The following is a 115,343-nucleotide window of genomic DNA, read 5'->3' as shown; positions in this document are numbered from 1 at the left end:
CCGCTCCGCTACAGCTGGTGCAGTAAGGCCAATTCCCCTTCCGATATTGGCAAAGGATTCCCGAGCGTTCTCTTGAAGTCGCTGTAGAATTTTCCAGTTTATTTCGTCTATTTTAATATCCAAAGTTTTCAATTAAAAATACTTTCTTTCAAAAGTAAATTTACAAAATACCTTTAGAAACGAAAGTATTATGAGAATTAACTGCTGTAACTTTAAATAAAATTGCTTGATAAGTCCGTAATGTCCAAAAGAAGATTAGAACATATTCCCATTTATAAGAAAGCAATGGAGCTTTGTATCATGAGCAGAGAAATTGCTTCGTATGTTTCGTTCAACAAAGACTTAATGAGACTCTATGAGTCCAACAGCTTAAGGGATATTATAGCAAATTCACTTTTAACCGATGCCATACTCATTCCTCAAAAAATTGCCCAAACAGAATTTTCTACTTCCAACTCGGAACGTCTAAAGAACGTTTCTTTCATAAATATCATGATTAGAAACATCAACTCCTATTGTCTTGGGTTGGAAAAGGATGGCGTAAAGGAAACGGAATACCTAAATTTATTGCGGGCGGAGCTCAAAAGCTTTAGAAAATATTATAAGAGGTGGAAGTCTTCCTTCAGGTAAAATAAAGTTTCTCATCCCTGATTTTTCATTCACATCGTTACACTTACGTTTAATTCTATTCCATAAAATCTTATTTTTGTCGGCATAAAGCTATACATTGAAAACTATTATTCTTATCAATTGCCCTGATCAGCCGGGCATAATTAGCTCCGTTACTAGCTTCATTCATTCAAAAAAAGGCAACATTGTTTACCTAGATCAACATGTGGATAAGCCTGCAGATGTTTTTTTTATGCGTTTGGAAAGTGAATTCGACCAAGAAAATTTCAATCTTACCAAATTCAAAGAAATTTTTGAGAAAGAATTGGCCAGTCCGTATAATATGAGTTGGAGCCTACATACGAGCGAGCTAAAACCTAAAATGGCGCTCTTCGTCTCAAAATATAATCACTGTTTATATGATCTACTGAGTAGGTTCAAGTCCGGAGAATTGGCCGTAGATATTCCTTTCATTCTAAGCAATCATCCAGATTTGCACTACGTAGCTCAGCAATTTAATGTACCGTTCTATCATATACCTATTACAAAAGAAAATAGGGAAGAAGCCGAGCAAAATCAGCTAGATTTATTAAAACGCTACAAAGTTGATTTCATTGTTTTAGCAAGGTACATGCAAATTGTAAGCGAGCATCTTATAGGTAAATTTCCGAACAGGATTATCAACATACACCATTCCTTTTTACCGGCTTTCGCAGGGGCTAAACCTTATCATGCGGCTTTTAAGAGAGGTGTTAAAATAATTGGAGCTACAAGTCACTATGTTACCGAAGAATTAGATGCGGGGCCTATCATTGAACAAGATGTAACAGCTGTTTCCCATACACATTCGATTGCAGATTTTATTAGTAAAGGCCGTGATCTTGAAAAAATTGTTCTGTCCAGGGCGGTAAAACTGCACATTTTAAGAAAAACAATGGTTTATAACAATAAAACGGTAATTTTCTCGTAAGCTAGGTATCAGCATCTAAAACAAAATTAATTTCTACGGATATGGCTAAAAGAATGTGTCTCATACTAACAATACTTTTTTTATCCTCTTGCAACGAACTTCAGCAAGTGGTGAACCAACTACCCCAAGGGACAGTTTTAAGCAATGAGGAAATTGCAAATGGGTTAAAGGCAGCTTTGGATAAGGGGGTAGATCAGCAAGTAAGTAAACTTGCGCAGACCGATGGTTTCTTTAAAAATGAACTTGTAAAAATTCTGCTCCCGGAGGAGCTAAGAAAGGTAGACAAAACGTTGCGGGACATAGGATTGGACAATTTGGCGGATGAAGGGTTAAGAGTACTAAACCGTGCGGCCGAAGATGCCGTTGGTGAAGCTACGCCTATTTTCATCAATGCTATAAAGGAGATAACCTTTACCGATGCCAAATCCATTCTTCTTGGAGACGATAAGGCTGCAACAACGTATCTCATTAATCGTACGGAGACCGAATTGTACAATAAGTTCAATCCAGTTATAAAATCATCGTTTGAAAAGGTAGGTGCAGATAAAATATGGAATTCACTCATTAACAGATATAACGCCATTCCGCTAACCAATGACGTAAATCCAGATTTGACGGATTACGTAACAACAAAAGCCTTAGATGGGGTTTATACGATGATTGCCCTTGAGGAAAAAGAAATAAGGACAAAAGTTTCATCCCGAACTACGGATATATTGCGTAGAGTATTTGCGATGCAGGATTAAGAACATTTTTTAACATTCTCCACAATATATCTAATTATAACCCGTTAAAAATTAAAACACTACAGTTATAAAATTTTGAGTTAGTAATTTTTGAGTTAGTTAGTTTAAAAACCGGTGGGAGCACCGGTTTTTTGTTTTACAGACACATCCACACAGACTTCAAAACTTTGAATTCAGTAGATAATCCATTAGCCGAAACACCATTAGGACGGGTAAATTATTATCGGGGATTACCTTTTTAAGGTTTCCTTAAGATTTCGTCTAAATTTTATGAGTAATTTAAGAGTACGCTAATTCATCAATCAAAACCAATGAAAAATATAAGAATCTTAATCACATTCTTACTTTTAGGCAGTTATCTTTATCCTATTCCGCCGATAGAGTTTAAGGAAATCAAGAATAAACATGTCCAGTTTTCTGCTGAAGAAAACCTGGAGAAAGCCGAGAATTTATTCATAGAAAGAAGGTTTCCCGAAGCTATAGAAACCTACAAAGAAGTTCTAGCGAAGAGTACAAATGATAACCCTGTAATCTTAAAAAAAGTTGCCCAAAGTTATTCTGCGCTTCATAATGCCCAACAAAGTGTTAGTTATCTTGAGGATTATCTAAAATCGGATTTTAATACCCGTATACTGGATGATTCCTCCTTTGATACTATAAGGGATACAGCAGAATTTGAAAAAATCACCACCAAATATAGCCCTTACTTTAGCGTATGGTCTTTCATGTACCTCTATGTAGCTTTAATCGGCTTTTATATAGCTATTGTTCTTCAGTTCAATAAAAAAGTTGATTGGATAGCAAAAATCCTCATCAGCAGTTTCATTTTCATTCATTCGTTCTTCATTTTTCATATTTGCCTTAACATTACCAATTATCAATATCACTTTCCTCACTCCTACTTGATGTCAACGGTCTTTTCCTTTTTGTACGGGCCTTTATTATATTTTTATTTTAGAAGGATTACCCAAAAATATCGGTTTAGGAAATTAGACCTACTCCATCTAATTCCAACTGCACTGTTTATCATATATATATTTCCAACCTATTCACTTTCCAGCGATGCCAAACTTGAATTAATGTTGGAACGTGCCCAAAGCGGTCTTAATCCCGGAGATTCCCCTGATGTCGTTATTTTAGTAATCCTAAAGCTGATTTCCTTAATGGTTTATGGTTTCTTCATCAGAAAATTATATTTGGAAGCCAAACATAAGAATGAGTTTCATAACAAGGCAAATCGCATCTGGCAACGCAATATTTATGTCATTCACGTAGCTTATATATTTTGCTATGCCGGATATGGAATTCTCATAAGCAACCACATAATTTCTGGGTTCCTGTACCATTCCCAAGTAATCTGTATGGCATTGATGGTGATGTACATTGGCTATTGCGCCAGCGTGCAACCTAGGGTTTTTAGTGGGTCCTTGACTTTTGATAAGATTTTTTTCAAATATGAAAAATCAGGACTTACGGAAAGTTTGTCAAAAGAGCTGATGGAAAACTTAATAAGGTTGTTTGATGAGGAAAAAATATATAAGGAAAACGATATTAACCTAGAAAAATTAGCTGATCGTTTAAATACCACAAGACACAATGCCTCACAAGTCATCAATGAACATTTTAAAATGAATTTTCATGAGTTGGTGAATAAATACCGAATCAACGAAGCAAAGCAAATATTTGAAACCGATAGTCATTGGAATTTAAATATTATAGATGTAGCCTATGAGGTAGGTTACAACAATAAGGTAACTTTTAACAAGGCCTTTAAAAAAGACACCCAAGTCACCCCTAGCGAATACCAAAGAATGGCATTGGAAGTATAGAGCCTAGGTAAAAACTAAGTAATTGTTCATCGGGTGTGTAAACGTTTATAAGTCTTTCCTAGGGTTCCAATTTGAGCTTGTTATTTTGAATACTAATTTCTAGTGTAAAGCAGCTCTGTAAGCATACTTCTATAAGAAAATATCTTCTAATTTCTTAGAGTTTCGTTTGAATTAGTCATCAAACCTTTTCAGGGCTGCAATTTACACATCGCCTTCATCTCGTAGAAAAACCAACTTCCTAACTCACAAATTTCTTCAGATTCCGAATTTTTCAACATCCACCTTTCTTATGATTGCATTTTCACAAATAGCCCCCACAAATTAAATCAGTTAAAAAATTCAACAAGCAAAGTCTCATTTGTTATAAAAGGTAAAATAAACGTAAACATTTATCGGAAAAGTAAACGTTTATAAGTGTTTCCTCCTATCACTAAAAGACCCTGTTACTTTGGCGTGAATGACTAATGTAAAACAACTCTGAAACAGTTAAGTATCATAACAACAGTTTCGAAATACTTTTTTTTAAAGTATAAACCCAAACTCAGCTTTTAGAACTGCTCGGGACAGATTTTACATACAGCATTCATAACTAACTCATTTAAATTTTATCATATGAAAAAAAAATGTATTTGGTTGTTCATGCTTTTCCTAACGGGAATGACTTGGGCTAACGCACAAAAAAAAACTGTAACCGGTAATGTGACGGACGAAGAAGGCGTGCCTCTACCGGGTGTAAACATCTTGGTAAAAGGGACAACCACAGGAATTCAAACCGATTTTGATGGAAATTATGCCATTCAGGTTTCCGAAGGTCAGGTCTTGGTCTTTTCCTATATAGGTCAGCGAACAGAGGAACGCACCGTAGGATCGGATGACGTAATTAATGTAACCATGGTAGAGGATGCCCAGGCTTTACAGGAGGTCGTAGTTACGGCACAAGGTATTGTTAGGGAGAAACGGTCATTAGGATATGCCGTTACTACAGTCGAAGCCGAGGCTGTGGAAGCAAGGCCTGAGGCAGACATAGGACGAGTTCTCAGTGGCAAGGTTGCTGGTGTAAATATCACGGCAAATAACGGACTATCAGGTTCTGGAACCAATATTATTATTCGGGGTTTCTCATCTGCAACGCAATCTAATCAACCCTTATTTATAGTTGACGGAATACCTTTTAATTCCGATACAAACACCCAATCCAATTTCTTAGATGGTAATACGGAATCTAGCCGATTTTTGGACATTGATCCAAATGCTATCGAATCCGTTAGCGTACTAAAGGGTCTAAGTGCTACCGTGCTTTACGGTAATAGAGGGCGCAATGGTGTAATTCTTATAACGACAAAAGGATCTATGACCGGAGACGCACCCAGTAAAACGGAGGTCTCCCTAACACAGTCCGTATTTCTTTCCAATGCGATATTACCTGATTATCAAGATAATTATGGCGGTGGTTTTCATCAAGGCTTTGGTTATTTCTTCAGTAATTGGGGACCTAGGTTTGACAGAACCGATGATGATGGTATTGCCAACGCAGCGCAATTTGTAGGAGGATCGCCCAACGGAACGGCTATTTTAAGACATCCGTTTAATTTCATAGCCGACCCAACCTTAATAGCTGGATTTGAAGATTTACTGGATGACCCATACCCCTACAAACCATATAATGGTGTAGAGGAGTTTTTTAGGACAGGATATGTTTATAGTACCTCTGTGAATATTAGAGGGGGTTCGGAAAAAGTAAGTTTCAACGCCAATTACGGCAGGACCGAGGATATTGGGTTTACGCCCGGCAACAATCTAATAAGGAATAATTTCAGTATCGGGGGAAATGCCAGGTTATCTAATAAGCTTACGGCTTCTGGTGTTTTTAATTTTGTCAGAACAGGTTTTAAATCCCCTCCCAATGCGGTTAGTACAGGTAGTGGTGCTGCATTTAATGGAGGAGCAATTTTTGGGGATATTCTTTACACCCCTAGAAGTGTGGATTTAACCAATCTTCCTTTCCAAGCAGCCGATGGAAGAAGTCTTTACTACAGATCCGGTAATGATATTCAGAATCCCTATTGGACCGTAGCAAACTCCAAAACATCTCAGGACACGGAGCGCTTTATTGGCAATATGTCTTTAAGCTATGAGTTTAATGATTGGATGAACCTTACCTATAGATTAGGGTTGGATAGTTACACAGAACTTAATAGCTATGGACAAAACAAAGGTGGTGTTGACGGACCCGTTTTAGGTATCTTACGAACATCGGCAGCAAGAAACAGTATTTTTAATCATGATTTGATTTTAAGTGCGGACAAAAACTTATCCGACGATTTAAACCTCAAGGCTACCTTGGGCTTGAACAGCAGAAGAGATACTTTCTCAAGAGATGGTCTTGAAAGTACTGGACAGTTGGTTTTTGGAGTTCTAGAACATTTTAATTTTACAACACCTTCTGCCATTAATTCATTTTCTGGAATTCCAATTAATAGGGATTTCGAAGAAAATTTAGTTGGTGTTTATTTGGATGCGACGCTGTCCTATAAAGATTATATTTATTTAAACGCGGTAGCTCGTAATGACTGGTCTTCAACTTTGGAAACAGAAAATAATTCTATTCTATATCCTGGAGCCAGTGTATCATTTATTCCTACGGAAGCATTTGAAGGCATTCAGGGAAATGCACTTAATTATCTCAAACTTAGATTTGGATATGGTTCCTCGGCCGGTTTCCCAACCCCTTTCAACACAAGGGATGTACTCACTTTGGGAGCAAGAAATTTCATTGACAGCAATGGAAATGTCATTTCTGGAAATACAGTTTCGAATACGCTAGGAAACAGAAACTTGAAAGCTGAACGTATTGGCGAACTAGAACTAGGGATGGACTTTAGACTTTTTAACCGGCTTAACTTTAATGTAAGTCTTTACGAAAAGACTACAAAAGACCTAATCACACAGCAAACTCTGGATAGCTCAACTGGCTTTACGAACACATTTGTGAATATCGGGGGAATAAGATCTCAAGGTGTGGAAGTTGATTACGACTTGGACATCATCAAAAACCAAGGGAATGGTTTGAGGTTTAATTTAGCCGGTAACTTTACTACCAATGAAACCATAGTTACTGATTTAGCTGAAGGCACTAATAATATTCTTCTAACGTTTGCAGTAGCGGGAGAAGCCGCGAACTATGCAGTAGAGGGCAGACCGTTTGGTGTCTTTTTAGGGTCAACCTTTCTTAGGGACGCTAATGGGAATAGAATTGTAGGTGGTAATGGACGTTATTTGGTAGACAATACCATTTCTGAAATTGGTGATCCAAATCCTGATTGGACTACTGCGGTAATACCTTCTATATCTTATAAAGGTCTAACGTTTTCTGCAAATTTATCCTATAGGCATGGTGGGGACATTTACTCTCTAACCGCTGCATCTTTAATTGGTCGTGGTACCGTAGATGCAGATAACCCTATAGATCGCGAAGCCAACTATATACTTCCAGGAGTATTTGCGGATGGTACGCCCAATAACGTAGCAATCTCCTCAACAGAGGTCGGTTTTAATACTTTTTTTGGAGGGGATATTAACGAACTTAGTGTTTTTGACGGTTCTACCATAAGGCTTCAAGAAGCCTCTTTGGGATACTCTATTCCTAAAAAATTGCTAGAAAAGACTCCATTCGGAGCACTTTCTTTTACACTTTCCGGACAAAACCTATGGTTTAAGGCTTTAAACTTTCCGAGCAACCTTAATTATGACACTAACGCCTCTAGCGCTGGTGTGGGTAACGGACAGGGAATTGATTATATCACTGGACCATCCGCACGCAGATATGGTTTTACCGTAAGGGCAAGTTTCTAATCAGTAAGTGCTAAAACAAAAATTATGAAAGAAATAATGAAAATAAAAAAATTGGGTTTCGCCCTAGTATGCATACTACTTATCGGTAGTTGTGAAACCACTGAATTACAGGTGGTGGAAAGTCCCAACGACTTAAGTCCCAACCAAGCAAGTGTGGACTTTTTCCTAAATCAAATTCAACAAATGACCGCGCAAATTCATTCTGGTGAAGAAGGTAGAAATGAAAATGGACTAAGTCAGTTCGGAATGGAACCAGTGCGAATACAACATGGTTTTGGCCCAACTTACAGAGATATGTATAATCCATCGGATTTTGACAGACTATGGGATAATGTCTATGCTCGGGCACTTATAGATATCCGCACGATGAACCCATTGGCAGAAGAAGCTGAGCAGTTTACACATTTGGCCATTGGCCAAGTTCTTGAAGCTTACATAATGATGTCCATGGTTGATTTTTTTGGTGATATTCCCTATTCCGAAGCATTAATAGGCAGTGAAGGTGTTCTCAATCCTAATGTAGATTCCGGTGAATCTATTTATGAGGCCGCAGACGCTTTATTACTAGCTGCTTTGGAAAATTTTAATAAAGATGAGTTGGCCCTACCAACAAATGATCTTTTTTATGGTGGTGACGAAAGCAAGTGGATACGATTAGCGAATACGATGCGCTTGAAATTATATCTACAGACACGTTTGGTAAATGAATCTGAGTCCATTACGGTTATTAATAACTTGATAGCACGAAATGAGCTTGTTTTAGACGCATCTGACGATTTCTTTTTCCAATGGGGAACATCAAATGCAGCTCCAGACAGTAGGCATCCTTATTTTGATGCCAATTATGACGGAGCCGGACCTGATAGTGATTTTTATACATGTAATTACTACATGGATTTAATGGCAAATCAATATGGTGAACCAGACCCAAGAATAAGATATTACTTTTATCGCCAACAAAGTGATTTTTCCGGAGCAGACGTGGTTACGAAAGAATGTGTTACTCAGATAACTACGCCCTCGTGGTGGGATGCCGACCAACCATATTGCACCGTACCAAATATCAATGGTTTAAATGGCTATTGGGGTCGGAACCATTTGGACGATGACGGTATTCCGCCGGATGATGCTTTTAGGACTTTACATGGGGTCTATCCCGTTGGTGGGCCGTTTGATGACGATTCCTTCAGAAATGTATCTGGTTCAGGCGCTGTGTCTGAAGGACTCGCAGGTGCCGGTATTTCTCCGATTATGATGTCCTCTTACACCTACTTTATGTTGGCCGAAGCAGCTTTGGAATTAGGAACGAGTGGAGATGCAAGGGTCTATTTGGAGAATGGAATAAGAGCCTCCATCAACAAAGTAATTTCCTTTGGGTCTTCTTTAGCGGCAGGAACTTCTTTTGTTCCGTCTGGTGGAGCTATCGATGCTCATGTTTCTGAGATATTGTCCTCCTATGATAGTGGAAGCAATACGGATAAATTAAGAATTATCGCGGAGCAATATTTTATTGCTTTATGGGGAAATGGTATTGAGGCTTTCAATACATATAGAAGAACAGGACAACCGGACAACTTGACACCTGGTTTTGTCCTACAGGACTCAGGAACCTTCTTACGCTCCATGTGGTATCCCCAAACGGCTACGGACAGTAATAATAACTTCACCCAAAAAGCAGCTCCAGATACACCTGTGTTCTGGGATACTAATCCAGAAGGGTTTGTTAAGTAGTAACAATCAAAATAAATAAGTAAAAAATGAAAATAACAATAAGATCAATATTAGGAATTTTTGCAATGGCTGTAATAGTTACATCATGCGAAGATGAGGACAAGAACCCTTTGAATCTTTTAGAATTAGATGATTCAAAAGCTCCTTATGTAAGAATACTAGTTGAGGAAACAATTGTTGCCGCCGGCGATATTGCATCGAGTTCCCTGGTGGCTAACGTGGATGCCTTGGAAAACAATGTAGCTTCTTGGGAGCTAGCAGTAAGTAGAGAATCGGGAGGAGTTGTAAGCGATACCGTTCCACTTACCACGATCACAAGCTTTCCAAGTCAATTATCCATTCCTTATACCGAAATTGCGGGTGCATTGGGCATAAGTACTGATGAAATTTCTGGTGGTGATTTCATACGGTTTTTAGGAACTGCCACGGGAACAGATGGGACTGTGGTCACATTTGATAATTTTAGCCCCAATATTACCGGTCAGCCGGAACAGCGACAAGCCTTTAATTTCATCGTTTTGATTAAATGCTCCCCAATTTCCGACGCCACCTTAGCCGGTACTTGGACCATTGATATGACCGATCTCTTTGGTGACGGTTGGGACGGAGCTTTTGTAACTTTTGAAATAGATGGAGTAGCAACAGATTATACTTTTAGTGCAGGAGCTGCTGCTTCTTTTGATATAGATGTCCCCTCAGGTACATCACAATTGGTAATTTCCTATACTAGTGGTGCCTTTGAAGAGGAACATATTTATACAATTACTACACCCGATGGAGACGTAAGGGGACCATTTGGACCAAATCCTTCGCCATGTATTAATTAACATCCGCTAGTGGTCACACTGCTTATACTTTAATAAAAATTCGTAAGAGTCATTCTGTTCATCAATCAAAAATAGGGTGGCTCTTATTGATTATAACAATTTAATGATCCAAAGCCCTACCTCCTAGTGTAAAATGAGAGTAAAAATTAATCGGAAATGGAAATGTTTATAGGTATTACCCGTTAAGACCAAGCATCCGTGTTAATTTGTAGTAGTAATCTAACCAATAGTAATTGTAATGCAGCTCTGGGACGACCTTCAAAAAAAGAACTTCTGTCTTATTTTTTAGAGTGGTTATTTGAATTAGCTATCAATACCCTCCTGGGGCTGCTTTTACTAACCTGTGTTAATCCAATTTTCTATATAACCCATCAAAAAGTACGGAGACCACATTTTTATCAGATGATAAAACTTCCCATACTTGCCTGACCGTTCCGTCCTTATTGTTGGTCCAAGAGATTCTATTGATATAGGTACTACCATCGGTATGCGTAAAAGGCTCCGAGGCGAGAATCATTTGCTCCCCCTCCCTATTTCCTTTAAGTTTGAGATGAGTCCCTGAATTATCAACCCAGAGTTGTTCCCATTGTCCTGATGATTGATTAAAAAAATTAAGGCTAGTTCCTGTGGAATTTCCATCCGTACTAACCCACTGTTCTTGAAGAACACAACCTTCTTCCAGCTTATTAATCGTATTATTTCCCAGCTTTTTACCCTCATTGCCTTCAACTACCCAAGACCCGACCCAAAAATCAAAATTCATATGATTTTCTGTACAGCAAGAACAATCACCCGTTTGACCATGGCCATATAAAATAGTCGTGAAAAATACTACTATAAAAAAGCGGGTTTTCATATCTAGTAAATTTGAAACTGAATCACCTCCCTTCTATTCCCACTAGGTATCCAATAACCATTCTATTAAAAAGTTGGGGCTGCTCTACGTTTACAACGTGACCACAATCCTCTATAATAAATAAGTGTGAATTATTATGCGAGGTCGCAATCTTTCGAATAGTAGGTAAAAAAAGATAGTCTTCCTCTCCCATAACATAAAGGGTAGGGATTTTGATATCGGCGGATCTAAAGAAACGCAATAATGGATTAATTTCCGAAGTAAGCTTAAACCACCTGATGAACTCCTTTTGGTATAGCTTTTTGGCTTCCCGAACAAACAGTAGACGAGATTCTCTATGATTCCTGTTTGGCATTATAACAAATGCAAAAAATTTGTAGAGCCATATATAGGGCACAACAGATTTGAAAATAACACCGACGCGCATCAAGATTTGAGACCTTAAATTTAATTTCATAATCGCACCTCCCATAATCATGCTTTCTACACGGTGGGGATATTTTTCCGCCAAATTTCTAATCAGAATAGTTCCCAAAGAAATACCGATAAAATGCGATTTTTCTATTCCTTCGTAATCTATTACCTCTAAAATGTCATTGGTGATGGAATCAAAGGTGTATTGATCGTCAAAAGCGGCTTTCAAATTGGGTTTGGAATCTCCATGCCCCCTTAAATCCAAAAGCAGTACATTAAAGTGGTTCTTGAACTCCCTAACTTGCTTAAACCATATGGAGGAACTGCCCCCGGCTCCATGGACGAAGGTTACCCAAGTTTCAGAACTATCATGTTTGTATTTGGTATAGTTTAGCAAAGTGTTCTTTTTACTCGAAATAAGAGCAAGGCACAATGTATCGATTCTTTTCTAAACCTCAGTGATTTAAGAAAAAAATAACAGCTACACTCCCGCTGTTTTAAATAATAATCAGGGTTTTTGTTAAAAAAAAAGACAAATTACCTGATTTTTAGCTGTATGACTAATAGCACCACATCTAAAACCTGATTTCGCACGTATATTTGTAAGAACAAAATTATTACTATGGAAAATCAATATTGTAGGGTTGGAACAGTTACCCCGATAGCGGCAAACGCTGATGCAATTACACTATTAGAATATCAGTATCAAAATTTTTTGGACAAGGCTACGAATATGCAATATTCAGATACCCACCTTGGCGAATTTTTTGAGCAAAAAGCTCAAAAATTGAAAAGGTTACTGGAAAGTTTAGTCTAGTTATTAACCAACCTTGGCTAATTCTTTTTCCATTTGCATTTGAAGGTCTTGTGCATTCTGTTTGGCGGCATCGGCATAGTCCGTTTCTCCGGAAGCATATATTATTCCTCTAGATGAGTTTATCAATAAACCGATATCACTGTTAAGCCCATACTTGCAAACATCCTGTAAGCTGCCCCCTTGAGCTCCAACACCTGGCACCAGTAAAAAATTGTCCGGGATAATTTGTCTTATCTCCTTTAAGTATTCCGCCTTTGTAGCACCCACTACGTACATTAGATTTTCAGCACCTTTGTAACTTAAGGATGTTTTTAAGACCTCCTTGTACAATTCCGAATTTTGTATTTTTTTAGTTTGAAAGTCCAAAGCACCCGCATTCGATGTAAGTGCCAATAAAATGGTATGCTTATTTTTAAATTCCAAAAATGGTTCTACGGAATCCCTCCCCATATAAGGAGCTACAGTAATGGAATCAAAATCCAAGTCTTCAAAAAATGCCTTGGCATATCTGGTAGAAGTATTACCTATATCTCCACGTTTTGCATCTGCAATGGTAAAGATTTCCGGATATTTTTCGTTTAAATAGGTAATGGTCTTCTCCAATGCAGACCAACCTTTAACTCCGTAGGCTTCGTAGAAGGCAGTATTCGGTTTATAGGCTACGCATAAATGATGGGTAGCGTCGATGATACCTTTGTTAAAAGAAAAAATAGGGTCTTCCTCATTTAAAAGGTGCTTGGGAATCCGGTCCAAATCAGTGTCCAGACCTACACACAGGAAAGACTTTTTCTTTTTAATTTGAGCTATTAATTCTTGTGTGGTCATGTAAGGGTATCGGTTCTTGGGTAACTAGAAAATTTCTGAGGCCTCTTTTAGCTTCTCCGTATTTTCTACAAGACTTAACTCATCGATAATTTTTTGAATGTCCCCATCAATTATGTTTGACAAATCATAAAGTGTTAATCCTATACGGTGGTCTGTGACCCTTCCTTGAGGATAATTGTAGGTCCTAATCTTAGCAGAACGGTCACCGCTACTTACTTGCGAATTACGTTTCGCCGCATCTTCTTCTTGCTTTTTGGCCAGTTCCATATCATAGAGTCTGGAACGCAAAACTTTGAACGCTTTATCCTTGTTCTTATGTTGCGATTTCTGGTCTTGGCATTGTGCCACCAAACCCGTGGGTATATGTGTTAATCTAACTGCAGAGTATGTCGTGTTTACAGACTGACCTCCTGGACCAGATGAGCAGAAAAAATCAATACGAACATCTTTAGGGTCTATCTGTACGTCAAAATCCTCAGCTTCCGGAAGTACCATAACCGTGGCAGCGCTCGTGTGTACCCTGCCCTGCGTTTCCGTTTGTGGAACACGCTGTACCCGGTGTACGCCAGCTTCAAATTTTAAGGTACCATATACATCGGTCCCAGTAACCTCAAACTGTATTTCCTTATAGCCGCCACTTGTACCTTCGCTTAAATCTATCACATTGGTTTTCCAGCCCTTACTTTCGCAATACTTGGTATACATTCGGAATAGATCACCGGCAAAAATACTGGCCTCGTCCCCTCCTGTTCCCGCTCTTATTTCTACGACTACGTCTTTAGCATCCTCCGGGTCCTTAGGGATAAGCATCAATTTAATTTCTTCCTCCAAAACAGGAAGTCTCATTTTGGCCTCTTCCAATTGCATTTTTGCCATTTCCAACATTTCCTCATCACTACCATCACTTATAATTTCTTCCGCTTCGGAAATATTGTTGGTCAGTTCTATATATTCATCCCTTTTGGCAACAAGTGCTTTAAGGTCGCTATATTCCTTGGTCAACCCTACATAACGTTTCTGGTCAGCAATTATATCGGGTTGGATGATAAGGTCTGAAACCTCATCAAAACGTTGTTTTACAATGTTTAATTTGTCTATCATTCGCTTACTTCACTTGTAGTGCGAATTTACGATAAATTTAAAGACCTCCGCTGCCTTAATCCGAAACGAAAATTGTTCCTAACGTAAAAATAAAAGCGTCTAGACCGTCGCTCCTATCATACTTATTAAAACGAAGATCTATTGTCTTTAGCCCGAACATAAAAACCTTGGCCGTGGTGAAAATATCCTTGTAACGAGCCCCTATTCCAAATTGATTGGCGTTGTAACCGGACAAATCGTAATCGGAAGTATAAAAATTTAAACTGGAGCCTGCCTCTTCCTTGGGGTAAAAATAATCGGCAGCCGTTTGCGTGTAGTATCTATAACTTGGATAGATGGTAAAGGCGTCATTAATTTTAATTGGAACCTCTAAATTAGCGGTGTGGGAGTTAATTCCCCAATCATCACTATAGAATCTATAATACGATCGGATGACAAACCTATCCCCTAGAAAATAGTTTAAACGTGCACCAAGTGGGATTTTAAAGCGTGTCTCCGGAAGTCGCTCTACATCGTCCGCCAATTGAAATTCCTCAATAAAGAAATCGGCCACATCACCAAAATATACTCTTTGAAAAGGTGTGCTCAGCAACCCTTGCTGGCTTACGAGGTCCATAAATACGGAACCTTGAAGCCTCTTGCTTAGTATTTGAGAAAATGAGAAAGAAACGGAATAAGAATTTCTTGTCTCACTCTCAAAAGTCGTAAAATTAGGACTATAAACCCCATTGCCCGTTATCCTGTTATCTGAAAAACCGTTCCTAAGTTCAATTGGATACTGCGGATTCCATTTATCCAAGAAGACATTGGCACTTATACCTATTTCCGTATTCTTTTCATTGAATAGGCGACTATAACCACCTCCAAAACCAACAGAGAAATAATCATATTCCGACGATATATAGGCGTTGGCACTTATAATTGAATTGCGATCATCGGAGCTATGCTGATAAGAAGGATTGAAATAGGCCAGCACATCCTGTCTTGACGCTCCAGAAGAAGCACTAAATGGACTGGTATTATTATTTGGATTACCGTCCAGAGGATTGACATTGCTGGAAGACGCCGAAGTGTATGCCGATATACCGGCATCTACGGTAAGCACATCATCGGGGTTCATAGGAATTTTCACCACAATACTAGAAGTAGCATCTGTTAATTCCTCAGTTCCTTCACCTCCCGTAACCGCAGCATTTCTCCCGTCCTGTCCATAGTAGCTGAAAAGTAAATTAATCTCTGTAGCCTCCAAAACTCTTTGTTGATAGGTGGAGTTATCCTGAGAAAACCCATAGAAGGTTATCAAAAAGAATAGGCTCGTATAAAATAATTTCAATAGATGGTTATTTATTCAGTAACATGAAAGTTTACTATTTCTATTTCACTTTATTCCAATGTTTACGATGCCGGATTCAGCATCAATCCTAAAAGTATTTTTTATACGTGGTCAAAATGTTTCGAGCAAATTCGGTCACGACCACAAAAGACCCCTCGACTTCGCTCGTGGTAAGTTCGGTCACGACCGGACATTTCGCTGCGCTCATATTTGGTCTACCTTAATTACAACCGCAACCGCCGCCCGTTTTACCGCCATTTGCTCCTGCCGACCCTTCTCTATAAATTTGAAAATTGGTCTCAAAACGCTCTGGTCCCTTTGCGGATAGCTGCATCTCATCGTCATTTAAATACACCTTCTCGTACTCCCTTACAGCAACACAAGAAGTGCAAAAGATTGCAAAAAACAAGTAAAGAAAGGCTCTTTTCATAACTTGAAGTTAAGGATTATTATCGAACATTATTCCGCTACTTTTATGAATCTTGTTATTGGAATCCACAATTATTACTTCGGTAACAGGTAACTGGTTAATCAGTGATAATCCCGCATTTGTTCCCATAATAAAGATTGCAGTAGCCAAGGCATCGCATAGCTCCGCACTTTTCGCAAAAACCGATACACTATTAATTCCGGAAGATGGATAGCCAGAACGGGGATCAATTATGTGGGTATATTTTTTCCCGTTAATAATCACATATTTCTCATAATTGCCAGAAGTTGCCACCGAAGACTCTAGAATGGGCAACCATGAAAATATTTTATCCTTACTTAACGGATTCGCAATTCCAATCAACCATTTTTCACCGCTTGCCTTGGTTCCCCATGCCGTAAGATCGCCCGCGGCATTAATTATACCGGCAACCACCTGTTTGGAAACCAATAATTCCTTTGCCTTATCCGCCGCATACCCTTTTCCTATGGCACCGAAAGATATTTTCATACCTGGCTCCTTAAGAAAGACCGTATTATCTTTATGGTTTAAAATTATTTTTTTGTACCCAACCTTAGAAACAGATTTTGCTATTTCCGCACGTGTGGGCATTGCTGTCATGGAACCATCAAATTTCCAGATTTTATCCATGGACGAATAAGAAATATCAAAGGCGCCGTCCGTAATTTGCGAAATCTGTTTCGCCCTCTCAATGAGCTTAAAGAGCTCTAAACTTACTTTGACCGGTTTGATACCAGCATTTTTATTGATTAAATAAGTTTCAGAAGATTCTTCCCAAGAAGAAATCATCTTTTCTATCCTTCTAATTTCCCCTACGGCTTCCTGAATATTAATATAACCCAAGTCTTCATCCACGGAAACCACGGTAATATCAAAACGACTGCCCATGAGCTTAAAGGTCTCCTTCACCGTGACATAGTTTTTATCTTGGCTTAACCCTATAGTGCTGCATAGCACAAAAAATGATAAGACCAAGGTTTTCACTTTAAAAAGGAATTTATGTGTGAAATGTAGTCTTCAACAGATTTTCTTTGATATCCAAAACTACCGAGCACTTTTTCCTCTGAGTCCAACAAAACTACTAAAGGAAAGTAGCCTTTTGGATTAAACTTTTCGGCTAGAAGTTTATTCGTCACAGTTAATTTGGGGTCAAGGCTATTAGCCTTTTTTCTCGGAAAATCGGCCTTGTACAGAATTAGGTTGTCCTCGGCAAATTGCTCAAATTCTTGGGATTGAAAGACAAGTCTGTCCAGTTTTATACATGGCGCACACCAATCAGATCCCGCAAAAACTAGAAGAATGGCCCCACCAGATTCTTCAACTTTAGATTTAGCAGCATCATAAGTTTCCTCCCATTTTTGCGAAAACGAAAAAATGGAAATGAAGAAAAATACTATAAGGAACTTTGTTTTCAAGATTTGAGACTTTGGGGTAAGCGATTTCTATCATTCAAAAACCCGGAGAATATCTCCGTTCAATTCTGTATTGTATATTTTAAGAGGTTTTGCTGTGCTGTTAGGTATCGTATTCAAAGGAGAACCATCCTGACCAAAACGCGATCCGTGAACATCACAATAAAAGATTCCACCATCTTGGGAAATAAACCGTACCTGATCATAATTTTGATGACTACACACCTGTGTAGCAGCCACAAACTCCCCTTCTAAATTTTTTACGACAACTACAAGATTCTTCAGGATAAAGCCGCCATTGTTTGCCAGCTTAGCTCCCTCTGCCGAATTTAAATCAACTGTAAAATCCACACCTACAGGTGGCTCTACAAGGTTACCATCTATCGCATCATCCTTACTACAGCTTCCCAAACACGGAAACGTAATGGCAAATGCAGCTCCTGCCCCTAAACTTCGTAAAAACTCTTTTCTTTCCATAACAACATATTTATTATTAAGAACGAAGTATTGGACCTATTCGTATACCTTAGTACACAAACGTTCCGTAGTCACTGATGATCGTAAGTTTTTTTGAATCGGCTTTTTCTACCCGTCCAACGAGCTGTGCATCAACACCAAAGCTCTGTGAGATAGCAATCAAATCTTGTGCCACTTCTGCATTTACATACAATTCCAACCGATGACCACAGTTAAACACTTGGTACATTTCTTTCCAATCCGTACCAGATTGTCCTTGAATTAATTTGAAAAGTGGGGGGATGTTAAAAAGATTGTCTTTTATAATATGTAAATCTTCTACAAAGTGTAGAATTTTTGTCTGTGCACCACCGCTGCAGTGCACCATTCCGTGGATTTGTTCACTCGTATATTTGGCTAAAATTTTCTTTATTATTGGCGCGTAGGTCCTTGTAGGTGACAACACCAATTTACCTGCGTCCAAGGGTGAATCCGCTACTGGGTCCGTTAGTTTTGTATTTCCGGAATACACCAAATCCGATGGAACTTCCGGATCAAAGCTTTCCGGAAATTTTTCAGCAAGATATTTAGAAAAAACATCGTGTCTAGCCGAAGTCAAACCGTTACTACCCATGCCCCCGTTGTACTCTTTTTCATAGGAAGCTTTCCCGAAAGAAGCTAAACCTACGATTACATCTCCGTCTTTGATGTTAGCATTATCAATAACCTGTGAACGTTTTAATCGCGCAGTGACGGTAGAATCCACTATAATTGTACGGACCAAATCGCCTACGTCCGCAGTTTCACCACCCGTAGAATGAATGGTAATTCCATGTTTTTTTAAATCGGAAATCAACTCCTCGGTACCATTGATTATAGCTGAAAGTACCTCCCCTGGAATTTTATTTTTATTTCTTCCTATCGTCGAGGATAGCATAATGTTGTCGGTTGCTCCAACACATATCAAATCATCAATATTCATGATTAGCGCATCTTGGGCGATACCTTTCCAAACCGAAATATCCCCTGTTTCCTTCCAATACATATAAGCGAGAGATGATTTTGTTCCCGCACCGTCTGCATGCATTACCAAACAATAATCCTCATCCCCCGTTAGATAATCCGGAACAATTTTACAGAAAGCCTTTGGGAATAAGCCTTTATCAATATTTTTAATGGCATTGTGCACATCTTCCTTAGATGCAGAAACACCTCTTTGATTGTAACGTTCACTTGCGGTTGAGGACATAAGATTTGTTTAACGCAAAAATAGAGGAATCCTTAAAATAGCCCACCTGTTGTGGGTTGTTCTTACGATTATTTTATGAACAATAGTTCCCTATACTTGGTTAAGGGCCACAATTGATCATCAACCAATCTTTCAAGCTTATCACAGTGTTGTCGAATCTCATTGAAATAGGGTAATACATCATTGCAATAGGACATGGCCTTTTTCTTAGTGTCGGTCATAGTATTGGCCTTTTTCCGGGCTTCGGTCATATCGTCCGTCTCTTTCTTAATACTTACAACGTGTTCGGCTATTTCTTCAATCATGGTTAATTGTCCCTCTGAGAATTTTTTATGAGCCGCACCATATATTTCCTTTAGTCCAGAAACATTGGTAATCAATTTATTTTGATATGCCAAAGCAGCTGGCATTATATAACCGTAGACCAGCTCGTTGTATACCCTACCTTCAATTTGTAAATGTAAAATATAGGCCTCTAACTCAACTTCTTGTCTCGCCGCTATCTCCACCTCACTCAACACCTTCATCTCCTTTAAAAGTGATAAGCTTTGTTTAGCTGTCAAAATATTAAGAGCATCGGGCGTGTTTCTGTTATGACTTAGTTTTCTCTTCTTGGCTTCATTCTCCCAATCCTTGCTATAACCATCGCCGTCAAAACGAATCCGCTTTGAGGTTTTGATATATTCCCGTAAAACATTGAATATCGCCTCATCCTTTTTAAGGTTTTTCTTGTCTATTAAGCTATCTACTTCCTTTTTAAAATCTTTGAGCTGCTTGGCAACAATGGTGTTTAAAATAGTCATGGGTTTGGCGCAATTGGTCTTTGCCCCTACCCCTCGCATTTCAAATTTATTACCCGTAAAGGCAAACGGAGAAGTTCTATTGCGATCTGTGTTATCCAAAAGAATTTCAGGTATTTTGCCAACTACGTTCAATTTTAGCTCCGTTTTTTCCTCTGGGGATAATTTACCTTGGGAAACACCTTCCAACTCGTCCAAAACACTACTTAACTGACTACCTATGAAAATAGAAAATATGGCTGGCGGGGCTTCGTTTGCGCCCAATCTATGGTCATTACTGGCAGAAGCTATAGAGGAACGCAAGAGTTCCTCGTAGGTATCCACGGCCTTTATCGTATTTATAAAAAAGGTAAGAAATTGCAGATTTTTCATTGGTGTAGAACCTGGACTCAAAAGATTTACACCAGTATCCGTTGCCAGGGACCAATTATTATGTTTTCCTGAACCATTTACCCCTTCGAACGGCTTTTCATGAAAAAGCACCTTAAAACCATGCTTATCGGCCATCTTGTCCATCACATCCATTAAAAGCAAGTTGTGGTCTACCGCCAAATTGGCCTCCTCGAATACAGGAGCTAGCTCAAACTGATTGGGCGCAACTTCATTATGCCTGGTCTTTACAGGAATTCCAAGTTTGGTGCACTCTTTTTCCAAATCGCTCATAAAGCTGAGCACACGACTTGGTATGACTCCAAAATAGTGATCATCCAATTGTTGTCCTTTAGCAGCGGTATTACCCACCAAAGTTCTTCCTGTTAGAATAATATCAGGACGTGAATGGGCAAGGGCTTTATCTATTAAAAAATACTCCTGTTCCCAACCTAAGGTAGCGTTGACTTTACTAACATTTTTATCAAAGTACTTGGCCACTGCCGTGGCGGACTCGTCAACAGCGCTCAAAGCCCGTAATAAAGGTGCTTTATTGTCCAAGGCTTCACCTGTGTAGGAAACAAAAATCGTTGGAATACACAAAGTCGTACCATAAATAAATGCTGGTGAGGTGGGATCCCATGCGGTATAACCTCTAGCCTCAAAAGTATTTCGGATGCCTCCACTAGGAAAACTGGAAGCGTCGGGTTCCTGTTGTACCAGTTGCCCGCCACCAAATTTCTCCAGAGCAGTTCCGTCCGGTAAGAGGTCAAAAAAGGCATCATGCTTTTCTGCCGTGGACCCTGTCAAAGGCTGAAACCAGTGCGTGTAATGCGTTGCACCCATAGATATGGCCCAACCTTTTATAGCCTCCGCTACTTGGTCCGCCATTTTCCTATCTATTTTAGATCCAGAAAAAATGGCGCCTTTTACGCTTTCCAAAGCATCTTTAGTAAGATACTGGAGCATCTTTTTTTCATTGAAAACATTTCGGCCAAACAAATCCGACCGTCTTCCTTTTTCCTCAATAGCTATGGGAGCTCTATTATGGCTTTCTTTAATCGCTGAAAATCTTAATATGGACATAGACTCTATTATTAATTCAACAAAATTACGTTCTTAAATTATAAATTTGATAAAATACCCAATAAAAATAGGGGGCTATTCGCAATAAGTTCATTTTTTAAAGATTTACCCCCTAAAAAATTCATAGAATACAACAAAAAACATATTTTTGTTCGTCGTTTATTACAGAAACATAACTACCACAAATTATGAGTAAAACAAAATTAGAATACATCTGGTTAGATGGTTATTTCCCAACGCAAAACATGCGAAGCAAGACTAAAGTTGTCAACGACTTTGGAGGTAAATTGGAGGACTGCCCAATGTGGTCTTTTGATGGAAGTTCAACAAGACAAGCCGAAGGAGGCTCCTCGGATTGCTTGCTAAAACCCGTTGCAATTTTTCCTGACCCAGCAAGAAAAGACGGTTTTTTAGTAATGAATGAAGTTTTAAACGCAGATGGAACGCCTCACGAATCTAATGGAAGGGCGACTATTGATGATGACGATAATGATTTCTGGTTTGGTTTCGAGCAAGAGTACTTTATCATGGATACGGCAACGCAACTACCATTAGGTTTTCCAATCGGTGGTTATCCTGCACCACAGGGAATGTACTACTGCTCCGTTGGAGGTAAAAATACCCATGGAAGGGATTTGGTCGAGGAGCATGCGGATCTTTGTATTGCAGCAGGTATCAACTTTGAAGGGATCAACCAAGAGGTGGCTTCCGGACAGTGGGAATTTCAATTATTCGCTAAAGGCGCTAAAAAGGCTGGAGACGAGATGTGGGTTGCCCGCTATTTACTTGATCGATTGACAGAACAATACGGTTTCTATATTGAATACCATCCAAAGCCTTTAGGAAAAGATATGGATTGGAACGGATCGGGAATGCACGCCAATTTCTCCAACACTACACTGAGAACATGTGGAGATAAAGCTACGTATGAAAAGATATGTGAGGCTTTCCGCCCTGTTGTAAAAGAACATATTGCCGTTTATGGAGAGTTCAACGATCAACGTTTGACCGGTCTTCATGAGACAGCGTCCATTAATGACTTTAGCTATGGAATTTCTGACCGTGGCGCATCTATCCGTATTCCTATCGCAACCGTCGAGAGTGGTTGGAAAGGATGGTTAGAAGATAGGAGACCTGCTTCTAACGGAGATCCATATAAAATTGCAGGAAGAATCGTTAAAACGGTAAAGAGCGCAGACGTATAATAAACCTAAATTAATTGTTGATTTTAGAAAGCCTTAGAAAAATTCTAAGGCTTTTTAGTTTTTGAATGTTGGCAAGGGGGTATTCATCCAATATTCATTTTTCATTTCCAGCGCGGATATTGGTTGCTCTGGACTGTCCAAGGGTAAGTTTTTAAGCATCAAATTGTTCATGTCTTCAACCATATTCTCCCCAATCTTAGCCTCTTGGGTAAAAAATTCCCGGTATTGGTGAATGTACTCCCATTTTCTTTCATCCAATTTATTTCCTAGGCTGTCTTTAATATCCCCATAGCCGTACTTTACATCAGAGACCTGTAAATCCTCTCTTTCTAGAAATAAACCTTTAAATAGATGTTCGGCCCTTTCATAGCCCACATGTGGACAAACGACAAAAGTGCGCTCATCTTCTCGAAACCAGAATTCTTTAATGGGTACAAAGTCGTTTTTATAGCTAATTTTAAAATCCCTCGTTTTTATGTTATCCAGGTCTGCCGGAATTTTATTCACCCGGATCTTAAAGGACTTATCCTCTAAATCGATAACAAACTTGGATTTGAATTCAGCTGGTCGCTGCAACATCACCTTATTATAGAATGAAATGTAGTTTAAAATCATTTTCTCGCTTGGGCCACGAATGTATTCGGTATTTATGCGGTACAAAATCTCATTCGCCATATCTTCAAATCCGTCCGAGTACCGCTCGGATGCATTTACCGCAATGCTATAATCTCCTGGCTTTTTTCTTTTAAAGACGGTATAGTCCAATTTATGAATGGCAAAATCGTCCGTGTTTATAAAAATTTTACCTTTTGCCAAATAATCACTATTTCGGAATGATAATTCGATTTCATAAATGGACTCTTTGTTATAATTGGATTCATTAATCAATTTAAATCTATGATTTTCAACAAAGTCAGAAGCCAGGTTATCCACAAATGAAAAAGACTCAATGCCATAATTTCGTATGGCATCATGAATAATTAGGGTAATGAATTCGTTACCACCATCATTCTCCATTTTTGCGTTTGGAACCACCTTATTAAATTTTCTATAATCATAAGGCTGTTTCGCAAAGGAATCTATTTCAAAGTCGGGATTCTTACTATAGGAATAGATTTTATATTGATTGTAAAGATTATTTTTCCTTCCAAACCCATAATCCAAAAACTGAATAATAGCTTCGTTAAGATTGGTATACTCCTTATTTTTTATTTGATAATCGCGGTAATAACCAACTAGACGGAAATTATTGTCAGGAAAATTCTGCGGAATGCTGTTCACCGCTATTTTAACGATTTGTTTCGCACTCAATTCTTTGATGTTGGCAGATACAACCGCTTCTGTCAATTCAAAGGTCCCCGGCTTTAAAATGATGATATTGCTTTCCTCTTCTTTTAAATCCTGAACGGGAATCTCTTTGCTCTCAAAACCCATACAGGAAATGGATAGGATATCACCAAGAGTTTTATAACGTAACGGAATTTTGAATGTCCCATCAAAATTACTAATTACCCCTAAAGCCTTATCCTTAACCCTAATTGTCGCAAAAGGTATTGGTTCGTTCTGGGTGGCATCTACCAGTTGGCCAAAAATATAGTCCCGTTGTTGGCCAGAAGCCAAAGTCATGATGAAAAATAGCACTATTAACAGGTGATTTTTCCACATACGATAATTTTAATTTATTTTCTCCTGTAAGGGCGTATTCATCCAATATTCCCTATAATCCTTGGGCTTAACCATGGGCTGGTCTTCAAATAGTGGTTTTTCCTTATCCATAAATTGCCCATCAAAAGGGGCTCTGGAGTTCGGTTTTATACGTTGTGTGAAGAACTCCCTAAATTGTTGATACTCATGAATATCAGGTTCGTTTACCAGATTTCCGTAGACATCTCTAACATTTTCTATCCCTAATTCAAACATATTTTCTACTTCATTAGTTCTTCTTTTATTAATCAAAGCAGTTGTTTCTCCTCTGGTATTATTAAGTGCTTTTCTGAACTCTGCATCCCCAAATAATCTGACCGAATCCCTAAACACCTCTATTTTCTCAATTTTGAACCTTTCTTGTTGGTAAAGGATATCATAATTTTTAGCATTTATGGCAGTGAGAGAATCCACGGGATTGTTAAAATGCAATAAGTAATATCCGCCGGGCATATTTACAAGGGTAGAATCTAAAGCAAATTTTGGTGGTTTCCTTACTTCAAAACTATTGTGGAAAGAGATGTAATTCAAATACATTTTGTCGTCAATCCTCTGGTATTCGGTCATAATATCAAAGATTACTTTTTGTTTATGTCCGTGTTTGTTTTTTTCTTTTCCTTGTTCGTCCTCCTGTTATTGTACATCGTGTACTCCAATCTATGGATAGCATAATCCGACTTTGCTATAAATATTTCACCGTGCGCCCTATAATTGGGGTATCGTCTCCAAAACTTGATTCCATAAAGTGCCTCATTATCAGCATCGGAATCTTTACTTCTAAGAAAGGTATGATTTTCAATAAAATCATATTTTAAAGTTCCGATATAATCGTAGGAGAATGCATTATAGTTTCGAATAGCATCGTGTATTCTTAATATTCGAAACTCATTGCCTCCGTGAGCACCTAGATAGGCCTTTCTAATTATTTTCTTATAATTATCATAATCGTAGGACATTCGCGCCATGGTGTCCTGTTTGAAATCCTTGTTCAATTCAAAATTAAACACTTGAATCTCAGAAGTGGGGTCATCCGATTGGTCAAATCCTTGGTCATAAACTTCCATTATTCCTTCATTGAGATTGATGTACTCGCCTTCATTGAACTGGTAATCCCGATAGTAACCTATTGTTGAAAATGAAGTCTTAGGGTAGTTACTGGGAATGGCGTCGATCGCCCGTTGCACTATTTGCTCGGCGCTTAGTCTTCTTCCCCTTTTATCCTTCGCCTTAACCACCGCCTCCTGCAGACTTATGGCGGACGGATTCAATGTAATTATATTAAGTCCCTCTTGCGAAAAGCCCGTAATAGGTATTTCCTTGGTTTCGTAACCCATGGACGATATCTCAATGATATCCCCGTATTCTTTGTACCTCAACGGAATCCTGAAACTACCGTCTACGTTGGTGATGATGCCCAAAGCCCTGTCCTTGATCCTAATGTTGGCAAAAACTACCGGTTCACCAGTGGAGCTATCCTCAATTTTACCTAAAAAAAATTCATCCTGCTGAGCACTGAGCCATGCAGCGCAAAAGATAAAAACTATCCAAATATTGGTTCTTAGCATCATAGTTTATTTATTAATGGATTTAAGTGGCGTATTCATCCAATACCCCTTAACATTATCAGGTTTTGTTATAGGCTGCTCCTTAAAAATAGGAACATCCTTTTTCATGAACAAGGTGTCCTTTAGAACACTACCATTTGGTTTTATTTCTTGGACAAAGAATTCGCGAAACTGCCTATAGGTGTCGTATTGCATCTCGTTTACTTTGGTGCCTTTTTTATTCTCTACATGGGTCACCTCCACGGAAAAAATATTCGAAAAATCAATTCTTTTTCGTTGTTTCGTTTCCATTTGCAACACTAAATTGGTAAACTCTTTATCACTCAAATCCGGATAAACTTCCACCTCAATATCAAAAACCTTCACTTTTTCGATTTTTAATCTATTTCCATTTAAACGGATGTTATAGTTGCCTTTACTTGCTGCTGTTTTAATATCCACAAAGTCATTGAACTCTACCACGAAGCAACGTTTAGGACCATCTAAAAGAACATCTTCAACGATAAACTCAGGAGGCTTACCTACTTCGAACGTATTGAAAAAGGAAATATAATTAGGGTACATTTTGCCATATTTCCGCGCGTACTCGGTAGTGACTTCAAAAATAGTTTCATAATTATCGCCTTGTTCGTTCAATTTTCCCTCTTCCATTTTGCGGTATCTATCAAAAACTTCATACTCCATTTTATGTATCGCATAGTCCCTTTTGGATATATAAATCTTGCCATATGCAACATATTTTTGAAGAGACTGACTAAAGTTGATAGTGTACAAAACTTCGTCGCCTAGCCAGATATCATCTTTCTTGTTAAAAAAATGATTATCTATAAAATCTTTCTCCAATACATTTATGAAATCAAAGGAGTTGATATTATGATTTCTAATAGCATCATGAATGCGTAAAATAGTGAACTCATTACCACCATAATTATATAAATAGGCTTTGTCTATAAATTTTTTATAATACTTATAGTCATACTTAAATTTACCCTCGAAATCTTGTTTGAAATCTTTATTGTTTAAATAGTCATAGATTCGGATTTTAGAGCTTAAATGGTCGTTCGCTAAAAAACCTTTGTCCACCACTTCAAAAATGGCTTCGTTTAGATTAACATAATTATCTTTTCTTATTTGATAATCCCGATAATATCCAATAGCGGCAAACTCGCGCGTGGGATAATTTTTAGGAATAGCCTTAATTGCTCTGCGCACAATCTGTACTGCAGATAATTTTCTGGGCTTCTTGCCTTTTACCACAGCTTCGGTAAGCGAAAGAACACCTGGGCTCAAACGAATAATATTAATATCCCTTGGGGATAATTTTAATAATTCATACTCCTTTTTCTCATAACCCATTGAAGATATTTCTATGGATTCCCCAGCCCCTCGGTAAGTCATTGGTAACCGGAAACTACCGTCCATATTGGTAATGACGCCTCTTGCTTTATCTTTTATCCGCACTGTGGCGAAAATCACTGGTTCCCCTGTGGTGCGGTCTAAAACCCTACCGCGTAAAAAATTATTGTCCTGGCCAATTATTGTTTTGCTGCAAAGGAGCAGAAAGCATATCCATATATTTGGCCTTAAAAGCATATTCTAATTGTTTGTTGTTTTCAGTGGCGTGTTCATCCAGTACTCCTTAAAATCATCTGGTTTGTGAACAGGTTGGTCCTCAAAGATGGGCTTTCGCTTGTCCATTACTAAATTTTCCTCCGGAGCATTAAAATTAGGCTTCGTTTCCTGCACAAAATACTCCCGGAATTGATTGTAATCCTTATATGTCCATTGGTTTAATAGATTACCGTCCACATCTCGGATACCGGAGACCTCGAATTCCAGTACTGTATTTAAATCCAATCTTTTGTTGCTTATGGTTTCCAATTCTCCAAACATATTAGTCAAAAATTTTTGATTCATGGCAGGAATTAGTACAATTGAGGAATCATTTAGAACGTACATTTTTTTGAAATCGATTTTTTTATTCCTGAATTTAAAATCGTACCAATTATTATTCTCAATGTTATTATCTAAGGCAATTTTGTTATTGAAGTTAATTACAAAAAATCCTTTGGGAGCGGATACAAATAAATCCCGAATAACGAATTTTGGGGGAATATTAATTCGAAAAGTATTATGAAAGGATATATAATTAAGGAACATTTTATAATCTACACCTCGTTTATATTCCGTAATGACCTCAAAAATTAAACTGCCTTTAATTCCTTTTTCCCTTAGTTCTAAATTTGAATTTCGCTTCCTATCATCATAAATAGCATACTCTAGTTTATGAATTGCAAAATCATTCTTGGAGATGTATAAAAAACCAAGTGCTTCATAATCTGGATAAACCTTTTTAAGTCGAATTGTATACAGTTGTTCATCTTCGAAATAAGTATCTGAAAGCTTTTTAAATGAATGATTTTTTAGAATATCCCCATCATTCATATTATTAATAAAATCATAGCTGTTCATTTTGTAATTACGAATGGCGTCATGCACACGTAGGATTTGAAACTCATTTCCCCCATAAGGCCTTAAGTATGCATTATCTATAACTTTACGCCTGTTTTTATAATTATAAGAATCATCGGCCAAGCTATCTCTTCGGAAATTTTTATTCTGTACATAGTCATAAATCCGCGTCTTCGTTGTGGCCGTATCTATCTCATAAAATCCCGAATCAAAGACTTGCAGTAAGGCTTCATTTAGGTTTACATAGCCCAAACTATCTTTTTGGTAATCTCTGTAATATCCCTTACTGGTAAAACTTTTTGTGGGGTAATTATTGGGAATGTTCTCAATGGCCTTACGTACAATTTGGCGAGCAGACAATTTCCTTGCTTTCTCTCCTCTTACAATGGCTTCGTTTAATGAAATCACTCCGGGCGTCAAACGAATGATATTAATATCCTTTGGTGATAATTGTAATAATTCATATTCTGTTTTCTCGTAACCCATAGAGGATATTTCTATGGATTCACCCGCCGCTCTGAAGTACAGCGGTAGTCTAAAACTACCGTCCGTATTGGTTACAACTCCTTTGGCTTTATCTTTTATCCGTACTGTGGCAAATACAACAGGTTCACCTGTGGTCTGGTCCAGTATTTTACCTCTTAAAAATTCTGAATCTTGAGCTGATACCGCACAACCCATCCCAAACAAAAGAAAGAAGAAGACAATCTTAATGGTAAATATGCGCATATCCAAGGTTTGGTCAGCCAATGGTAGTGTACACAAAAGCTAAGTAAATTCCCACAAGAATTATGCCATCTCGCCAACCTAAACGGAGACCCTTGGGAAAAAAAACTAGCGGAAGGATAAGAAACGATATCGCCAACATCCAGAGAATATCATTGGTCAACAAGCCTTGATCAATAACATTTATGGGTGTTATGATTGAAGTGATACCTAATACGGCAAGAAGATTGAATATATTAGAGCCTATTAAGTTACCCAAAGAAATTGCCTTTTCTTTTTTAAGAATTGCAATAACCGATGCCGCCAACTCCGGAATACTGGTTCCCACGGAAACAACGGTGACCGCAATTACACGCTCACTTACTCCAAAAGCGGTTGCCAGACCTACCGCTCCATTTATCAACAACTCGGACCCGCCCCATAAGGCAACACCACCTAGCCCAAGAAATAAAACGGTCTTATACATGGGTAGCGAGACCTCGATTACCCCATCCTCTTCCAAGACAGCAGGTTTTTGAAAACGCAACAAATACACTAAAAATAAAAACAGGCATACTACCATAATTATCCCTTCATATTGCTGCAGGACCCCATCAAAAAAAATAAAGAAGAAAAATAGCAAAGAGGCTAACATCATTACGGGCCAGTCCGTGGTGTAAAAGCTACGCTTAACGTCGATACTGGATAGAAGTACGGTTATCGCCAAAACCAGACCTAGATTAGCGATGTTGGAACCTATCACATTACCCAGTGCCAAATCTGGAAACCCATCCAGGGCCGCATTAATACTGACGATAAGTTCTGGGGCGGAAGTAGCGAACGAAACCACGGTCATCCCAATAACTATTTTGGGAACATTTAACTTCAAAGACAGGTCTACGGCCGATTTCAAAAGCCAATTCCCCCCTGCTATGAGTAAAGCAAGTCCGCCTAAAATAAAGAATGCATTTAGCATTGTGGTGTTTTAACAAATATAACAGAACAAAACTAGATACCCTCAACCTAGCTACGCACTAACACTACTATCAAACTATATAAATAGTTAAATAACTGTAAATTTAGTTGTATAACTATAAAAATAGTTATAGGTTTGGAATAAATTGTAGTAAGATGCAAAACTTGACCAACAAAGAGGAGGAAATCATGAAAATTCTTTGGAAGCTAGAGAAGGCTTTTGTAAAAGAGATCATGAACGAAATAAAGGGCGACAAGCCTCATTACAATACCCTGTCAACCATAGTTAGAAATTTAGAGGAAAAAGACTATGTGGGCCATGAAGCCTTTGGGAAAACACACCGATACTATCCATTAGTTACAAAGGAAAAATACCGAAAGAAGTTCGTCAACTCCAGTATGGTAGACTACTTTGACAACTCCTATAAAAATTTGGTTTCCTTTTTTGCAAAGGAGGAGAAAATTTCGGTCGAGGAACTAAAAGAAATCATCAACCTTATTGAAAACAAAAAATAATGGAAGCCTTTTTCGAGCATTTAATCAAATCGTCCTTCATTCTTCTTCTCTTTTTGGTTACTTACCACGTATTCCTAAAAAGGGAAACCTTTTTTACAAGTAACCGCCTTTATTTAATAGGTGGACTTTTAACCTCCTTTATTCTGCCATTTGTAACCATTACTAAGACGGTTTTTGTTACACCAACGTCAATAACTTCGGCGGTACCGTTAAATTCTGAAGTACTCATAGCTTCCAACCAATACCCTACAGTCTTTGATTGGAACAACCTTTACTTATCTATATATCTTCTCGGTGTCTGCTACTTTACCATAAGGCTCCTACTTCAATTACGAGCCGTCCAAACCATTAAAAGGAACAGCACCATTATAGCCCAAGACAATTTATACCATGTACATACTAAAAACCAGATTTCACCATTCTCGTTTTTTAGACATATTTTTTATCATCCGAAACAGTTTTCTCCGAACGAACTGAAAACCATTATCACTCATGAAAAGGTACATGCCATTGGGCTACACTCCCTGGATATTCTCTTAACTGAGATAATTTTCGTTCTGCTATGGTTCAATCCCGCAGTATGGAATTACAAAACCATAGTGAAGCAAAACTTAGAATTTTTGGCGGATGCTGAGACTTGCGCCACTTCCGAAGATAAGCGTCATTACCAATACCTTATGTTGAAGCAAGCCACCAATAATCATAAAATAACGATAGTAAACCCATTTTTTAATTCAATCATCAAAAAACGAATAGTCATGTTAAATCAGACTCAATCCAAAAGAATCAATCTCATCAAAATTTTAATCGTACTCCCCTTTTTAGGTATCTTCTTAGTTGCTTTTAATACTAAAGAGGTCGTGAAGTTTGCAGACCAGCCCAAAGAAGATTCCGCAGGGATTAATGAAACCCCAATTTTTGTAAGCCCCTTAAATCAGGATGACCTCCAAAAAGTATCGGCCCGTTTTGGTCCCGTAAAAAATCCGTTTTCGAAAGAAGTAGAAATGCATACGGGCATTGATATGGTAGCCGCAGCTGGGAAAAGGGTTTCTGCAAGTGCCGGTGGTAAAGTAGTTGCAAGTAAAGAAGACAAGCGTAACGGGAACTATATCCTTCTTGAGCATAAGGATGGCTTTAGCACTAAGTACGCCCACTTAAAAGATAGGGCGGTGAAAATAAATGACATTGTAAAGTCGGGTGACATGATTGGTCATGTAGGAAATACTGGAAAATCGACCGGAACTCATCTTCACTTTGAGATTTTAAAGTCTGGCAAAGCTTTGGACCCCATGAGTTTCATCCCGATTAAAATGGCACAAAAGCCAACAACTTCTATAACAAAAATTAAAACCAATACCATAGCTGGTGAACAAATTGAATTGGTCATTGACAAAAATACTTCAGATGCGGAGCTTCTAAAGATTAAAGCTGATTTGACAAAAGAGAACATAGATTTTTCATACAAGACCGTACGTAACGAAATGGGAGAAATACAATCCTTGTCACTTCAAATAGCCAGTGCGGAAGGATCTTCAGAAAAATTTAGTACTTCTTATGAATCTAGGCTTGATGAAAATGCTATTAAACCAACCTATATATCTATAAATACTGACAATAATAGCATATCTATTGGAAGCGGTAAAACCGTTTCACATGGCTCAAAACCCCTTACCAAGGTCTGGGTCTCCGATAATGATGATTCCGATTCAAAAGAGATTATCATTAAGAAAATTAACGGTAAGAAAATCGTGACCATAAATGGCGAAGAAGTGGATGAAGAGGACCTGGAAGATGTGGACATAAACATAGAGGAGGACACCAACATATTTATTACCGATGATAAAGAGGGTTCAAAAAGAAAAAAATAAAGGTAACTAGAAGTAACAAAGGTGAGGGTGAAAATCATATTTACATTCATTCAGATTCTGATGATGAGAATGACGTTCATGTTATTAGTAAGGAAGGTAATGGGTTTTTCTTCATTGATACAGATGGTGAAAAAAATGAGCTTTTCATGGTGGATGGTAAAGCAAGTAATGCAAAAAAAGTAAAAGAGATGGCTCCTGAAACTATCGAATCCATCAATATTCTTAAAGGTGAATCTGCTATAAAAAAATACGGGAAAAAGGCTAAAGACGGTGTGATAGAAATAACGACCAAAAAAATTGAAATAGCTTTATTTTTCTCAAAAACCTTACGACCGACTTTAAAACTAGAGTCGGTCTTTTTATTTCAAATTTAATGAGATTACAAAATTGATGCTTTTTTTGTTTAAAAATCGCTTTGAGAACTAAAAAATCAACAAATAAGCCCCTTCAGTTATAATAATATTACACCATAACTCAATATTTATCTTACGTATTATAACTCATACGTAGAAAGAAGTTTACAAATTTAAATCTTATTCATTTTTAAGGTAACAATAGTGTATTCAAATCTATCTATTTAACTGAAAACATTTGGACTTAAGAATCTTTCTCCTATATCTTATCTCGCAATTCAATAATCAAGAATTTTCACATAACCTTAAAACAACGATGTCATGATAACTTTAGTTAAAATATTAATCTTCCTAATACTGTCTATAGTTCTTTATGTTATGTAATAGAACCCTTTGAAAATACCTCTTGAAAGAACGTGATTAAAGTCACGTTTTTTATTTTGTATTTTTACTCCAACCAACTACCCAAGAAAGTATGTTCAAGATTCTAGCTAAAATTAATAAGGTTCTGTTTCCTTCCTACGCTAAAAGGCGGTTGGACTTATCAAAGGCCTCAAAACTACAAATGGCAATAATAGGTTGGAGATACTATGTAACCATACGCGCACTCGATTAATACTTTAATAAAGACTTAGTTTCATATCCTTTCAACTTATCCCTCCCATGAAGAAATTCCAGTTCTATTAGAAAATTCATTTGAACTACCTCCCCACCTAATCTTTCCACTAAGTTACAAGCAGCACTGGCCGTTCCTCCTGTTGCGATTACATCGTCGTGTATAAGGACTTTATCTCCTTTTTTAATGGCATCTAGGTGTATTTCTAAACTATCTGTACCATATTCCAAATCAAAAGACTCGCTATAGATAGAAGATGGTAGTTTCCCGGGCTTTCTAACCGGAACAAAACCAGCATTCAAGTTTTCGGCCAGTACTGGACCGAAGATGAATCCCCTGCTCTCCATACCAATTACCTTGTCTACTTTGATATCTCCAATTAATTCCAGCAATAAGGCAATACTTGCTTTAAATGCTTCAGCATCGCTTAATAAAGGGGTAATATCTTTAAAAAGTATACCTTGTTTTGGAAAATCGGGAATATCCCTAATGTAGCTCTTTATATCCATGTAATATGCTAGTCTTAATTTTGCGGTAAATGTAAAAAGAAATATATTTGCAGCCCGTTAATAGGGATATTTGAGCGTTTGTGATATATATTGTAGAAGGTTTGAAGCTCAGATAGAATTTCAAAACGGCCTCGTGGCGCAACTGAATAGCGCATCTGATTACGGCTCAGAAGGTTACAGGTTTGAATCCTGTCGAGGTCACTTAAAGCAGAAAGTCCGCTCCAGCAAGGAGTGGATTTTTTGTTTCAAGCAATGTCAAAAGCACTAAGCTTTTGTAAGTGGATTGAAATGAAAAAATTGCACCGCCAATTTCAGCGATTTGAACTTTCTATTTTCATATAGGGGTTCCAAGGAAAACTAAAGGTAATCCTGTCTAGGTCACGAATAAATAAAAAGCAAGCTACATGATAAAGCTTGCTATTTTTGATTTGTAAGAGTTTTCATTTTTCAAGAAGAAGCTTAAAGAATATCCATCTTCGCCAAATCCCAAAATTTGATAAATCGTATTACTGTTTTGCATTGGTTCTTTGCCATAAGAGCCAAATTCGAGGTGCATAAAAATTTAAGTCTTCCCGTTTTACAAATCAAACAGGCTTGGTAACCAAAGGCTTAATTGCGGAAAGTAGGTTACTAAAAAAAGTGCTACTACCATCGCTATGAATAAAGGTATCAAGGGTTTAATGACCTTCTCTATGGAAGTTTTGGCTATCCCCACCCCCACAAATAAAACTGAGCCAACGGGTGGTGTGCAAAGTCCAATGCACAAATTCAAAATCATAATGATACCAAAATGAACGGGGTCTAGCCCCAACTTGGTTACAACCGGAAGAAATATCGGTGTAAAAATAAGAACCGCCGGCGTCATATCCATGAAGGTTCCCACTAATAATAATAGCAAATTGATAAGCAAAAGAATAACTATTTTATTCTCGCTTATACCCAATAAGCCGTTACTTATATCCTGTGGGATATTTTCGTAAGACAGCACCCATGACATGCTTATGGATGCAGCAATTAAAAGCATGACGATTGCGGTCGTAGAAGAAGAATCAAGTAATATCTGTGGCAGTTTTTGAAATGATATCTCCTTATAAATAAGTCCCAAAACAAAACTATAAAAAACGGCAATGGCAGAGGCTTCCGTAGCCGTAAATACACCGGCAACAATTCCGCCAATGACAATCACCAGGAGTAACAGGCTGGGAACGGCATCCACAAATGTTTTGAAAATTTGTCGGAACGTACTTGTTTGCCCCAGTTTATATCCTTTTTTCTTGGCCCAAAATGAAGCTACGACCATGAGTAGCAATCCGGTAAGAATTCCAGGGATATAACCTGCGAGGAACAAAGCTGCTATCGACGCACCTCCACTAGCCAATGAATAGACTATTAATATATTACTGGGTGGTATGACCAATCCGGTAGTGGCGGCTGTAATATTAACGGCAGCCCCGAATTCTTTAGCGTAACCTTCCTTTTCCATCTCCGGGCCTAAAATACTACCCATGGCTGAAGCGGATGCCATAGCGGAGCCGGCGATGGCGCCCATTAGCATAGCCGAAATAATATTTATAAGCGCAAGGCCACCGGGAAAGGCCCCAACAATAGACTTTGCAAAGGCAATAAGCCGGTGCGCTATCCCACCTTTATTCATCAATTCTCCAGAGAGTATGAACAAGGGTATGGCCAATAAGGCGAAACTATCCAGTCCTGTTGCCATTCTTTGTGCAATGGTCGTATAGGCGGGCAATGCAGGAATACTAATCAAAATGGTCAAGAGAGAAGAAATAGCAATACTCCAAGCCACGGGCGTTCCTATGGCCAAAAGTGAGATAAAACTCAGTATCAAAACAATTACCGGTAGGTACTCCATTACTTCCTGCTTTTTAAAACGTCCGAAATCTGATAAAATATGATAAGCAAACCGCTTATCGGTATCACTACATAAACCACCGACAGGGGTAACTGTAAGGCAGGCGAGTATTGTTCCAGGACGTGAGTAATATATACTAATCTGGAGCCACCAATCACTAGTACTAACAGACAAAATGAGGCTACAAGAATACGCACAATAATTTTCAATTTGCCCTGAGTTCGCTTGGAAAACCTAGTTGGCAATACGTTAATAGCTACATGCAAATTTTTACCTGATACATATGCAGCACCCAAAATTCCAATCCAAATCAATAAAAATCTCGCCAATTCATCGGTAAACGAGCTTGGAGAACCCAATAGAAATCGACTGCAAACTTGCCAAAGAACGTTGACCACCATTAAGGTCATTATAATGACCAGCGTTGTTGCTAAAATTTTATCGACTCGCTCTCTCATGGTAATATTATTCGGTAGACCTAATTTGTTGTATGATCTCATAAAACTCTTTGTCATTTTTGAAATCCTCTAAAAGCTGATCGGTTTTCTCCGAAAACAGCTTTTTGTCCGGTCTTATAATGGTCACTCCAGCTTTTTGAACTTCGGTAAGTGCCCTTTCTTCCGCTTCCAACCAAAGTTTCCTTTGATAAGCCAATGACCGTTTTACCGCCTTAACCAGCCAACCCTGTTCTTCATTGCTCAATGAATTCCAAAGATGTGTGCTTGTCAGCAAAACATCCGGCAGCACAGTGTGTTCGTCCAATGAATAATACTTACAAACTTCGTAGTGCCTACTGAGGTAAAAACTAGGCGGGTTATTTTCAGCCCCATCTACGACCCCTTGTTGCAAAGCGGTGTAAAGTTCCCCCCAAGAAATCGGTGTAGGTGACCCCCCAAGTGCCTTAACCATATTTACGGCGTTCACACTTTCCATAACCCTGATTTTTAAACCGGATAAGTCATTTGGTGTGTTAATTGGAGTCTCCTTGGTATAAAAACTGCGACTACCGGCGTCATAGTACCCCAGACCTTTAAGCCAATATTTATCCATTCCGTTCAATAATCTTTCGCCGATCGGACCATCCAAAACCTTGAAAGAATGTCTTCTATCCTTAAACAGAAAAGGCAATCCCAAAACCTTAATTTTAGGAGCGAAATTCTCTAAAGTACCTGCAGAAACCTTGGTCATATCCAAACTTCCAATTTGCAACAATTCCAATGACTGCCGTTCTGTACCCAGTTGCTCGCTTGGGTAAATTTCTAATTTCAATTTTCCGTCTGAAAATCGGCTAAGGTCCTCTCCCATTAAGACCATAGCCTTGTGCACTGAATGGTTTACGTCTAAACCGTGAGCCAGCTTTATTGTTTTAATACTGTTTTGAGTACTACAACCTATATTGATAAACAGGAGCATTCCGAACATTAAGAAAAGATTCATTTTTGTAGGTGATAGCGTGAATCCCGAAATAGTTACCAGAAGAGAAACTTTACTTTGATTTTTCTCCATAGCTTTTTTAAAAGTTGAAATACGCTTTAGCGTTGTAATAACAGATGTCCTGTATAATTTTACCAATCCATTCAGTTTCTTGGGGTAACTGACCGTTTGCCATTTCTTGTCCGAATAGGTTGCATAAGATTCTTCTAAAATATTCATGTCTCGGAAAGGATAGAAAACTTCTAGAATCAGTCAGCATACCAATAAAACAGCTGATTAGACCTATGTTCGAAAGTGCGTTCAGTTGCTTTTCCATACCGTCCTTTTGATCGAGAAACCACCAGCCGGAGCCAAACTGAATTTTTCCTTTTACCGAGCCGTCATTAAAATTACCGATCATTGAGGCCATAACTTCATTATCCCTCGGATTGAGGTTATAAATTATGGTTTTGGTCAATTTATCGGTGCTATCCAACCTGTTTAAGAATCTTGACAAGCTCTGGGCCTGCAACCAATCGCCGATGGAATCCCAACCCGTATCGGGACCCAATAGTCTGAGTTTTCTACTATTATTATTCCTTAAGGCACCGAGGTGAAATTGTTGCACCCATCCCAAACTATGGTACTCTTCCGAAAGAAAAATAAGTAGTGATGTCTTGAACTTTACTGCTTGGATTTCGCTAACCTCATCCCCTCCCCTTCTTTTTTTAAAAAGCTCGGCGACCTCCTTTTCGGTATGTTCCGCAAAGGGCACATATTCCAACCCGTGATCCGAAAGCTTACAACCATTTTCATGAAAAAATCCTATTCTCGACCGTAATACATCACACAGGTCTTGATAGGTATGAATATGTTTATCGGATATTTGTTCCAAGGAATTCAAGTATTCATTAAACTCCTCTTTTTCAATTTGTAGCGCTCTATCCGGTCGAAAAGCAGTGGTAACTTTAGTTTTAAAATCTGATGAACGCAGTTTTCGATGGTATTTTAAGTTATCCGTTGGGTCTTCCGTAGTACAGAGAAGCTCAACATTCATTTTTGAGATTAAACTTTGACAAGAATACTCGGGCTTACTTAATACTTCTGAGGTTCTGTCATAAATTTTCTTTGCATTGTTTGCAGTTAAAAGTTCATCGATATTAAAATAACGGTTCAGTTCTAGGTGCGTCCAATGGTATAGAGGGTTTCTCACAGTATAAGGTACGGTCTCCGCCCATTTCATGAATTTTTCGGCATCACCGGCGTTGCCGGTTACGTACTTCTCTGAAATGCCCAAAGTCCGAATAGCTCGCCACTTATAGTGGTCACCGTCTATCCAAAGCTTCGTTATGTTGGGGAAAAATCTGTTATCGGAAATATCCTTCGGAGAAAGATGGTTATGATAGTCAATAATTGGCATTTTGGCTGCATACTGATGATACAATTCCTCTGCAAACCGATTTGTCAATAAAAAATTATCAGAAATAAAACTGGTGTTCATTTAACTTCAATTATTCTCCACTTGTCCAACCAGCAATCTTATTCTTCATTGGTCGGTTTGAAATTCATCAATCAAGATAGCTAGAATTTTTTTTAAAAGAGCAGTCCTGTTATTCGCTTTCCTGAGACAGCAGTATTCCCAGCTCTAAACCTCGCAACTCCGCAAGCCCTCTTAACCTACCGATGGCGGAATATCCCGGATTCGTTTTTTTCTGCAAATCATCAAGCATTTGATGGCCATGGTCCGGTCTCATTGGTATGGAAGTGTCAGTCCTACCGATTGATATTCGTCGCTTCTGCTCATTGATTACTCTTTTAATAATATCGTGCATATTAACGTCGCCTTCCAAGTGATTGGCTTCATAAAAATTTCCTTCAGAATCCCTTTGCGTACTTCGCAGGTGTAGGAAGTGTATTCTTTCAGAAAATTTGTCGAAAATTTCAGAAAGTTTATTATCCGGTCTTACGCCCAAAGAACCTGCACAAAAGGTAATTCCATTATTTATCGACGGAACTTTTTCGAACAAAAAGGAAAAATCTGACTGGGTACTTACTACCCTCGGTAATCCAAGGATAGGAAAAGGGGGTCGTCCGGATGAATACATAGTAAAATCCCATATTTCTCAGCAGTCGGCACAATATCCGCCATGAACATGGCTAAATTTGTTCTCATTTGATTAGGGTCTATATCGGCATAAGCGTCTAAGAATCCTTTAAAACGGCTTAGGTCATATCCGTCATCTGGCACCGGATACCCTTCCTCTGAACCAGGTAGACCGGCTATAATGTTCCGAATTAAACTAAGAATTTCTTTTTTGCTAAGGGAATCATAATATGCCTTGGCACGCTCTAATTGCATAACACTATATTTCAACTCCGTCCCTGGTCTTTGGAGGATAATTGCGTCGAACGCAACCAATGCGTCCATTTCAAAAGCAAGTGCTTTGGAACCGTCCTCCATTTCCTTATCCAAGGTGGTGCGCGTCCAATCTAGGACAGGCATAAAATTATAGCACACTACTTTAATTCCCACTCTGGATAAATTTTCTAACGTGCTACAATAGTTCTTGATGTAAGATTTATATTGACCTGTTCTGGTTTTTATATCTTCATGCACGGGAACGGACTCCACTACGGTCCATTTCAAAGCCGTACTTTCAATGGTTTCTTTTCGCTTTACTATCTCCTCGATACTCCAAACTTCTCCGTTCGGGATATGGTGAAGAGCACTTACGACACCTGTTGCACCTGCCTGTCGAATATCATTGAGTGATACGGGATCCATTGGACCGTACCATCGCCATGTCTGTGTCATTTTCATATTATCTAACTAAACCCCACTGAAAGCATTAAAACCACCGTCAATGGGAAGTACTATTCCGGTTACGAATTTTGATGCATCGCTACATAAAAAATGTACCGCGCCGTTTAATTCCTCCGCCTCACCAAAACGCCCCATAGGGGTATTTTCAATTATTCTTTTACCTCTGTCCGTATAACTCCCATCCTCGTTTAATAAAAGCTGTTTGTTTTGTTTACCTATAAAAAAGCCCGGGGCTATGGCATTTACCCGAATGCCTTCTCCAAATTTCGTGGCCATTTCTATCGCCAGCCATTTCGTAAAATTTTCCATGGCAGCCTTGGATGCGGAGTACCCAGCGACCCTAGTTATTGTTCGCTGTGCGGCCATTGAAGAATAATTTACAATGGTTCCATACTTCTGTTGTGCCATTACTTCCGCGAATACCATGCAGGGAAGAACAGTTCCGTTCAAATTGAGCTCTACAACGGTATTAAAATCATCAAGCGACATATCAAAAACATTCTGATCGGGCCTAATGGTGGCTCCTGGTAAATTACCCCCTGCGACATTCAAAAGGATATCGATTCGGCCAAAGTGTTTGAGGATGCTATCCTTTACCGTCATTAGAGAATCTTTGCTTAAAATATCGCATTCTAACGACAGTACTTTTGTATCAAACTTTGAAATACCCTCTTCTACATCCCTAAGTGATGCTTTATTTCTGGAGAGAAGCACCAGATGTACCCCGGAACGTGCCAGACTTTTAATGATAGAGCTTGCTAAAATGCCACTGGCTCCTGTTACGATAGCTACCTTATTCTTTAAATCAAACATCAAATACTATTAAGTCATCCATTGTTATAATACTTCAACAAAATACGAATTGTAAATCATTAAAAAGGAGTCTGTCTTAATGATTTAAACTGGGTTCTAAACTTCGTCAAGATAAAATAGGTTCAACTAATACTCATTTCTTCGGATAGCGCTGTAAAAGTACTTTGAACTATAGGTTAATCGTTAAATTATTCACAAATATGATATTCTGATTGCACCATAATAACATACAATCGACAAAGAATTGCGTAATTTGATTTTTATGCTAACTTTGAAAAAAAACAAGAATGGAGTTACTTGAGAGAGCTAAGGAATTTGTTGGTCGGAAAATGAGCAACATGTCCACTAGTGATAGGGTAGAAGCTTCTAGAGAAGCAAAAGGTTTGATATTAAGCATTAACAAAATCTATAAGGAAACTAACGACCCTAATTTGATGGATGTGATGAAAGAAATCACCGTTAAGAAAAAAAGATTGAAAAGCGTTTAAACGGGGTACCACTGGTATAGGTTTATACTGTTTTTGAAATATATATGTGATTACAACATATGCAAATATGTTTTAAATTTTAAACCCCTGTCCAACAGTTAATGAAACCTTCTTAGTAATAAGAGGGTTTTCTTTTACCCCTAAATGAGTACCGCTTGCCGAAATTTAAAAATCCTCAAGCTCGTTAACTACTAAAGCACCATTTCGTCCATAATTTTATTTCTTTTCAATTGGAGATTGCATCTTTAAATATCACAAATATTCTTAGATGAAAACTATTTTATCAATTACGGTAGTTTTACGGAGAAGACTAATCAAAATAGTTGGTTTGTTCTCCAAAATATTTCTACCTTTTTTTGTGCTGTTCTGCTTCTCCATGGCATTCATCATCCTGTATTTATATGTCATTTAGGATTGTATAATTTAGACCACTTCAATCAAGCTCTTTAGATTTTGTAGTTAACAAAAGTTTCAAGACCTTTCCATTCTTTTATTTTAAAAATTATATGAAATGGATATTTTATTGAAACCATGGCCATGGTACATCTCAGGCCCCTTAATTGCTTTGGTCCTCCTGTTTTTGGTCTACTTCGGCAAAACCTTTGGTATGTCCTCAAATCTTAGAACAATGTGTACAATGGCCGGTGGCGGCAGATACTCCAATTTTTTTAGGTTTGATTGGAAGTCACAACGCTGGAACTTAACGGTTGTACTGGGAGCTATTTTGGGCGGATTCATTGCTACCCAGTTCCTATCCGATGGTTCTACAATAGATTTGAGTGCAAACACCATCACGGATTTATCACAATTGGGCTTTGAAAACGCAGGGAAAGCCATTCTACCAAGTGAATTGTACAGTTGGGAAGCAATTACATCTTTGAAAGGATTGGGTATTTTGTTAATCGCTGGATTTTTGGTCGGTTTTGGGACCAGATACGCTGGGGGGTGCACCTCTGGACACGCCATTACTGGATTGAGCAATCTTCAATTACCCTCCTTGATTGCTGTGATTGGTTTCTTTATTGGGGGGCTCCTCATGACGCATTTATTATTCCCTTTGATTTTTTAATTATGAAGTTTATAAAATTCTTGCTTGTAGGTATCTTTTTTGGAATTGTTTTGGTAAAATCCGAAGCGGTCTCGTGGTACCGTATTTATGAAATGTTCAAATTTCAATCTTTTCACATGTACGGTATTATCGGTTCAGCCGTAATCCTTGGCATCATCGGACTATATCTGATGAAAAAATCAGGGCTAAAATCTACCGAGGGGAAACCCATATTTCTACCTCCCAAAGATAAAAGCATTACACGATACCTTACTGGGGGTACAATTTTCGGATTAGGTTGGGCACTCGCAGGAGCTTGCCCAGGACCTATGTATATATTATTAGGTGCGGGATTTTATTCGATTACCATAGTTATCGTGGCTGCACTACTGGGCACATTTGTGTACGGCATTCTAAGAGATAAGTTGCCGCATTGAGAACTTGATGCTCTGGGCTGGGTTGTTCACACAATTTCAGCGCTCAGACCAGCTTGAAGCAGTCTAGAACACTTTGGTTTTAAATCATCATATTCCCCGTTTTTACGGTACGCTTTCCGTTGTAATGAACAATTAAGGAACATTGTTCAGCCTGCTCTAGACTGTGTTCGCTTTGAGTGTAACGTTGGGGTTGGCCGTTGAGCCCTGTCGACAATAGTGGCACATTGCGTAAATAGGCCAAAACCTGACGTAGAGAGTAACTTATTTCTCTTCTAGGCATACACTAGATTACTGACCGAATTTTGCAACTTTGGGTCAACGCCTTATGGCAAAATGTTTTGTAGACCGTCTAAACTTTTAATTGGAATTTTGGCGTGAACTATTAATCAATTAACTTTTTGTAACAAAACCAAATCGATTGCTAGAACTCCATTGATATTGAAAAGTAAAACCAAGGTCATGATCAATTTCCTCAAAAATGATTTTGTTCCCAAATTCACTTTTATATAAATTTCTCGTGGACTCAAAAACACCGGCATATTTATCCGAAAATAGCTCCCAGATATTTTTTTGCTTCGAATTTGAAATATTTTGAAAAATAGTTTTACTGCCCGTTGCATCATGAGATTCTGTTATCTTAAGAACTGTGTAATTTGTATATAAAGCCTTATCGATATACTTTCTACCTGCGCCAATATTAGAAATGAACATCAAATGACTTGAATCGCTTACGATACTAACGAAAAAGGGTCTAATAGAATCACTATTACACATTTTACAATAACCCTTATTCTCAATTCGAGATGTAATCTATCAAACTAAAATTTTACTTGTTTTGAACTTTTATTTAAGCCTTTCTCCCTCTTACTTTTTGATTAACATTTCTTCCACTTGCTCCAGAGATTTTCCTTTGGTCTCAATAACATATTTATAAACAAAAAGGATTGCTAAGAATGAAAGAGCAGCATAAATACCAAATGTCAATGTTGGGCCAAGATTAGATAATTCCCAAGGAAAAACCTGTGTTACCGAAAAACTTATTAGGGAGTTAAAGAAACCAACAACAGATATTGCTATTCCTTTTATACGAGTGGGGAATATTTCGGAAATTAATGCCCACATTACTGGTCCAAGAGAAATTGCAAAAGAAGCCACATAAAGTAAAATAGCGATAAGAACAAGTGTTGCATTGATTTGGATGAAATTGGTTATTTCGTTACGCTTAAAATCTAAAAACTTATTCGCATCTAACTTAGCTTCAACTGCACTAAAAAGTTTGGACTGACTATCAAACGACTGTCCATTCAAATCAGAAAGCTCAGCTCTAATTTCGGTATTAGTTACTTTTTGTATTGTTTCATCATTAAAATCATAAGTAGCATTGTAAAAGGCAAATGCAGCCATTAGTAGTGCAATAGTCATAAAAGTTGAACCAATTAGTAGCAATGGTTTTCTGCCCAGACGATCTATTAACCAAATGGCTACCAAAGTAAATATCAGATTTGTTAGACCTACAACAATAGCTTGTAAAAACGAGGAATCCGTACTGCCACCTGCTTGCTCAAAAATAGTAGGGGCATAATAGAACACTGCGTTAATACCTGTTATCTGCTGAAAAAAAGCAATTCCCAAAGCAATCACCATGACACCCGAGTACTTATTTTTAAAAATATCGGATAGTTTGCCTTTCGGTCCTTTTTTATCAATTCCCTTTTGGATTTCAACTATTGTAGCCTCAGCATAACGCTCTCCTCCAATTTTAATCAAAATCTTCTGAGCTAGTTCTACCTTGTTCAAGCGTTGTATCAACCACCTTGGGCTTCTAGGAACTGTAAAAAGGGCTAAAAAGTAAATCAGCGCAGGAATAGCCTCCACTCCTAACATCCATCTCCAACTTTCGCCCTCCATATTTACTAAAAAGTAGTTTGAGAAATAAGCAACCGAAATACCGATAACAATATTGAGTTGATTAAAAGAAACCAAACTTCCCCTCAATTTGGACGGAGCAATCTCAGCAATATAAATTGGTGCGATTAGTATGGCGCCACCAATACCTATTCCTCCAATAATTCTGGCAATAATAAACTCATTGTATGTTGTTGCAAAAGCTGACCAAGTAGCGGAAATTGTAAATAATGCAGCTACCATTATCAAAACCTTCTTTCTTCCAAATTTATCTGCCAATGGTCCTGCAAGTAAATTACCAGCCATAGCCCCAAAAACAACACAACCAACGGAAAAGCCTAACATCGCATCGGTCATCTCAAAATATATGGTTATCCCCCTAATAGCTCCAGATATCACTGCACTATCAAAACCCAACAAAAAACCACCTAGAGCTACAATTAAACTAATTAAAATTGTATATGACTTATTCATTTGAACCTGTGCATTATTGGTTTTCATAACTGGCTTGTTTGATTACTGTTAAAAATATTACTTGATGGATTATTTACAAAAATTAAAAAGACCAATAATTTCAAAAAATACACCGGTCTTCTTCGATTAAATTAATAATCAATATTATTGATAGATTCATATGGAATCCACCTTCATGGTATCTTCTGCGAACGAAGGGTCAATCGCTCCTCCAAACTTTCTCATCTGCCAACATAGGCTCTCTTAATTGAGAAGAAATGGTCGTATACGTTAAATTTCAATACTGGTTTCTATTCCAATAACCAAACTTCATATACTGACAGGTAAAGATTAAAGAATCTTTTGCCACTCGCACCTAAAAATAGAGACATTTGGGGAAGCATTTGAGCTCTATCAAACACCGACAAATTCTAATAAGTTCTGATTGTTGGCAACATAGATATGGTCGTCCATACCTTGGGTAATTGCCAAGTTCTGATTTTCCTTTTAATACTCTTGAGGTGTAAAGCTTTGTAGAGGCGGGAACTCTTGCGAAATGACCCTATTGATCAATAGGTTAAAAGCTAGGAAAACAACAAAAATCTTATCAGAAAATCGGATTTCAAATAATTTATAAAGGTGATTCGAAATACCCTTATACCTATGACCCATGTTTAAACTATTTCAGCACTCAGACCAGCTTGAAGTAGTTTAGAACACTTTGGTTTTAAATCATCATATTCACCCGTTTTTACGGTACACTTTCCGTTGTAATGAACAATTAAGGAACATTGTTCAGCCTGCTCTGGACTGTGTTCGCAAACCGAAATCAGTGTTTCAATGACATGATCAAATGTATTAACCTCATCATTAAAAAGTACAATTTCATTCTGCTTTACAGTCTCTTCCGCTAAAAGAAGCTCTTCGGAAATTTTTTCTTTAGTGCTCATTTCAAAACTTTTATTACCTTCTAAAATACATATTTTGCTGCAACCCAATTATTTTTTTCAAGTTTTTTTTCAATTTCCATACCCTCTTTATGGCAAGCGCCGGTGATAATGGGCAAATCTTCGTTATAAAATCCACTAAGCAATAATATCCCGTTTTCATTTAAACAGTTCACATATGTGGGTATGTCGTTAAGTAGTATATTTCGATTAATGTTAGCTATTATAAGGTCATATTTTTCCTTACCTAAGAGCGTTGCATCCCCTTCATAAACCGCTATGAATTCGAAGCCATTTCTAGCAATATTTTCCTTTGCATTTAAATAGCTCCAATTATCAATATCTATGGCATCCACCAGAATGGCGCCGCGCATTGCGGATAATATGGCAAGAACTCCCGTTCCACAACCCATATCCAAAACCGACTTGTCTTTTAAGTCCAGTTCCAAAATGTGTTGTAACATCATATGCGTGGTTTCATGATGTCCCGTACCAAAACTCATTTTTGGTTCGATTACAATGTCATACTTCTCATCGCCCTTTTCATGAAAAGGAGCCCTAATCTTACAAGTATTATCTACTATTATAGGCTGAAAATTTTTCTCCCAAGCCGCGTTCCAATTTTCCTGTTCAATTTCCTTGAATCTGTACGCTATTTCAAAAATTGGATTATTTAATAATTGAACATCTTCAATACTATCTATCGACCAATCTTCTTTTTGGATGTAGGCCAAAATATGCTCGTCTTCTTGCACAAAACTTTCAAATCCAATCTCTCCTAGTTGCGCAATTAAAATATCCCCGCCAGGCTCCATTGGACTTACTTCAAAACGATATTCTATATATACTTTAGTACTCACATCACTTAAAATTAAAAAAGGGTATTAATAAATACCCCTTCTATACTTTCTTATTATATTAAAACTTCAACGACTAAATAGCTTTTATGATTGCAATAAAATCATCCGCTATTAAAGAAGCCCCTCCAATTAGGCCCCCGTCTACGTCAGGTTTGGAAAAGATTTCTTCCGCGTTGCCAGGCTTTACACTTCCACCGTAAAGAATGGATATGTTGGTTGCTACCGACGTATCGTATGCCTCCATAATGGTTTTTCGAATAAATGCATGCATCTCTTGAGCTTGTTCCGGAGAGGCGGTCTCTCCAGTACCTATGGCCCATACAGGTTCATATGCTAAAATTATCTTAGACCATTCCGATGCTTCTAAAGAAAAGAGTGCATTTTTCAGTTGACTTTCTACCACCTTGAAGTGGTTACCGGACTTGCGGTCTTCCAACTCTTCACCAAAACAGAACATCACCCTCATACCTTTTTTTAACGCTGCGGAAACTTTCTTTGCTAAAATTTCATCCGTTTCCCCAAAATAGGCTCGTCTTTCGGAATGACCAATGATAACGGTGTCTATACCAATATTCAATAACATATCAGCTGAAATTTCCCCGGTATAGGCTCCGCTTTCTGCAAAATGCATGTTCTGGGCAATAACTTCAATCTTAGAAGATTCCAAATGTCGAACTGCATTGTTTAGATTAACATAAGTTGGTGCCACCATTACCTCAGCATTGGTGTCCGGCAACTTGGCGGACAGTTCTGCCAACAAAGCTTCGGTTTCCTCCAAATTTTTATTCATTTTCCAGTTCCCGGCTACTATTTTACTTCTCATATACGTGTTTTATATTCCTTTTATTCAAATTTTAAATCGTCCAAATCGTTGTAATGAACCTTTTGTACTATCGTTCCCTTTTCCAAAACCATTACACCTGGATTTGACCTTACAATGGTCTTTAAAGTTGTTTCATCCGTGAAATAAAAATCGAAATTCAATTTATATTGCTCGGTTAACGCTTTGGTCTGGTCAGGTCCCGAGGCGGACATTCCAATTACCTTGTATCCATTCTGCATCGCTTTGTCGGTAACCTCCTTAATTTCACCAAAAACAGATTCATTAGTTTTTCTTAAATCATATGCTATAATGGCAACCAACTTTGGTTCCTGCAAAAGTGCCTTTGCATAATCTTCACCCTCTTGCTCTATGGTAAAGTCATGTACGGGAGGCTCATAACCTTTTTGAATTTCTTCGGTCTCTACCCCTATGAATTCCCCATCAACCGCAGGATAATCTCCATTGGTAACAATAATTTTCTCCTCGCCGTTTACATTAAACTTCCAAGCATATTCAAAAATAGCTTTAGGAGCACCTTCAGGAACATTCATGCCATCCTCAATATTCTTTCCAATTTCATAAGGTCTAAAATCTATTACGGGTAAATGATTCAAAACATAATAGACGTAACCCACCGAGAATAGAAAGGAAGCAATAAGTATAATTTTAGTAAGAAACGGTCTGAATAGCGGTGTTATATACTTCTGGCCAAAGAACAATAGTAAAATGAGCAATAGCAGCACCACGTCCTTCGTGAACGACTCCCATGGTGTCAACTTAATAGCATCTCCGAAACAACCACAATCGGTCACTTTATTGAAGTATGCCGAATAAAAGGTAAGAAATGTAAAAAATACGATCATTCCCAACAGACTCCATACCGTAAACTTTACTTTAATCCCAAGAATGAGCATAATTCCCAACAATACTTCTACAATGACAACGAATATGGATATGGCAAGTGCGTAGGGCATGAACACCGGTAAATCCAGCACCCCCTGACTAAAATACTCTTCCAGCTTAAAGGAGAAACCTACGGGATCGTTGAGCTTTATAAAGCCACTTATAACAAATAATACTCCAACAAATATTCTGACTATTCCAATTACATATCGCATTCCCTACTCGGATTTCGTTCCTAATTCCAAATGTATCAAAGCAAAAACTGCATAGTTAATCATATCCTGATAATTTGCATCGATACCTTCACTTACCAAGGTTTTACCCTTATTATTCTCTATGGCCTTTACACGGAGTAATTTTTGAAGGATTAAATCTGTTAATGAACTCACTCTCATATCTCGCCATGCCTCCCCATAGTCATGATTTTTATCAAGCATGAGTTTTTTGGTAATCTCAATATGTTTATCGTAAAGAGCAATGGCCTCTTCGGGCGATAAGTCAGGCTGGTCTACCACTCCAAGTTCCAATTGAATAAGCGCCATAACCGAATAGTTAATAATTCCGATAAATTCAGATTTTGCATCTTCATCTATCTTTCTCACAGCATTTTCCTGAAGACCCCTAATGCGCTGGGCTTTTATAAAAATCTGGTCGGTTAGGGATGGCAACCTAAGAATACGCCATGCACATCCATAATCCAACATTTTTTTCTGATAAAGATCTCGGCATGCTTTAATTACCGCATCATATTGCCCCGCCGTTTGTTGCATGTACTTCTTTCTAATTTGTGTAAATTTCGCTTAAAATTTCGTAACCGTCAAGATTGGTGGTCCAAACCTTAGGGATTGCCCAAAATTCAATTCAATATCATATATGACCATTAACTGCAAAGGAATACTAATAGATTTAACCGCTCCAAAAGTAATGGGTATTCTGAATTGTACACCAGATTCCTTTTATGACGGCGGTAGATTTAAAAACGATAAAAGCATACTTGACCAAGTAGGGCATATGTTTAAAGCGGGAGCTAGTTTTATTGATGTTGGTGCCTATAGCTCCAAACCTGGCGCCGATGAAGTTTCAGAAGAACTTGAATTGAAGCGCATCGTTCCTGTAGTGGAATTGATACTAAAAAGTTACCCTGATTCAATTTTGTCCATTGATACGTTCCGAAGTAAGGTAGCCTTGGAATGTTTGGAAGCAGGTGCAGCCGTAATCAATGATATTTCTTCTGGATTACGGGATGAAAATATGCTCGCTACCGTTTCCCGAATGAAAGCGCCTTATATTATGATGCACATGCGGGGTACTTCAAAGACCATGCAGCAACAGACCAACTATAAGGACGTGATGGAAGATATTCTCTATTTTTTCTCGCATCGTTTGGAGGCGGCTAAATCATTTGGAATAAATGATATTATCATCGATCCTGGTTTTGGTTTTGCAAAAACTCTTGAACAGAATTATAAACTACTACAAGAATTGCGGGCTATGAAAATTATTGGGCATCCGCTGCTAGTGGGATTGAGCAGAAAATCCATGATATATAAACTTTTGGAAACCCATGCTAATGAAGCCCTAAACGGGACGACCGCTTTAAATATGATCGCTTTGGACAGAGGGGCTAATATTCTTAGGGTGCATGATGTAATGGAAGCCATGGAATGTGTTCTGCTGTACCAGCAGTTAGCAAGGTGATTTTACTCAATTTTCATTCATCTATTTTAGTTAATTTTACAAAAACAGCCGCGCTTGGATTTTTTGAATTTTATTGATTTTAAGATTACCGATATTCTAGATATCGTTTTGGTAGCTATTCTGCTCTATTATATTTACAAGCTGGTAAGGGGATCTGTAGCCATTAATATTTTTATCGGTATTGTAATCGTCTGGGCATTCTGGAAATTAACCGAGCTGTTGGGAATGGAAATGATCAGTAGTATGGTCGGTGCCTTTATGCAGGTTGGTTTGATTGCATTGATTATTGTCTTTCAACAAGAGATTCGAAAATTTCTTTTAATGATCGGTTCCACCAACTTCGCCAACAAGAGAAATTTCATTAAGCATTTTAAGTTTCTAAGACAGGAAGGTATTGCTACCAGTGTTGATGTTGATGCTATTTTAGCGGCTTGTGAGAAAATGGCGAGCACCAAAACCGGGGCTATACTGGTTATTGAACGTAGTAACTCACTCGATTTTATCAAGAATTCCGGCGATCGAATGAACATTGAAATCACAAAGCCCATCATTGAAAGCATATTTTATAAAAATAGTCCATTACATGACGGCGCAGCCGTAATCGTAAACAACTATATCGTTGCAACACGTGTCATCTTACCGGTGTCCAATGAACGGAATATTCCCTTACGCTTTGGTCTACGACATAGGGCCGCTGTTGGCATAACAGAGAAAACAGACGCATTGAGTATTGTAGTGAGCGAGGAGACCGGACAAATTTCCTATATTAAAAATGGGGCGTTTATCATGTACGAATCCATTCCAGAACTGGCCACAATGATAAAACAAGACTTAGTTTAAATGGAATGTAAGAACTGTAGCAATCAACTGCGGACGGATTATAGTTTTTGTCCGGACTGTGGAGCAAAGGTGATTCGAAATAGACTTACCGTAAAAAATTTGTGGTACGACGCTACTGAGCGTTTCTTTAATGTGGATAACACATTTCTCATCACATTTAAACATCTCTTTACAAAACCAGATGAAGTAATTGCTGGATACATTAATGGTGTTAGAAAAAAATATCTGAATCCCATTAGCTATTTTACAATTGCTATCACAATGGGAGGTTTGTTCGTTTATTTAATGAGTGAATTCTTTCCAGATGCCTTAAGCTATCAATTTCAAAATGTGGATGTTAACAACTTAAACGATTCTGAAAAGTTCGCGATTGATTTTCAAAAAAATTGAACAACTACCTATTCAAGTACCAAAGCTTTTTTTACATCCTTATGTTACCGTTCTTGTCATTGATATCCAGATTGGTCTTTATAAATAGGAAGCAATTTAATATATCCGAACATTTTGTAATTAATATCTATGCGTATTCCCAAATGTCCATAGTAATTAACGTTGTCTATATACTTATTCTATGGAGTCCTAAATTGGTGTATTATTCATCAATGATATCATTACCGATACAGATACTATATTTTACTTGGGTACTTAAAAAAATCTTCAAACTGAATATGACGCAGACTATTTTGAAACTGCTATTCTTTTTAGTGATATTAGGTGCCCTATTTGCTATAATAATTATCGGCGCTGGTATTTATATAGCTGTATTTACGGACACGTTTAAAGAAGTGGCTCCATAATTATTAAGCTACCTCCTCAGCCAGAAACTGAGCCTCGTAGAGATTACTGTAATATCCACCTTTTTTGAGTAGTTGTTTATGTGTGCCCATTTCAACAATCTTACCGGCATCCATTACGATAATTTTATCTGCCTTTTTAATAGTAGCCAGACGGTGGGCAATAACAATTGAAGTGCGTCCCTCCGTAATTTTTTCCGTGGCACGTTGTATGAGCTGTTCAGAGTACGTGTCTACACTAGATGTCGCCTCGTCCAATACTAAAATACTTGGATTACTTACATAGGCCCTTAAAAAAGCGATAAGCTGGCGTTGCCCACTGGACAACATACTACCCCGTTCTTTCACATTATATTCGTAACCTCCAGGAAGACTTGTGATAAACTCATCCACCCCTATGGCCTCGGCAGCCTTTTCAATATCGGCAATTGTGATAGAAGGTTCCTTAAGGGATATATTATTGGCGATAGTATCCGCAAACAGGAAAACATCCTGAAGTACTACTGCAATGTGAGTCCTTAGTGAAGCTAATTTATAATCCTTTATATCTATGCCATCTACGCTGATAGTCCCTGAATTAATTTCGTAGAACCTATTCAATAAATTGATTATGGTAGATTTTCCCGCTCCCGTTGCCCCAACTATGGCAATAGTCTCCCCAGCCTTGACCTCGAACGAAATACCGTGCAACACTTCTTCATCCTCAAGATATCCGAACCGTACATCTTTAAACACAATGTCCCCTCTAACTTCATGGTTTTCAACCGTACCGATATCCTCAATATTACTCTTCGTATCCAATATATTGAAAACCCTATTGGCCGCTACCATCCCCATCTGTAACGTATTAAATTTATCCGCAATCTGCCGTAGGGGTCTAAATAGTAAGTCGATTAACATAATAAACGCAAAAACGGTACCTGCGATATCATTGGAAATATTGGCCACGTTTTGAAGCCCCCCGTACCAGACTATCAAACCCACGGTTATGGACGAAACGATTTCAGCGATAGGAAAGAAAATAGAATTGTACCAAACTGTTTTTAACCAAGCCTTTTTATGTTTCTCGTTTATTTTTCGGAAGTTTTCGCTTTCAATTTTTTCTCGTGTAAAAAGTTGCACGATTTTCATTCCCGTTATACGTTCCTGAACAAAGGAATTTAAATTGGACACTTCCGCTCTTACTTCGGTAAAAGCCACTTTCATGGCCTTTTGAAATAATCTGGTCGCATATAATATGATTGGTAAAACCGTAAATACGATGAGGGCCAATTTCCAGTTAATAACTAACATCACAACCGCCGCGACCAACATTTTGAGTAAATCCGAAACAATAACGAAAAATCCCTGACTAAAAATCTCCCCAATGCGTTGCATATCCGCAACAGCCCTAGTTACTAAAACCCCCAAGGAGGAATTGTCGAAATACTTCATTCGAAATCCGAGCATCTTTCTAAAGAGTTCTATCCGAATATCCCTGATAACGGACTCCCCTAACCAGTTGGCGTAGTAGTTGAAACCCAGCTGACTTACTACCTGACCTATAAGCACGACCAGCATGGCTAATGTCAGGTACAGTAATCTTTGTGCATCGCGTCCCTTTATGGCATCATCGATAATTTCCCTAAGAATAACGGGGGTTAGGACAGCAAAACCTGAAAGCAAAATTGCGGCGATAGCAACGCCGTAGAAAGTAATTCGATAAGGTCTGGTATGAGCCATTAAACGCTTAAATAGTCGCGTGTCAAAAGCTTTACCGGAATCTTTATCCATTTTTTATAATCGTATTGGGATAGACAATAGATGTCAAATATAATCCTTTTGCGGGTACAGAAACTCCGGCTTTGGACCGATCTTTACTATTTATGATGGTATTAACATAGTCCGGTTCATACTTGCCAGACCCAACATCCACGAGCGTTCCCACTACGGCCCTGACCATATTTCTTAAAAATCGATCTGCGGTAATACGAAATATCAGTTTTTCAACATCGGTGAACCAAACAGCTTCCTTTATTGTACAGAAATAAGTATTGACATCTGTATTTGATTTGGAAAAGCACTCGAAGTCTTTTTTCCCAATTAGGAGTGATGCCCCTTGATTCATACGGGACAAATCAAGCTTTTTATAAATGTAATGAGAGACATCTTTATAAAATGGGTTTTTCTCAGTACAGATCCAATACTCATAAGTGCGTTGCGTAGCATCGAATCGCGCGTGTGCCTCGGGACCCACTTCAATTATATTTTGCACCGCAATGTCGTCTGGGAGAAAGGCATTAAGCCTTAAGACTAAAGCATAAGGGTTCATAATCGTTGCTACATCAAAGTGGGCATACATGATTTTAGCATGTACACCGGTATCCGTACGACCAGCACCCGTAGTATTTACTTCCTCCCGTACCAATTTAGAGAGAGCATCTTCTAATACTTCCTGAACCGTTATGGCGTTGGGTTGTTTTTGCCACCCATGATAAGCCTTACCAAAGTATGAAAATTGAATAAAATATCTCAAAAGGATATGCTAGTTTTGTACGCTGCCAAAGATATTAAAAGGATAGTTAAAAGTGGGGTTCCTAAGTTTTGGCAAACCTAACTCCTACCAGACCAAGCAGAACTTGAGATATGACAAAAATCCTCTTACTTTCAGATACCCATTCCTATATTGACGATACCATTTTGAAATATGCAAAAGAGGCCGATGAAATTTGGCATGCAGGAGATATTGGGACTTTAAACGTAACAGATACACTGGCAAAACTGAAGCCGGTCCGGGGGGTCCATGGGAACATAGATGACCATGTTATCCAAAAAGAGTTTCCGGAAAACAATAGATTTTTTTGCGAAGGTGTGGATGTTTGGATAACTCACATTGGCGGCTATCCACCAAAATACAATTCACGAACCCGAGATGAAATAAAGAGCAACCCTCCTAAGCTGTTCATTTGTGGTCACTCGCATATTCTAAAAGTGATGTGGGACAAGAAGCTAGGCATTTTACATATGAATCCTGGCGCCTGTGGCAAACACGGTTTTCATCAAGTTAGGACCATGCTGCGGTTTGTCATCAATGGTAGCGATATTAAAGATTTGGAGATAATTGAGCTAGGTAAACGTTAGACCAACACTACTGGACCTATCGCTAGAATCAAATGCTTTGGATTATATTCAAAAAAACCCGGGAACTACCCCGGGTTTCACGCACTAATACTACTAAGATGTTAGGTTTAACGTAAACGATCTACAGATTTTACAAGATCTTCATCCTTCTTTATGGCCCTATTGGCAAGGGCTAAAAAAACGATAGAAAATACAGGAATCAACATCCCAATACCCTTCTCAGAGACCGTGGTCTCTCCGGATAAATTTAGTGATCGGTAAACGAAAAATCCTAGTAAAAAAAGATTTAATATCATGTTCAGTCTATTCACCACAAACTGATTTTTTCTGTTTTTAAATAGAAAGATAGCCCATAAGGCCAATGCGCCCGAAACATAAAAAACAATGGATACCAAAATCTCGTTGTTGGCATAAATCTCAGTTCCCTGAGCGTCCGACCAAAGATTTACAAAGAATGGAAGTACGGCAGACAAGAGTGCCACAATAACCAAATATAGACTTTGTACTCTTTGAATCATATCAACTTCTCTATTAGATGCACAAAAATACTGGTCTTTTTAAAAAATATCCATCTAATATTGAAAATAATTTGTATTATTGCTTTGTTATACTTCATAACACTTACCATAAGGGATATCGATCCCGAAAAATACCCACTAAAGAATTTACTTCTTACAGTACAAATCACATATAATTTATTCTACATTTAATGTTTGAGATTACAGATTTAAAATCAAAAAAGCTACCTGAATTACAGGAAATCGCTAAGGGACTTAAAGTTCCAAAATTCAAAACTTTGAAGAAATTGGATTTGGTATATCAAATCCTAGACCTACAAGCCGCCAACCCGAAAGCAGCGGCAGCAATAGCACCAACCACGGAAACTCCAAGTAAACCAAAACCTAGGCCGAGGCCAAGGAAAGACACAAGCGGGAAAAAAGAGGAAACACAAACGGATAAAAAAACAGAGGCCTCAACAACGGAAGATAAGAAAACTTCAAAATCGGATAACCCCGAAAATAGAAAACCAAGACCGAGGCCAAAACCCACCAACAGCGGTCAAGCAAAAAAAGATTTTCAGAAAAATAATCCGCAGCATAAGGGCAATAGCAATGGAGGCAGCAACAAAAGTTCCCGTCCGCAAAAAAACAGTAATTACGACAAAAGTAATTTTGATAAGGACTTAAAGAACCGCTATAAGGAACCGGAATATGAATTTGATAGCATTATAGCTAGCGAAGGCGTTTTGGATATTATGCAAGACGGTTACGGATTTCTTCGTTCTTCCGATTACAATTACCTTTCCTCACCGGATGATATTTATGTTTCACAATCCCAGATTAGACTTTTTGGGTTAAAAACTGGAGATACGGTTTTAGGAAACGTAAGACCACCGAAGGAAGGAGAAAAATATTTCCCACTAATCAAGGTCAACAAGATTAACGGTATCGACCCTCAAATTGTAAGGGATAGGGTGTCATTTGAACATTTAACACCACTTTTTCCTCAAGAGAAGTTTAATCTTGCAGAAAGGCAAAGTACCATATCAACAAGAATTATCGATTTGTTTTCACCTATTGGTAAAGGACAGAGGGGTATGATCGTGTCTCAGCCAAAAACAGGTAAAACCATGCTTTTAAAGGATATAGCCAACGGAATTGCGGCAAATCATCCTGAAGTATATCAAATTATCCTCTTAATAGATGAACGCCCGGAGGAGGTAACAGATATGCAACGCAACGTGCGTGGCGAAGTGGTTGCTTCAACGTTTGACAAGGAAGCTACGGAACACGTAAGGGTAGCCAACATCGTATTGGAAAAAGCAAAACGCTTGGTAGAGTGCGGTCATGATGTCGTCATTTTATTGGATTCCATTACCAGATTGGCAAGAGCTTATAACACGGTACAACCGGCTTCAGGTAAAGTCTTGAGTGGTGGTGTAGATGCGAATGCCTTGCACAAACCAAAAAGGTTCTTTGGAGCGGCCCGTAATATTGAAGGTGGTGGGTCACTATCCATTATCGCCACAGCTTTGACTGAAACAGGCTCTAAAATGGACGAGGTTATTTTTGAGGAATTCAAGGGTACCGGCAACATGGAATTACAGTTGGACAGAAAAATTGCCAACAGAAGAATATTCCCGGCTATAGACTTAACTTCTTCAAGTACCAGACGCGACGACATGTTATTGGACGAAAGTACTTTACAGCGTATGTGGATCATGCGCAAGTATCTTGCCGACATGAATCCTGTGGAAGCCATGGAATTTATAGAGCAGCGATTTAAACAAACAAAAAACAACGAAGAGTTCTTGATGACCATGAACCAGTAGGAGTTCTTCAACACATGTATATAAATCCCGATTTGGAAAAATCGGGATTTTTTGTTTCTGGCAAGAATGAAATTCATCGAAAAAGTTCCACATAGAATTCTCACTGCCAGTAATTTAATATCTTTAAGCTATCTGAAGATTATTCCCCCAATCTTAAGTAGTATTTCTTAGACATGAACACTAATCTTAAAACGACCTAAAAATGAAAAAATCGGCAATCTTCTTTGGAAAAATCTTATCTGTGGGATTTGTAATAGGGCTATCTAGCTGCGGTGATAATAAATCTGTGCCACAGGAAAATGAAATTGAAGTAGTGCCTCCTGCACAAATTATACAAATTCCAGAAGCCAAAGAATCCTACGACACATATGAAAAAAGAAGGGTAACGCTGATTCAGAAATACGAGGACTCCATAAATAGAAGCCGAGAAAATTTAAAAGCCATCAACGAAAAGAATAGTAAGGCCTTCGATGTTGGGAGGTTCGTATACTATGACTATGAAACAATTAAACAGTATCTCGCCTATATAGAGCAAGAAGCTAAGAAAGCAAATGTAGAAATTTCCACGTTGAGATTTTATTTTTCAAACTATCCTGATGAAACATTCTTTCCGGGAACAAAAGATTCTATAAAGCACCCAAGACAGAATTCTATACTAATATCCCCTACGTATAATGACGGTAAACGTGATTTTCTTTTCTACATAGCTCAAGGCGCCGAAGGTGCCGAAGCGGTTCCATTAAACGATAGTTTCGGGGCCATTAAAGGTTATGGTATAAATGAAGATAAGCCGACAAAATCCTATGCTGCCATAATTCCAAATTTGAGTTCCTCAACAGTTTTACCTTCTAGTAGCCTCCAAGGTAGTACGAGTTTAACCTTGAATAGGGGCACTGGTGTTCCACCTCCAAAAGACCAATAATTAATTAGAAATAAGATAAATGTTAGAGCTAGTTCAAAATAATTATTTCTTTTTGCTCTACATTGCAGCTTTCATACTTTCAATAGTACGTTATAGGGTTTATTATGACACCGTATTAAAATACTTTCCAATACTGATCGCGTATACCTTACTATCTGAAATTTTAGGTTTTGCAATAAGAAATTTCGATGATATACAAATTGTTTACGAAGAGGACTATTATTATTATAATACACTAATTTTCAACATATTCGACTTTATTTTCTATTTGTATTTCTTATCGGTATACCATAAAGTTCTAGCCTCTGCAAACAGTAAAATGTTCGTTAAAGTAGGTGTGGTTTTATTCATCCTGGTGAGTATTTTGAATGTATTTCTGCAAAATATTTATGTTTCCCCACAGAACTATGCCATTTTAGTAGGTGCCTTATTTACCGTGGTTTCGGCTTTTCTTTACGTAATGGAACTACATAATAATGAAAGCATTCAGATTACTCGAAAATTATTGTTTTGGATAAGTATTGGAATTATCGTCTTTCATTTCTTCTACCCTATTACCATGTATATTGTAAGTTTTGAATATGATTTCTACACCACAATGGGTATAGGAAAATTTCATCTCTTTACCATTGCTCTATTATACGGTTGTTTTATTATTGGATTTATTAGAATGAAGAGATTTAAACCACATGAGATTTAAACTTAGCAGATAACTTATATTTATTGAAATAGGATTAGGACGCAGTATACGCGATTTCAGAAATGAGATTACTCGTTTAAAGGAAGATATATAATATACAAAAAAGGCCCTTTAACTAATGTTAAAAGGCCTTCCGTGTTCTATAATAAAAGTATTAAAGCGCAGCTATATGCTTTGCCAATTTACTTTTAAGGTTAGCAGCTTTATTATCGTGTATGATGTTTCGCTTTGCAAGGCGATCAATCATACTTACAACACTTGGAAACAACGCCTCGGCATCTTTCTTCTTCTCCTCACTACGTAACTTTTTAATAGCGTTACGCGTGGTTTTATGTTGATATCTGTTACGTAAACGAACAGCTTCGTTTCTTCTGATTCTTTTTAATGCCGACTTATGATTTGCCATTATTTTAATTTATTCTTTTTAGTTTCCTTTTGTAGCCCGTAGGGGAATCGAACCCCTGTTACCAGGATGAAAACCTGGCGTCCTAACCCCTAGACGAACGGGCCATCTAGTAGCTAAGAGTATTTTTTTTAATTCTATACTCTTAAACTCAATTTGTAGTCCGTAGGGGAATCGAACCCCTGTTACCAGGATGAAAACCTGGCGTCCTAACCCCTAGACGAACGGACCATTACTTTGCGTAATTGCGGATGCAAAAATACAATTATTTTTTACTATCGCAACCCCTGTATATTATTTTTTACAATCTTTTAGTACGCCTTTGCAAATAGGACTCTATTTTTAGATGGTTTACCCGTTACCATGCACTCTCCCTGCTCAGGGGTCACATCAATTGGAATACATCTTATGGTCGCTTTTGTCTCTATTTTTATTCGATCTTCAGTCTCAGGTGTACCATCCCAGTGCGCCGAAAAGAAACCACCTTTGGTTTCCAATAGCTCCTTGAATTCATCATAGGAATCAACCAGGGTTATGTGCTCCGCCCTGTGCTTTAATGCCTTATTGTAAATGTTTTGTTGAATATCCTCCAGTAAGAATTCAATTTTGGAAACTACCTCGTCTGCGGCAACCGTTTCTTTTTCCAAGGTATCCCTTCTTGCCACCTCGTAAGTTCCATTTTCCAAATCCCGTTGACCTATGGCAATTCTCACCGGAACACCTTTTAACTCATATTCGTTGAATTTGAATCCGGGTTTATGGGTATCCCTATTGTCATATTTTACTGAAATTCCCTTAGCCCTCAACTCTTTTATCAACGGATTAATTTTCTCAGTTATAATATCCAACTGTTCCAATCCGCGATATATGGGAACAATAACCACTTGAATAGGTGCCAGCTTTGGAGGAAGGACCAATCCGTTATCATCACTATGAGTCATAACCAAAGCGCCCATTAATCGTGTGGAAACACCCCAAGAAGTAGCCCAAACATATTCCTGTTTGCCTTCTTTCGTGGCGAATTTTACATCAAAAGCTTTGGCGAAATTTTGTCCTAAAAAATGGGATGTTCCAGCTTGCAAAGCCTTACCATCTTGCATTAATGCTTCAATACAATAGGTCTCAATGGCTCCTGCAAAGCGTTCACTAGCGGTCTTCACACCTTTTATTACCGGCATGGCCATATGGTTTTCGGCAAAATCGGCATAAACGTTCATCATCTGTTCGGCTTCTTCAATAGCCTCTTGTTCAGTGGCATGGGCCGTATGGCCTTCTTGCCATAAAAATTCAGCGGTTCTAAGAAAGAGTCGCGTGCGCATTTCCCATCTAACGACGTTTGCCCATTGATTAATTAACAATGGTAAATCTCGATAGGATTGAATCCATTTCCGATACGTATCCCAAATTATGGTTTCAGAAGTAGGCCTTACAATTAGTTCTTCCTCCAATTTTGCATCTGGGTCTACAATGATCCCACTTCCATCTTCGGCATTTTTGAGCCTGTAGTGGGTTACAACGGCGCATTCTTTCGCAAATCCTTCCACATGACTGGCTTCTTTGCTCAAATAAGATTTAGGAATGAAAAGAGGAAAATAGGCGTTCTCATGGCCAGTTTCCTTGAACATTTTATCCAAACCGGCCTGCATCTTTTCCCAGATGGCGAAACCGTAGGGTTTTATGACCATACACCCCCGTACACCTGAATTTTCGGCCAAATCTGCCTTAACAACAAGTTCATTGTACCATTTAGAATAATCCTCGCTTCTCTTCGTTAAATTTTTACCCATTGTAAGTAGTTTGGCACAAAACTTGTGACTATTGCAGTAAAATAATTCGGTAAAACTAGTTATTTTTAATATGTTCAACAATTAATTTTGACACCATGATAAATACATTACCCCTCAATAAATTACGCAATGCCATAACAATGGCTATTCTACCTCTTTTTGTTATATCATGTGGTTCATACCAACAAGCGTCATATTATGACAATGATGGTATTTATTCTGATGGTAGCACACGAACTGTTGAACGTCAACCTCAGCAAATGAATCGCAATCAACAACCGCAGGATACCGATACCTATTCCGATTATTTTGGACAAAAGGCCAATCAATATGACGAAATATTGGAGAGTGAAATATTCACCGATGTTGATGGCTATTCCAGTAATGTGGTAAATGACAGCATAAACCCAAATCAGTTAACGGATTATTATGACAATTCTAACGATTATCAAGGCTTTGGTGGTTGGGGAGATAATGCTACGAACGTTAGCATTAATATTTATGATAATGGTTGGAATAATTGGGGAGCCTTTGGCTGGGCCAATCCTTACTGGGGCTGGAACGACCCTTGGTTATGGGGAGGCGGCTTTGGTTGGGGTGGATACGGCTGGGGCTGGAACAATCCTTGGAGATGGAACCGTTGGGGCTGGGGAGGCTATGGTGGCTTTGGCTGGGGCGGAGGCTTCGGTTGGGGTTGGAACAATTGGGGCTGGGGAGGCTATGGCTTAGGATGGAATAACTGGGGATACGGCTATAACCGAGGTTTTAATAACCGCTTTAACAGAAACAGATTTGCTTATACAAACGGAAGGCGTGGATATTACAATAGGAATACGGTGAACAACAGTGGAATTGCAACTTCATTGAGGGGAAGGTCTAATGTAAATACTAGGGGGACAAATCCCAGGTATAGAAGTACGACAGCTAGATCTAATTCCAGAAACTACTCGGCTACTAGAAGCTCTAGAAATTATCAAGGTGCGGCCAGAAGAACCGTTGGGGTGGACCAAAATAGAGCATACAGGACAAGCAGAAGTACTAGGGCCGTTCCAAGATACAATGGTTCATCCAGAAGCAGCACTTATCGTTCTAGTGCCGCAAACAGCGGATACCGCACAGGAGTCTCCTCCAGGGCCAGAACTGCAACCCCGAGAACTTCGGCCTACCGTAATTATGGAAACAGCTCAAGAAGTAGCGGCTATAGTTCAGGTAGAAGCAGTGGTTATAGCTCCGGTAGAAGTAGTGGCTCTAGAAGTGGTGGCTACAGCTCGGGAAGAAGCAGTAGTTCCAGAAGTTCCGGAAGTTACCGTAGCTCGGGTAGCAGCTCAAGAAGTTCTGGAAGCTATAGAAGCTCAGGTTCATCGGGAGGCTCAAGATCAAGCGGAAGGTCATCCGGCGGTAGAAGTGGTGGGAGACGGCAGTAACTTAATCACGATTTTTCAAAAACTTTAAAAAATTTACAATGAAAAGTTATATCACTTTCATAGGATTATTATTGTGTGCAATCGGTAGTAGTCAGAATATAAGCGATGCTCTTAGGTATAGTAATGAGAATCTACAAGGTACCGCTCGATTTCAAGCTATGGGCGGGGCTTTTGGAGCCTTGGGCGGAGATTTATCAGCCTTAAATATTAACCCAGCGGGATCAGCTGTTTTTAACAACAGTTTATTTACTTTGTCCGGCACGAGTTATGACAGGGATAATGACGCAACTTATTTTGGGAGGAGAAATAATACCGTATTTAACGATGTAAGCCTTAACCAAATTGGAGGCGTGTTCGTTTTCAATTCGACCAATGATAATTCTGACTGGAAGAAATTTTCTTTGGCCATTAATTATGACTTGGTAAATAATTTTGAAAATGAGTTTTTTGCTTCTGGAAATAGTAATCAGGGTATAGATAACTACTTTTTGGATTTTGCCCAAGGGGTTCCCTTTGGCTCCATTTTGATCCAACAAGATGAGTTTATAGAAGATGCTTACTTAGATATTGGAGCCAGTCAAGGATTTGGAGACCAACAAGCGTTTTTAGGCTACTATGGAGGCCTAATAGACCCTGTGGACATGGAAGATGCCAATACGGATTATGTAAGTAATGCAAGTTACAGCACCGTTAACCAGGAGTTTTTAAGGAGAACAGCGGGATACAACAGTAAGTTTACTGTTAATATGGCTTCCCAGTACAAAGAGAATCTCTATCTAGGGGCATCACTGAACTTTCACAGTGTGCTTTATGATCGATATGATGAACTTACGGAAAGTGGTTATGCCCCGGGTTCCGAAATACAAAATACAACCTTTGATAGTTTTCTGCGTTCGGAAGGAAATGGTTTCTCCTTTAGCTTAGGTGCGATTGCAAAACTAAATGAGTATGTGCGCTTGGGAGGAAGTTATCAATCCCCGACATGGTATCGTTTAACGGACGATTTTTCACAAAGAATTAATTCGGATTTAGCCGATGAGGACATCGATTTCATCAATTTTAATATCATAAACCTCTTTGATACCTATACTATAAAGACACCAAGTAAGTTAACAGGTAGTTTAGCTGTTGTCTTTGGTAAAAATGGTTTATTGAGTTTTGACTATGGATATCAAGATATGTCGCAATCAGAATTGAGACCGGCTAACGATTCGAGCTTTCAAATAGTTAATGATCAAATATCCAATGAACTTAGTGCAGTCTCCACATTTAGACTTGGAGGAGAGTATAGAATTAGACAATTTAGCTTAAGGGGAGGATATCGTTTTGAGCAAAGTCCTTATGCGAACGGTAACACCATTGGAGATCTTAATGGTATCTCTACAGGTCTAGGTTACAATTTTGGGGGTAGTAGACTAGATTTATCCCTTAACCGTACCGAACAAGATGTAAGCGAACGCTTGTTCGATACAGGGGTTACCACCCCTGCAATGGTCAACAGAATTTATACCAATGCAACATTAAGTTATACCCTTAACTTCTAAAGATTATTGCTTTAATAAATAAAAAGCCCCACTTTTCAATGGGGCTTTTTTTATCTCTTTAGTGCAAAATGCGTTTTTCGGGTTTTTGCCACAAGTACTCCAACATCGTCCTCTTCATACTCAAACCGGAACCAGTAGTCCGTAGAAGGCATTTGTCTGCCATTGAACGTTCCGTCCCATCCTCCAGCGGCACCGAGTTGTTTGAGCAATTTACCATAGCGGTCAAAAACAAAAACTATGGGATTGGTCAAGGTCTCAATACCCCTTACGTTCCAAGAATCATTAATACCATCCGCATTAGGCGTAAAAAACTTAGGGTATGCCACGACCAAAAATTCAATAGGTTCAGTGGTCCCGCATCCATTTTTATCGTTGATAATCACGGTGTTTATGCCTGGCGGAATATTTGTGAATATAGGATCATCTTGAAATGCACCTCCATTAATGGCATATTCATAATCACCATCACCCAGAACATTAAACTGTACATCATTTTGATCCGGGTCTATGGACAGATTGGTATCTAGAATCTCTACTGGATTTGCTGGGTCTAATACTGGAATTCCAAAAAAAGTTATTAAGATTCCACCATCATCAGCAACCGTTGGTGGCGTTCCGGATATTGTTGTTATCGTAGCGAAATAACGACCGGAATTGGGACTTGATACAACAAGCTCGGCTCCAAAAGGTCCTGTCCCTGCCAACGTAGCGTCTACCGTACCATCATCCTCGTAATCTACGGTCCATTCAACATTTGCAATATCAGATCCCGCCGGTGAGTTTAATGCGCTTAATGTGATATCGGGATCTCCTTCACAGGCAATGATATCCAATCCTAAAAACTCATCTCTTAAGGTACAATCCAATGCAGTATTCTGATCGTCTTGAACCGAATTTCCTGTAAATGTCAGCATATATGGCTCAGGGTCTCCATCGAAATTCGTGTTGAAATTATTGATAAGAATATAATAGATTTCTCCAGGTTGTACATCTAGCCATTCATCATAGGTATTTTGACTACCTACCAAAAAAGGAGCTCCCACTTGACCGTTCTCTGGATTAACCCCAATACCCGTAAATCTCGTATTGTTCACTTCATAATTACAACGGATAGGTTCAGAACTGCCATCCCCAATTATTGTACAAAAATTCTGCCCACTCATTTGATCATATGGACCGTAAACAGCAAAATCCCACTCCGCAGTCGGGGTTCCCATTCCACCGTTGGTTGGCAAGGCTTCAATATCAAAACCAACTTGGCCTCCGGTCCCGGCCCTAAACACGTACCATGAGGTATTGTTCTCAATGTTGGCAGAACTTACACTACCCTTTTCCAAGCAACCAGATTGGCGAACCACTTCCGGGTCAAAATCATCGATATCTCCTCCACCGTCAGCGAGACCCATAATGGGCATATCCGCACAAACAGGAATAGCTGTTCTACAATCTGGAGAATTTTGGGCCTTGCTTTCCCATGTAAAAAGGAACAAGCAACAAAAGAAACAAAGCAATACGCGCATAAGTGTGGGGCTATTTTGGTATACTTTAACGTATATAATAACTTACTTCACGTAATTTTAGTATTGTTCACCGAAGTTTTATGCAGTTAATCGATGAAATGCACCCTCCTCACCAAAGCTTACCGCTTCAGGCTAAAATGATTGTTGATATATTTGGCCGTTGAAGTTTGACCTTGAGTATCCGTGTAGGTGAGCTTAAACCAATAATCGGATGCAGGAAGCAACCTCCCATTAAAAGTGCCGTCCCATCCGTGCATGTTTTCATCCATTTGCACAATCAATTTTCCAAAACGGTCATGGATGGAAACAACAGGCTCCTCTAAAGTTGATAACCCCTCTACACGCCATAAGTCATTGATTCCATCGCCATTGGGTGAAAAGAATTTTGGAAAACCTACAACAACTATTTCCTCAGAGTCGGAACCGCAACCGTTAATATCTATTACGGTTACCGTATGGACGCCAGGAATAACATTTCTAAACATGGAAGATTCCTGGGGGGTATCCGTATCCAATTGGTATTGAAAACCCCCTTCTTCCTCAACTGTAATTGTAACCATATTTGTATCATCCAAATAGGCTATATCAACATCACTTATTATTGGTGGTCTAGAAAAAATCACGGTAACACTCCTAACGCTCATACAACTTACCGATCCCTGACCATTTGTTGCGGTTAAGGTATAAGTACCTTCTTGGTTTACGCTAATCTGTGATGAATTTTGCCCAGAATCCCAGGAATAATTGTACCCTGGTTCCGGAATAACTTGCCCAATGATAGCTATTGGCGAATCTTCACAAATATAAACCGAGGTTGGAAAATCTAATTGCGGTACTCCTATACCATTAATTTCAAAGGCTTGCGAAACATCAAAACAACTGGTATTTTCAATGGAAGTAGTCCTTACATAAAGTGTTTGAGACATCATGGTAGGTTCAAATATCATCGGCAAAGCATTGGCTCCTTCTACTGCTTCGATCATTGTACTATGGTAACTTACCCTAAATTCATTTGGACTTTGCATACCTAATGCCTCTACGGTTTTCGCTGAAAGGTCTACTAAGGTCCCATCCAAACAAACCAATTCATCACTCAACTCATTCGTCGTAGGTGATGGAGAAAACGCGACTTGAACTTCGCTGATAATATTATTGCCCGAAGGAACTACCACATGAACCCGGTACATTGCGGATACCGCTACGGATAATGTTGGTCCGTTCTCCGCAGGAATCTGCTGATAACCAGTTCCTAGGCTTAGATACCATTCATAAGAAATAGCATTAATTGTAGTTGCGTCTAACACCACGTTATCGCTATCACATGCGGCAATGGGCGGGCCCAGAAGGTTGTTGATAATGGAACAGTCCAAGGCCGTATTTGGAAACTCGACAAAAATGTTTCCTGAAAATTGAATGGAAAAGCCGGAATTTACATTGCTAAAATTATTGATGAAGAGAAAATAATCCTCACCTGCTTCTACTTGTAGCCAATCGTCATATTGAAAGTTGTCCACACCTTTTGGGTCTTCACCGACCCCTGTGAAAGTATTATCGTCTGAATTATCAAAATAGTTACATCTAACGGGCTCTCCAAGATTGTTGCAATCATTAGTTCTATATAATGCAAAGTCCCAATCCTCTGAAACATCAAAACCTATATTGAAGCCCAGTTGACCACTTTCCCCAGTTCTAAACCGATACCATGCAGAATTAGATTCTATAGTTCCTGTTGCCTGGGCAATACAACCAGATACTGAGGAGCCATTAAAATCGTCAATACCATATCCGTTCGTACCTCCGTTTACCGGTGTATTATTGCAAATGGGCACGGCACTCGCACAATCAGGTGAAACCTGACCGAACGTAGCTAACGTTCCGAGAAGGAAATTGAAAATAAGGACGATATAAAATCGTTTCATAATCCTTTCAGATTTGGAAAGTTAAAAATACTTGGGATGCCCACTTAACACTAATTTATGTTGTGTAATGCCCTTATAATGGTATAAAGTGGCATATAATGTATATCTTTGAGGCTTGTAAAAGTCTTATTTAGATGAAAATTGAGAGTAGATTGAAAGACCATTTGGATGAGTTAGAAAACGATCATATTTCTGCTTCGGAGGAGACTCCTTTGCGCAAGGATGCGTTTGTATTGGGTGATGATGAAAAAATCGATAGAATAAAGGACAGTGTCCGGGAAATAATGTTGACACTTGGTCTGGATTTAGAGGACGATAGTTTAAAGGGAACTCCCAATAGGGTCGCTAAAATGTTCGTTAACGAAATTTTTGGCGGACTTCATCCTGATAAAAAACCAAATTCTTCCACGTTCAGCAATAAGTACAAATACGGAGAAATGCTTGTGGAAAAAAATATAACGCTCTATTCCACATGCGAACATCATCTACTGCCCATTGTTGGTAAGGCCCATGTGGCTTACATATCCAGTGGCAGCGTAGTCGGCCTCTCAAAAATGAACCGTATCGTAGATTATTTCGCTAAAAGACCGCAGGTACAAGAAAGACTGAATATCCAAATCGTGAGAGAGTTACAGAAAGTATTGAAAACAGAGGATGTCGCATGTGTTATAGATGCCAAACACCTTTGCGTTAATTCAAGGGGGATACGGGATATAGATAGTAGCACGGTAACTGCAGAATACGGAGGAAAATTTAAAGAAGAGACCGTGCGTAGAGAATTCTTGGACTACCTTAATCTGGATACCAATTTTTAATTTTTTTGACCTCCATGCCATTGTACGAAGAGCACGTTATTAAGGTACACAATTCACTTACAGGAAAGAAAGAGGTATTTAAGCCTATCAATGAAGGCCATATAGGAATGTACGTCTGTGGCCCAACGGTCTACAGTAACGTACATTTAGGAAACTGCCGTACTTTTATGTCCTTCGACATGATTTTTAGATATTTCCGACACTTAGGGTACAAAGTGCGCTACGTTAGAAATATTACTGATGCCGGACACTTAGTTGATGATTCGGAGGACGGCGAGGACAAAATTGCCAAAAAAGCAAGGTTGGAACAACTGGAACCAATGGAGGTAGTACAGCGTTACACGGTCGATTTTCATAATATTCTAGAAAAGTTCAACTTTTTATCCCCAAGTATTGAACCTACTGCAACGGGGCACATCATTGAGCAGATTGAAATCATCAAGGACATCCTTTCAAAAGGATATGCGTACGAGATAAATGGCTCCGTTTATTTTGATGTGGTAAAATTCAACCAGACCCACGAGTATGGTAAGTTAAGCGGTAGAAAATTGGAGGATATGATTGCCAATACTAGGGAACTTGCCGCCCAAGATGAGAAAAAAAGTCCGCAAGATTTTGCACTTTGGAAAAAGGCGGAACCACAACACATCATGCGCTGGCCTTCCCCTTGGGGAGATGGATTCCCAGGTTGGCATTTAGAATGTACGGCCATGAGTACCAAATATTTAGGAGAGTCCTTTGATATTCATGGTGGTGGAATGGACTTGAAGTTTCCCCATCACGAATGCGAAATTGCGCAGGCAGAGGCCAGTAACGGTAAATCTCCTGTGAACTATTGGTTACATGCGAACATGCTTACGTTGAACGGTAAAAAAATGGCAAAATCCACTGGGAATAGTATTCTTCCTGGAGAAATATTTTCTGGTGAAAATGCTATTTTGAGTAAGCCTTTCTCCCCATCCATGGTCAGATTTTTTATGATGCAAGCACATTATACCAGTATCTTGGATATTAGCGATGATGCACTTTTGGCTTCAGAAAAAGGTTTCAACAAACTCATGGAAGCCATTAATAGCATTGACAGTTTAGCAACGGGAAAAAGTACCCATTTTGATGTAGAAAAATGGCGACAGTCCTGTTATGGTGCGATGAACGACGATTTCAATACGCCCATACTTATCGCACAACTTTTTGATGCCGTAAAACATATCAATCTTATAAAGGAAGGGAAAGTAACGATTACGGAATCCGATAAGGATTTACTCAAGGAAACCTTCCATAGTTTCGTATTTGAAGTTTTGGGCCTACAAAGCACGAGCAGCTCGGACGAGCATACCGAAAAGCTTAGTAAAGTTGTAGAATTATTGATTCAGATGCGAAAAGAAGCTAGAGAGAACAAAGATTTCGCAACTTCGGATAGTATACGTGACCAATTGTTAGCCTTGGGAATTCAATTAAAGGATAGTAAGGAAGGAACTACATTTTCTATAAATTAGGGCCAGTTTCCTGGAAATTTGGGGAATTTAAATTAGATTGGCATAAATGAAAAAAATCCTCATAGCCCCTTTTGTTCTTTTGGTTCGCTTTTATCAATTAGTGATTTCTCCCTATACACCAGCAACCTGCCGCTACTCCCCTACCTGCTCACAATACACGTTAGAAGCACTACAAAAACACGGTCTTATTAAAGGCGGCTGGCTCGCGATCAAACGGATTTTCAGTTGTACTCCTTGGGGTGGTAAGGGTTACGACCCTGTACCCTAGACCTTATCAGCATTAAGTTCTGTTCAACCATATTTATAATATTAGGTCTATTATTTAAAACCGTAGCGGTCTAGCTAGTATTTTTTATCTTAGCCCTTTCAAAAAACAACATATGCACTTCTTAGGTATTATATGGAATCCAAATGAAACATTGTTCAACATTGGATTTGTTCAAATCAAATATTACAATCTTCTTTGGATCATTGCATTTGCCTTAGGCTGGTACCTAATGAAACGAATTTTCGTCAATGAAAAAAAGTCTGTAGACCAACTAGATTCTTTATTCATTCACACCGTATTGGGGACCATGTTAGGTGCAAGGTTAGGCCATGTGATTTTTTATGACTGGGCTTATTACAAAAATCATCTGCTCGAAATTCTGCTTCCTATTCGCGAAAGTGATACCGGCAGTTTACTTTTCGGGTTAATAGATGGGTATGAATTTACGGGATTTACTGGTCTGGCCAGTCATGGTGCAATAATTGGTATTATTATCTCAACCTATCTTTATACCAGAAAACATCCAGGGTTCAGTTTGCTTTGGATTTTCGACAGGATGACCATTCCATTTGCTATTGGGGCTTTTTGTGTGAGATTGGGTAATTTTTTCAATTCGGAGATAAACGGAAAGGAAGTAGATGATTCCTTTATATTTGCCACGAAATTCATACGAGATTCGGACGATTTACATCCTTCTAGGGCACTAGGTATCACGAAAGAAAAAACCGTAAATGCAGCTTATGATGCCATTGAGAACAATCCGGAATTCTCTCAATACCTTGCCGAGATACCTTACAGACACCCTGCACAGCTATACGAAGGTGTAGGCTATATTTTCATATTCATTCTGTTATACTATTTGTACTGGAAAACCGATAAAAAGAATAAATTAGGGTACTTATTTGGACTGTTCTTGGTGCTTTTGTGGACCATACGTTTCTTTGTAGAATTTGTGAAAAAGAGTCAAGGTGGGTTTGAAGAATCACTTGGACTTCTATCTACGGGACAGTGGTTGAGTATTCCTTTTATATTGATAGGTTTTTATTTAATGTTCAAACCTGCTAAAACTACTTGAGCCATTTATAGGTATGAAGTTCATCGGAAAAATATTATGTGTTCCTTTACTTTTAGTTTCAATAGCGTCATGTAAAGAAGATGCAAAAAAAACGATAAAGACCCAAGAAGTCACTTTTACCAAGGAGGGCGATTTAGAAATTCTTGAAAACAGCTCAGATTCATTACTGGTTCGTCTGAATATAGAAATTGCCGAATCCGATTATGAAACCCAGACCGGTTTGATGTACCGAAAGGGAATGGAGGATAATCAAGGGATGTTATTTATTTTTCCTGATGAGGCTATGCATTCTTTCTATATGAAGAATACCCAATTTCCTTTGGACCTCATTTTTATAAAAGCAGATTCCACCATAGGCAGTATTCAGGAAAATGCGAAGCCTTATGATGAGCAGGGACTATCTTCAAAAGTGCCGGTTCAATTCGTTCTTGAAGTCAACGCAGGTCTATCCGAAAAATGGAATTTGGGAATTGGAGATAAAGTTGCTATTCACAGAAACTAGCCATGAAGTATTTACTGGAGGGAGAACAATCAAAAAGACTTTCTTTTAGAAAAGTAAAATCTTCCGATTACGCCCAGTGGCTTCCCTTTCACGAAGAACCGCTAAGCCGTCAATATTGGTCTGGTCTGCCAGAAAACCCTAAAGTTGCTTGTGACGTTCAATTTAAGGCGATATTCAAACGCTATAGGGAAGGTTTAGGTGGCATGAATGCTTTGATTCTCAAATCAGAAAACAGTCTGGTTGGTCTATGTGGGCTCCTCGTACAGGAAGTAGATGGTCAACAAGAATTGGAGATAGGATATTCAATACTTCCTGAAGCCTGGGGGAATGGGTTAGCTACCGAAGCAGCCCAAAAATGTAAAGAAGTGGCCTTTGAGAACAAATGGTCTCCTTCCCTTATTTCCATAATTCATGTTGACAATGTTCCCTCCCAAAGAGTAGCACTTAAAAACGGTATGCAGCTTGATAAAACCACCACCTATAAAGACAATCCTGTCCATATATTTAGATGTTATGCCTAAAAAATTGAATCACTGGGGCATATTTGTTGATAACGACTCCGATAAAGTTGCTTTAATCCACGCTATTCAATATCCGGGTACCAAGTCACCTTTTAAGGATTTTAAATCTAAAGAAGGAAAGGTTTTTTCTCCCTTGACCCTACAAAAATTTGTAGATGAGGAAGAACGACATAATAGAAAAATAATTGAAGGTTACCATCAGCCTTTGAAGACCATGTCCAGTGGAGAACAAAAAAAAGCATTACTATTTCACATTCTTAAATCCCAACCGGATTATATAATCTTGGATAATCCTTTCGATAATCTGGATAGCGATTTTCAAGAGCAGTTAAAGCAACTACTTATTTCCCATGCAGAAACTATTACCCTCATTCAGCTTTGCAGCAGAAAAGTGGATATTTTACCTTTCGTAAACAGTTACGGAATTTTTACAAAAAACGGTCTTAGTATTGTTAACGACTCCAAAATCATTACTGATCAAATAGAAGAAACATTCAGGGGAAAAATACCTGAAGCATTGGAATCAATTGAGATATCCCTGGAGACCTTAGTACACTTCAAATCTGTTTATGTTTCTTATGGGGAGAGAAAAATTCTCGACAACATTAATTGGAAAATCAAAAAAGGAGAATTCTGGCAGTTATTAGGACCAAACGGTAGCGGGAAAACTACGCTATTATCCATGATAACTGGTGATAATCCAAAGGCCTATGGACAGGAAATCTATTTATTCGGACGCAAAAAAGGAACAGGTGAAAGTGTTTGGGACATTAAACAAAAATTAGGTTATTATTCCCCGGCAATGACAGATAAATTTGCAGGTAGACACACCGTTGAACATATGTTAATTTCTGGCTTAACGGACTCCATTGGCCTATACCAACGCCCAACAGAAACACAAAAGAGATACATCAAAAAATGGTTAGTACTCCTGAACTTTTGGGAAATTAAGGATGTACATTTTAAGGACCTTTCACTTGGAAAACAACGATTGGTGATGACTGCAAGAGCTATGGTTAAGCATCCGTCTTTGCTTATTTTAGATGAGCCCACCGCTGGGATGGATGACCGTTCTGCTCAACTATTGGTAGCTTTGGTGAACAAAATTGCCAAGGAAACTAAAACCGCTATTGTTTTTGTATCACACAGAACCGAACCTGGCCTGCATCCAAAAAAAACATTCCAGTTACAAATGACTAAAGAAGGCTCTGTAGGAATAGTTCGTAACCTTTAGGTCAAAAAAAATCGCTACCCCGTAAGGAATAGCGATTTTAAATTCTTTAGAATATTCGTATTATTTATTTCCCGAAGATATCTTTTTGCTTAACGCATCGTACATGATTGGTGTTGCTATGAATACAGAGGAATAGGTACCTACGATTACACCCACAATCATTGCAAACATGAAGCCTCTTAAGGATTCACCCCCAAATGTAAATATGGCCAATAACACTACTAAAGTCGTTAGCGAAGTATTTAAAGTTCTTCCTAAGGTACTATTGATGGCAGAGTTCACATTTTCACCCCCTTTCCAGCCTCGTTCTGCGATAATCTCACGAATACGGTCAAAAACTACCACAGTATCGTTCAAGGAGTATCCGATAACGGTTAGAATCGCAGCAATGAACGCCTGATCTATTTCCATATTGAAAGGCATTACCTTACCAAGAATAGAGAAAACCCCAAGCACGATTAAAACATCATGGAAAACCGCCGCAACTGCTCCCAAAGAGAATTGCCATCTACGGAATCGCAGTAAGATATATAAGAAAACCACTGCCAAGGAGCCTAAAATGGCCAAGAATGCATTATTCTTTATGTCATCCGCTATAGTTGGTCCTACTTTTACCGATTGTAAGATACCGATAGACTTCCCGTCGCTGCCAACACTAAAATCTTCTTTACTTATGCCATCTGGCAAATATTTTTGTAAAGAAGTATACAACTTATCCTGTATTTCCACATCTACCTCAATACCCTCAACATCAACTTTGTAAGGCGTTGTGATTTTTATTTGGTTGGATTCCCCATAGGTCTTTACATTAGTGCCACTACCAAAAACGGTATTTAATTCGGACGCAATCTCGGAAGGATTTACTTGTTGCTCAAAACGGACTGTATAGGAGCGCCCACCAACAAAATCAACCCCTTGCTGCAGTCCTGGTCCAAAGAATAAAGAAAATAATCCTATGGCCACTAAAATTCCGGAAACAACATAAGCAATCTTCCTTTTAATCAAGAAATTGATATTCAAATTCTTGAAAAGACCTTTGGTGATGCTTGTAGAAAAATCCAAACTCCTACCTTTTCCACTGATGTACCAGTCCACTAACAATCTTGTAATGAAGATAGCGGTAAACAGAGATGTAAGAATACCTATTAATAAGGTAGTCGCAAAACCTTTTATGGGTCCGGAACCGAAGACGAAAAGAATAAGCGCCGTCAAACCTGTTGTTATATTGGCATCCAAAATGGATGAAAGTGCATTTCCAAAACCATCGGATACCGCCTGACCTTTTCCTTTGCCTTTCGCCAATTCTTCCTTGATACGCTCAAAAATAAGAACGTTCGCATCCACGGACATACCAATTGTCAATACGATACCCGCAATACCGGGTAATGTCAAAACCGCGTTCAAACTGGTTAATACCCCAAAAATTAAAAGGATGTTCAACAACAACGCGATATCAGCAAAAGCACCCGCTTTTCCATAGTAAAAAACCATCCATAGCAACACAATTGCCATAGCAATCAAGAACGACATAAAACCACTATCAATAGCTTCCTGTCCCAAAGACGGACCAACTATTTCCGATTGTATAATTTCCGCTGAAGCCGGTAGTTTGCCAGCACGTAGAACATTTGAGATATCCTTAGTTTCGTTTACCGTAAAGTTTCCGGTAATTTCTGAACGTCCACCAGAAATAGGACCCGACGAAACCCCAGGAGCCGTATATACTTTGTTGTCCAAAACAATAGCAATACCCGTTTGGTTAGTATAAGCATCACCAGTTAGCTTTTCCCATTCCTTAGCACCCTTGGTGTTCATGGTCATGGAAACTGCTGGTTTACTAAACTGGTCAAAATCTGCTCTGGCATCACTTACGACATCACCACTGATTCTTGGTGTGCCCTCCCTATTTGATTTTAATGCGTACAAGTCTATTACCTCTACCTCTTCCGATGATGGTCGTTCCCAAACAAACTTTGTAAATTGGATATCTGCTGGTAATAGCCTTCTAATTTCTGGCATCCTTAAATAAGAACCAATGGTAGCCGTATCCTTAATGGCTGCCCTAAACATGGCGTTCGTACCTGGATTTGCTGGTATCAATAATTCATACAAAGGGTTTACCTGACTTGCCAAATCCAACGAATCCGCAGAAACGTCCGATAACAAGGAGTCCAGTTCAGATTCTTCCTTAACCTGCTCTGGCTGTTCAACCTCAACAATTTCCTTCAACTTTTCATTCGCCTGAATCAGAAATGTGCTAAAGCTAGGATTGCTTTGCTTGTAAGTTTCCCAAAACTCCAACTGTGCCGTACTGGATAAAAGGTCCTGTGCTCGGGCTATGTCCCTCGCACCCGGCAATTCCACCAGAATACGTCCTGAATTTCCTTCTCTCTGAATATTGGGTTGTGTTACTCCAAAACCATCGATACGCTCACGAAGCACTTCAAAAGCAGAAACAATCGACTCATCGATTTTTCTTCTAATGATTGGTTTTACCTCATCATCGGACATTTGGAAGTTTACCTCATCGCTCAGACCTTTGTTCGCAAAAATATCCGGCGATGCTAATTTGGTTTCCCCCTTAATATTATCAAACGCCTCAAAAAAGAGCTCTATATAAGTATCATCACTATTCTTACTGGCCGCATCCGCATCCGCCAAGGCTTTATTGAATACCGGATTTTTGGTATTATTGGCAAGTCCTTTTAATATATCCTTTACGGAAATTTGCAGGGTTACATTAATACCACCTTTTAAATCCAGACCTTTGTTAAGCTCTTTCTTTTTAGCCTCGTCATAGTTCGTGTATCCCAAGATTGGATTGCTCCCAATGGAATCTAAATAATTCGCTTCTAACGCCTCCCTTTTAGAGACATAATCCTCTTCAGCTTCCGAAATACGACTCGCAGCAAATACTTCTGCTTCCTTTTCTACTTTACTTGTGATAAAAGTATAGGATAGCTGGTAGATACTGACTAGCCCGAATAATAAGGCGAAAAGCTTTATAAGTCCTTTATTTTGCATTGGTTATGTGAATTTTGTGAATGCTTTTTATAACAGCGTGCAAATATATGATTTACCCTAAGAATTGACAATATATTTGACAGTAATTGCAAAAAGGAAGCCATTAGGTATCTTTAAAGAAGACCTAATGGCTTTCCTGTAAAATTGGAATATTATCGATTATAAGGTTAGAAGGTCATTTGTTTTTGACACTCCTTCAGCACTTTCCTTCATCTTATTTTTCTCGGCATCGCTCAACGGAATATCTACAATATGTTCTATTCCATTCTTGCCTAAGATTACTGGTACGCCAATACAAATGTCATCCAGACCATATTCTCCTTCCAACATCGTAGAACAAGGGAACATTTTTTTCTGATCGCAAGCAATTGCCTGCACCAATGCTGAAACTGCGGCCCCAGGGGCATACCATGCACTTGTACCCAATAGTTTGGTAAGTGTGGCACCACCTATTTTCGTATCCTCTGCCACTTGGGACAAACGTTCCTCGTTCAAAAATTCAGAAACCCGAATACTGTTTCTGGTGGCATGAGAGGTTAAAGGTACCATTCCCGTATCGCTATGTCCTCCAATGACCATACCATCAACATCGGAAATTGGGGCATCCAATGCCTCTGCTAACCTATATTTAAATCGGGCGCTGTCCAAAGCACCGCCCATGCCAATAATTTTGTTCTTGGGCAAATCTGTGGTTTTATGCACTAAATAGGTCATCGTATCCATAGGATTGCTTACAACGATGAGGATAACATCCGGAGAATGCTTAATGAGGTTGCTGGAAACCGTTTTGACTATCCCTGCATTGATACCAATTAATTCCTCTCTGGTCATTCCGGGTTTCCTTGGTATTCCAGATGTAATTACGGCAATATGACTATTTGCGGTCTTGGAGTAATCATTAGTAGTTCCCGTGATTTTTGTATCAAATCCGTTGAGCGAAGCCGTTTGCATAAGGTCCATCGCCTTTCCTTCCGCATAACCTTCCTTTATATCCAACAGCACAACTTCCGATGCGAAATCCTTTATAGCAATATACTCTGCACAACTTGCACCTACTGCGCCTGCTCCAACTACTGTAACTTTCATTTGATTCTATTTAATTGTTAGTTATTAATAGGAAAGAATCCCATTATCTGTTTTTATTTATAAGGTATCCAAAAATAGGTAATAATTGATAAAAAATTGGATTGGTTGTCTCACTAATGTACCTTATACAATAGAGAAAAAAATCGACAAACCGCGTTACACGTTAAAAAAAATGACCGTTCAACGAAGATATGGTGAAATAGTGACCGTATATCGAATTTTAGTAATAACCATCACCACATCCCCGTTAATAGTCTTGGATCCCAAATCCAAACAAAAACCTACTTACAATGAAAAAGCTCGTTTCGTTAATGGCTATCGGTGCCATTATTCTAACCGCGAACTGTTCTAGGATAGAACAGAACAATGACCCCATCATCGGAATCTGGTATCAGTCCAAAACGGCCACTGGGGACGATACGTCCAAAACCACAATTCGTGAAGAATGGATTTTCAACGATGTCTATTTAGGCAGATATCATGAAATTATAGGTAATGAAATTACGCTTCAAACGGATTTTAAATGGTCCAAAACCGACGGTAAATACATTGTAGAATACCCCGGTCTTGAGGACAAACCCAAAAATGTCCTTACCATAGAAAAAAATAGCAATGAAATATTGCTTAAAAAAGCCGATGGTAATATCCTTGCTTTAAGAGAATAACAATTTTTACAGGGCCATGGGAAAGGTCTGTCCGGAGCAATCCGGGCAGGCTTTTTTAAATTATATGGAAAACTGAAAATAAAAAAGCGTAGATAAATGGTCTACGCTTTTTTTATCAATAATTAATAGTTTTTATCTCATCCCGAAATTAATACCGAACGTAAGTGTATTAAAAGCACCAAGATTATAATCAGCATTTAACCTGAAAAATCCCAGTTTTAACTTAGCCCCAACAGTACCGGTAACGCCATTTACTTTTTTAGTGATGGAAAAGGGGTCTACGTAGGTCTCTGAGGCAAACGGACCTTGAGTAACCCTATAAGTACCCAAAACATCGGTTACTGATTTTCCGGTAACATAACCCAAACCACCATAAAAATTAATAATCGGTAGTTTTGTAGATACCACAGCACTAAATGCCCATGTGCTGATATCAGCTTCAATTCTTTGATCCTCTCCCTCGATTAAATTGGCATCCGTAAAATCATAATCTCCACTAACCTTCGTATAGCCTATGACTGCGGAAATGGCAACTGGCAAAATTTTATCTGCAGGTAAAAGTTTAGTGATGTCGTTTTGTAAACCAACACCAATCAAACCTACCGCTGCACCTTCGTACTCAATTTTTGGCAAAAATCTTGCTTTAATCTCCAAACCCTTCACTAAGCCGACACTTCCTTGCAGATAACCTGATGGGATGAAATCCAAACCTTCACCTGAAAGACCAGATGGTAATTCAAATTCCTCCCTAACGGTAATACCAGCAACTTGGCCTTCTACAAAAACATCAATTCCGCTCAAATCTCCCAGTGCAGATGAAACTGCGCGTGCCGTCCCGGGATTATCTACGAAATCTAAATTTTGATAGTCATTGGGATCTAGAACAAAGACTTTCTTATCATCCTTATTTTTGAAACCTGTAATATTTCCAACAATAGAAATTTCAAACCCACCCAAAGGCTTGGCATCGGCAGAATTATACCATCCCGTAGAAAAGTTATAAATAGCACTTTCTGACAACGGGGCCATGTAATCATTGGTAAACTGTTCCGCATCTTCGACTCCAGCAGCGAAGACATCGTTAAAATCTGCTTGTGCCATTGCCATGCTTGCACTGGCTAAACAAAATATTGTAAGTATATTCTTCATCTTGTAAAATTTTTCCTAAAACTAAAAAACCTGCGGGGTCGCCGCAGGTTTTTGTTGTGTAAGTAGCTATTTCTATGTGTCAATGTTCGCATAAACGGCATTTTTCTCAATGAACTCCCTTCGCGGAGGAACCTCATCGCCCATTAACATGGAAAAAACACGATCGGTCTCCGTAGCGTTTTCAATCGTAATTTGACGCAATGTTCGGAAATCAGGATTCATTGTAGTGTCCCATAACTGTTCAGCATTCATTTCTCCAAGACCTTTATACCTTTGGATACTTACGCCACCACTATAACTATCGGCTATCTCATCTCTTTCCTTATCCGACCAGGCGTATTGTTTTTTCTGACCTTTTTTGACCAAATATAAGGGTGGGGTAGCGATGTATACATGACCCCCTTCGACCAATTCCCTCATATAGCGGAAGAAAAAGGTAAGTATCAAGGTTTCAATATGACTTCCATCCACATCGGCATCACACATGATAACCACTTTGTGATACCTTAGCTTTTCCAAATTCAATGCCTTACTATCATCCTCGGTTCCGATCGTAACCCCAAGCGCCGTATAAATATTCTTTATTTCCTCATTCTCAAAAACACGGTGTGGCATTGCCTTTTCTACGTTCAATATCTTACCCCTTAGTGGCAAAATAGCTTGAAAATTCCTGTCCCTACCTTGTTTGGCAGTTCCACCGGCCGAATCTCCCTCAACCAAGAATACTTCACATAATGCTGGATCTTGTTCGGAACAATCTGATAATTTTCCGGGAAGCCCACCAATACTCATTACAGTTTTACGCTGCACCATCTCACGGGCCTTAGTAGCCGCATGTCTTGCGGTGGCCGCTAAAACCACTTTTTGAACAATAACCTTGGCATCATCCGGGTGCTCTTCCAAATAATTGGTCAACATCTCCGATACTGCCTGACTTACCGCAGAAGATACTTCCCTGTTCCCTAACTTGGTCTTGGTCTGTCCTTCAAATTGGGGTTCTTGAACCTTTACCGAAACAATGGCCGTTAATCCCTCACGGAAATCATCACCTTGAATCTCGAACTTTAACTTATCCAACATTCCAGAGGCATCCGCATATTTTTTAAGCGTCGAGGTAAGCCCTCTTCTAAAACCGGATAAATGTGTACCACCTTCATGTGTGTTAATGTTATTCACATATGAATGCAGGTTCTCTGTGTAACTGGTGTTATAGATCATGGCGACTTCCACAGGAATATCGTTCTTTTCGCCTTCCATAGAAATCACATTTTGTATCAATGATTCCCTATTACCATCCAAAAACTTGACGAACTCTTTTAAGCCCTCGTTAGAGAAAAAAGTTTCGCTCACGTATTCCCCGTTCTCGTCCTTTTGTCTTTTATCGGTGATAGAAATTGTTACCCCCTTATTCAAAAAGGAAAGTTCCCGCATTCTGTTAGCCAAAGTCTCGTAACTATATTCTATGGTTTGGGTAAAAATTTGGTCGTCCGGATGAAAGGTGACCATGGTTCCCCTTTCCGTGGTTTCTCCAACAGTTTTTACAGGATACATGGATTTACCACGCTCATATTCTTGCTCCCAAATCTTACCGTCCCGATATACCGTTGCCTTTAATTTATCCGAAAGTGCGTTCACTACGGAGACACCTACACCGTGGAGTCCCCCCGAAACTTTATAGGAATCTTTATCAAACTTTCCACCGGCCCCAATTTTGGTCATGACCACTTCCAGCGCCGAGATACCTTCTTTTTTATGAAGATCTACAGGAATACCCCTACCGTTATCTTTGGTGGTTATGGAGTTATCTTCGTTTATGGTTACGCTAATGTTATCACAATGCCCTCCCATTGCCTCATCGATGGAGTTATCCACCACTTCGTATACCAAATGGTGCAATCCACGGACCCCTACGTCCCCAATATACATGGAAGGCCGCATCCGCACGTGCTCCATACCCTCAAGGGCCTGTATGCTATCGGCAGAGTATGCCCTTTTGTTCTCTCCGGTAAGGTGCTCACCCGGTACTTTATCAGCTTCCTTTTTTTCTTTGATTCTTCCTCGTTATTTGCTTCTTCGCTCATACAATTAAGGTTGTTTTTACTTCAAATTTTGCAATCCTACAAATATACGGAATACCCTATGAAATATGAGCTTATCCCACTTCAGACCCCGTTAAGTTATCAACAACCATTGTGGAAAATTGAAGTCGATTTTAAAGAAGATATATTTTAATGGAAGTTGCCTTTTCCCATTATGACTGAAGAAACTCATTTTATATGCATATCAGCATAATAAAATGAAGAAATATGGATAAAAAATCTATGCCATGGGCAAAATGTACTGTAATGGTTTTTTTACTGATGCGATTGATAAAATAAGGAGGATTTTAAGATTTAGTTTACAATCAAACTTTAAATTAGGATTGAACTCTAAAACTTAACAATCATGAACGAAGATCAATTTAAAGGCAAATGGAATATCGCCAAAGGGAAGTTAAAGCAGAAATATGGCGAACTAACAGATGATGATTTGACCTATTCCGAAGGTAAGTCGGATGAACTTTTAGGAAAAATTCAAGAAAAGACAGGTGAGTCCAAAGAGGATTTGAAGGATTGGATAGACAGCCTATAACATTCGATTATTAAGAAAAATAAGAACCCCGGCAACAACCGGGGTTTTTAATTAGCTAAATTCAATAGGTTTATTGTTTAACATAAGCATCATCATGGACATTGGCCACTGCCCTACCGGATGGGTCGTTCATGTTCTTAAAGGCTTCATCCCACTCTAATGCTATTTTAGTGCTACAGGCCACGGATGGCTCCTGTGGAACGGACAAGGCCGCTGCATCTGAAGGAAAGTGACTCTCAAAAATAGAACGGTAATAAAACTCCTCTTTTGAGGTGGGGGTTTGTATTGGGAAGCGGAACTTTGCGTTCGCCAATTGGTCGTCCGTCACCTCATCGTTCACCATTTCCTTCAGAGTGTCTATCCAGCTATAGCCCACCCCGTCAGAAAATTGTTCTTTTTGCCTCCAAGCCACGCTCCCTGGCAACATATCCTCAAATGCCTTTCTTACGACCCATTTTTCCATGCGCTCCCCATTGATCATTTTATCCTTTGGGTTTATACGCATGGCCACGTCCATAAATTCCTTATCCAAGAAAGGCACACGCCCCTCTATGCCCCATGCGGCAAGTGATTTGTTCGCCCTTAAGCAATCATACATATGAAGTTTGCTTAATTTGCGAACGGTTTCCTCGTGAAACTCTTTATCGTTTGGTGCTTTATGAAAGTACAAATATCCTCCAAAAAGCTCATCTGCACCTTCGCCGGAAAGCACCATTTTTATTCCCATGGATTTAATGACCCTTGCCATCAAATACATTGGTGTGGATGCCCTTATCGTGGTGATATCATATGTTTCCAAGTTATAGATGACATCCTTAATGGCGTCTAGGCCTTCCTGTATGGTGAATTTTATCTCGTGATGTATCGTTCCAATATGGTCCGCTACTTTTTGGGCCGCAGCCAAATCCGGAGAACCTTCCAAACCAACCGAGAAGGAATGTAGTTGTGGCCACCAGGCATCTTTTACATCGTCCGATTCTATTCGTTTTTGCGCATACTTTTTAGCTATTGCAGAAGTAACGGAGGAATCCAATCCTCCGGAAAGTAAAACCCCATAGGGCACATCGGACATTAATTGACGGTGAACGGCAGCTTCCAACGCATCCTTGATTGCTTTGATGCTGGTCTCGTTTTCCTTAACGGCGTCGTACTCCATCCAATCGCGGGCGTACCACCGTTTAAGTTCACCATCACTGCTATGTAAGTAATGCCCTGGAGGGAATAATTCGATCTTAGTACAAGTGCCTTCTAAAGCTTTCAATTCCGAAGCCACATAAAAAGTTCCGTTTTGGTCCCAACCCATGTACAACGGAATTATACCCATGTGGTCCCTAGCTACAAAATACTCATCTTTTGAAGCATCATAGATGGTGAAACCGAATATCCCGTTCATTTCATCCAAAAAGTCTACGCCCTTTTCTTGATAAAGAGCCAAAATAACTTCACAATCAGATTCGGTCTTAAAATTGTACTTACCTTCAAACTGCTTACGCAACTCGCGATGGTTATAAATCTCTCCATTTGCAGCCAATACTAACTTACCATCTGGACTCACTAAAGGCTGTTTGCCTGAGGCTGGGTCTACGATAGCCAATCGTTCATGGGCCAAAATAGCTTTGTCATCTGCATAGATACCACTCCAGTCTGGTCCTCTATGTCTAATTTTTTTTGACATTTCCAGTAACTGGGGCCTAAGGGCTTCTGTACTTTCCTTTACATCAAATGCACAAACAATTCCACACATAATATTTATTTTATTTCAATTTCATTACAAAAATGAATTAAAACTTTTATATTAGAAACACGAATACAATTAATAATTACATATTTAAACTTTTTTGTGTATATTATTGATTTATTGGAATAATTTTCAAAAAAGATTGATTCACAGTTTTTATTCTGTAAGTCCTTCAAATTTTAACGTCTTTTTATCAGTCTATACTAAGTGAAGACCTTAGTTTTGAAATACTTTAACTAAATTAAAACACGCATGAAAAAATTAGTAGCACTTACCACATTTATTTTCGCATTGGCCTTTACCACTACTGCCAGTGCTCAAAAGTTTTCCGGACTGGACAAAAGCCCATTGGACATGGCCGCTTATCCTACCGATTATAAGGTTTCCGAAAAGGCCATTCGTATTTCTTACGGGCGACCACAATTAAAAGGGCGTTCTTTAGCCGAACTTGCCCCTACAGGTAAAGTTTGGAGAACAGGAGCTAACGAAGCTCCTGAAATTACATTTTATAAAGATGTGAATTTTGGTGGCAAGGACATCAAAGCCGGGACCTATTCCCTATTTACCATTCCTGGTGAAGAAGAGTGGACCGTTATTCTTAACAAGAATTTGAACCAATGGGGTTCATATTTCTATGATGAAGCTGCGGATGTTGCCAGAGTTACGGTACCAAACGGTTCCGACTCAGCTTCACTAGAAGAATTTTCCATTGCCTTTAAGGATGTTGATAACGGAGTACACATGGTAATGGGCTGGGACAAAACGAGGGTTGCCGTTCCAATTACGATGTAAATCATTAAAAAGGTTTAAAATAAAAATCCCAAGTTTAGCCTTGGGATTTTTTTATATCCCAGACTTTTCTGAGGATTAATTTCTTTGGACTATCCCTAATTGTCCCTCGGTATTTTTCGAGTGCCTTGGATGTCGTAGGTACCTTGATTAGAATAGCTCTTCCCCACAATAGCATCGCCTACTACCTGCAATACAACGGATACTCGTTCTGTACCTTCGAGAATGATGTTGAATTTAACAGAACTTCCTTCTATTTGCACATCCTGTCCGGTCAGCGTTCCATTACCCAAATTCACTTCCACAACATAGTCGCTCTTATCCTTTCTTATAAATAAAACTCCTTTTTCATACTCAGGTCCAGCACCAGTAACCGTATAATCCCAAACACCTATTGGATTACCATCAAACACTATGGTCTCTTCCGTTTGTGAAATGGCCATGTTTTCAATTACAAAAGCACTGGCATTTTGAGCTAAAAAAAATGAAAAAACCGCAATTAAAGAAAGAAGATTATTTTTCATGAACCCTGAATACAGTTGATGTTCATAGCTAAACGTTAAAAATAAAAAAATATTCCACTAGAATAGAATTATGAAAATTAGTTTTGTTTATGGGAATCAATCCATCTTCCAATTTTCTCCTCTAAAAGTACTAAAGGTACACTCCCGGAATTTAAAACTTGATTATGAAACTCACGAACGTCAAAATTGGCCCCTAATTCCGATTCTGCCTTAGTGCGTAGCTCCCGTATTTTTAGCTGGCCTATTTTATAGGATAAAGCTTGCCCAGGAGTGGCCATATAGCGTTCTACTTCCGCGATTATGTTATCTTCCGATTCCGCTTCATTCTCCAAGGAGTAGGCTATTGCTTTTTCCCTACTCCAACCTTTGGCATGAATTCCCGTATCAACCACTAACCGGATAGCTCTATGCATCTCCATGCTAAACATTCCAAAATATTGATAGGGATCTTTATACAGGCCCAACTCTTTACCCAAGGATTCAGCGTATAGTGCCCAGCCTTCTACGAAAACACCCATGCTCTCCGGGTGTAAAAACTCCGGCAAATTCTTATTTTCCTGCTGTAACGATAATTGATAGTGATGTCCAGGAATGGCCTCATGTAGAAAAAGTGCTTCATCATGAAGCATATTGTACGCTGCAACATCCGGAATTGGAACATAAAACGTTCCGGGTCTCTTGGCATCTTTTGATCCTGGTACATATTCGGCACTGGCCGAAGCCTCCCTAAACGCTTCCGTCCGTCTCACTTCAAAACCGGCCTTAGGTCGCAAACTAAAAACATCTCCCAAGGTCTCAGAAATTCGCTCATTAATTGCATTGAAATTGGCAATAACCTCTTGCGGAGTTTTAAATGGCACCAGTTCTTTCTTTTCCCTTAGTTCACTAAAAAATTCATTTAGGTTACCTTCAAACCCTAGCTCGTTTTTTATGGTGATCATTTCCGTAGAAATCCGTGCTACCTCTTTCAATCCAAGTTCATGGATTTCATCGGCTGTCATATTGGTCGTAGTATGCAGTTTAATAAGGTAGTCATAGGTGCTGGGACCATTTGGTAAATCACTTAAACCGTGGGTATCCCTGCCTGCCAGTAGATAAGAGTTCTTTACAAAACTATAGAGTTCAACATACTTGGGTTCCAATTTCGTATTTATATATTCTACGTAACGAGAAGTCAACTCTTCCTTGACCTCTTTAGAAAAAGAATCGGGCAACTGTACTATTGGTTTGTAAAAAACATTGTCGGTCACAGGAATATCAATGAAAGCATCAAGCTGGGGAAGCATTTTACTAATCAAAACTTTTGGCGCAACCACATTTTTGCGCATTCCCTCCTGCATTTTAATCATACTGGTGTCCAGAAAAAGTAAATAGTCTTCCAGGCGTTTCAACCAATTCCAATAGTCCTGTTCCGTTTCAAAAGGCTGGACACTGGTGCCACCTGCCAACTGTGCTACGTACAAGTGCAACGATTGTATCTGAAAGAGAGGCATCAATTCAAAACTTGGCAAATCATATATTGGAGAGGCTATAGTTTTGATGGGGTTCATTAATCCCTCCAATTTTATAGAACAGTCCCATTCCATAACTCTTAAACTCATCCAATCTTCCGGACTGACCATTGTTGAATCATATTTAGTCAACTCATCCAAAAAGTAAGTGTACTTTTCCTTTGCGTATAATTGATATTCATCGGATATGTAATTGGCTATCGTATCATTATACTCCGTAAAACCAGCTTTTGTAGCCTCAATGGGATTGATGCTTTTTTTAAACTCGTAGAAATCTATAAATAGGCTATCCACTGGTCTAGCTTCGTGGCCGTTAGATTCGGCAGCGTTATTTTGTTTGCAAGAGATGAGGATTATTGGAATGAGTATAAAAAATAAGAGGCGGTTCATTGGTACGAGTTATTTGATAATATCATGTGTCAGAACTACTTGGCTGATTTTGGTTTTTTCTTCTCCTTGATTTTCACATAGATAAGTTTTCTTCTTCCTTTAGAATCCTCCCTACGCTCAATTTCAAAATGTGGAATAGAATTAATCAACGGCGTCAACTTTTGAAAACCATAATTCCTTGAGTCAAAATTGGGTTGTTTCTTCTGTAAAAGGCTACCGACATCCCCCAAAAAAGCCCAACCATCGTCATCCGCCACGTCTTCTATGGTATTGGCAATAAAGCGAAGTTCTTTTGGTGTAATTTTATCTACTTTGGCATCTACCTTAGCTTTATTTTCATCAGAATCTATACTTTCTTCGACCTGACTTTTTAAGATTTCAATATAGATGAATTTATCGCAGGCCACTATGAAGGGGTTTGGAGTTTTACGTTCCCCTATCCCAAAAACCTGCATTCCGGCCTCCCGTAGTCTGGTGGCCAATCTAGTAAAATCACTATCACTGCTAACGATACAAAATCCGTTCACTTTTCCAGTATACAGTATATCCATAGCGTCAATAATCATCGCGGAATCTGTAGCATTTTTACCTTGCGTATAGCCATATTGTTGGATAGGCGTGATGGCATTTTCCAACAATACGTTTTTCCACTTTCCTAACCGCGGATTGGTCCAATCCCCATATATACGTTTAATGGTAGGGTTACCATATTTAGCTATCTCTTCCATCATTTCTTTGACGTATGCCGATGGAATATTATCTCCATCAATCAAAACTGCTAAATTCATGTCCATTGTCTAGGTTTTTTGTAAAGGTAGGTGGTTTTTTACTAAAAAATTAGAGTTCTACGCCTTGGCTCAAACGATATATGAGGAGAGAATCCAAGCTGACAGAATGAGGACAAGCCTTAGGAAGGAGTGTTTAGCGAGTGTATACCACTATCTATAATCTGGAAAATGTGTATCAATAATTTCATCAAGTACCGGCACCGTTAAAGGCTTGTTCTTGAAACCGCTTATATTGGGAATATCTTTGGAAGTATTTTCGTCATCGGGATTCAAAGAAGTGGTCAGCATGACGAGCACCATCCTTGCTTTTTTCACTTCTTCTAGTTTGTCATATTCATCCAGAAATTCCCACCCGTCCATTCCCGGCATATTGATGTCCAAAAAAATAATCTCCGGACATATGTATTCATCGCTGTTAGTTTCCCTCAGATAGTCGAGTGCATCATATCCGCTTTGCTTCGCCACCACTTTTTCCGCCATATCGGCTTGCTTAATGGTCCTTTCGTGAATATAGTTGGTAGCGTAATCGTCATCGATTAACAGAACACAGCTCAATTTTTTTTTCATACAGAAGTTATTTTTAATTTGTTGGAGAGTGTAAAGAAAAATTTACTTCCCTTTCCGGGTTCAGATTCTATCCAAATTTTACCACCGTGAAGATCAACAATTTTTTGGCAATGTGCCAAACCGATTCCGGTACCCTCATATTCATCCCGAATATGTAAGCGCTTAAAAATTTTAAAGATTTTTTGCTGATGTTCTTTTGGCACACCTATACCATTATCCTCTATACAGAAAAGAATATTCCCCTTTCTTTTTGCACCGCTAATATTGATTATTGGATTTATCTCAGGCCTAGTGAATTTCATGGCATTTACAATCAGGTTTTGGAATAATTGTCTTAGCTCCGCCCGGTAACCTATAACACTATCTGGAAGTTTTTTATAATTTATAGTAGTATTGGTTTCGGCAATTTTTAAACTTAAGTCCTTCTCAAGGTCGCCGAGTACTTTTGTGATATCAATTTGTGATTTTGCCGCATCCTTCCCAATTCTACTATAGTCCAACAGACCTTTGACCAAATTCTGCATCCTTGTGGTAGCCTCAACGATAAAATTTAGACTATCCTTTCCTGTCTGATCAAATTTTTCTACATATTCAGTGGCCAATAGTCCGGAAAAACTGGATACCGTACGCAAGGGCTCTTGTAAATCGTGCGATGCAATAAAGGCAAATTGCTCCAATTCCTTGTTTTTCATCTCTAGACTTTGCGCGTAAGCAATGCGCTCCTCCTCAATTTTCTTAAGTTCGGAAATATCTGTCCAACTTAACCGGCTATATGTAATTTCACCTTGATCGTTCCTCGCCGAGCTTGCGTTTAAAATAACGTCTATCTTCTTTCCAGATTTTGTTCTTAAAACCAATTCCGCATTCTTTATCGAACCCTTATCCCTAAAGCTTTGCAAAGCGATATCTAGATTTGGCTTACTTGCCATATGGTGCAATAGCTCAACTGGTTTGCCCAGTAGCTCATCTTTCGAATAACCCAATTTCTTACATAAGGTATCGTTACATCTTATAATATGGTTATTGTTCAACTGTACGTTGGCGTGCATTTCATTAGCGTTTTCATAAAGGTACCTGTACACCTTTTCGCTTACTTCTAGCTTTTCCCGGCTTTTATTTAAATCCTTTGTTCTTTCTCGTACTTTATCCTCCAATGACGCCAGAACCCTTTCCAATCCTTCATAACCACTTTTGGCAGCGGATACAAGTGCTACACAAATCCACACTACGATTATGGAAATAAATGAATTTAGTCCTTCCATTCTTCCCCCAGAAAGACTATCGGCCCCTTTTACCATTGCCGTTATAATCAAAATAGTACAGATAATACCCAAGTATATGGAAGTGTACTTACCCGATAGTATCCAGCTGTATAAAATGACCATGCAATAGATACTCCCAATGGCAATACTACTGGGCACATTAATGTCTATGCTATAAACCACCAAGGCAATAACCAAAGCAATACAGAACAATATGGCATCCTTGACGATACTCGACCTAGTTTTTTTATTCATCTATAAAAACTATCAATCCGATAGTTGCCTCCTTAATCTTTCTATTTCCGCATCCTTTTCACTTATTTTCGACATCAACCGTGCGGTCTCATCTGAATTTGGAAGGTTGGGAGCTTTGGCATCCAAGAGTTTCGGTAAATCCCGGATTAATGCAAAAACGGTTGCAAAGCTTATAATTGCCGTGAGAAATTTTAATAAAGCACTTAATCTATACGCTGGCCACCAAAAGATTATGGCATCCAAGATATGCGTTGAACCACAAAAGATAATAAATGCGGCAAACAACCAGAACACAGGAAGGAAAGGAACTTTTGGTCTTTTCTGCACAAAATATATAATGACCACAGGTATAATAAAATACGCCAACCAAATGGCAATATCACTTCCTATGTACAACCAACCGTGAAAATCACTCCATTTACCACACACCCATCTTGGTGGCCAATCGGAAGTGTTGAATAAATTCTGAAAGAATTCAATTATCTCGGTCATTTGTAAGGCATTTAGGATTCATTCGTAGTTTCAAATATATTGTATATGATAAATATTACCAATCCCATAGGAATTATATTACCAAAATAGTTTTTAACTGTTCTATTTTATATGTTGAATTTCAACTCCTTACATTAAAATGATTTAGAGCATTTGAACAAATGCATTATCTAAGGGCAACAAGATTTAATGCTGACTTAAAGGAAACCGATTTAATAAAAAGTAGCTTTTATATATTTAAGCAATATTGCCTAACTTCATCAACCTAAAACTTTAAAAAAGAATACATGAAAACTAAACCATTCTTGCCCATACTCATATTTCTCCTGACCATTAGTGCCATAAGCGGCCAAACTACCAAGAAAGAATTTTACGAGCTTAAAACGTATACCGTTAAGAACGAAAATCAAGAAAAAAGGGTGGATGCTTATTTGGAAAAAGCGTATTTACCTGCATTGAAAAGAATGGGTTTAGAAAATATAGGAGTCTTTAAAATACGCCAGGATAAGTTTCAGATGAGCAATAAAATATATGTACTCATTCCTTTTAACTCCCTAGCGGAATTTGAACGTATGGAAGCCATGCTTTCGGTAGATAAAACTCATATGACTGCGGGTAAAGACTATTTAAACGCGAGCTATGACAATCCACCGTATGAGCGTATCAATTCTGTTTTATTACGGGCATTTCCAGATATGCCCAAAATGAAACCGACAAATGTCGAAGGTCCCAGGTCTGAAAGGGTTTACGAACTTAGAAGTTACGAATCTCCCACGGAGGCAATTTATAAGAATAAGGTAGCTATGTTTAACGAAGGTGGGGAAGTAACGCTTTTTGAAGATTTAGGTTTTAATGCCGTATTCTATGCCGAAGTCATTTCGGGTGATCGGATGCCTAATCTCATGTACATGACCACTTTTCCGAACATGGAAAAACGTAACGCATTATGGAAGGATTTTGTGGATTCACCTAAGTGGAAAGAAATTTCAGGGATGGAAAAATATCAGAATAACGTGAACAAGTTGGATTCCTTCCTCCTCTACCCCACCGAATATTCGGATTATTAGGGCAATCCTAATTCGTGATAATAAACTCCACCCGCCTATTTTTTTTGCGGCCTATGCTTGTATTATTCGTTGAAACTGGCTTGGTACTCCCAAAGCCTTTGGCGGATATCCTATCTTGGGAAATCCCGTTGGCAATTAAGTATCCACTAACCGCTAGCGCTCTTTTTTCTGATAATATCTTATTGTAACTATCTGAGCCTTTTGCATCGGTATGGCCGGATATTGCAATTCTAAAGTTGGGATTTTGTATCAGAAACCCATGAACACGTTCCAGTTCCTTTTCTGCCGTAGATAGCAATTTAAATGCATCGAAATCAAAAAGAACATCGCTGAACACATTTGTCTTATCCACTTCAAATGTATCCGATTTTTTATTGCCATCCATATTTACCGCTACATAACTTTTATCTTCTAGTGTAGTTATGGAAACCATATCCAAGTAGTAATAGGAACCTCTTGTACTGTTTCTTTTAGTCGCAAATTTCTGGGTTCTTTTATTGCTCTTAAAATTTCCAATAATCATGTAGTTCTCTGTGCCATTGGCTACGAATTCTTGCTCTACCAACACCCAGTCCTTTTCATCCGAATAAAAATCGGAATAGCGTATTTCAAAATAATTGGAAACATCTCCAGGAACCTTGGACAAGTGCATTCTAGATAGTGTTTTGGTGGTATTTACCTCAATCGGATTTTCTGAAAATTGGATTCCGAATTCCTTAATTGCAAAATCGGAACGCTCGGCCAAACTCACATAGAACGATACGTTATAGGTTTCCCCCTTCTTTAAAGTGCTCTTCAGCTCAGCTTGAATATACTCCCTGTAATCTTGTGGAGCGTACAAATAGAGTCCCACGTATCCCACTCCAAAATCAGCTGGCTGTTCCCCGTTAAAATTTTCCGGGGTCCCCATGGCCTGGCTGCATCCATTAAAATAATCGGTTGATCCATTGGTCGGTGCTTGCCAATCTTCCAAATCGGCCTCCAGATTTCCCAAGGTTTTAGGACAATTTATAAAGGTTTCAAAACTGGGATTGTGCACAAGGTTTTGAGCAAAGGAGACCCCACAAAATAATAAAAGGTATCCCGACAAAAAGCCCGTAATGTATAAAGACCGGTGCACAACACTTATTTATTTCCTTCAAGTTAGAAAATTCCTGTCGCTTTATAACAACTCATCGTTATAAGGGGCATTAGTTTCTTTAAAAGAATAGCGGAATCCTAAAAATCGAACTTATAGGTCGCCCCACCTAGAACTTGAAATCCCTGTACCGGATAATTAGCCCATCGTTGGTAATTGTTATTGGCGATATTGGCCGCTTTTACAAAGATTGAAAACTGATCGTTCAAACGATGCCCAATATGTGCGTTTGCATCAAAATAACTGTCCAAAGTGATAAGCGTTGCCGGAAATTCCGAGGGTGCAACAAATTCAACCACCTGTGTTTCGAAATCTTCACGCTCTCCAACGTAGAATAAATTGACTCCCGCGAACCATTTTTTTCCAATTTGATAATCCATGAAAAGGGAACCCGTAAGATTGGGAAGGTTCCAAGCTGGATTATCGGTTTCCGTATTGTAATCATAGACTTCGGCATTGATGCCCAAAGTAAAGTTACGGTTGACATCAACATTTAATTCCCCAAAAACTCCAATCGTTTTTATATCATCATAAAATACTTCAAAAGAGTTTCCGTAGTAATATCCCTTCTCATCATTTCTGAAAAGATTCTGTGGATTCAACTTGAACAAAGGCCGGTTATTCTCCGCCGTGTAGCTTCCTTTTATATTATAACTCAAATTAGGTAACAGTTGTCCCTTTAGACCAATGTAGCCGTTATACTGACTATCTGTTGGTGCTATGGTCAAGGTGGGTGATACAAAAGAATTTTCCTCCACAAAATCATAGTAGGAATTCTGGCGCAACTCACCTTCTACCCCGCCATAGGCAATGACCGTTTCGTCCAACAACCTATAGGATGCCGTTACTGCAGGATAGATGTAAAAATTACCCTCACTGTTTTCCAAATCCATTCCATAAACAAAATTTACCCCAAGATTAAGAGAGAGATCATCGCGCAGCATAATCAAACTAGGATTTATTCCTACCTGTAGAAGGCCATAGTTGATTCCCTCGTCATTCGTGGTACTGTTCAGGCTGGCATTTTCAAAATTGCCGCCCACGTAATCTACCTTTGCCCTAATTCCCAAAGATTCCTCGTTCAATGGAAATTCGAATTGCGTGTTGAAAATGGCCCTGTTCTCCCCGGATTTTACCGCATCCCAGAACCTACGATATTTTAAATCGGCCCGTTTAAAGAACGAGTCCTCCAAGTTCACATGCCCTGAGGCCTCTCCCATAAAATAGTTCTGACGTTCATCAATACTCTCTGCTGTTGCATCATCAAACCTACCTTCTGGAAGACCATACCAATTATACAATTGATGTTGAAATCCGAGGTCCGCTCCCCAATCAAAATCACGGTCCCTTTTCTTGAAGGCGGCCACTAGTTCGGAATTGGAAAATATATTGTCCAGTTGTACGCCGTCTATATCCCCTCGCGACGAATTATGGTCCAGACCCAAGGTGTAATCCGAATCCCTATCAATTTCATGACTGGTATAAAACTGAGCCATGATGTTGGCAGGATTACCACCTCCCGCGGAAGCATAGGAATTAAAAAGTACCGGTGGCGGTGTTTTCTCTACACGGGAAGCTGTCCCCTTGTTCGGGGTGAAGGTTGAAGCAACGGGCACGGAGAAAATACTATAGGTTATTTTCTTTTTTTGCAGCACTATGGAATCGTTGAGATTGGGCACCGACTTAATTTTAAACGCATCCGAAACTGTAGGCGTGTAGGCCTTGGTCACCGTTACGGTCTCGGTCCCTAAATCATCGGTCTCATCCTGAGCCACGGCAAATTGTCCTACTAAAAACAACAGACCTATCCCTAATTTTATGCTTTTGTACATACGTGTTCTTTTACTAGTGTACTTTAATTTTGGTTTGGATTAATTGAGGAATTACTTTGAGCTTCCTTGGACTTGATAATTGCCAGCTCCCCCTTGGCGTCCGCCACTATTTCCGGATATTGACTAAAATTGGAAATGACGCTGTCCAATATATAAGTGGCTTGGTAGGCATCGCCCAAGGCATAAAAATTCTTCGCCATCAACACCAGTCCTTTTCCGCCCCATTCTTTATAGGTCGCGTAGTCTTTTGCCAATTTCTGAACGGAAATATTCGAAGATTCATAATCTCCCTCCTTATGCTTAAAATAGGCGTCATAATACAATGCCTCCGCGGCTGTAGCGCCAGAAGCAATTTTCAGCACCTCCCCGTAAGCGGACTTTGCCTTAGCCTCGTCGTTGGTGGCGATAGCGGATCGGGCAATCATAATTTGGGCATCACTCTTTATACGGTCGTCAATACTAGGGGTGTCCAAAACCTTATCCGCATATTCGAGTGTTTTGGCATAATTGCGCTGTTCATAATATCCTTTCATCAAATTAGATTGGGCAAAAGTTCTGTTCTGTTGAATATTCGCTTGGTCTTCCAGCTTCAACAAATAAGGCAAAGCCTTTTCATAATCTTGGTTTCCAATATATACCTCACATACACGTGTTAAGGCCTGCTCGGCATACTCGCTTGTGCTTCTGTCCGCAACGTATTTATAATAAGGTAGTGCGGCTTCTTTATCACCCTTGCCAAAATACAACTGCGCCAAATTAAAGTTCGCATCGACCGCGTGCAATCCATTCGGGAATTGTTGAATGTAACTTTTATATCCACGGATGGCGGCATCCTTATTGCCATCCCTGTCCTGTTTTTCGGCGGATTCAAAACTAGCGTTGTCCAATTCCGAGTCCGTTACCTCAACGAAATCCAAATCCCGCACCCAATCCGCATATTCGTTTACGCGTCCCAAATCCACATAAACCAATTTGGCCGTGGCTACCGCCTGAATCGCCTCTTGTGTCTTGGGGTAATCCCTTACCACAGTTTTAAACTTGGCCAAGGCAGCTTCGTTCCTGTTGCCGTTATAGTGAATTAAACCCTGACGCATTAAGGCCTGCGGCACCAGGGAACTACCCCTATATTCACTTATGAGTCGGTCATATGCCTGCAGCCCTTGATTTTCTTTTCCTTCGGAAACATAAGAATTCGCTAATTCAAAGAGGGCATCGTCCTTAAAGCTTGATTGCGGATACTGAGCAACAAAATTTTCAAGACTTTCGATTTTCGTTGCCCCTCTTCCAACAAAACCGTAGCTCATGGCCTTTTGATAGGAGGCATAATCCTTTTCTGGACCGGTAAGCTCCAAAGCCTTGTTGTACGTCTCTATGGCAGGCCAATATTTGCTGGTCGCAAAATAACTATCCCCTAAGCGCAAGTAACCATCATTTAGCTTTTCAACCTCATCACTTCCTGAATTTGTAAAGGCATTGAAATACGTGATGGCATTTCCATAATCTTTCTGTTTGAAGTAGGAATAGGCCAAATTGTAATCCACATCCTTGGCCTCTACCGTCCGGTTTGAACTAGCGTTTTGTTTAAAAGAAGTGAATCCCGCAACAGCTTCATCAAACCGATTCAAAAGATAATCTGCCTCAGCTTTCCAATATCTGCCTCTAGCCTCGAATAAAGGATTCTCAGCGCTACGCAAGGATTTACCCAAATTCTCGGAAGCACCACTATAATCACCCTCCATAAATTGTTCAATGCCTCGGAAATATGCTACTTTTTGATAGGTCTCCTTACTGGCATAGTTTCTATTATTTTCCAACAGCTCCATGGCGCCGGCAAAATTCTTAGAAGTAATGAATGAATCTACCAACAAGTTCTGCATTTCCTCTTGATGTTCATCATTAGGGTACGTCTCCAAATAATTTGTGATAACTTGAGGTACAGGCTCGTAAGCATTACCTATCTCGTAGCTTAGTCGTGCGTAATTCAGAAAAGCGTCTTTTTGAATTTCCGGAGCAAACTCCATTTGAGAAGCATTCCGGAAAGCGTTCAAGGCTTCTTGTTTCTTATCTAATTTTAAATAACATTCCGCCAAATGGTAATAGGCATTTTGGGAAACACTGTTCGTGCCGCCTATTATTTTGTTGAATTGCTGAATTGCGTTCTCATAATCCTGTTGCTTGTAATAGGCGTATCCCAAGAGATAGTAATCCGTATTGCTCCATTTGCCTCCTTTACCCTTATACTCCGTTAAATAAGGTATGGCGTTGCTATACTGACCAAGGTTAAAATAACTTTCTCCTATGATTTTATTTAACTCCGAAATTTCTTTTCGGTCAGATTTGGGCAATTGTTTTTTGGCCAAGGCGATGGCTTCCTCAAACTTGCCCAATTTAAAATTCATATCGGCCTGATAATAGCTCAATTTTTCCTCCAAAACATCTTGATCTGTAATTTGGTCAAAACGCTCGTTCGCCGCTTCGTAATCATCTTGTTGGTAGGAAATATATCCCAGATAATATTTTGCTTGCGACCCGTAAACTGGGGAATTGACCACTTTTTCTAAATACTTCTCAGCTTCTTCTGTTTTTCTTGACGCGAAGAGGGAATATCCATAATTGAAATTGAATTTCTCCATTTCACCCCGCGAAAGCGCACCTTGGTCAACCTTATTGTACCACTTTAAAGCATATGGGTATTTTCCGGTTTCAAAATAATATTCGGCAACATCGGCAAAGGCGGAATTCCTTTTGGTAGAGGTTGGATATTTTTCAACAAAGTCCTCCATTAACCTATCCGCACCGGATTGGTTTAATCTAACCGCGGCATTCGCCGCGTAATAGGCACTGTTGGCAGCGGTCTCCTCATCTTCCGTTGTCGCCTTTACCTTTTCAAAAAGGGTCTGCGCAGCTTGGTATTGCTCATTGTTATATAAGGTTAGAGCGTCTTGAAAATCTTTTTGTTTGTGGGTATAAATTTTGGATTCCTGCGCACTGGCAATCCCAGTTATTCCAATAAGTAAAGGAGTAAAAAAAATGATTTTTTTAAGCATAGCGTTCTCTGACTATTTTATGGTACCTAAGTATCACAAAGGATAACGGCAAATATTGTTACTAAGTATGTAGCTCGTCCATACAAAAGAAAAGAATTTGCAAAACGGTTCTCCAATATCGTTGGGAACTTATTACTTTTATATCAACATTTGCGTTATGGAAGAGACAGTTTTAGAGCTAAAGGACGTATCCATATTCCAAAAGGAAAGTTTGGTACTCAGCGAGGTAAGCTTGCAAGTTACCAAGGGGGAATTTGTATATCTTATCGGTAAAACGGGTAGTGGAAAAAGTAGCTTTATGAAAACGCTTTATGGGGATTTGCCCTTAAAGAAAGGAGAGGGTAAAATCGTGGATTTTAACCTAAAGACCCTAAAGGAAAGTGATATCCCATTTTTAAGAAGAAAGCTAGGTATCGTGTTCCAAGATTTTAAGCTTTTACCGGATAGAAATATTAATAAAAACCTTCTTTTCGTCCTTAAGGCTACTGGATGGAAAGATCAGGCCAAAATGGATGCTCAAGTTCTACAAGTATTGGAGAAAGTGGGGATGAAGACTAAGGGTTTCAAGTTTCCACACGAACTCTCTGGAGGGGAACAACAAAGGGTCGCTATTGCTAGGGCCTTATTGAACGATCCTGAACTTATTCTTGCCGATGAACCTACGGGAAATCTGGATCCACAGACCAGTGTTGAGGTAATGAAGGTACTACAGGAAATCAACAAGTCCGGACGCACTATTTTAATGGCCACCCATGATTATGCGCTAATTTTAAAATATCCTTCAAAGACCTTGAAGTGCGATGCCAATCGTGTTTTCGAAGTGGTTCAAAAGGCGGTATAAGGGTAGCATCTTCCTACCTTCTTGAACTTCAACCCTGTTATTCCCATTCCCTTTAAACCTTATTACCCAATATGAAGAACGCAGAAGAAACAAGACTTCAAGAACAACTTTCCGAAAAAAAAGACTGGCTTAAATGGGGGCCCTATCTCAGTGAACGCCAATGGGGTACTGTACGTGAGGATTATAGCGCTCATGGCGACGCCTGGAACTATTTCCCACACGAACATGCGAGAAGCAGGACCTATAGATGGGGCGAAGATGGTATCGCAGGGTTTTCCGACCGCTATTGCAACGTGTGTTTTGGAATCGGATTATGGAACGGAAAGGACCCTATTCTTAAGGAAAGACTTTTTGGTCTCACGGGTCCGCAAGGTAACCATGGGGAGGATGTAAAAGAACTGTACTATTATCTGGAAAACACACCTTCCCATTCCTATATGAAACATTTGTACAAGTATCCCCAAAATGAATATCCGTACAATGAATTGGTAACGGAAAATCAAAAAAGGGGACGTAATGAACTTGAATATGAGCTTCTGGATACGGGTCTGTTCGACAACAGTGAATATTTTGACGTTTACACGGAATATGCAAAGGCCGAAGCAACGGATATCCTTATAAAAATTACGGTGGTAAACAGGAATAGCGAAAGCGCCGCTTTACACTTACTCCCTACTTTGACCATACGAAACCATTGGACGTTTAAGGAAATGTCAACAAAGCCTAAAATCCAAAAGCGTATTCAAGCGAAGTCGCCCTACGTTGCAATTGAACATCCGTATGTAGGCAATTATCAACTTTATTTTGACGATGCCGATAAACTTTTATTTACCGAAAATGAAACCAACAGGGAAAAAGTCTATCAGGACAAGAATAGTCACCCCTTCAGAAAAGATCTTTTCCATAACGCCGTTTGTAATAATGATTACAAGCTGGCTACGAAAAACAAGCAAGGAACCAAATTTTCCCCTTTATATCAATTAGAAATCAAGGGAGGAGCTTCCATCTCCATTAAACTTCGACTATCTGAAAAAACTTTAAAAAATCCCTTTGATAAAAATTATGACCGCATATTTAACAAGCGGCAGGAGGAGTCCCAATCCTTTTATGATACCATGGCCCCAAAAGCCTCAGTGGACAAGAAAGCTATTCTCAGGCAGGCGTTCGCAGGGCTATTGTGGACCAAACAATACTATAATTACGAGGTAGAACAGTGGCTCAAAGGAGATTCAAAAAATTCCCAACCCCCAGTTGAGCGATTATCCGGAAGGAACAGCGGATGGAAAACCTTAAGGAACCACGACGTGCTCTCTATGCCGGATGCCTGGGAATATCCTTGGTACGCTGCTTGGGATTCTGCCTTTCACTGTACTTCTTTTGCACTTATCGACCCGCAGTTCGCCAAAGAACAGCTATTGCTGTTCACCAAAGAATGGTATATGGCGCCCAATGGTCAAATTCCAGCTTATGAATGGAATTTCAGCGATGTTAACCCGCCGGTTCAGGCTTGGTCCGCGCTACGCATTTACAAGGTAGACAAGAAAAAATCCGGAGTAGGCGATGTTAACTTTCTAAAGCGAATGTTCAACAAGTTGGCCCTAAACTTTACATGGTGGGTTAACCGTTTGGATAACAACAATAACAATGTCTTCCAAGGTGGATTTCTTGGCTTGGACAACATTGGGGTATTTGACCGTAGCCATGGCGTTCCCGGTGGCGGTACTTTAGAACAGGTAGACGGTACGGCGTGGATGGCCCTTTATTGTCTGAACATGCTTGAAATGAGTCTGGAAATAGCCATGGAGGACGATGCCTACGAAGAAATGGCTACTAAATATTTTGGTCACTTTATTTTTATCGCCGAAGCTTTGAACAAGATGGATGCCAACCACGGGGGTACCTGGGATGATGAGGAAGGCTTCTTTTATGATCGTCTTATTTTACCAAATGGTAACTCTGGCACTATAAAAGTAAGGTCTATTGCAGGTATGTTATCCTTAGCCGCTGTCCTCACCATAAAAAAAGATATACTGGAAAAGCTACCCAAGTTCAAAGCCAGTGTAGTTTGGTTTAAAAAATACCGTATGAAAAATTTAAAATATGCGGTCATACAAGAATTTGCCGAGGGTGAGGATTTATTGCTATCCCTTGTACCAAGAGACCGGGTTGAATTATTGGTGAAAAGCCTTTTGGACGAGAATGAATTTTTGAGTCCCCATGGTATTCGGTCCTTATCTAAAATCCATGAAAAGCCCTATGAAATAGAGATTGAAGGTGTTAATTATTCGATTGACTACGAACCTGCAGAATCTACGGTATCGTTATTTGGTGGAAACTCCAATTGGAGAGGTCCTGTCTGGATGCCCATGAACTATTTGTTCATTCAAGCCTTACGGGAGTATTACAGTTACTGCGGGGACGAACTGCAATTTGCATATCCTACTGGAAGTACGGAAAAATTAAATTTAAAGGAGATTAGCACGGAATTGAGCAAGCGGCTCATTAAGATTTTTCAACAGGATGAGAATGGCAATAGACCCTATAACGAGCTCTACCACCATATTTATAAGGACAAAAACTTCAAAGACCATATTCTTTTCTACGAATATTTTCATGGGGAAAATGGCCGTGGCCTAGGCGCGTCCCACCAAACCGGTTGGACAGCATTGGTGGCTAATTTAATTGAAGAGATTGATAGTTAGCGGAGACATTTCAATTAACACCGAGCCCATACTTCTCCGAAGGATATAAAACTCCATTTTTTAGATTGAAAATATCTTTATAGGGGTCATCAATCAATTCCAAATGGCCGTCTAAATCCGCATAAACGATGTTGGGCCGGGACAACGCAAAGTGAAGTCCCGCGGCAATACCCAAGCCGCATTCATCAATACAGCCTACCATAGTCTCCAAACCGGCCGATTTTGCCACGGAGTTAATATGCATTCCTACCATAATACCTCCAACTTTTTGTAATTTAATATTGATCATGTCCACCCGCTCGTTTTGGGCCAATCGGAAAGCATCGGTCAAGGTCTTAAGGCTCTCATCCGCCATTACAGGAATGGCCACCTCATTGGTAACTTGTCCCAAACGCTCTTCAGATTCGATTTTAGTTGGTTGTTCAAAGATTTCAATGCCAATGGCAGCAGTGGCCTTAACGAACGCAATGGAATCTTTAACGGAATAGCCCTGATTACCATCAAAACGCCATGTAACCTCTGGATATATTTCATGCAACTTTTTCATCTTCTCTATATCCTCCTCCAGATGACTACCGCCTTTAATCTTTAAAATAGTGAAGCCTTGTTCAACATATTCCTTGGCATGCTTCAAGGTTTCCTCTAAACTTAAAATACCTATAGTTATACTTGTGGCTATACTTTGCTTGAACCCACCTAAAAATTTGTAAAGGGGAACTTCCGCTTTTTTGGAGATTAAATCGAACAAAGCCAAATCTACCATGGCCAAAGAAGAAGATTTTTTACCCAGAATGTGCTTTAAATCCATTAACAAAAGCGCATAGGTGAAAGGGTCCTTGCCAATGAGATAAGAAGTAATTTCATTTTTTATTACTTCCTCCACTTCCTCGGGCGATTCTCCGGTAACGACCTTATCAGGGGCTGCACAGCCAAAACCGACCCATTTGCCATCGGTTTCTATTTTGAGAATGAAATTAGTGGTCTTAGCTATCGTTTCATAGGCGATGGTGTAAGGTACGGTCAATTTCAAATCAAGACGTTCGTAGCTTATTTTTGTGATTCTCATTTCAATTTTTCCATCAACAGATCCACCAATTCCTTAGCTCCGTACTCCAACACATCAAAAGCCGGAAGTTTTGTTTCTAAGGTTATTTTTTTACAGGCCTCCGGAATCTCATCTTTGGACATTCCTTCATGATTAACGGTTATGGCAATAACTTCCTTGCCAGAGATAACTTGTATCGCATTTATCTGCTCCTTTAAGGAATGCATCTTGTAACCAGGGAAACCATCGTATTCCAAACGCTTGGGTGCATGCTGTAAAATCACATAATCCGGGCGACCGGCAGCCAGTATTTCAAATCCTCCGGGATATGCCGGATTCATTAAGCTGCCCTGGCCTTCAATTATGATTACATCGGGATTTTCGTTATTATAGGCACTAACCACGGCATGCTCTATTTCACCGGAAACAAAATCGTTAATACAACTATCCATGACCATACTATATTTTGCCCCTTGCATCCATCCGGTCTGTCCTGTACCGATCATTTCCGCCTTTTTACCAGCAGCCCTAAAAGCGTGAACTATTAACCACGCGGTTGTTCGTTTTCCAAGAGCAGAATCAGTTCCCAACACAGCCAGTTTTAAACAATCAACCTTTTCAATAGCACCGGTAAAAAAATGCAGCTTGTCCCTATCCGGAGTTTTGCGGATGTCCCTTATTTGACAATTATTTGCTTGGGCTATCGCAACTAAATCCGCATCGTTCGTAAGAAAATCGTGCAGACCACTATCAACATTCCACCCTTTTTGTAAAGCTTTCCTAATAGTACCCTTGGCCTCTTTTGGTAGACGGCCACCATCCGGGGCAAGACCGATTACCAAATAACTGGGTAGGTTGTCAACGGCACTTAATTCTTCCACCGCCGTTTCAATATCCTTAAAAATTGGGATTCCATTTGGTCTACCGTCCAACACATCCCCTGCATCTTTACCGTGGTATTTGTTATCCAAAACCCCTACCACTTCGTACCGTTCCGTAAATCTTACCAAGCCATGCGCTGTCTTTCCATTTGGGGTATTAAAGGCACCCTCACAATAAACTAGGGCCTTACCATCTATCACTTTTTTCATTTTATATCTTTTAGTTTTTTGCCGTGAGCACCGCCACAAATCGGTCGGGCTCCAAATTTAATTCTTCGTCCAATTCCAATAAACCTATCAGTCCGGCAGTAGAAGCCGGAAGAATCTTATAGCCCTCTTTTTTAGATAACAAAGCCGACATTTCTTTGAGTTTCTTATCGCTAATGTTATAGGCATTTCCGTAGGATTCCTTTAGGGCATAAAGTGCCTCCTCCCCATCAAAACTATGCCAGTTAATGAGCGGTTCATTGTATTTGGTTTCTTTAATTGCCTCCGGATTCAAATCCTTGCAATGATCCAATCCCAACAGAAAGGACTGTACTATTGGATTTTTAAAAGAGGAAGAGGCCGCTATCATTTTAGGCACGCGAGAGGTTTTACCCCGCTTGTACAAACTCACAAAACCTCTGTAAATGCCGGCGAACAAAGTACCGTTGGAAACGGGAACCGCACAATATTTTGGCGCATCCCCCAAATCCTCAAAAATCTCCTGTGCTATTTGTGCATAGGCCGATATCTGTAAAGGGGTATTGGCACCACCCGGATTGGCATCATACCATCCATTTTTGTTGGCATGTTCCGTACTTGCCATAACGACATCTTCATAACTGCCCGGCAATCGGATAATTTCTGCGTCCAGTTTTTCAATTTCTTCAATTCTATCGGTATGGTAGGATTCCGGAATATAGACCTTACAAGCAATTCCGGCCAAATCTGCAGCCAGTGCCATAGCTACGCCATAATTGCCGCAAGTGGCCAAGGATACGACCTTATATTCACGCCTCAAGGCATCGTACAATTGCGCAAAGGCAATGCGGTCCTTTTGAGTCCCCGTGGGATTGTCGCCTTCATATTTTATGTACAACTGACGAAGGTCAAACTCACGCTCCAGGGTCTTGGCCCTACTTAAACCTGTGTCCCCGACCTCCAAACTCATGATATCCTCATAGCATTCCAAACGATCAACCAAGGATTTGGAAGCATCCTTTACAAGCTCACTAAGCTTTCTTGCTTCCGAGGATACTTTATTCTCAGAAGTTCTTACGCCATCTTTAAGGTTCATTTGATGTTATTGACTTCGCTTTGAAATATACATTAAATAATAAACGTTCGCGTTTATCATGCATCTATTTTTTCATGAAAAAAGCCTGCATAGGTACGTTGTTAGCGACTTTAAAAAGGAAATTTTAACAGAAAATATTTATATTAAGAACATCGCAGCTCATTTTCATTGGATTTGTCGACCAACTGTATTCCTTAAAAATTAACAATCTACCTGCCAATGGATTATATAATTTTGACTACATTTTTTAAACCAAAGTAATCAATGAAATCAAACCTTAGTATTTTTATTTTAACCTTGCTTTCTAGTGTATCTATTTTAGCACAGAGCGACCTTCCCATAGCGATAGTCGATGCTAAGATAAAATCCCTTTCCAAATTGGTAGATAGTTCGCTTCAGGTAAATTTAGAGAACGAACTCGCTACCCATTCCGATTGGCGTCAACTTATTGCTCAAAAAAAGATGGCCGTGGGTATCGTGGATTTAAGCAACCCGGATAACGTTCGTTTTGCGCGAGTAAACGGCAACCATATGATGTATGCTGCAAGTTTACCTAAAATTGCCATTCTCTTGGCGGCTATGGATGCCATTGAAAAGGGAGAGTTAAAAGAAACAGCAGAAGTCAAAAAGGACATGCGCTTAATGATTAGCAAATCTAATAATGCCGCATCCACACGCATGATCGATCGTGTTGGTTATGAAAAGCTGGAGGCCGTAATGACGGACCCGAACTACAACTTTTATGATGAGGATAGAGGTGGTGGCCTTTGGGTAGGAAAGCGTTATGGTGGAGGTGGTGACACCAATCGGGAGCCGTTGAAGAACCTAAGTCACGCCGCTACGGTAACACAAGTATGCAGGTATTACTATTTATTGGCCCATGGCCGTTTGGTAAACGACAGACGTTCCAAACAGATGTTGAATATAATGGAGGACCCAGAACTACACCATAAATTTGTGAACACTTTGGACGAAATTGCTCCTAATGCACGCTTGTTCCGTAAATCGGGTTCATGGAGGACATACCACTCCGACTCTATTTTGGTTTGGGGCCAAGACCCTGGACGTAGGTACATCTTAGTGGCGCTAATTGATGACCCCAATGGCGAACAAATAATTAGAAGTTTGGTAAAGCCCATAGAGAAGGTCTTAAAAAAGCCAGTACTTTAGTACCGGGAAATTAAAACGTTCCGCAAGGCGGATGATTCAAAACTTAGTAAAAAGAATATTTGATATACGGGAGGGCGAATTCAAGGTTTCACTTTGGATGCTCTCCTATATATTTTTGACCATAGCGGTACTGTTAATCGTAAAACCTACCGTTAACGCCCTGTTTTTATCCGAACTTGGTGTGGAACAGTTGCCTTTTGCCTTTCTGTTGGTAGCAATTACGGCTATCGCAAGTTCCTTCTTCTACTCCCGTGCGGTTTCCAAATATGCCCTGAACAAAGTCATAGAGACGACCCTAATAAGCTCCATACTCATACTCGTGGGGCTGGGAATTTTACTGACCTTGAATATCGTCAACATTTGGGTTCTCTACTTTTTCTATGTTTGGGTTGCCATTTATGCCGTTCTCTCGGCATCCCAGTTTTGGGTATTGGCCAACTTGGTGTACAACGTTCGGGAAGCCAAACGGTTATTTGGATTCATTGGTTCAGGAGCTATCATGGGGGGTATTTTGGGCGGTTATCTAACATCGATATTGGCACCGTTCATTGGAAACGAAAACTTGGTTTTTATTGCCGCCTTTTTTCTTCTTTTCTGCATACCGTTACTTAGAAGAGTTTGGAAAACACGGGTTAAAAAATTAGGGGAATTCAAGGAGAAAAAAAGGACCGTAACCAAATCCGAACGACCGCTCAGGCTCATTTTAAAATCAAAGCATCTTACCTATATTGCCTGCATAGTTGCCGTTAGTGTTCTCGTAGCCAAACTGGTGGACTATCTCTTTAGCGATTTTGCCGCAGCGTCTTTCACCGATGCGGATGAGCTCACCGCTTTCTTTGCATTTTGGTTTTCAACGTTTAATTTATTGTCACTTGTTATCCAGCTCTTTTTCACCCACCGCATCGTGGGGATTTGGGGTGTTGGTTTCTCACTACTGCTATTACCCATAGGAATATTCGGTGGCAGTCTTTTCTTTTTGATTTTACCGGAACTCTCGGCCGTAGTGGTTATTAAAGCTATGGATGGCGTATTAAAACAATCTGTTCATAAAAGTGCTTCGGAGTTATTGGCATTACCCCTTCCCTTTGAGTTGAAAAACAAGACCAAGTCCTTTATAGATGTGGTCGTGGATAGCATAGCTACGGGGATTGCCGGATGCCTCTTAATTTTTGTGATAAGGGGTTTGGATTTACCATCCCTGTACATTGGCGTTCTAATACTTTTATTGGTCGCGCTATGGCTATTCTTTATTTATAAGGTACGTCAAGAATACTACAAGACTTTTAGGTCCAACCTTGAAGTACTAACGGATAAAAAAATAAAGTCCAGAAAAATAAAAGAGAAACCATCATCCGTAGTTAGTGGAATGCGTACAGTTTTCAAAAATGGAACCGAGGAACAAATACTTTACATGCTTGGCAAGTTGATGGAAATAAACGACAAACGTTTTGAGGAAGATGTGGAGAAACTATTGGACAATCCTTCCAACAAAGTTAAGACCGCTGCAATCCAAAATCTTTATTTTTTGAACAGCAAAAGTATGACCGCCGACATCGGACGGTTGCTCCAAATAGACGATAAAGCACTAACGATCGCCACGTTGGAATACGTCTTACGTTTTGCGGAGAAGGATTCTGAATTTGTTTATGACCATTACCTATATCACCCAAATCCTAGAATAGCCGACGCCGCCCTATTTTGTCTGGCAAGGGAAGTGCGAGATAATTTTTCACTACAAAAACGATTCAACGTTAAAGAAAGTATCGCCCTGAAAGTGAAAAATATTGAGCTGGAAACTGTACCAGCGACAGAGCTAAAATCGCTCATTGAAACGATTGGCGTGGCCAACCTACCAGACTTTTATCCTCTGCTGCCCCAATATCTGAATCATCCGGACCAAGATATTGTTTCCACCACTATTTTAGCCATGGGCAATACCATGCATCCACCCTTTATTCAGCAACTCGCACCCTTTTTAGGAGTTAAACATTTTAGAAAAAATACCATAACCGCGTTACACGATTATGGAGCCAGTGTCCTACCCATATTAACTGCCATGGTTCAAAATAGAAGGCATCCGCTTCCAATTCTAAGATTTATTCCTATGGTACTGCAGTCGTTCAACTCACAGCAGGCCATTAAAAGTCTATTATTACTTTTAAGCGATACCGATCTTACGGTACGGCTAGAGGTAGTAAGGGCCTTAAGTGCCATACGCAGTTCCCATCCAGAACTCAAATTTAACAGGTACAAGGTTGTAACAAGTATTTACGAGGAATGCAAATTGCACCACCAAACCCTGGCGGCCATGCACACCCAAATTATTATCTCCTACCGTAACCGAAAAAAATCCAAACGGGAGATTAGCGATTTCGAACGTGCGGCGCGCACCAGTTTATTGGAGCTTTTGGAACGAAGACTGGATTCCGGCCTGGAACGAATTTTTAAACTTTTGGGGCTTAGGTACCGCCAGAACGATGTGGACATAGCCTATGAGGGACTGGTCAGCGATAAAGAAGAGGCACAAGCGAACGCTATAGAGTTTTTGGACAATCTTCTTACGGGCGATTTAAAGAGAAAACTATTACCCATCATTGAAGATTCAGCGTTGGACATCTCCTCGGAAGAGGAATTACAGAAAATAAAACATAAAATTCCTACGGAAATGGAGTGTTTTCAACTACTCCTTAAAAGTAATGACCTTAAGGTAAAACTCGCAGTTTTGTATCTTATACAACAACAGGGCGAAGAAAAATACTTAACCGTAGTGGAACCGTACATCATGAATGCTGACCCTAAGGTGCAAAGTTTTGCACAAGATGCACTCAAAGCATTGCAACTCCATCGGCCATAAAAAATTAATCTTAATAAATATTAGCTATTTTAAACTTAGGGTTTTACCATCAAAACATAAACTATGGCAAGATTTATTAAAAAAACCAAGGAAGAAATAGGACGAGCACCGGATGAACTTTTTCATAGAGGTGAACGAAAAACCGAGGAAGTATTTATCCGCGTTATTGATTTTGATGCCAACACCGTGGAAGAAAATGCCTTAAAGAAAGTGGCGGATGCAATCTCCTATCAGGACAAAAAAACAGTGACATGGCTCAATATAGACGGCCTGCATAATAAAAATGTGATGCGGGAAATTTCCCAGGGTTTTAATCTGGACGAGCTGGTGCTGGCAAATGTCATGAATACAACGGCCAGACCTACGGTGCATGAATATGATAACTGTATTTTTATTTCTATTCGAATGCTTCAGTTGGATGAGGAGACCAATACCATTTCGGTAGAGAATTTGAGTCTGGTGCTGACAAAATCGGTCCTCATATCTTTTCAAGAAAGAAAAGGGGATGTTTTTGAGCCTATCCGAGAGCGTATACGTAACAAAAGAAAAAGAATACGTAATGGATGGACGGATTATCTCGCCTTCGCACTTCTGGATATTGTGATTGACAATTACATCTACATCCTCAGCGTTCTAGGCGAAAAGGTAGAGGCCCTGGAAGAGAGTGTAGGGGATCAGCCCAATAAATCGACCATTAAAAAAATAAACGTTTACAAAAGGGAACTGAATTATTTAAGAAGGAACATTAGACCGGCTAAAGAAATGATTTTGGCACTTTCCAAAATGGAATCAGAATTTATATTTGAATCTACATATGTGCATTTTAAGGAGCTACGCGATAATATTAACCAAGCAACCGACACGTCGGACAGTTACCGTGAAATTTTGAACGACCAACTTAATTTATATCATACCTCCATTAGCACCAAATTGAACGATATAATGAAGTTCTTGACCATTTTCTCGGTCGTATTCATACCCTTGACCTTTATTGCCGGTATTTATGGTACTAATTTTGACAACGTTCCCGAACTGCATTATAAATATAGCTACCACATCATGTGGATGGTAATGATAGTGGTTGCCCTATCCATGCTTTATTATTTTAAAAAACGAAAATGGTTTTAAATTTTAATTGATGAACAAATTATTTGACATTAAACGTACGAGTTACAAGACAATCACCGAACTACCCGATTCGTGGTCCGAGCAGGATTTTAAGCATCTTTTAAAGGTTATGGAGTTTGATGGCATCGCAGACTTAGCTCCGGAAGAATTAAGGGAAATGTGCTTGATGTCCTTAACGGATAATGAACCGGAGGACGCGGCCAAAATCGTTTTGGAATATGTCTTTAAGGGCAAGCTTAACAAAGGACAAGTGGAAAATTTATCCAATGAGCTATTGGACGAAAAATTATGGGAAGAATACGCGGACCTATCCATGCACGAAAATTTCTTCAAAGTGCATCAGTTATTATATAATGCTTTTGAAGGCACTTTTCCCCACCCGGAAGCCGTGAGCTTTAGCATTAGTGTAAGTGCAAAGGAAAAAGGAACATCCGCTTATTTTGATGACTACCCTGAGGCTCCCCTACTCCGCTTGTTGGTTGCCGGAATGCCACAGAATAATTTGATTTACCGCTTGTTCGATGAGCAAATAGACGGTGAAACCTTCAAAGAAGCTCGGGATATAATATGGAAGATGCAAATGGAAAAAATAAGTGAAAACGAAATTCTGTTCAACATAATTTCCTCGTCCTATTGGTTTAAGGATTTTAAATATGTAGATGCCTACGAGGCAGCCACGCATCCAGATGAGTAACTACTTGGATACGGACATGCGATATTCAAATAATTGTTATCCTAGAGCTGCATTTATTTCCAGTTCAAAGGTTGATGTAAATGCTTATCGCTTACCAAAAAAGCTTGGATTCCAAGCACCGATAGTTTTCCAAATCAGCACAAAGCGTATTGTAACTACGTTAGAGCTTTCAAAAATTCAAATCAGCTGTTCATAGGGGTAATCTGAAAAGGCCATATCTAAGCTAACGTGAATTTTGATAAAAAATACTGCAGGATACGCATCATGAGTAAGCCTACTTATTTCCAGAGGATGATATCTACGATTGGATATACCCATATTGAGGAATGGCCTAATATCCTGTAGACCATAATGTATGTAGCCAATCCGAACTTGAACAATTCGGCAGGAATTGGCTCTTATTGTCAGAATTATCGGAATCTAAAAGTGTGACTACGCATTTGTTTTGGAAGCACATAAGAATATGTTTGAAGACGTCTTCCAAAAACAGATACTTCTGCTTTCAGTAAGGATTTTATATACAGCTGTGCACTGCAACCTTATTCCGATTTATGCACTTCCATTTCTATTTCCACCATAAATTCCGGCAGTGCCAACTCCTTAACCCCAATCCAAGAACCGGTGGGAAAATGATTTTTGTAAATTTCGGCGCGATATGCAGATTTTTCAAGCATTTGAGGCATATTCGTTGTAAAGATATTCTCTACCACCACATCATCAAAAGTGCAACCGTAGTGTTTCAATATTTTTTCCAAGTCTGCATAGCAGTTTTTCATTTGCTGTTCTATATCCCCAATTGCGGTTGGGTTACCTGCATCGTCCATACTTACTGCCCCAGAGATTTTAATATTATTTCCAATTTTTACGGCGTGGGAATAGCCGTAGGCCTTTTCCACTTCGGGTCTTAGTAAGAAGTATTCAGGTTTGGTAGTTTCTACTATGACTTCTTTTTGATCTTCTTCCGTTTCTTTTTGTTTTTGCTCACAACTTTGGAATACAAAGGCAAATGCTAAAAGTGTTGCCAGAAGTGTTAATTGGTTGGTTGGTTTTCTCATAATTCTGATTGTTTAACGCCTACTTTAATCGGTTTTCAGCTTTACCGTTTTCTGTTTTCAAATTTTCTAAAGCTATACAAAATTAAGGACCTGATAAACTTGTAAATACTTTAAATTTAGTGCTATTAGCGTAATTCCCAATGTGGACATCCGCCACAAGGAGCTATCCAAAATGTTCCCATTAGTACTTTATTTTTCCGGCCATATTTTTTTAAACCTCACAGCGACAATCAACATTTCTTCAGTCGGTTCCTCCCCGCTGTCCATTAAAAAGCTTTTAAAAAAGTCCCAATGTGCTTTTTTCCATTTTTCGAGCGGTTCAATATCTGTTCCCATATCCATTTCAGCGTATTCTTCGGATATTTTGTTAAATGGAATGGTATCGACACTCACGTTTTCTATTATAGCTTGTGCCTTTCCGTTAAAGTCCGTTACGATTTGTTTTGTTCCAACACTTGGTAAATCCGCATTGTATTGGACGTACAAGCTGTAAAGTCCAGATGAAGCTCTCTTTTTTCCAGTTAGCGTTAATTCCGCCAACCGATTAGCGTCTTTCTCATTATTGTGAAAAAAGTCCGATTCAGGTATTTCGTCGTTTTTAAATTCAGGGTTTGATTGGATAAACTCGTTCCACATTTCTGAAACTGATTGGTCGACTCCAACCTCTGTTTCATTCGTCATTTCAGATTCATTTTCTGTTCCGATTTCACTTTTGTTTTTGGTTTCGTTTTTACAACCCACTAAAATCAAAAACAGCAGGAATAAAATATGTCTCATAGTTTTTCAATATTAATAGCAACTTTTTATTTAAGTAGCATGGTGGCAGAGAGTAAGCTATAAAAGTCCGAAGGAAAATTCAGCCTAGACTAAAGATAGCTTTTTGCGAGTCATTTCCGATTAGCGAATCTGCAAGTAATGAATTCTAGCCTTGGTTAGGACAAGTTTTTCATTAGTCCAGAGACACAAAAAGTTGAGATTTTATTTTCCACCCGTCTGACTCTTTAGTCCACATAGCCGAATAATTGCCACTAATTATGGAATGATTGCCTTCTTCAGGGTCATAAGCGTTCCAAACCCCATTCTCCCAAGCTAAACGCCTTTTTTCATTAACTATAATTTCTTTTGTATGGCGTACCCAGTACATTTTGCTTTCTCCGCCTTCAAAAATATATTTAGCTAAAGCTTCTTTTCCTGATAATAGTGTTCCGTTGCCTGTCGTAGTTAACACGTCATCGGTCAAATATGAAAGAACTTTTTCATTGTCGTATGACTTAAGAGCTTGGTTTGAAGCATTTCTGACTTCCACTATCTGTTCTTTACTGGTTTGTGATGATAGTTCTAGTGTAAAAACAAAAAGGGAAAGAAGTGTAAAAAGTAAATTTCTATTAATTTTCATTTGATTCGATTTTGGCGATTTTTTTTAGCTCTACTTTAAATTTGCCCTAACGGTCTTGTATAACCGTCAGTTAAGGGTATGAATTTATTAATTATTGGTTAAGCATTAACGCTCGCAAATCCGCGTGAATTTGCTTGAGCCTGCTCTAAGGGAAGTCCAGTGGTATTCGAACCCGGCGTAATTGCAATTATACATTGTAGCCGGTTATCACTTATTTTGTTTACCAAGTTTTTCAACTTTCTTTAGCCACTTTTGGCGAAATTCATCTGTTGAAAGTCTGATAGGTCCAATCGAAGTGATTTTAACTGAGTTTACACCTATGAAATTCATTGTCAGTTTTTTCATGGCATAGTGGCTTGGACTTCTGTTTATCAGCTTGTAAAACCAGGGTGGTTGGTCTAATGTGCAAATAATTCTTGAAGTCTTACCTGTAAAATATTTATCCCACCACAAGGAGCCTTCTCTTTTCTTGAAAGCAAATCCTGGTAATAAAACCCTATCCAAAAATCCTTTCATAATTGCAGGTATTGAACCCCACCACACGGGATAAACCCAAACAATATGATTGGCCCATTTCAACGATTCTTGTGCTTTCAATAAATCAGGTTCAAGTTCAGTTCTTTTTCGATATCCAAATTGAAGGTTTGGATTGAAATTTAAGTCTCGGATGACAATTTCCTGAATTTCAGCATCTGACTTTTCCACCCCTTTCTTGTATGCTTCCGCTAGCGCAAAATTGAAGCTCTCTTTGTCAGGATGTCCGATAATTATAAGAATTTTATTTTTCATCAATATTCAATTTTCCAAGTCCAACGAGCAACAGAACACCAATTGGAATCACTAATATAAATTGAGGTGCAAGAACTGAAAAGTAAATGCTTGAAATAATGAATGGAATTCCCGCCAAAATATAAAGTATCCCCAATGGCTTCAATTGCTTTAACGTTGATTTTTTGATTTCACGAAATCCTGCTATCAATATTAGATAGGAAGTAAAGAAAAGTAGAACAGTTATCATATGCCATACGGCAATCCATTCCCCTTTTTGTTGTATTTCAAGGTTACTCTTGTGTAACTAATTTACTAAGTCCGTTTGTCCGCCGATTAAATGTACAAAAGCTGTAATCTAGCTGATAACTCCCGCTATTTTAATGAATATCTTATTCATTTTTGTTCATTTGGCAACAACGGTCAGTTTATGAGCCGTTTTAATGGCTTATGTGCCTTGTTTGCAATTGTTTTATTCAATGACTGAAGACCCAACTTCTCGATGAAGTTTCCATTCACCATCGACTTTTTTTAGAATTACTAAGAAAGAGTTCCTAAGTTCTACTTTCTCCCCATCTTTGTTCGTGTAGTATGTCTTACTTGAGCCCCAATCATATGCCATAGAGTCGTTCATTATTTGGGTTTCAGTTGGCATCATTATTATACTGTCATACGGAAACATACCACGTTCATTTCCAAGTGCAAACATTTCATCAAAATCGGGCCCTCCGGCTCTTATAGTTTTTGCATCCGTAGTTACCCATTTTCCCATATCCTCATATCTTCCTTCCTTTAATGCCAACACGAAATTAGACCGCAAATCTTCAATTCCTGCCAGTTCTTTTTCAATATCAATTTTTGGAGGTGATATCGGGTTTGATTTTTTCTGATTGCCTGTGCATGACCACAATGAAATGATGATTACTGAAATTATTAAATTTTTCATGTCTATAATATTTAATGATTACCAACGGACTTGTGTATGGAACGTAGCGTGTAAAAAGACACTAACCTTTCGGATTAACACAGAGACGAATTTTTATATTTTGGTTTAATTTTTATATTCTTAAAGCCAAATTTAAAAATTGGCTGTCTTTTCAAATTAGTACATACGTTTCGATTTAGCAATTACTAGCTATGTTTTATACACCGTGTTGTGGTGTAGTTTTTATTTCTTTTCTCAATTTAATAATATCTGACAAATGTGTCCAAATAACAATTGGAACTATTGTAGCAGGTAAGAGAATATATGGGAAATAGTTTATTGCACGATTAGGTTGTTCAAATCCAAATTGTTGAAATGGTAATTCAGATGATAATATTCCATTAAGGAGAATAAATGACACAAGTATTAATCCTATGGTATTCCAAATCAATAGAATCTTTTTATTTACCTTTTGTTTCATAAATAGCCAGCCGATAATTGGAGCGGTTATTCCCATTAAAATATCATAATTCCTTCCTTCAAAGGTCATTAATTCAGGAATCATCTTATGCGTAAATAATCCGAAGAGAACAATTTCAACAGGCAATCTAACTGAATGCAAGAAAGTACTGACTTTTGTTTCTCTTTTTTCAAAAAACCACTTTTGCTGTTTAGGTAACAATCCGTAAATAATCAAAAGTGTTGTTGGAATTAGAACCAATCCA

Annotated in this window: 104 protein-coding genes, 3 tRNA genes and 2 pseudogenes (2 of these 109 only partly in view); 43 read left to right on the top strand and 66 right to left on the bottom strand. The window is 39.0% G+C overall.

Going from position 1 to position 115,343, the window contains the following annotated elements; genetic code table 11:
- A protein-coding gene (locus N8A89_RS13160; protein WP_281542660.1) for an Lrp/AsnC family transcriptional regulator crosses the window boundary here: on the bottom strand, positions 1 to 123 show its 5' end (the start). It extends 330 nt beyond the left edge of the window; 123 of the gene's 453 nt are visible here — the first part of the coding sequence; its start codon is at positions 121 to 123; its stop codon lies beyond the left edge, outside the window.
- Positions 124 to 240: 117 nt separating this feature from the next.
- On the opposite strand from N8A89_RS13160, the gene N8A89_RS13155 reads away from it, so the two are divergent.
- The 7 genes from N8A89_RS13155 (at position 241) to N8A89_RS13125 (ending at position 10,564) form a co-directional block, all read left to right on the top strand.
- Positions 241 to 630 (top strand): hypothetical protein, encoded by a 390-nt coding sequence (locus N8A89_RS13155; RefSeq protein ID WP_281542659.1) that lies wholly within the window; start codon positions 241 to 243, stop codon positions 628 to 630.
- Between the two features lie 97 nt (positions 631 to 727).
- Positions 728 to 1,579, top strand: coding sequence for a formyltetrahydrofolate deformylase (gene purU, locus N8A89_RS13150; RefSeq protein WP_281542658.1), 852 nt, complete (start codon positions 728 to 730; stop codon positions 1,577 to 1,579).
- A gap of 41 nt (positions 1,580 to 1,620) precedes the next feature.
- A complete protein-coding gene (locus N8A89_RS13145) occupies positions 1,621 to 2,325 on the top strand; it encodes a DUF4197 domain-containing protein (protein ID WP_289644450.1) in 705 nt (234 codons plus the stop codon).
- Positions 2,326 to 2,636: 311 nt separating this feature from the next.
- A complete protein-coding gene (locus N8A89_RS13140) occupies positions 2,637 to 4,154 on the top strand; it encodes an AraC family transcriptional regulator (RefSeq protein ID WP_281542657.1) in 1,518 nt (505 codons plus the stop codon).
- 612 nt (positions 4,155 to 4,766) lie between these two features.
- The gene (locus N8A89_RS13135) at positions 4,767 to 8,006 is read left to right on the top strand and encodes a SusC/RagA family TonB-linked outer membrane protein (protein WP_289644449.1); all 3,240 of its coding nucleotides are present in this window, start codon (positions 4,767 to 4,769) and stop codon (positions 8,004 to 8,006) included.
- A 24-nt stretch (positions 8,007 to 8,030) separates the two neighbouring features.
- Positions 8,031 to 9,737, top strand: coding sequence for a SusD/RagB family nutrient-binding outer membrane lipoprotein (locus N8A89_RS13130; RefSeq protein WP_281542654.1), 1,707 nt, complete (start codon positions 8,031 to 8,033; stop codon positions 9,735 to 9,737).
- 26 nt (positions 9,738 to 9,763) lie between these two features.
- Positions 9,764 to 10,564 (top strand): hypothetical protein, encoded by an 801-nt coding sequence (locus tag N8A89_RS13125; RefSeq protein WP_281542653.1) that lies wholly within the window; start codon positions 9,764 to 9,766, stop codon positions 10,562 to 10,564.
- 346 nt (positions 10,565 to 10,910) lie between these two features.
- On the opposite strand, the gene N8A89_RS13120 is transcribed toward N8A89_RS13125, so the two are convergent.
- Both N8A89_RS13120 and N8A89_RS13115 read right to left on the bottom strand, forming a co-directional pair.
- On the bottom strand, positions 10,911 to 11,420 hold the full coding sequence (locus N8A89_RS13120) for a hypothetical protein (protein WP_281542652.1): 510 nt from the start codon (positions 11,418 to 11,420) through the stop codon (positions 10,911 to 10,913).
- A 22-nt stretch (positions 11,421 to 11,442) separates the two neighbouring features.
- On the bottom strand, positions 11,443 to 12,231 hold the full coding sequence (locus N8A89_RS13115) for an alpha/beta fold hydrolase (protein ID WP_281542651.1): 789 nt from the start codon (positions 12,229 to 12,231) through the stop codon (positions 11,443 to 11,445).
- A 225-nt stretch (positions 12,232 to 12,456) separates the two neighbouring features.
- Here N8A89_RS13115 and N8A89_RS13110 point away from each other — a divergent pair, with 225 nt between their 5' ends.
- Positions 12,457 to 12,651, top strand: a complete 195-nt coding sequence (locus tag N8A89_RS13110; RefSeq protein WP_281542650.1) for a hypothetical protein — start codon at positions 12,457 to 12,459, stop codon at positions 12,649 to 12,651.
- Positions 12,652 to 12,654: 3 nt separating this feature from the next.
- Here the strand turns inward: N8A89_RS13110 and pyrF are convergent, their stop codons facing one another.
- The 9 genes from pyrF to N8A89_RS13065 all read right to left on the bottom strand — a co-directional run bounded on the left by pyrF (position 12,655) and on the right by N8A89_RS13065 (position 21,733).
- Entirely contained in the window at positions 12,655 to 13,476 is an 822-nt protein-coding gene (gene pyrF / locus N8A89_RS13105; RefSeq protein ID WP_281542649.1) for an orotidine-5'-phosphate decarboxylase, read from the bottom strand.
- 24 nt (positions 13,477 to 13,500) lie between these two features.
- A complete protein-coding gene (gene prfA, locus N8A89_RS13100) occupies positions 13,501 to 14,577 on the bottom strand; it encodes a peptide chain release factor 1 (protein ID WP_281542648.1) in 1,077 nt (358 codons plus the stop codon).
- A 55-nt stretch (positions 14,578 to 14,632) separates the two neighbouring features.
- Complete coding sequence (locus N8A89_RS13095; RefSeq protein ID WP_430681999.1) at positions 14,633 to 15,910, bottom strand: DUF3570 domain-containing protein; 1,278 nt, start codon at positions 15,908 to 15,910, stop codon at positions 14,633 to 14,635.
- A gap of 220 nt (positions 15,911 to 16,130) precedes the next feature.
- Complete coding sequence (locus tag N8A89_RS13090) at positions 16,131 to 16,340, bottom strand: DUF4266 domain-containing protein (protein ID WP_281542647.1); 210 nt, start codon at positions 16,338 to 16,340, stop codon at positions 16,131 to 16,133.
- Between the two features lie 9 nt (positions 16,341 to 16,349).
- Positions 16,350 to 17,345 (bottom strand): FAD:protein FMN transferase, encoded by a 996-nt coding sequence (locus tag N8A89_RS13085; protein WP_430681998.1) that lies wholly within the window; start codon positions 17,343 to 17,345, stop codon positions 16,350 to 16,352.
- Positions 17,342 to 17,776, bottom strand: coding sequence for a thioredoxin family protein (locus N8A89_RS13080; protein WP_281542646.1), 435 nt, complete (start codon positions 17,774 to 17,776; stop codon positions 17,342 to 17,344). The genes N8A89_RS13085 and N8A89_RS13080 overlap by 4 nt, the downstream gene beginning before the upstream one ends.
- Before the next feature lie 30 nt (positions 17,777 to 17,806).
- Positions 17,807 to 18,250 carry a QcrA and Rieske domain-containing protein gene (locus tag N8A89_RS13075; protein ID WP_281542645.1) on the bottom strand — a complete coding sequence of 148 codons (444 nt, stop codon included), beginning with the start codon at positions 18,248 to 18,250 and terminating at the stop codon, positions 17,807 to 17,809.
- A 49-nt stretch (positions 18,251 to 18,299) separates the two neighbouring features.
- Positions 18,300 to 19,478, bottom strand: a complete 1,179-nt coding sequence (locus tag N8A89_RS13070; protein WP_281542644.1) for an AIR synthase related protein — start codon at positions 19,476 to 19,478, stop codon at positions 18,300 to 18,302.
- Between the two features lie 68 nt (positions 19,479 to 19,546).
- Positions 19,547 to 21,733 (bottom strand): glutamine synthetase III family protein, encoded by a 2,187-nt coding sequence (locus tag N8A89_RS13065; protein WP_289644448.1) that lies wholly within the window; start codon positions 21,731 to 21,733, stop codon positions 19,547 to 19,549.
- 188 nt (positions 21,734 to 21,921) lie between these two features.
- On the opposite strand from N8A89_RS13065, the gene N8A89_RS13060 reads away from it, so the two are divergent.
- Positions 21,922 to 22,938 carry a glutamine synthetase beta-grasp domain-containing protein gene (locus N8A89_RS13060; protein WP_281542643.1) on the top strand — a complete coding sequence of 339 codons (1,017 nt, stop codon included), beginning with the start codon at positions 21,922 to 21,924 and terminating at the stop codon, positions 22,936 to 22,938.
- Between the two features lie 54 nt (positions 22,939 to 22,992).
- Here N8A89_RS13060 and N8A89_RS13055 read toward each other — a convergent pair whose 3' ends face one another.
- From N8A89_RS13055 to N8A89_RS13030, 6 genes are read right to left on the bottom strand one after another with little or no spacing between them, the layout of a single operon-like run.
- A complete protein-coding gene (locus N8A89_RS13055; protein ID WP_281542642.1) occupies positions 22,993 to 24,603 on the bottom strand; it encodes a carboxypeptidase-like regulatory domain-containing protein in 1,611 nt (536 codons plus the stop codon).
- A 9-nt stretch (positions 24,604 to 24,612) separates the two neighbouring features.
- A complete protein-coding gene (locus tag N8A89_RS13050; protein WP_281542641.1) occupies positions 24,613 to 25,209 on the bottom strand; it encodes a hypothetical protein in 597 nt (198 codons plus the stop codon).
- An 11-nt stretch (positions 25,210 to 25,220) separates the two neighbouring features.
- On the bottom strand, positions 25,221 to 26,210 hold the full coding sequence (locus N8A89_RS13045) for a carboxypeptidase-like regulatory domain-containing protein (protein WP_289644447.1): 990 nt from the start codon (positions 26,208 to 26,210) through the stop codon (positions 25,221 to 25,223).
- A 3-nt stretch (positions 26,211 to 26,213) separates the two neighbouring features.
- Entirely contained in the window at positions 26,214 to 27,800 is a 1,587-nt protein-coding gene (locus N8A89_RS13040; protein WP_281542640.1) for a carboxypeptidase-like regulatory domain-containing protein, read from the bottom strand.
- A gap of 3 nt (positions 27,801 to 27,803) precedes the next feature.
- Positions 27,804 to 29,408 (bottom strand): carboxypeptidase-like regulatory domain-containing protein, encoded by a 1,605-nt coding sequence (locus N8A89_RS13035; protein WP_281542639.1) that lies wholly within the window; start codon positions 29,406 to 29,408, stop codon positions 27,804 to 27,806.
- A gap of 13 nt (positions 29,409 to 29,421) precedes the next feature.
- Positions 29,422 to 30,360, bottom strand: coding sequence for a calcium/sodium antiporter (locus tag N8A89_RS13030; RefSeq protein ID WP_289644445.1), 939 nt, complete (start codon positions 30,358 to 30,360; stop codon positions 29,422 to 29,424).
- Between the two features lie 155 nt (positions 30,361 to 30,515).
- Between N8A89_RS13030 and N8A89_RS13025 the strand changes: the two genes are divergently transcribed.
- The 4 genes from N8A89_RS13025 (at position 30,516) to N8A89_RS13010 (ending at position 33,712) form a co-directional block, all read left to right on the top strand.
- On the top strand, positions 30,516 to 30,875 hold the full coding sequence (locus tag N8A89_RS13025; RefSeq protein WP_281542638.1) for a BlaI/MecI/CopY family transcriptional regulator: 360 nt from the start codon (positions 30,516 to 30,518) through the stop codon (positions 30,873 to 30,875).
- The gene (locus tag N8A89_RS13020; RefSeq protein ID WP_281542637.1) at positions 30,875 to 32,743 is read left to right on the top strand and encodes a M23/M56 family metallopeptidase; all 1,869 of its coding nucleotides are present in this window, start codon (positions 30,875 to 30,877) and stop codon (positions 32,741 to 32,743) included. The genes N8A89_RS13025 and N8A89_RS13020 overlap by 1 nt, the downstream gene beginning before the upstream one ends.
- Before the next feature lie 146 nt (positions 32,744 to 32,889).
- Positions 32,890 to 33,117 carry a hypothetical protein gene (locus tag N8A89_RS13015; protein ID WP_289644443.1) on the top strand — a complete coding sequence of 76 codons (228 nt, stop codon included), beginning with the start codon at positions 32,890 to 32,892 and terminating at the stop codon, positions 33,115 to 33,117.
- Between the two features lie 454 nt (positions 33,118 to 33,571).
- Positions 33,572 to 33,712, top strand: a complete 141-nt coding sequence (locus N8A89_RS13010; protein WP_281542635.1) for an SsrA-binding protein — start codon at positions 33,572 to 33,574, stop codon at positions 33,710 to 33,712.
- On the opposite strand, the gene N8A89_RS13005 is transcribed toward N8A89_RS13010, so the two are convergent.
- Entirely contained in the window at positions 33,709 to 34,221 is a 513-nt protein-coding gene (locus tag N8A89_RS13005) for an adenine phosphoribosyltransferase (RefSeq protein ID WP_281542634.1), read from the bottom strand. The two genes, N8A89_RS13010 and N8A89_RS13005, sit on opposite strands and share 4 nt — an antisense overlap.
- 127 nt (positions 34,222 to 34,348) lie before the next feature.
- On the opposite strand from N8A89_RS13005, the gene N8A89_RS13000 reads away from it, so the two are divergent.
- A tRNA-Arg gene (locus N8A89_RS13000) sits at positions 34,349 to 34,422 on the top strand.
- A gap of 376 nt (positions 34,423 to 34,798) precedes the next feature.
- Here the strand turns inward: N8A89_RS13000 and N8A89_RS12995 are convergent.
- From N8A89_RS12995 to N8A89_RS12970, 6 genes and pseudogenes are all read right to left on the bottom strand, one after another.
- Positions 34,799 to 36,094 carry a TRAP transporter large permease gene (locus N8A89_RS12995; protein ID WP_281542633.1) on the bottom strand — a complete coding sequence of 432 codons (1,296 nt, stop codon included), beginning with the start codon at positions 36,092 to 36,094 and terminating at the stop codon, positions 34,799 to 34,801.
- The gene (locus tag N8A89_RS12990; RefSeq protein ID WP_281542632.1) at positions 36,094 to 36,552 is read right to left on the bottom strand and encodes a TRAP transporter small permease; all 459 of its coding nucleotides are present in this window, start codon (positions 36,550 to 36,552) and stop codon (positions 36,094 to 36,096) included. The genes N8A89_RS12995 and N8A89_RS12990 overlap by 1 nt, the downstream gene beginning before the upstream one ends.
- 7 nt (positions 36,553 to 36,559) lie before the next feature.
- Entirely contained in the window at positions 36,560 to 37,507 is a 948-nt protein-coding gene (locus tag N8A89_RS12985) for a TRAP transporter substrate-binding protein (RefSeq protein WP_430682124.1), read from the bottom strand.
- Between the two features lie 100 nt (positions 37,508 to 37,607).
- Entirely contained in the window at positions 37,608 to 39,008 is a 1,401-nt protein-coding gene (gene uxaC / locus N8A89_RS12980) for a glucuronate isomerase (protein WP_289644441.1), read from the bottom strand.
- Between the two features lie 109 nt (positions 39,009 to 39,117).
- Positions 39,118 to 40,322: pseudogene (gene uxuA / locus N8A89_RS12975) on the bottom strand (mannonate dehydratase).
- Positions 40,323 to 40,337: 15 nt separating this feature from the next.
- Positions 40,338 to 41,144: an SDR family oxidoreductase gene (locus tag N8A89_RS12970; RefSeq protein ID WP_281542631.1), complete on the bottom strand. Its 807-nt coding sequence runs from the start codon at positions 41,142 to 41,144 to the stop codon at positions 40,338 to 40,340.
- Positions 41,145 to 41,431: 287 nt separating this feature from the next.
- On the opposite strand from N8A89_RS12970, the gene N8A89_RS12965 reads away from it, so the two are divergent.
- Positions 41,432 to 41,632: a hypothetical protein gene (locus N8A89_RS12965; RefSeq protein ID WP_281542630.1), complete on the top strand. Its 201-nt coding sequence runs from the start codon at positions 41,432 to 41,434 to the stop codon at positions 41,630 to 41,632.
- A gap of 264 nt (positions 41,633 to 41,896) precedes the next feature.
- On the opposite strand, the gene N8A89_RS12960 is transcribed toward N8A89_RS12965, so the two are convergent.
- Complete coding sequence (locus N8A89_RS12960) at positions 41,897 to 42,040, bottom strand: hypothetical protein (RefSeq protein ID WP_281542629.1); 144 nt, start codon at positions 42,038 to 42,040, stop codon at positions 41,897 to 41,899.
- Between the two features lie 103 nt (positions 42,041 to 42,143).
- On the opposite strand from N8A89_RS12960, the gene N8A89_RS12955 reads away from it, so the two are divergent.
- Together N8A89_RS12955 and N8A89_RS12950 are read left to right on the top strand one after the other, a co-directional pair.
- Positions 42,144 to 42,701: a YeeE/YedE family protein gene (locus N8A89_RS12955; RefSeq protein WP_289644440.1), complete on the top strand. Its 558-nt coding sequence runs from the start codon at positions 42,144 to 42,146 to the stop codon at positions 42,699 to 42,701.
- A 2-nt stretch (positions 42,702 to 42,703) separates the two neighbouring features.
- Positions 42,704 to 43,117, top strand: a complete 414-nt coding sequence (locus N8A89_RS12950; RefSeq protein WP_281542628.1) for a DUF6691 family protein — start codon at positions 42,704 to 42,706, stop codon at positions 43,115 to 43,117.
- Positions 43,118 to 43,143: 26 nt separating this feature from the next.
- Here the strand turns inward: N8A89_RS12950 and N8A89_RS12945 are convergent.
- From N8A89_RS12945 to N8A89_RS12910, 8 genes and pseudogenes are all read right to left on the bottom strand, one after another.
- A pseudogene (locus tag N8A89_RS12945) lies at positions 43,144 to 43,286 on the bottom strand (ATP-dependent Clp protease adaptor ClpS); the annotation flags it as partial.
- A 221-nt stretch (positions 43,287 to 43,507) separates the two neighbouring features.
- Positions 43,508 to 43,891, bottom strand: a complete 384-nt coding sequence (locus N8A89_RS12940; protein ID WP_281542627.1) for a hypothetical protein — start codon at positions 43,889 to 43,891, stop codon at positions 43,508 to 43,510.
- Between the two features lie 90 nt (positions 43,892 to 43,981).
- Complete coding sequence (locus N8A89_RS12935) at positions 43,982 to 45,523, bottom strand: sugar porter family MFS transporter (protein WP_289644439.1); 1,542 nt, start codon at positions 45,521 to 45,523, stop codon at positions 43,982 to 43,984.
- A gap of 626 nt (positions 45,524 to 46,149) precedes the next feature.
- Complete coding sequence (locus N8A89_RS12930; protein WP_281542624.1) at positions 46,150 to 46,425, bottom strand: ATP-dependent Clp protease adaptor ClpS; 276 nt, start codon at positions 46,423 to 46,425, stop codon at positions 46,150 to 46,152.
- Positions 46,426 to 46,445: 20 nt separating this feature from the next.
- A complete protein-coding gene (gene prmA, locus N8A89_RS12925; protein WP_289644438.1) occupies positions 46,446 to 47,282 on the bottom strand; it encodes a 50S ribosomal protein L11 methyltransferase in 837 nt (278 codons plus the stop codon).
- A 73-nt stretch (positions 47,283 to 47,355) separates the two neighbouring features.
- Complete coding sequence (gene tpiA, locus N8A89_RS12920) at positions 47,356 to 48,105, bottom strand: triose-phosphate isomerase (RefSeq protein WP_281542623.1); 750 nt, start codon at positions 48,103 to 48,105, stop codon at positions 47,356 to 47,358.
- A gap of 20 nt (positions 48,106 to 48,125) precedes the next feature.
- Positions 48,126 to 49,223 (bottom strand): BT_3928 family protein, encoded by a 1,098-nt coding sequence (locus N8A89_RS12915; RefSeq protein WP_289644436.1) that lies wholly within the window; start codon positions 49,221 to 49,223, stop codon positions 48,126 to 48,128.
- Between the two features lie 3 nt (positions 49,224 to 49,226).
- Positions 49,227 to 49,778 (bottom strand): DUF1599 domain-containing protein, encoded by a 552-nt coding sequence (locus tag N8A89_RS12910; RefSeq protein WP_281542622.1) that lies wholly within the window; start codon positions 49,776 to 49,778, stop codon positions 49,227 to 49,229.
- A gap of 103 nt (positions 49,779 to 49,881) precedes the next feature.
- Between N8A89_RS12910 and folP the strand changes: the two genes are divergently transcribed.
- Genes folP through N8A89_RS12895 form a run of 3 tightly spaced genes read left to right on the top strand, consistent with a single transcriptional unit; the run spans position 49,882 to position 51,936 of the window.
- Entirely contained in the window at positions 49,882 to 50,706 is an 825-nt protein-coding gene (folP, locus tag N8A89_RS12905) for a dihydropteroate synthase (RefSeq protein WP_281542621.1), read from the top strand.
- Positions 50,707 to 50,760: 54 nt separating this feature from the next.
- A complete protein-coding gene (cdaA, locus tag N8A89_RS12900) occupies positions 50,761 to 51,546 on the top strand; it encodes a diadenylate cyclase CdaA (protein ID WP_289644435.1) in 786 nt (261 codons plus the stop codon).
- Positions 51,547 to 51,936, top strand: a complete 390-nt coding sequence (locus tag N8A89_RS12895) for a DUF3667 domain-containing protein (RefSeq protein WP_281542620.1) — start codon at positions 51,547 to 51,549, stop codon at positions 51,934 to 51,936.
- A gap of 410 nt (positions 51,937 to 52,346) precedes the next feature.
- Here N8A89_RS12895 and N8A89_RS12890 read toward each other — a convergent pair whose 3' ends face one another.
- A complete protein-coding gene (locus N8A89_RS12890) occupies positions 52,347 to 54,113 on the bottom strand; it encodes an ABC transporter ATP-binding protein (RefSeq protein WP_289644434.1) in 1,767 nt (588 codons plus the stop codon).
- Positions 54,106 to 54,855 (bottom strand): tRNA pseudouridine(38-40) synthase TruA, encoded by a 750-nt coding sequence (truA, locus tag N8A89_RS12885; RefSeq protein ID WP_281542619.1) that lies wholly within the window; start codon positions 54,853 to 54,855, stop codon positions 54,106 to 54,108. Before truA ends, N8A89_RS12890 begins: the two co-directional genes overlap by 8 nt.
- 110 nt (positions 54,856 to 54,965) lie before the next feature.
- Here truA and N8A89_RS12880 point away from each other — a divergent pair, with 110 nt between their 5' ends.
- Positions 54,966 to 55,460: a metallophosphoesterase family protein gene (locus N8A89_RS12880; RefSeq protein ID WP_289644433.1), complete on the top strand. Its 495-nt coding sequence runs from the start codon at positions 54,966 to 54,968 to the stop codon at positions 55,458 to 55,460.
- A 107-nt stretch (positions 55,461 to 55,567) separates the two neighbouring features.
- Here the strand turns inward: N8A89_RS12880 and N8A89_RS12875 are convergent, their stop codons facing one another.
- A complete protein-coding gene (locus tag N8A89_RS12875) occupies positions 55,568 to 55,978 on the bottom strand; it encodes a DUF4293 domain-containing protein (RefSeq protein ID WP_281542618.1) in 411 nt (136 codons plus the stop codon).
- A gap of 191 nt (positions 55,979 to 56,169) precedes the next feature.
- Between N8A89_RS12875 and rho the strand changes: the two genes are divergently transcribed.
- The 3 genes from rho (at position 56,170) to N8A89_RS12860 (ending at position 59,414) form a co-directional block, all read left to right on the top strand.
- Entirely contained in the window at positions 56,170 to 57,792 is a 1,623-nt protein-coding gene (gene rho, locus N8A89_RS12870; RefSeq protein ID WP_281542617.1) for a transcription termination factor Rho, read from the top strand.
- A 202-nt stretch (positions 57,793 to 57,994) separates the two neighbouring features.
- Positions 57,995 to 58,714 carry a hypothetical protein gene (locus N8A89_RS12865; RefSeq protein WP_281542616.1) on the top strand — a complete coding sequence of 240 codons (720 nt, stop codon included), beginning with the start codon at positions 57,995 to 57,997 and terminating at the stop codon, positions 58,712 to 58,714.
- A 19-nt stretch (positions 58,715 to 58,733) separates the two neighbouring features.
- Positions 58,734 to 59,414, top strand: coding sequence for a hypothetical protein (locus N8A89_RS12860; RefSeq protein ID WP_281542615.1), 681 nt, complete (start codon positions 58,734 to 58,736; stop codon positions 59,412 to 59,414).
- A gap of 154 nt (positions 59,415 to 59,568) precedes the next feature.
- Here N8A89_RS12860 and rpsT read toward each other — a convergent pair whose 3' ends face one another.
- The 4 genes from rpsT to proS form a co-directional block, all read right to left on the bottom strand.
- Positions 59,569 to 59,820 (bottom strand): 30S ribosomal protein S20, encoded by a 252-nt coding sequence (gene rpsT, locus N8A89_RS12855; RefSeq protein ID WP_281542614.1) that lies wholly within the window; start codon positions 59,818 to 59,820, stop codon positions 59,569 to 59,571.
- Positions 59,821 to 59,852: 32 nt separating this feature from the next.
- Positions 59,853 to 59,924 (bottom strand) — tRNA-Glu (locus N8A89_RS12850).
- 52 nt (positions 59,925 to 59,976) lie between these two features.
- Positions 59,977 to 60,048: transfer RNA gene (locus N8A89_RS12845), tRNA-Glu, on the bottom strand.
- A gap of 80 nt (positions 60,049 to 60,128) precedes the next feature.
- Positions 60,129 to 61,604: a proline--tRNA ligase gene (gene proS / locus N8A89_RS12840; protein ID WP_281542613.1), complete on the bottom strand. Its 1,476-nt coding sequence runs from the start codon at positions 61,602 to 61,604 to the stop codon at positions 60,129 to 60,131.
- A gap of 95 nt (positions 61,605 to 61,699) precedes the next feature.
- Here proS and N8A89_RS12835 point away from each other — a divergent pair, with 95 nt between their 5' ends.
- Both N8A89_RS12835 and N8A89_RS12830 read left to right on the top strand, forming a co-directional pair.
- A complete protein-coding gene (locus tag N8A89_RS12835; protein ID WP_281542612.1) occupies positions 61,700 to 63,028 on the top strand; it encodes a hypothetical protein in 1,329 nt (442 codons plus the stop codon).
- A gap of 38 nt (positions 63,029 to 63,066) precedes the next feature.
- Positions 63,067 to 64,572 (top strand): OmpP1/FadL family transporter, encoded by a 1,506-nt coding sequence (locus N8A89_RS12830; protein ID WP_281542611.1) that lies wholly within the window; start codon positions 63,067 to 63,069, stop codon positions 64,570 to 64,572.
- Between the two features lie 50 nt (positions 64,573 to 64,622).
- On the opposite strand, the gene N8A89_RS12825 is transcribed toward N8A89_RS12830, so the two are convergent.
- Entirely contained in the window at positions 64,623 to 66,092 is a 1,470-nt protein-coding gene (locus tag N8A89_RS12825) for a T9SS type B sorting domain-containing protein (protein ID WP_289644431.1), read from the bottom strand.
- 119 nt (positions 66,093 to 66,211) lie between these two features.
- Entirely contained in the window at positions 66,212 to 68,011 is a 1,800-nt protein-coding gene (locus N8A89_RS12820; RefSeq protein ID WP_289644430.1) for a T9SS type B sorting domain-containing protein, read from the bottom strand.
- A 134-nt stretch (positions 68,012 to 68,145) separates the two neighbouring features.
- On the opposite strand from N8A89_RS12820, the gene folE reads away from it, so the two are divergent.
- From folE to N8A89_RS12785, 7 genes are all read left to right on the top strand, one after another.
- On the top strand, positions 68,146 to 68,826 hold the full coding sequence (gene folE / locus N8A89_RS12815) for a GTP cyclohydrolase I FolE (RefSeq protein WP_281542606.1): 681 nt from the start codon (positions 68,146 to 68,148) through the stop codon (positions 68,824 to 68,826).
- 14 nt (positions 68,827 to 68,840) lie between these two features.
- Entirely contained in the window at positions 68,841 to 70,322 is a 1,482-nt protein-coding gene (cysS, locus tag N8A89_RS12810) for a cysteine--tRNA ligase (protein WP_289644429.1), read from the top strand.
- Positions 70,323 to 70,368: 46 nt separating this feature from the next.
- Entirely contained in the window at positions 70,369 to 70,590 is a 222-nt protein-coding gene (gene yidD / locus N8A89_RS12805; protein WP_281542605.1) for a membrane protein insertion efficiency factor YidD, read from the top strand.
- Positions 70,591 to 70,702: 112 nt separating this feature from the next.
- Complete coding sequence (gene lgt / locus N8A89_RS12800) at positions 70,703 to 71,665, top strand: prolipoprotein diacylglyceryl transferase (RefSeq protein ID WP_281542604.1); 963 nt, start codon at positions 70,703 to 70,705, stop codon at positions 71,663 to 71,665.
- A gap of 13 nt (positions 71,666 to 71,678) precedes the next feature.
- A complete protein-coding gene (locus tag N8A89_RS12795; protein ID WP_281542603.1) occupies positions 71,679 to 72,167 on the top strand; it encodes a DUF192 domain-containing protein in 489 nt (162 codons plus the stop codon).
- A 2-nt stretch (positions 72,168 to 72,169) separates the two neighbouring features.
- Complete coding sequence (locus N8A89_RS12790) at positions 72,170 to 72,688, top strand: GNAT family N-acetyltransferase (RefSeq protein ID WP_281542602.1); 519 nt, start codon at positions 72,170 to 72,172, stop codon at positions 72,686 to 72,688.
- Positions 72,681 to 73,922 carry an ATP-binding cassette domain-containing protein gene (locus N8A89_RS12785; protein ID WP_289644427.1) on the top strand — a complete coding sequence of 414 codons (1,242 nt, stop codon included), beginning with the start codon at positions 72,681 to 72,683 and terminating at the stop codon, positions 73,920 to 73,922. Before N8A89_RS12790 ends, N8A89_RS12785 begins: the two co-directional genes overlap by 8 nt.
- A gap of 60 nt (positions 73,923 to 73,982) precedes the next feature.
- Here the strand turns inward: N8A89_RS12785 and secDF are convergent, their stop codons facing one another.
- Together secDF and mdh are read right to left on the bottom strand one after the other, a co-directional pair.
- Positions 73,983 to 76,946 (bottom strand): protein translocase subunit SecDF, encoded by a 2,964-nt coding sequence (gene secDF, locus N8A89_RS12780; protein ID WP_281542600.1) that lies wholly within the window; start codon positions 76,944 to 76,946, stop codon positions 73,983 to 73,985.
- Between the two features lie 159 nt (positions 76,947 to 77,105).
- Positions 77,106 to 78,032, bottom strand: coding sequence for a malate dehydrogenase (gene mdh, locus N8A89_RS12775; RefSeq protein WP_281542599.1), 927 nt, complete (start codon positions 78,030 to 78,032; stop codon positions 77,106 to 77,108).
- Between the two features lie 290 nt (positions 78,033 to 78,322).
- Between mdh and N8A89_RS12770 the strand changes: the two genes are divergently transcribed.
- Positions 78,323 to 78,697 (top strand): hypothetical protein, encoded by a 375-nt coding sequence (locus tag N8A89_RS12770; RefSeq protein WP_281542598.1) that lies wholly within the window; start codon positions 78,323 to 78,325, stop codon positions 78,695 to 78,697.
- Between the two features lie 132 nt (positions 78,698 to 78,829).
- Here the strand turns inward: N8A89_RS12770 and N8A89_RS12765 are convergent, their stop codons facing one another.
- Positions 78,830 to 79,846, bottom strand: a complete 1,017-nt coding sequence (locus tag N8A89_RS12765; protein WP_281542597.1) for a DUF6588 family protein — start codon at positions 79,844 to 79,846, stop codon at positions 78,830 to 78,832.
- A 72-nt stretch (positions 79,847 to 79,918) separates the two neighbouring features.
- A complete protein-coding gene (gene gyrB, locus N8A89_RS12760; protein WP_289645561.1) occupies positions 79,919 to 81,898 on the bottom strand; it encodes a DNA topoisomerase (ATP-hydrolyzing) subunit B in 1,980 nt (659 codons plus the stop codon).
- 393 nt (positions 81,899 to 82,291) lie between these two features.
- Here gyrB and N8A89_RS12755 point away from each other — a divergent pair, with 393 nt between their 5' ends.
- On the top strand, positions 82,292 to 82,477 hold the full coding sequence (locus N8A89_RS12755) for a CsbD family protein (protein ID WP_281542596.1): 186 nt from the start codon (positions 82,292 to 82,294) through the stop codon (positions 82,475 to 82,477).
- 70 nt (positions 82,478 to 82,547) lie between these two features.
- Here N8A89_RS12755 and asnB read toward each other — a convergent pair whose 3' ends face one another.
- Positions 82,548 to 84,221, bottom strand: a complete 1,674-nt coding sequence (asnB, locus tag N8A89_RS12750) for an asparagine synthase B (RefSeq protein ID WP_289644423.1) — start codon at positions 84,219 to 84,221, stop codon at positions 82,548 to 82,550.
- 246 nt (positions 84,222 to 84,467) lie between these two features.
- Here asnB and N8A89_RS12745 point away from each other — a divergent pair, with 246 nt between their 5' ends.
- Positions 84,468 to 85,007: a DUF2911 domain-containing protein gene (locus N8A89_RS12745; RefSeq protein ID WP_281542595.1), complete on the top strand. Its 540-nt coding sequence runs from the start codon at positions 84,468 to 84,470 to the stop codon at positions 85,005 to 85,007.
- 95 nt (positions 85,008 to 85,102) lie between these two features.
- Here the strand turns inward: N8A89_RS12745 and N8A89_RS12740 are convergent, their stop codons facing one another.
- The 6 genes from N8A89_RS12740 to N8A89_RS12715 all read right to left on the bottom strand — a co-directional run bounded on the left by N8A89_RS12740 (position 85,103) and on the right by N8A89_RS12715 (position 90,793).
- Positions 85,103 to 85,528, bottom strand: coding sequence for a hypothetical protein (locus N8A89_RS12740; RefSeq protein ID WP_289644421.1), 426 nt, complete (start codon positions 85,526 to 85,528; stop codon positions 85,103 to 85,105).
- A gap of 77 nt (positions 85,529 to 85,605) precedes the next feature.
- Positions 85,606 to 87,429 (bottom strand): DUF885 domain-containing protein, encoded by a 1,824-nt coding sequence (locus N8A89_RS12735; protein WP_281542593.1) that lies wholly within the window; start codon positions 87,427 to 87,429, stop codon positions 85,606 to 85,608.
- 35 nt (positions 87,430 to 87,464) lie between these two features.
- Positions 87,465 to 88,223, bottom strand: coding sequence for an NYN domain-containing protein (locus tag N8A89_RS12730; RefSeq protein ID WP_281542592.1), 759 nt, complete (start codon positions 88,221 to 88,223; stop codon positions 87,465 to 87,467).
- A 144-nt stretch (positions 88,224 to 88,367) separates the two neighbouring features.
- Positions 88,368 to 88,784: a response regulator gene (locus N8A89_RS12725; RefSeq protein WP_289644420.1), complete on the bottom strand. Its 417-nt coding sequence runs from the start codon at positions 88,782 to 88,784 to the stop codon at positions 88,368 to 88,370.
- The gene (locus N8A89_RS12720; RefSeq protein ID WP_281542590.1) at positions 88,781 to 90,301 is read right to left on the bottom strand and encodes a sensor histidine kinase; all 1,521 of its coding nucleotides are present in this window, start codon (positions 90,299 to 90,301) and stop codon (positions 88,781 to 88,783) included. Before N8A89_RS12720 ends, N8A89_RS12725 begins: the two co-directional genes overlap by 4 nt.
- Positions 90,302 to 90,313: 12 nt before the next feature.
- Positions 90,314 to 90,793, bottom strand: a complete 480-nt coding sequence (locus tag N8A89_RS12715; RefSeq protein WP_281542589.1) for a hypothetical protein — start codon at positions 90,791 to 90,793, stop codon at positions 90,314 to 90,316.
- Positions 90,794 to 91,080: 287 nt separating this feature from the next.
- Between N8A89_RS12715 and N8A89_RS12710 the strand changes: the two genes are divergently transcribed.
- A complete protein-coding gene (locus tag N8A89_RS12710; protein WP_281542588.1) occupies positions 91,081 to 91,860 on the top strand; it encodes an NIPSNAP family protein in 780 nt (259 codons plus the stop codon).
- 7 nt (positions 91,861 to 91,867) lie between these two features.
- On the opposite strand, the gene N8A89_RS12705 is transcribed toward N8A89_RS12710, so the two are convergent.
- From N8A89_RS12705 to N8A89_RS12695, 3 genes are all read right to left on the bottom strand, one after another.
- Complete coding sequence (locus N8A89_RS12705) at positions 91,868 to 92,980, bottom strand: OmpA family protein (protein ID WP_289644418.1); 1,113 nt, start codon at positions 92,978 to 92,980, stop codon at positions 91,868 to 91,870.
- Positions 92,981 to 93,078: 98 nt separating this feature from the next.
- Entirely contained in the window at positions 93,079 to 94,830 is a 1,752-nt protein-coding gene (locus N8A89_RS12700; protein ID WP_281542585.1) for a TonB-dependent receptor, read from the bottom strand.
- A gap of 23 nt (positions 94,831 to 94,853) precedes the next feature.
- Positions 94,854 to 97,877, bottom strand: coding sequence for a tetratricopeptide repeat protein (locus N8A89_RS12695; protein ID WP_281542584.1), 3,024 nt, complete (start codon positions 97,875 to 97,877; stop codon positions 94,854 to 94,856).
- Positions 97,878 to 98,034: 157 nt separating this feature from the next.
- Here N8A89_RS12695 and N8A89_RS12690 point away from each other — a divergent pair, with 157 nt between their 5' ends.
- Together N8A89_RS12690 and N8A89_RS12685 are read left to right on the top strand one after the other, a co-directional pair.
- Positions 98,035 to 98,718 carry a cell division ATP-binding protein FtsE gene (locus N8A89_RS12690; protein ID WP_289644417.1) on the top strand — a complete coding sequence of 228 codons (684 nt, stop codon included), beginning with the start codon at positions 98,035 to 98,037 and terminating at the stop codon, positions 98,716 to 98,718.
- A 71-nt stretch (positions 98,719 to 98,789) separates the two neighbouring features.
- Positions 98,790 to 101,420, top strand: coding sequence for an MGH1-like glycoside hydrolase domain-containing protein (locus N8A89_RS12685; RefSeq protein WP_281542583.1), 2,631 nt, complete (start codon positions 98,790 to 98,792; stop codon positions 101,418 to 101,420).
- Between the two features lie 10 nt (positions 101,421 to 101,430).
- Here the strand turns inward: N8A89_RS12685 and N8A89_RS12680 are convergent, their stop codons facing one another.
- From N8A89_RS12680 to N8A89_RS12670, 3 genes are read right to left on the bottom strand one after another with little or no spacing between them, the layout of a single operon-like run.
- Entirely contained in the window at positions 101,431 to 102,486 is a 1,056-nt protein-coding gene (locus tag N8A89_RS12680) for a mandelate racemase/muconate lactonizing enzyme family protein (protein WP_281542582.1), read from the bottom strand.
- Positions 102,483 to 103,556, bottom strand: a complete 1,074-nt coding sequence (locus N8A89_RS12675; RefSeq protein ID WP_281542581.1) for an N-acetyltransferase DgcN family protein — start codon at positions 103,554 to 103,556, stop codon at positions 102,483 to 102,485. Before N8A89_RS12675 ends, N8A89_RS12680 begins: the two co-directional genes overlap by 4 nt.
- Positions 103,557 to 103,566: 10 nt before the next feature.
- Positions 103,567 to 104,628 carry a pyridoxal-phosphate dependent enzyme gene (locus N8A89_RS12670; protein ID WP_281542580.1) on the bottom strand — a complete coding sequence of 354 codons (1,062 nt, stop codon included), beginning with the start codon at positions 104,626 to 104,628 and terminating at the stop codon, positions 103,567 to 103,569.
- 264 nt (positions 104,629 to 104,892) lie between these two features.
- Here N8A89_RS12670 and N8A89_RS12665 point away from each other — a divergent pair, with 264 nt between their 5' ends.
- The 4 genes from N8A89_RS12665 (at position 104,893) to N8A89_RS12650 (ending at position 110,474) form a co-directional block, all read left to right on the top strand.
- Positions 104,893 to 105,798 (top strand): serine hydrolase, encoded by a 906-nt coding sequence (locus tag N8A89_RS12665; protein WP_281542579.1) that lies wholly within the window; start codon positions 104,893 to 104,895, stop codon positions 105,796 to 105,798.
- 31 nt (positions 105,799 to 105,829) lie between these two features.
- Positions 105,830 to 108,652 (top strand): NTP/NDP exchange transporter, encoded by a 2,823-nt coding sequence (locus tag N8A89_RS12660; protein ID WP_289644409.1) that lies wholly within the window; start codon positions 105,830 to 105,832, stop codon positions 108,650 to 108,652.
- A gap of 63 nt (positions 108,653 to 108,715) precedes the next feature.
- Complete coding sequence (gene corA / locus N8A89_RS12655) at positions 108,716 to 109,780, top strand: magnesium/cobalt transporter CorA (RefSeq protein ID WP_281542577.1); 1,065 nt, start codon at positions 108,716 to 108,718, stop codon at positions 109,778 to 109,780.
- Positions 109,781 to 109,790: 10 nt separating this feature from the next.
- Entirely contained in the window at positions 109,791 to 110,474 is a 684-nt protein-coding gene (locus N8A89_RS12650) for a hypothetical protein (RefSeq protein ID WP_281542576.1), read from the top strand.
- A gap of 539 nt (positions 110,475 to 111,013) precedes the next feature.
- Here N8A89_RS12650 and N8A89_RS12645 read toward each other — a convergent pair.
- The 6 genes from N8A89_RS12645 to N8A89_RS12620 all read right to left on the bottom strand — a co-directional run.
- Positions 111,014 to 111,529 carry a RidA family protein gene (locus N8A89_RS12645; protein ID WP_281542575.1) on the bottom strand — a complete coding sequence of 172 codons (516 nt, stop codon included), beginning with the start codon at positions 111,527 to 111,529 and terminating at the stop codon, positions 111,014 to 111,016.
- A gap of 189 nt (positions 111,530 to 111,718) precedes the next feature.
- Complete coding sequence (locus N8A89_RS12640) at positions 111,719 to 112,306, bottom strand: ASCH domain-containing protein (protein ID WP_281542574.1); 588 nt, start codon at positions 112,304 to 112,306, stop codon at positions 111,719 to 111,721.
- A 172-nt stretch (positions 112,307 to 112,478) separates the two neighbouring features.
- Entirely contained in the window at positions 112,479 to 112,925 is a 447-nt protein-coding gene (locus N8A89_RS12635) for a YybH family protein (RefSeq protein ID WP_281542573.1), read from the bottom strand.
- 207 nt (positions 112,926 to 113,132) lie between these two features.
- Positions 113,133 to 113,714, bottom strand: a complete 582-nt coding sequence (locus tag N8A89_RS12630) for an NAD(P)H-dependent oxidoreductase (RefSeq protein ID WP_281542572.1) — start codon at positions 113,712 to 113,714, stop codon at positions 113,133 to 113,135.
- Positions 113,715 to 114,165: 451 nt separating this feature from the next.
- Entirely contained in the window at positions 114,166 to 114,639 is a 474-nt protein-coding gene (locus tag N8A89_RS12625; RefSeq protein ID WP_281542571.1) for a nuclear transport factor 2 family protein, read from the bottom strand.
- Between the two features lie 196 nt (positions 114,640 to 114,835).
- Positions 114,836 to 115,343 carry the 3' portion of a hypothetical protein gene (locus N8A89_RS12620; protein ID WP_281542570.1) on the bottom strand. 191 nt of this gene lie beyond the right edge of the window, so the window shows 508 of its 699 coding nt (coding positions 192-699); its start codon lies beyond the right edge, outside the window; it ends in the stop codon at positions 114,836 to 114,838.

It is taken from the genome of Maribacter aestuarii (genome assembly GCF_027474845.2).
Lineage (GTDB): Bacteria > Bacteroidota > Bacteroidia > Flavobacteriales > Flavobacteriaceae > Maribacter > Maribacter aestuarii.
This window is presented reverse-complemented; position numbering and strand designations above follow the sequence as displayed.

Excerpts from the sequence above, each read along its gene's own strand:
- asnB (WP_289644423.1), bottom strand. The coding sequence starts at position 84,221 with ATGTGTGGAATTGTTTGTGCATTTGATGTAAAGGAAAGTACAGAAGCC.
- N8A89_RS13125 (WP_281542653.1), top strand. The coding sequence starts at position 9,764 with ATGAAAATAACAATAAGATCAATATTAGGAATTTTTGCAATGGCTGTA.
- N8A89_RS13005 (WP_281542634.1), bottom strand. The coding sequence starts at position 34,221 with ATGGATATAAAGAGCTACATTAGGGATATTCCCGATTTTCCAAAACAA.
- N8A89_RS12770 (WP_281542598.1), top strand. The coding sequence starts at position 78,323 with ATGAAAAAGCTCGTTTCGTTAATGGCTATCGGTGCCATTATTCTAACC.
- N8A89_RS12795 (WP_281542603.1), top strand. The coding sequence starts at position 71,679 with ATGAAGTTCATCGGAAAAATATTATGTGTTCCTTTACTTTTAGTTTCA.
- N8A89_RS13015 (WP_289644443.1), top strand. The coding sequence starts at position 32,890 with ATGGTGGATGGTAAAGCAAGTAATGCAAAAAAAGTAAAAGAGATGGCT.
- N8A89_RS12965 (WP_281542630.1), top strand. The coding sequence starts at position 41,432 with ATGGAGTTACTTGAGAGAGCTAAGGAATTTGTTGGTCGGAAAATGAGC.
- N8A89_RS13075 (WP_281542645.1), bottom strand. The coding sequence starts at position 18,250 with ATGGAAAGAAAAGAGTTTTTACGAAGTTTAGGGGCAGGAGCTGCATTT.
- N8A89_RS12950 (WP_281542628.1), top strand. The coding sequence starts at position 42,704 with ATGAAGTTTATAAAATTCTTGCTTGTAGGTATCTTTTTTGGAATTGTT.
- N8A89_RS12675 (WP_281542581.1), bottom strand. The coding sequence starts at position 103,556 with ATGAAAAAAGTGATAGATGGTAAGGCCCTAGTTTATTGTGAGGGTGCC.
- N8A89_RS13010 (WP_281542635.1), top strand. The coding sequence starts at position 33,572 with ATGTTCAAGATTCTAGCTAAAATTAATAAGGTTCTGTTTCCTTCCTAC.
- N8A89_RS12970 (WP_281542631.1), bottom strand. The coding sequence starts at position 41,144 with ATGTTTGATTTAAAGAATAAGGTAGCTATCGTAACAGGAGCCAGTGGC.
- N8A89_RS12955 (WP_289644440.1), top strand. The coding sequence starts at position 42,144 with ATGGATATTTTATTGAAACCATGGCCATGGTACATCTCAGGCCCCTTA.
- N8A89_RS13045 (WP_289644447.1), bottom strand. The coding sequence starts at position 26,210 with ATGATGCTAAGAACCAATATTTGGATAGTTTTTATCTTTTGCGCTGCA.
- N8A89_RS12865 (WP_281542616.1), top strand. The coding sequence starts at position 57,995 with ATGAAAAAATCGGCAATCTTCTTTGGAAAAATCTTATCTGTGGGATTT.
- N8A89_RS12685 (WP_281542583.1), top strand. The coding sequence starts at position 98,790 with ATGAAGAACGCAGAAGAAACAAGACTTCAAGAACAACTTTCCGAAAAA.
- N8A89_RS12915 (WP_289644436.1), bottom strand. The coding sequence starts at position 49,223 with ATGCGATATGTAATTGGAATAGTCAGAATATTTGTTGGAGTATTATTT.
- lgt (WP_281542604.1), top strand. The coding sequence starts at position 70,703 with ATGCACTTCTTAGGTATTATATGGAATCCAAATGAAACATTGTTCAAC.
- N8A89_RS13110 (WP_281542650.1), top strand. The coding sequence starts at position 12,457 with ATGGAAAATCAATATTGTAGGGTTGGAACAGTTACCCCGATAGCGGCA.
- N8A89_RS13060 (WP_281542643.1), top strand. The coding sequence starts at position 21,922 with ATGAGTAAAACAAAATTAGAATACATCTGGTTAGATGGTTATTTCCCA.
- N8A89_RS12740 (WP_289644421.1), bottom strand. The coding sequence starts at position 85,528 with ATGAAAAATAATCTTCTTTCTTTAATTGCGGTTTTTTCATTTTTTTTA.
- N8A89_RS13025 (WP_281542638.1), top strand. The coding sequence starts at position 30,516 with ATGCAAAACTTGACCAACAAAGAGGAGGAAATCATGAAAATTCTTTGG.
- N8A89_RS12995 (WP_281542633.1), bottom strand. The coding sequence starts at position 36,094 with ATGGAGTACCTACCGGTAATTGTTTTGATACTGAGTTTTATCTCACTT.
- N8A89_RS12625 (WP_281542571.1), bottom strand. The coding sequence starts at position 114,639 with ATGAAAAATTTAATAATTTCAGTAATCATCATTTCATTGTGGTCATGC.
- N8A89_RS12985 (WP_430682124.1), bottom strand. The coding sequence starts at position 37,507 with ATGCTCCTGTTTATCAATATAGGTTGTAGTACTCAAAACAGTATTAAA.
- N8A89_RS13135 (WP_289644449.1), top strand. The coding sequence starts at position 4,767 with ATGAAAAAAAAATGTATTTGGTTGTTCATGCTTTTCCTAACGGGAATG.
- N8A89_RS12890 (WP_289644434.1), bottom strand. The coding sequence starts at position 54,113 with ATGGATAAAGATTCCGGTAAAGCTTTTGACACGCGACTATTTAAGCGT.
- N8A89_RS13040 (WP_281542640.1), bottom strand. The coding sequence starts at position 27,800 with ATGCTTTTAAGGCCAAATATATGGATATGCTTTCTGCTCCTTTGCAGC.
- N8A89_RS12680 (WP_281542582.1), bottom strand. The coding sequence starts at position 102,486 with ATGAGAATCACAAAAATAAGCTACGAACGTCTTGATTTGAAATTGACC.
- pyrF (WP_281542649.1), bottom strand. The coding sequence starts at position 13,476 with ATGACCACACAAGAATTAATAGCTCAAATTAAAAAGAAAAAGTCTTTC.
- N8A89_RS12835 (WP_281542612.1), top strand. The coding sequence starts at position 61,700 with ATGATAAATACATTACCCCTCAATAAATTACGCAATGCCATAACAATG.
- N8A89_RS12660 (WP_289644409.1), top strand. The coding sequence starts at position 105,830 with ATGATTCAAAACTTAGTAAAAAGAATATTTGATATACGGGAGGGCGAA.
- N8A89_RS12830 (WP_281542611.1), top strand. The coding sequence starts at position 63,067 with ATGAAAAGTTATATCACTTTCATAGGATTATTATTGTGTGCAATCGGT.
- N8A89_RS12690 (WP_289644417.1), top strand. The coding sequence starts at position 98,035 with ATGGAAGAGACAGTTTTAGAGCTAAAGGACGTATCCATATTCCAAAAG.
- N8A89_RS13130 (WP_281542654.1), top strand. The coding sequence starts at position 8,031 with ATGAAAGAAATAATGAAAATAAAAAAATTGGGTTTCGCCCTAGTATGC.
- N8A89_RS12790 (WP_281542602.1), top strand. The coding sequence starts at position 72,170 with ATGAAGTATTTACTGGAGGGAGAACAATCAAAAAGACTTTCTTTTAGA.
- N8A89_RS12895 (WP_281542620.1), top strand. The coding sequence starts at position 51,547 with ATGGAATGTAAGAACTGTAGCAATCAACTGCGGACGGATTATAGTTTT.
- N8A89_RS12695 (WP_281542584.1), bottom strand. The coding sequence starts at position 97,877 with ATGCTTAAAAAAATCATTTTTTTTACTCCTTTACTTATTGGAATAACT.
- N8A89_RS13120 (WP_281542652.1), bottom strand. The coding sequence starts at position 11,420 with ATGAAAACCCGCTTTTTTATAGTAGTATTTTTCACGACTATTTTATAT.
- N8A89_RS12765 (WP_281542597.1), bottom strand. The coding sequence starts at position 79,846 with ATGAAGAATATACTTACAATATTTTGTTTAGCCAGTGCAAGCATGGCA.
- N8A89_RS12880 (WP_289644433.1), top strand. The coding sequence starts at position 54,966 with ATGACAAAAATCCTCTTACTTTCAGATACCCATTCCTATATTGACGAT.
- N8A89_RS13065 (WP_289644448.1), bottom strand. The coding sequence starts at position 21,733 with ATGTCCATATTAAGATTTTCAGCGATTAAAGAAAGCCATAATAGAGCT.
- corA (WP_281542577.1), top strand. The coding sequence starts at position 108,716 with ATGGCAAGATTTATTAAAAAAACCAAGGAAGAAATAGGACGAGCACCG.
- N8A89_RS12755 (WP_281542596.1), top strand. The coding sequence starts at position 82,292 with ATGAACGAAGATCAATTTAAAGGCAAATGGAATATCGCCAAAGGGAAG.
- uxaC (WP_289644441.1), bottom strand. The coding sequence starts at position 39,008 with ATGAACACCAGTTTTATTTCTGATAATTTTTTATTGACAAATCGGTTT.
- N8A89_RS12785 (WP_289644427.1), top strand. The coding sequence starts at position 72,681 with ATGCCTAAAAAATTGAATCACTGGGGCATATTTGTTGATAACGACTCC.
- N8A89_RS12860 (WP_281542615.1), top strand. The coding sequence starts at position 58,734 with ATGTTAGAGCTAGTTCAAAATAATTATTTCTTTTTGCTCTACATTGCA.
- proS (WP_281542613.1), bottom strand. The coding sequence starts at position 61,604 with ATGGGTAAAAATTTAACGAAGAGAAGCGAGGATTATTCTAAATGGTAC.
- N8A89_RS12910 (WP_281542622.1), bottom strand. The coding sequence starts at position 49,778 with ATGCAACAAACGGCGGGGCAATATGATGCGGTAATTAAAGCATGCCGA.
- N8A89_RS13020 (WP_281542637.1), top strand. The coding sequence starts at position 30,875 with ATGGAAGCCTTTTTCGAGCATTTAATCAAATCGTCCTTCATTCTTCTT.
- N8A89_RS13050 (WP_281542641.1), bottom strand. The coding sequence starts at position 25,209 with ATGACCGAATACCAGAGGATTGACGACAAAATGTATTTGAATTACATC.
- N8A89_RS12720 (WP_281542590.1), bottom strand. The coding sequence starts at position 90,301 with ATGAATAAAAAAACTAGGTCGAGTATCGTCAAGGATGCCATATTGTTC.
- N8A89_RS13090 (WP_281542647.1), bottom strand. The coding sequence starts at position 16,340 with ATGAAAAGAGCCTTTCTTTACTTGTTTTTTGCAATCTTTTGCACTTCT.
- N8A89_RS13140 (WP_281542657.1), top strand. The coding sequence starts at position 2,637 with ATGAAAAATATAAGAATCTTAATCACATTCTTACTTTTAGGCAGTTAT.
- N8A89_RS12645 (WP_281542575.1), bottom strand. The coding sequence starts at position 111,529 with ATGAGAAAACCAACCAACCAATTAACACTTCTGGCAACACTTTTAGCA.
- N8A89_RS12935 (WP_289644439.1), bottom strand. The coding sequence starts at position 45,523 with ATGAAAACCAATAATGCACAGGTTCAAATGAATAAGTCATATACAATT.
- N8A89_RS12745 (WP_281542595.1), top strand. The coding sequence starts at position 84,468 with ATGAAAAAATTAGTAGCACTTACCACATTTATTTTCGCATTGGCCTTT.
- N8A89_RS13030 (WP_289644445.1), bottom strand. The coding sequence starts at position 30,360 with ATGCTAAATGCATTCTTTATTTTAGGCGGACTTGCTTTACTCATAGCA.
- N8A89_RS12820 (WP_289644430.1), bottom strand. The coding sequence starts at position 68,011 with ATGAAACGATTTTATATCGTCCTTATTTTCAATTTCCTTCTCGGAACG.
- N8A89_RS12940 (WP_281542627.1), bottom strand. The coding sequence starts at position 43,891 with ATGTGTAATAGTGATTCTATTAGACCCTTTTTCGTTAGTATCGTAAGC.
- N8A89_RS12990 (WP_281542632.1), bottom strand. The coding sequence starts at position 36,552 with ATGAGAGAGCGAGTCGATAAAATTTTAGCAACAACGCTGGTCATTATA.
- folE (WP_281542606.1), top strand. The coding sequence starts at position 68,146 with ATGAAAATTGAGAGTAGATTGAAAGACCATTTGGATGAGTTAGAAAAC.
- N8A89_RS12640 (WP_281542574.1), bottom strand. The coding sequence starts at position 112,306 with ATGAGACATATTTTATTCCTGCTGTTTTTGATTTTAGTGGGTTGTAAA.
- N8A89_RS12725 (WP_289644420.1), bottom strand. The coding sequence starts at position 88,784 with ATGAAAAAAAAATTGAGCTGTGTTCTGTTAATCGATGACGATTACGCT.
- N8A89_RS12730 (WP_281542592.1), bottom strand. The coding sequence starts at position 88,223 with ATGGACATGAATTTAGCAGTTTTGATTGATGGAGATAATATTCCATCG.
- rpsT (WP_281542614.1), bottom strand. The coding sequence starts at position 59,820 with ATGGCAAATCATAAGTCGGCATTAAAAAGAATCAGAAGAAACGAAGCT.
- N8A89_RS13145 (WP_289644450.1), top strand. The coding sequence starts at position 1,621 with ATGGCTAAAAGAATGTGTCTCATACTAACAATACTTTTTTTATCCTCT.
- N8A89_RS12635 (WP_281542573.1), bottom strand. The coding sequence starts at position 112,925 with ATGAAAATTAATAGAAATTTACTTTTTACACTTCTTTCCCTTTTTGTT.
- yidD (WP_281542605.1), top strand. The coding sequence starts at position 70,369 with ATGAAAAAAATCCTCATAGCCCCTTTTGTTCTTTTGGTTCGCTTTTAT.
- N8A89_RS13070 (WP_281542644.1), bottom strand. The coding sequence starts at position 19,478 with ATGTCCTCAACCGCAAGTGAACGTTACAATCAAAGAGGTGTTTCTGCA.
- N8A89_RS12735 (WP_281542593.1), bottom strand. The coding sequence starts at position 87,429 with ATGAACCGCCTCTTATTTTTTATACTCATTCCAATAATCCTCATCTCT.
- rho (WP_281542617.1), top strand. The coding sequence starts at position 56,170 with ATGTTTGAGATTACAGATTTAAAATCAAAAAAGCTACCTGAATTACAG.
- N8A89_RS12700 (WP_281542585.1), bottom strand. The coding sequence starts at position 94,830 with ATGTACAAAAGCATAAAATTAGGGATAGGTCTGTTGTTTTTAGTAGGA.
- folP (WP_281542621.1), top strand. The coding sequence starts at position 49,882 with ATGACCATTAACTGCAAAGGAATACTAATAGATTTAACCGCTCCAAAA.
- N8A89_RS12825 (WP_289644431.1), bottom strand. The coding sequence starts at position 66,092 with ATGCGCGTATTGCTTTGTTTCTTTTGTTGCTTGTTCCTTTTTACATGG.
- N8A89_RS12710 (WP_281542588.1), top strand. The coding sequence starts at position 91,081 with ATGAAAACTAAACCATTCTTGCCCATACTCATATTTCTCCTGACCATT.
- N8A89_RS12715 (WP_281542589.1), bottom strand. The coding sequence starts at position 90,793 with ATGACCGAGATAATTGAATTCTTTCAGAATTTATTCAACACTTCCGAT.
- N8A89_RS12960 (WP_281542629.1), bottom strand. The coding sequence starts at position 42,040 with ATGACATATAAATACAGGATGATGAATGCCATGGAGAAGCAGAACAGC.
- N8A89_RS12665 (WP_281542579.1), top strand. The coding sequence starts at position 104,893 with ATGAAATCAAACCTTAGTATTTTTATTTTAACCTTGCTTTCTAGTGTA.
- N8A89_RS12875 (WP_281542618.1), bottom strand. The coding sequence starts at position 55,978 with ATGATTCAAAGAGTACAAAGTCTATATTTGGTTATTGTGGCACTCTTG.
- N8A89_RS13035 (WP_281542639.1), bottom strand. The coding sequence starts at position 29,408 with ATGCGCATATTTACCATTAAGATTGTCTTCTTCTTTCTTTTGTTTGGG.
- prfA (WP_281542648.1), bottom strand. The coding sequence starts at position 14,577 with ATGATAGACAAATTAAACATTGTAAAACAACGTTTTGATGAGGTTTCA.
- N8A89_RS13055 (WP_281542642.1), bottom strand. The coding sequence starts at position 24,603 with ATGTGGAAAAATCACCTGTTAATAGTGCTATTTTTCATCATGACTTTG.
- cysS (WP_289644429.1), top strand. The coding sequence starts at position 68,841 with ATGCCATTGTACGAAGAGCACGTTATTAAGGTACACAATTCACTTACA.
- mdh (WP_281542599.1), bottom strand. The coding sequence starts at position 78,032 with ATGAAAGTTACAGTAGTTGGAGCAGGCGCAGTAGGTGCAAGTTGTGCA.
- N8A89_RS12930 (WP_281542624.1), bottom strand. The coding sequence starts at position 46,425 with ATGAGCACTAAAGAAAAAATTTCCGAAGAGCTTCTTTTAGCGGAAGAG.
- N8A89_RS12630 (WP_281542572.1), bottom strand. The coding sequence starts at position 113,714 with ATGAAAAATAAAATTCTTATAATTATCGGACATCCTGACAAAGAGAGC.
- N8A89_RS13155 (WP_281542659.1), top strand. The coding sequence starts at position 241 with ATGTCCAAAAGAAGATTAGAACATATTCCCATTTATAAGAAAGCAATG.
- secDF (WP_281542600.1), bottom strand. The coding sequence starts at position 76,946 with ATGCAAAATAAAGGACTTATAAAGCTTTTCGCCTTATTATTCGGGCTA.
- tpiA (WP_281542623.1), bottom strand. The coding sequence starts at position 48,105 with ATGAGAAGTAAAATAGTAGCCGGGAACTGGAAAATGAATAAAAATTTG.
- N8A89_RS12650 (WP_281542576.1), top strand. The coding sequence starts at position 109,791 with ATGAACAAATTATTTGACATTAAACGTACGAGTTACAAGACAATCACC.
- N8A89_RS12670 (WP_281542580.1), bottom strand. The coding sequence starts at position 104,628 with ATGAACCTTAAAGATGGCGTAAGAACTTCTGAGAATAAAGTATCCTCG.